We start from the raw sequence: 113,549 nt of genomic DNA, 5'->3' as shown, positions 1-113,549 counted from the left end.
CGAGGGCATGCCCGGTCTCATGCATCATCACCACCAGCACCTTCACCGGTAAGAGCACCGGCGAATACCAGAAGTACCAGGACGCCCCCATCAGGAGCAGCAGCAGCGCCAGCCTTCCGAAATCCAGTGTCGCCCCGCTCGCGGTCCGCATCGCTCGTCCCCTCCTGCCTGGACACCGGAACATCCAAGCGCGTTCCATCTTCCGCGAAAACGCGCGCTCCGGACACCGTAACGGTCGCGCCAGGGCGACGGACGGAGTAGGGATGGGGCACCATGAAGAAGACGCTCCTTCTCCTCTCGCTCGTGGCTGCCCCGGCTTTCGCTGGGGAAGGGAAGTGGACCCCCCAGCAGGTGCTGGAACTGAGCCCTGCCTGGCTCAAGGCCCAGGGCCTCCAGCTGCCGCCCAGCAAGCTCTGGGACCCCAAGCGGGGCACGGGCCTGCTGGCGGGCACGGTGAACACCGGCGGCTGCTCCGGGTCGTTCATCTCCGCCTCCGGCCTCATCATCACCAACCACCACTGTGCCTTCTCCATCATCCAGGAGCACAGCTCTCCGCAGAAGGACCTCATCACCGACGGCTTCCTCGCGAAGAGCCGGGCGGAGGAGCTCCCGGGCAAGGGCTCGCGCGTGCAGGTGCCGCGCGGCTTCAAGGACGTGACGGCGGAGGTCAACGGCGCCGTGCCGCAGGGCGCGGACGACCTCGCGCGCTACAAGGCCATCGACCGCAAGCAGAAGGAGCTGGTCGCCGAGTGTGAGAAGCGCCCCGCCACCCGCTGCCAGGTGGCCACCTTCGACGGCGGCGTGAACTACACGCTGGTGGATGCGGTGGAGCTGCAGGACGTGCGCCTGGTCTACGCGCCGCCGCGCGCCGTGGGTGAGTACGGCGGCGAAGAGGACAACTGGATGTGGCCGCGCCACACCGGCGACTTCGCCATCATCCGCGCGTACACCGCGCCGGACGGTGCCTCCGCGGCGTTCAGCGACAAGAACGTTCCCTACAAGGCGGAGTTCTTCTTCCCTCTGTCCACCGAAGGCGTGAAGCCGGGCGACTTCGTGATGGTGCTGGGCTACCCGGGCACCACCTTCCGCACGCTGCTCGCGGACGAGATGGCGGAGCGCCAGGCGCGCTACTACCCGCGCATCCGCGACGTGCTGGGCGAGGCCATCCGCATCCTGGAGGCCGAAGGAGAGAAGGACCCGGCTGGGAAGATCGCCGTGGCCTCGCAGCTCAAGAGCCTGCACAACGTCTACAAGAACGCGGGCGGCCAGCTGGCGGGCCTGAAGCGCGGCCACATCGTGGAGAAGCAGCGCGACGCGGAGGGAGCCACCGTCGCCTGGGCGCAGAAGGACGCCGCGAAGTGGGGGGATGCCCTCAAGGCCCGCGAGGCGCTGCTCGCGGAGCAGCAGGAATCCAACAAGACCTTCGACCGTGAGTTCCTCCTGGGCCTGTCCGGCCGTCTGGCGCGGGGCCCCGCGCTGGCCACGTCCGTGTCCCGGCTGGCCATGGAGCGCGCGAAGCCGGACCTGGAGCGCCGCCCGGAGTACATGGACCGCGAGCTGCCGCGCATCAAGGACCGCCTGGAGCGCGAGCAGAAGAACCTCTTCATCGCCGCGGACAAGGTGCTCTTGCACGCGTTCGTGAAGCGCGCGCAGGCGCTCCCCGCGGATGCTCGCATCGCGGCCGTGGACGCCGTGTTCGGCAAGACGTACTCGGAGAAGGACGTCTCCGCGAAGATCGACTCGCTGTACGCGGGCACGAAGGTGTTCACCCTGGCGGATCGCCTGAAGATGGCGGACGAGTCCGCGGGGCAGCTCGCCGCGCGCCGCGACCCCATGCTGGCGTTCGGCATGGAGCTGGCGAAGGAGCAGGCCGCGCTGGATGACACGCGCGACCGGCGCCAGGGCGCGGCGTCCCGGCTGCGGCCGGCGTGGCGCAAGGCCGTGATGGCGCAGGCGGGCAAGCCGATTGCGCCGGACGCCAACAGCACGCTGCGCGTGTCGTTCGCGAAGGTGCAGGGCTACACGCCGCGCGACGGCGCGCTGTACCTGCCGCAGACGACGCTGTCCGGGATGATGCAGAAGCACACCGGCGAGGAGCCCTTCAACGCGCCGGAGAAGGTGCGCGCGGCCGCGGCGGCGAAGAAGTTCGGGCAGTGGGCGGACCCCCGGCTGAAGGACGTGCCGGTGGACTTCCTGGCGGACGCGGACACCACGGGCGGCAACTCCGGCAGCCCCACGGTGAACGGCAAGGGGCAGCTGGTGGGCGTGAACTTCGACCGCGTGTGGGAGAACGTCGCGAACGACTTCGGCTACAATCCGGACGTGGCCCGGAACGTCAACGTGGACGTGCGCTACCTGCTGTGGCAGCTCGACCAGGTCGAGGACGCGGACGCGCTCCTGCGTGAGCTCAACGTCCGCAAGGGCAAGCCGGTGGCCAAGGAGGCGCACTGACATGTCGGACGCGGGGGACGGGACTCCAGCGCTGCCCACCTTCCGGCCGGATGAGCGGGTGTGTGGCAACTGCAAGCTCTGGAGCCCGCACTCCGTGGATCACCGTGGATGGGTGGGGCCGTGCCGCCTGCAGAACTCGCGCGGCATGTTCCCGCCCTCCGCGCCCATCTGTGACAAGTACGCGCCCCGGGGCTCCGCGGCCCCGGCGCCCGTGGTTTCGAGCACGCGAACCCGCGCCCCGCGGAGCGTGGCGCCCGTGGTGGTGCGCCACCGCGCGGATCCGCACGAAGTGGTGGACCTGGAAGGGCTGAACATGACGCGCGAAGAGCTGATGGACATCTTCCGGGAGGCGGCGGCCCTGAGCGATCCGCCGCTCGCGGGCAAGTGGGAGGGCGGCACGGTGCGGCTGGTGCCGGGCAACCCGGAGCTGCAGGCGAAGGACATGCCCATCGACGGCCTGTTCCACAAGGTCACGATGGTGCGCGACCGCATCCGCGTGCTGGAGCAGAAGCTCAACGCGCACCCCAAGCTCACGGACGCGGAGAAGGCGGAGATGCAGGGCTACATCACCCGCGTCTACGGCTCGCTCACCAGCTTCAACCTCCTCTTCAAGGAGAAGGGTGATCAGTTCGTGGGCAGCAAGGGCGACGAGTAGCGGCGCCCGGGCTCGGGAGACTCAAGGCCGCTGGCCGCGCTCCTCCATCACGGTGAGGGCGCGCTGGCGGCCGCGGTGCAGGGCGCTCTTCACGGTGCCCTCGGGGATGTGCAGGAGCCGGGCGATTTCGGCGGAGCCCAGGCCGCGCACCTCGCGCAGGTAGAGCACCTGCCGCTGCTGGGGGTTCACCTCCTCCAGCGCTTCGTGGAAGTGCTGCTGCATCTGCGTGCCCATGGCGTGGGCCTCTGGCGACACGGCCTCCTGGGGTGCGTGCGTCAGCCGCTCCCGGCGCCTTCGCGCGCGCAGCCAGTTGATGCTGCTGTTGACCATCACCCGGTGCAGCCAGGTGGTCCACGTCGCGCGTCCATCCAGTCCCGGTGGCTGCCGCGACAGGCGCAGGAAGACGTCCTGCACCACGTCCTCCGCGTCGTCGGTGTCCCCCACGATGCGCCGGGCGATGGCCAGCGCCCGCGGGCGGTGCAGGGCGTACAAATCATCCAGGGTGGGGAAGGGGAGGACGGCGGCGTGCGGGCCCATGGCGGACGGTCTCCTGTGTCTTCCCGTGAAACGAATGGGCGCGTGAAAGGGTCTATTGCCCTGGAGGGCATGGGACTCCGGGGCCGTGTTTTCGCCCGGACAGCCGGTGCGCACCTTCGGGCCAGGGGGAGACGCCGCCATGGCTCAGCTGGCCGAGTACGGACGCAGGAGGCCGTTCATGCCCCGGCGCCGTCAGGGCAACGGCATCGTGGACCTGCTCCTGGGGCGCCCGCTCACCAGCGCCCAGGCGATGCAGGAGAAGACGGGCGTCCTCACCGGCGTGGCGCTCCTGGGGCTGGATGCGCTGTCCTCCGCCGCGTACGGCCCGGAGGCCGCGCTCACCGTGCTGCGCCCGCTGGGGGCCACGGGGGTGTGGCTGCTCTTGCCCATCACCGCCGCCATCGTCGGGCTCTTGATGATCGTCGCGAGCTCGTACGCGCAGACCATCGCCGCGTATCCCAGCGGCGGCGGCGCGTACACCGTGGCGAGGCAGAACCTGGGGCGGGGCGCGGGGCTGCTCGCGGCGACGGCGCTGATGCTGGACTACCTGCTCAACGTGGCGGTGGGCATCTCCGCCGGCACGGGCGCGCTGGTGTCCGCGGTTCCCGCCTTGCGGCCGCACACGCTGCCCATCACCCTGGCCCTGCTGGCGCTGCTCACCCTGGTGAACCTGCGCGGCGTCAGCGAGGCGGGCGCCGTGTTCGTCGTGCCCACGTGGTTCTTCATCACCTCGTTGAGCGTGGTGCTGGCCGTGGGCCTCTTCAAGCTGGCCACCGGTGACGCGGCGCCCGTGCGGCCGCCGCCGCCGCTGGTGGTGCCCACCGCGTCCCTGGGCGCATGGCTCGTGATTCGCGCGTTCGCCAGCGGGTGCACGGCGATGACGGGCGTGGAGGCCATCAGCAACGCCGTGCCCATCTTCCGCGACCCCGACATCCGCCGCGCGCGCACCACGCTGGGCATCATCGTGGGGGTCCTGGTGACGATGCTGCTGGGCATCGCGCTGTTGTGCCGGGCGTACGGCGTGGGCGCCACGGACCCCGACGGCGCGAACTACCAGACGGTGCTGTCGCAGCTCATCGCGGCGGTGATGGGGCGCGGCGTCTTCTACTACGTGGCCATGGCCGCCATCCTCTGCGTGCTCGCGCTGTCCGCGAACACCAGCTACGCGGGCTTCCCGCTCGTCTGTCAGGTGCTGGCGCGCGAGCGCTACCTGCCGCCGGGCTTCGCCCACCGGGGCCGCAGGCTCGCCCTGTCGCGCGGCATCCTCACCCTGTCCGCCTTCGCGGCCGTGCTGCTCATCGTGTGCAAGGGCATCACGGACCGGCTGATTCCCCTCTTCGCCATTGGCGCGCTGATGGCCTTCACCCTGTCCCAGGCGGGCATGGTGGTGCACTGGAGCCGCCACCGGGAGGACGAGGGCTGGCGCTGGCGCCGGGCCCTCAATGGCGCGGGCGCGGTGATGACGGCGCTCACGCTGTGCATCGTCGGCGTCTCCAAGTTCATGCACGGCGGCTGGGCCGCGTTCGTCCTCGTGCCCGTGGGCCTGCTGGTGCTGTCACGCGTCCACGCCGCGTACACGCGCACGCGGCAGGTGACGGAGCTGAAGCGGCCCGTGCTCCTCACGCCCGCGTCGCCGATTGTCGCCGTGGTGCCCGTGGACCGCTGGTCCCACGCGTCGGAGACGGCGCTGCGCTTCGCGCTGACGCTGAGCGATGACGTGCGCGCGGTGCACATCTGCAGCGGCGACACCGACGAGGCGGCGCTGGACGCCCAGTGGCAGCGCTTCGTCCAGGGGCCGCTCCAGGAGGCCGGGCGGAGGCCTCCGCCGCTCGTGCACGTGGGGTCGCCGTACCGCGCGCTGGTGTGGCCACTGATGGACTACCTGGACGCGCTGCTCGCGGAGGTGCCGGGCGGCACCGTGGCCATGGTGTTGCCGGAGCTGCTGGAGAAGCGCTGGTACCGGGCCATGCTCTACAGCCGCCGCTCGGAGCTGCTCCGCAGCGCGCTGCTGTTGTCCGGCGAGCGGCGCCTGGTGGTGGTCAGCGTGCCCTGGTACATGCGCACGCAGGCGCACCCGGCGCCGCACTCCGCCTGGGGCGACTCCGCCCACCCGGGAAACGGGTAGGGCGGAGGGCCTTCGAAATCACTCCTGCTCGTCCTGCTTCGTCAGGCCCCAGTCCTTCAGGCGCTTGAAGAGGGTGGAGCGCGCGAGGCCCAGCTCCCGCGCCACGCGCTCGCGGTTGTTGTTGAAGCGGCGCAGCGCGGTTTCGATGATCTGCCGCTCCAGCTTCTCCAGCATCTGCTCCAGCGTCATGCCCGGCGGCAGCTCCGGCACGGTGATGCCCGTCTCGCGGTTGACCTCCTGGTCGAAGGACAGGTCGCTCGCGTCGATGGACGGGCCCTTGCGCAACAGCAGCGCGCGGTGCACCACGTTGCGCAGCTCGCGGATGTTGCCCGGCCAGGCGTGCTGCTGGAGCCGGTCCAACGCGGCCGGCGTGAAGCGCACCGTCTGTCCGCGCGGGGCGAACGCGCGCACGAAGTGCTCCGCCAGCGCCACCACGTCCCCCCGGCGGTTGCGCAGGGGCGGCAGGTGCAGGGGCACGACGCACAGGCGGTAGTAGAGGTCCTCGCGGAAGCGGCCCTCGCGCGCCGCCGCCAGCAGGTCGCGGTTGGTGGCCGCCACCACACGCACGTCCACGTGCAGCGGGCGGCTGGCGCCCACGCGCTTGATTTCGCCGCTCTCCAGCGCGCGCAACAGCTTCGCCTGGAGGTCCAGGGGCAGCTCGCCAATCTCGTCCAGGAACAGCGTGCCGCCGTCCGCCTCCTCGAAGGCGCCCTTGCGCGCGCCCACGGAGCCGGTGAACGCGCCCTTCTCGTGGCCGAACAGCTCGCTCTCAATCAGCTCCTTGGAGATGGCGGCGCAGTTGACCGGGATGAGCGGCCGGTTCGCGCGCGGCGAGCACGCGTGCAGCGCGTTCGCCACCAACTCCTTGCCCGTACCGGACTCGCCCAGGATGGTGACGGCCGCGGTGGACGGCGCCACGCGTTGAATGAGGTCCGTGAGCTGCCGCACGGACGGGTCACTCCCGAGGATGCCGTGGAAGGCCTGCGCCTCCTTCTTCGCCGCGGGCACCGTCTCCAGGATCAGCTCCGCCTCGCCCACGCGCAGCGTGGTGGGCAGCGTCACCTCCGCCTCGAAGAGGCGCACCGGCCCCAGCCAGGTGCCGTTGGTGGAGCGCAGGTCCATGACGTGGAAGACGCCGTCCCGGCGAGTCACTTTCAGGTGCCGGCCGGAGATGAACCGGTCCTGGAGCACCAGGTCGTTGCCCGCGTCCTTGCCCACCGTGAAGCTGTCGCCGGTGAGCCGGTGCACGGCCTCCGCGCCGCCCTGCTTCACGCGCAGCTGCGCGGCCTGCCAGCGCTGCGAGTCGCGGCCCTGCACGGCGGTGGCGCTGCCGGCCTCCGTGGCCGCGTCCGCGTCGTCGCTGGCGCCATGCTGGCGGAACACCGCGCGCCACTGGCCCAGTTCGAGGTCCGCGCCGTCCGGCAGGTCCGCGCGCTCCACCACCGCGCCCGCGACCTTCGTGCCCTTGCCGGACAGGTCCTCCACCCGGCACTTCTGGCCGTCCCACAGGAGGGCCACCTGCTGGCGGCTCACCTCCGGATCCGGAATGGCCACATCGCTGGAGTCGCCTCGGCCGAGCACCACCCGCGCCCGGTCCACCGCCACCCGCAGCACTTCCTCGCCTCGACGGAAGAACACCAGCTCCGGCATTACGAACTCTCTCCCATGCCCGGACACCCCAGGGCCGCGCGCAGCGCTTTACACGGCGCGTGCGCGGGCATCAACCAGGGGACGGACGCAGGTGGGGGAGGGCCGGAAGCGACCCTCTGCCCGCCAGCCCACCGCTTGGGGGCCTACCGCTTGGGACCGAAGCGGGGGCTGCTCACCATGCCGGTGAGCCGGCCGCCGCGCCAACCCGGGTTGTCCCGGTCCTGCGGCAGCATGTTCACCGCGAGCGCCAGGGGGCCCAGCCGCTGCTGGAAGGCCTGCTCGAACTTCAGCCGCACGTCGAGCCCCAGCTCGCTGTACTCCAGCCGGCGGCCCAGCTTCAGCGTGCCGGTGCCGGAGCCCTCCAGGTCCTCGCTCTTGAGGTTCAGGTCCCTCACCGTGCCCATGCCCTTGTCGAACTGGAGGTCGCCCTTCAGCTCGCCCAGCGCCACGCGCGGCAGCTCCATGGGCATGGCGGGGCCGCCGCCCATGGGGATGGCCGCCTTGCCGCCCTTGATGGTGAGCCCCTGGGTGTCCAGCGCCACCGTGCCGGACGCCTGGGACCAGTCCACCGGCTGCCCGCGAATCATGGTCCCCGGCGCCGTGAGCGCGAGCTTCGCGTTGAGGGTGCCCTCCATGTCCACGCCCGTGTACTTCGGCAGGTTGCCGCCGCCGGCCTGCACGCCGTCCACGTCCACGTTCAGCGACGTGGCGCTCAGGCCGCCCACGTGGATGTTCACCGTGCCGCCCATGCCCTTCATCTTCACCACCACGCCGGGCGGGAAGAGGGACGGGCGCAGGGCCACGCTGTCGAAGATGAGCGCATCGCCCAGCTCGTCCGGACCCAGCCCGCCGGACTCACCCCGGGCGAGCGCCGCGACGGACTCCGAGCCCAGCGGCGTGGGCGGCTTGCTCAGCCGCACGTTGGTGGCGGTGACGCCGGACAGGCCGGGACGCAGGCTGTCCATGCGCACCGCCAGCCCGTGGGCCGCGGCCTCCGTCACCAGCCGCGAGCGGACCGCGTCGTACGGGAAGGTGATGAGCAGGCAGAGGATGAACGCCACCACCGCGAAGGCGGTGTAGCCCAGGACGAGCTTCCAGCGGGCGGTCTTGGATTCAGTGGCCATGGGCTATTGCTTCATCCGGTAGGTGGCGACGGTCGTCCACGCCGTCAGGGTGTCCGTGGCGGGCCGGGGCTCCACGCGCAGGTACTTCACCTTCACGATGCCCGGGCCCGTCTCCACCGTGCGCAGGAAGTCCGTCAGCTTGCGCAGGTCCACGTCCGTGAAGGTCAGCTCCACGGAGCTTTCGATGATCTTCCCGTCCCCCACGCCCACGTCGCCCTTGGGCGTCATGTTGGGGACGGTGAGGCCCGCGGCGGTGGCCTTGTCTTCGATGTACGTGATCAGCCGCACGTTGCTCTGGGTGAGCTGCTGCTCCACGTTCTGCCGGTCCGCCTGCGCCTGACCGTAGCTGGTCGCCAGCGCCTGCACCTCCTGCAGCTTCGCCAGCTTGTCCTGCGTGCGCCGGCGGTAGCCCTGCGCGCTGTTGGCGAAGCTGAAGAGGGTGACGAAGAGCACGAACACCAGCACCGCGGAGCTGGCCAGCGCCACGAGCTTGCGCTCGCGGTCGGAGAGCCGCTCGAACCAGGTCTGGAGGGGCGCGAAGAGTTCTCGAAGCTTTCCCATGTCAGGTCTCTCCCGCCGGCTTCTCGCCGGGGCACTGCACCTGCACGTCCAGGCGGAAGGTCACCTTCTGCCCGTCGCGTGTCTTCTCCACCTTGCCCTCCTTCACGTCCTTGAAGCAGCGGTGGCCCTTCAAGGCGGCGGAGAGCGTGTCGATCTGCTTGGAGCTGTCCGTCTCTCCCTGGAGCATGATGCGGTCCAGGTCCACCTGGATGCGGTCGAACTTCACCGGCAGCTCCGGCGGGACGCGCTGGGTGACCTCCGCCAGCAGGTTCACCGCGGACATCGCGGGCAGCGCCGCGGCGGGGCTCTCCACGCCCTTGAGCATGTTGAGCGCGCGGTCGTAGTTCGTCTCGCAGGTGCCCAGGATGCGCTGGGTCGTCTTGCAGAGCACCGCGTCCACCTCCGCCTCGCGCCGCGACAGCACCGTGTTGCGCACGACGCCGAAGGCGATGAGCAGCAACAGCAGCGTCACCGCGAAGGAGGCCAGGAGGCCCAGCCGGTCCTTCACGTAGTCGTAGCCGCCCTTGAAGGAGAACTCACCGCGGCGCAGGTTGAAGCGCGGCGCCTTCACCCCGGCTGCGTTGCCGCGCATGGCCAGCGCGTACGCCTGCGCCGCGGACGCCGTCTCCTGGGGGCCAATCTTCTCCGCCGCGTCCACGGGGAGCGCCAGCACGCGCACCGGCAGGTTCAGGTCCTTGGACAGCTGCTCGGCCAGGCCCGGCATCCGCGCGGTGCCGCCGCACAGCACCACCGCGGAGACCTGCCGGCGGGCGCGCGCGGCGAAGGCCTTGAAGGACGGGCGCAATTCGCGCAGCACCGGCTGCAGGCCGCGGATGAAGGCGTTCGCGGCGCGCTCGGCGTCCGGCCCCTGCGCGGCGCTGGCCATGGCGCCGTGCGCTTCCTTCCACGCGTGGGCCTCCGGCAGCGTCGTCTGGAACTCCGTGGCCAGGGCGCGCGTCAGGTCCCGCCCGCCGCCCGCGAAGGTGCGCGCGAACTCCACGCCCTTGCCCGGCTGGCCAATGGCCACCGCCGTGCGCTCGTGGCCGATGTCCACCACAGCCACCGGGCCGCCTTCGCTCATGTCGTCGAAGAGCCCGGGCAGCTGGGTGAAGAGGTTCTGGTACGCGAGCGCCGGGTGGGTGATGACGCGCGGATCCACCTGGAGTCCGCCCAGCAGCGCCAGCAGCGACTGGAGCTCCTCCTTCTTCACCACGCCCACCAGCAGGTCCGCGGCCTTCTCCTTGCCGCCGGTGTCCTTCTGGCCGACCACCTGGTAGTCGTAGACGACCTCCGAGATGTCGAACGGCAGCTGGCTGCCCACTTCGAAGGGCAGCGTCGCCTCCACGCGCTTGCTGTCGGAGAAGGGCAGGCTCACCGCGTGCGTGGTGAGGGACGGGCCGGGCAGGGCGATGACGACCTGGTCCACGTGCCCCTGCGGCATCTTCCCGAGCAGCTCCTCCACCGCGGCGCGCAGTGTCTCCGCGCGCTCGCCTTCCTGCGCGCGGCGCACTTCCGCGTAGGCCTGGGTGGTGTTGCTTTTCGTCCCGGAGGTGAGGACCACCCCCTTCACGGAGTGGCTGCCCAGGTCCAGGCCAAGAATGCGGGCCATGCTATTCCTCTCTGTAATACACGAGCTTGCCCAGCCCGTCGTCCAGGCGGATGACGGCGGTGAGCGTCTTCTGGACGCTGCCCGCCTCTCCCACGGACTTGATGGTGAAAGTCTTGCTCTTGTCGCCCAGGTAGCGGTTCTGCTGGACGTTGCCCTTGATGAGCGGATTGACCGCGATGCCGGCCTGCTCGATGACGCCCACGAAGTCCGACACCGACATGCCGAAGAAGCTGAACATGCGCGCGGCGCGGATGCGGCTGATGAGCTCGTTGAGGAACACGGGGTCCGTCAGGCGCGGGTCCGGCCGGTTGGGGTCCGCGGCGGACATGATGGCCAGCCCCAGCATGATGGGGTCGTCGGTGTTGACGTTCGGCTTGGAGTTGATGTCCGGGTACACCGTGAGCCGGTCTCGGAAGGCCGCCATGAAGCGGTCGTTGACGCCATGCACGCGGTACAGCTCGTCCAGGCTGTCGAAGCGCGCGTTCTTGACGTCATAGCGCGGTTCGTAGCGGCTGTACGGGGAACCCTCGTCCGCGAAGCCCGAGACGAAGGGGTTGGTCGGGTCCTTTTCGTTGAGCGTGGACTGGGTGGTGTCCTCGTCCGACCAGTCCTTCAGCGCGAGGATGGTGTCCCTGGGCGTGGAGCGCACCTTGTTGGCGTCGTCCTGCTGCCAGAGGAACTCGAAGCGCTTGTCCGCGAACATGTCCAGCATGCGCGCGGCGGTGGCCTGCGACTCCGCGCCGCCGGTGTTCAGGCGCATGACGTTGAGCTTCTCCTCCTCGTCGCTGATGGTCGCGAGGAAGCAGCCCTCGAAGCCGCCGAAAGACCTGCGCTGCATCTGCGCCGCCAGCTGCGTGGCCGCGCCCGCGTTCTCCCCGTCCTCGCCGTCCATCTGGAAGTTGGGGTCCACCGCCACGGGCTCCGTCTCCACGGGGCGGCCGTCCTCGCCTTGCGCGCCGTCGCTCTTCACCAGGCCCTTGAGCATGTGGCAGTCCACCCGCGCCAGCTTCCAGAGCTGGAGGTTGAGCGACTGCGGCTGGAATGCGTTCGCGCCGTTCGCGCCAGGGGTGCCGCCGCCCGTGAGGCCGCCCAGCGCGCCCAGGATGCTCGCGGGGTTGGGGATGGGCGTCTGGTCCACCTGCTTCTGGAAGCGAAGCAAGAGCCGCCCCAGCGACAGTCCGGAGCGGGCCATGTAGTAGGCGCGCACTTCGTCGCGCTGGTTGGCGGCGAGCTGCAGGTCCACGCGGCTGTTGTAGGCGAACTCCGTGGCCACCACCGTGAGCAGCGTGATGGACACGAGCGCGATGATGAGCGCCACGCCGCGCGAGCGCCGGTGCTTGCGCTCCGCGGGCGAGCGCTGCCGCGCCGGAGCCTGGGGAACGGCCGTCCGCGCCTTGCCGCGCCGGCGGGACGCCTGCTGGAGGTAGGGGAAGGCCATCAGTTGAACCTCGGCAGGGTGGTATTGAGCACGATGCGCGCCTGCGTGGTGTAGCGCGCCTCCTTGCCCGCCTCATCCAGGGCGATGACGGTGATGCGCACGCGCGTGGGCAGGAGGTCCTTCTTCTCCGTGCGCCGCGTGTCCCATTCGTCGTCCCACTCCTTCTTGTCGGAATCCCAGTAGGCGAACTCCACGCCCTTGACGCCCTCGAAGAGCACGTCCGTGGTGCCGCCCCGGTCCATGCGGTCCCCCACGTTGGGGTTCACCCGCCGCTTCAGGTCCTGCCGCTGCCGGGCGCCGCGCTCGGAGGAGTTCTCCACGAAGTACTCCACCACCGCCTGGTCGGACTCCTTCACGTCCGTGTACAGGCGCTGGTGCGCGAACGTCGTGAAGGTCAGCTTCTCGCGCTCGCCAATGAAGTTGGTGGGCCGGTCGTTCTGGTCGCGGAAGCGGCGCAGATCATAGCGGTCGCTCACGAACGCGGAGCCCACCTCACGCGCCATGCGGTTGAGCGACACGCGCACCATGCGGTAGCGCTCCGCCTCGCCCTCCACGACCTCCTTGGCGTTGATGCCCGTCTGGAAGGCCATGGCGACGACCGTGCCCATAAGCGCGGTGATGCCCACCGCCACCATGACCTCCATGAGGGTGAAGCCTCGCATGCGCCGCTTCATCGGATGGTCCCTCCGCCGCGAGGCATGCCCGGCAGGCCGCGTCCACCGAAGATGCCGCCCGGCCCGCGCGGGTTGATGCCGGTGTTGCCATTGCCGCCGCCCTGCTGGCCGCCCATGTTCCTGTTGAGCTGATCCAACTGGGCCGCCCGGTTGACCAGCGGCTCGCGCGTGTTCGGGTCCAGCATCTGCCCGTTGGGACCGGGGATGGGGTTGTCCACCACCTGGCCCGTGCGCGGGTTCACCCACTGGTTCTCCGCGCCCGCCGTGCTGCCCGCGTTGGGCGTGAAGCCGCCGTTGCGGTCGCCGCCGGGCCCCAGGGACACCACATGCGTCACCACGTCCACGCTCTCCACCTGGGTGCCTTCCTTCCAGTACACGGTGAGGTGCACCTCGCGGACGGACTTGGTGAGCTGGTCCACCATCTGCGTGAACATGGGCTGCGCCATGCTCATGGCGGACGCGCCCAGGGGGCTGGCGCTGGTGGTGCCGCCGGGGGGCGTGCCGCCCTTGCCGTCGCCGCCGCCGCCGCCAAAGAGGCTGGCCAGGCCGCCCAGCGGGTCGCCGGAGTCGCCGCCGCCCATGGGCAGGTTGAAGATGGCGCCGATGAGCTGATCCGGCGTCACGCCGTCCGTCTTGGGCGCGATGATGCGGGCGCGCCACTTGAACTGGGGCCAGCCCTCGTCGGAGAAGTCGCCGGACTGCTCGTCGTCGTCCTGTTCGAAGCCGTCGTCGTAGAGCTTCTGCTCCAGGTCCGTCATCTTCGAGCGGGACAGCAGCGCCGCCACGGTGAGCCGCTTGGTGTAGACGTGGTTCGCCACCGCGCCGGAGTTGAGGTCGAAGATGGCCATCAGCGCGACGCTGAGGATGGCCATGGCCACCATCGTCTCCAGCAGGGTGAAGCCCCCGCGCCTGCGCGTTGGGGTCGTCATGAGCGGGGCACCTCCAGGGCCTCGGATGCGATGAACACCTTGCCCGTCAGGGGTGACACGTCCAGCGTCCAGGCGTTGTCACCCTGGCGCAGGAAGACCATGGCCTTCTCCGTGTAGCCCTGCGGGAAGAAGTAGAGATAGGCCACGCCGCTCTCCACCGGCTCGCGCTGCTGCCGCGTCCACACCGACACCGCCACGCCCGCCGGGAGCTGCTTGGGGGAGATCTCCTCCGCGGTGTACGCGGAGAAGGTGGACTGGGACTCGATGCGGTTCTTCTCCTCGTCCATCAGCTCCTGCGCGGACGGCTGCGAGCCTTCCGAGCGCGTGTAGTTCTTGCGCGTATCCCCACCGTTGTTGCCTTCCTTGCGGGCGCGCTCGCGGTCGCGCGCTTCGTCGCGGAGCGCCGAGTCCCGGTCGCGCGAGGTGGTGACGCCGCCCGCGGCGCATTCGGCGTGGTAGCGCGTGGCCTCTTCACGCTTCGGGTCGGGGATTTCGAACACCAGCCGGCACGTCCTGCCGCTGAGCGCCGCCGAGTCGTAGAGCGAGCGGATGACACCCGCGAGCTCCGTGGCGCTGCCCTTCGCCTTCGCGCCGGTGATGGCGCCAATGCCAATGGTCACCGCGGCGAACATCACCGCCGCGATGGCCAGCGCGATGGAGATTTCAATCAGCGTGAGGCCGCGCGGGGCGCGACGGCGGCGGGCGGGAGCAGGGGACATGGCCGGCTTCAAGGCTGCACCTCCTGTGCCACGATGCCGCCGCTGAAGAGGTCCGCGGCGTCGCCAGTACCACCGGGCTTGCCGTCGGAGCCCAGCGACAGCACGGCGCCCGACTTGCCCTCCATGCGGTAGACGTAGGGGTGGCCCCACGGGTCGAGCGGCGTCGAGTCCAGCACCTTCGACTCGATGAGCGGCGTGAAGCCCTGCTGCTGCGAGGGGAAGAAGCCCATCAGCCGGTGGTAGGCCTTGAAGTAGCCCTCCAGGCGGCGGATCTGCTCGCGCGCCTGGCGCTGCGTGGGGGTGAGGCTGTTGTCCTCGGTGGCCCACACCAGCGCGAACGCGAGCAGGGTGGCGCCGGCGAAGACACCCAGCAGCAGCAGGCGGCCCAGGCGCGGCGAGCGGGCGCGGGCCTGCTCGCTGGAAACAGCTCGCGCCTCGCGCGCGGACGTCGGAGAGGAAGTGTGCTCGGGGGTCATCACGGGCATTCCTACGACAACACGCGGGAGGCGCGGCTTTGCTTCAGGAAACGCCCGTTACTGCCGGGCGTTCTGGTCCTTGGAGGAGATGTCGGCGTCGGAGCCCTCGCCGCCCGGGTTGCCGTCGGCGCCGTAGCTGGTGATGACCGGCTTGCCGCCCTCGTTCATGTACACGTACTCGCGGCCCCAGGGGTCCAGCGGCATGCGCTCCAGGTTGTTGGTGTCCACCAGCGCCTTGAGGCCCGTCGCGGTGTCCGGGTAGGAGCCCTTCTTCGTGTAGTAGAGCTTCATCGCGCTCTGGATGTTGCGGATGTCCAGCTTCGCGGTGTCCTGCTTCGCCTCTTCCAGCTTCGGGATGACGGCCACGCCCACCGCCGCCGCGATGAGCCCGAGGATGGTGATGACCACCATGATCTCGATGAGGGTCATGCCGCGGTTCTTGCGGCGCTGCTGCTTCTTCGCGTTCGTCGTCGTCATGTCGTCCTCACCTTCGGGTGACTTTCTGGCAAGCCACCGCGCAATGGGTGTGTCGGGATGTCAGAGGCGTTGATTCAGGGCGTGCCCGCGCTGGGGGCGGCGGGCGGGTCGCGGTGGGCGTAGAGGGTGGCCCCCACCGTCGCCAGCGTGGCGGCCAGGGCCAGGAGCCCCGTCAGCGTGGCGCGCTGGATCCACCGGTCGAGCGTGTCGTTCATCGCGAGGCTCCCTCCACCTAATGGATGGCCGTGTTCACCTGCAGAATCGGCATCAGGATGGAGAGGGCGACGAATGCAATCATCACGCCCATCACCACGATGAGCATGGGCTCCAGGAGGCTGGTGAGCGCGCCGATGCGCACGTTCACCTGCGTCTCATAGGAGTCCGCCACCGACAGGAGCATGTCCTCCAGCTGCCCTGATTTCTCACCGATGGCGACCATGTGGTACACGAGCGGCGGGAACTGGCCGGAGCGCTTGAGGGGCGTGGCGATGCTTTCGCCCTCGCGGATGGACTCGCGGGCGTTCTCCACCGCGTCCGCCAGCACCGAGTTCGTCATCACCGCCTTGACGATGTCCAGCGCGGCCAGCATGGGCACGCCGCTCTTGAGCAGCGTGGACAGCGTGCGCGCGAAGCGGGAGATGGCCAGCAGGCGCACGAGGCTGCCGAAGATGGGCGCCTTGAGCGTGAAGCGGTCCCACTTGGGCTTGCCCTTGGGGCTCTTCGTCCAGCGCATGAAGAAGATGAAGCCCGCCACCATGGAAGGAATCACCAGGAACCACCACGCCTGCATGAAGTTGGACGCGGCGATGAGGATGCGCGTGTTCAGGGGCAGGGTGGCCTTCATCGTCTCGAAGATCTTCGTGACCTTCGGGACGACGAACACCATCAGCAGCACGAGGATGCCGCCGCCCACCAGCATCATGATGGCGGGGTAGAGCATGGTGCCGATGATCTTCTGCTGCAGCTTGGCCTGGTTCTCCGTGAAGTCCGCCAGGCGCAGCAGCACGGTGTCCAGCGCGCCGGAGGCTTCACCCGCGCGCACCATGTTGATGTAGATGCTGGGGAAGATCTTCGGGTGCTGGCTGAACGCGTCCGCCAGGGAGGACCCTTCGTTCACGCGCTGCTTGATGTCGGAGAGGGCGCGCTTGAGGCGCTCCTTCTCCGCCTGGTCCACCAGCGCGTTGAGCGAGTCCACGATGGTGACGCCCGCGCCCAGCAGGGTCGCGAGCTGGCGGGTGAGGATGGCGACGTCCTCGGTGCTGACCCGGCCGCCGGCCAGCTTGCGCAGGTCCACGTCGCGCGCCACGAGCGAAGCGTTGGCGCCCTTGGACACGCCCGCGCGGCTTCCCTCCGCCTGCCCGAGCACGTCGGTCAGGAAGATGCCGTCGGCGCGCAGCTTGGAGCGCAGCGTCTTGGGCGAGTCCGCCTCCAGCAAGCCCTTCTTCTGCTTGCCGTGGGAATCGAGGCCTCTGTATTCGAAGACGGGCATGGCGGACTAGATGTCCTCCTGCGTGATGCTCAGCACTTCGGCGATGGTCGTCTCGCCCAGGGCGATCTTCCGCACGCCGTCGTCCAGCAGCGTCGTCATGCCCTTGGCCAGGGCGGACTTCTTGATGGTGGACGCGTCCACGTTCTTGAGCACCAGCTGGCGCACGTCGTCGTCCACGAAGAGGAACTCGTAGATGCCGGAGCGGCCGCGGTAGCCGTTGCGGTTGCAGGACGGGCAACCCGTCGCGCGGTAGATGCGGTCCGTGTTGAACTTCGCCTTGAAGCTGGCGAGCGTGAAGCCCAGCTCCTTCAGCTCCGCGTCCGTGGGCGTGTAGGCCTGCCGGCAGTCCGGGCACACCCGGCGCACGAGGCGCTGGGCGAGGATGCCGGTGAGCGACGACGCCACGAGGAAGGGCTGCACGCCCATGTCCACGAGTCGCGTCACGGCGCCGGCCGCGTCGTTGGTGTGCACCGTGGAGAGCACCAGGTGGCCCGTGAGGGACGCCTGGATGGCGATCTCCGCCGTCTCCTTGTCGCGGATCTCACCGACCATGATGACGTCGGGGTCCTGGCGGAGGAAGGAGCGCAGGCCCTGCGCGAACGTGAGGCCAATCTTCGGGGCGATGGCCATCTGGCCAATGCCCTTGAGCTGGTACTCGACCGGGTCCTCGACGGTGAGGATGTTGAGGTCCGACGTGTTGATCTTGGAGAGCGCGCCGTAGAGCGTCGTCGTCTTGCCGGAGCCCGTGGGGCCCGTCACCAGGACGATGCCGTGCGAGCGCTTGATGACGGACTCCATGTTGCCCAGCACCTGCGGGCTCATGCCGATCTCCGCCAGGTCCAAGAGCGTCGCCGTCTTGTCGAGCAGACGCATGACGATGCGCTCGCCGAAGGACGTGGGCGTGGTGGACAGACGGATGTCGATGTCGCGGCCCGCGAGCTTGATGCGGATGCGGCCGTCCTGCGGCAGGCGCTTCTCCGCGATGTTGAGCTGCCCCATCACCTTCACGCGCGCGATGATGGAGTTCTGGTAGCGCTTGGGAGGCTTGATGACCTCCTGGAGCACACCGTCGATGCGGAAGCGCACCAGGAGCTCGCGCTCCATGGGCTCGATGTGGATATCGCTCGCGCGCTCCTTGGCGGCGCGGAAGAGCACGGAGTTCACCAGCCGGATGACGGGCGCTTCATCGTCCGCGTCCAGCAGGTCCTTGGGCTCCTCCAGCTCGTGGGCCAGCGAGTCCAGGTCCTCCGTGGTCTCCATCTCATCCACGAGCGCTTCGGCCTCGTTGACGGAGCGGTCGTACACGCTGTTGATGGCGTCCACGATGGTGGAGGCGAGCGCGATGCGCGGCTGGATGCCCTGACCCAGCAGCAGGCGCGCGTGATCCAGCGCCGTCGTGTCCAGCGGATCCGCCACCGCGAGCACCACCTCATCGCCCTCCTGGGAGATCGGGAGCAGCTGCGTCTGGCGGGCGAAGTTGATGGGGATGCGCTTGACGAGCTCCGCGTCCACCTCTTCCACGAAGATGCGCTGGAGGTAGGGCAGGTCCAGCTGGTGGCCCAGGGCGCGAGCGACGTCCTCTTCGCTGACCGCCTTCATGCCCACCAGGACTTCACCCAGGCGTCCGCCCTTCTCCTGCTGGGTGGCGAGCGCCTCTTGAATCTTCTCCGGGGTGAGGGCGGGCACGAGCGCACGGAGGATCTCCCCGATGGGCCGGCCACAGAGGTACGCGAGTCCGTGGCCCACGACCTGGGTGGCGTCGTTGCGGCCGCCGGACACGTCGGGCGTCGCGGTGGAGCCTTGAGAGGTGGTGGTGTCGGCGGTCAGGTCCATGGCTGTTACTCCCCGTCTCCCGGCTGGATGCGCAGCCGCTCGGCGTCCGCGTCCGGGCTGGGCGCGATCACCTCGGGCTGTGGCGCGGGGACTGATCTCTCCGAACCCTCCGGAGGCGCCTCTAAATTTCGCGGCGCCTGTCCGCCCTCGGCACCTTCCTGCGGAGCAGGCGCTTCCCCGCCCGGCCGTGCGGGGGACGGGGAGGGCGTGCCGCCGGGGGCCGGGGAGCCGGCCGGACGGATGACGCGCTCATTGGCCGTGCCGCTGCCGCCGTTCTCCACCCGCTTCTCTTCCTTGATGACGGCCTGGTTCATGCGCGACAGGGGGCCGGGCTTGCGGCTGAAGTCCACCGCGACGTCGTAGCCGGGGACCTGGCCGTAGAACTGCTCCACGAACTGCTGCCGCTCCTTCATCTTGCGCTCGAAGATGCGACGGAAGTCCTCCTGGCCACGGATGATGTAGGGCGTGAGGAAGAGCAGCAGGTTCGTCTTCGTCTTGCGGCGCGTGGTGTCGCGGAACAGGTGGCCCAAGAGGGGGATGTCACCCAGCACCGGCACCTTGGAGACGGACTCCAGCGTGCGGTCCTGCATGATGCCGCCAATCACCACCGTCTCCATGTCCTTGGCGATGACCGTCGTCTTCGCGCTGCGCTTGGACGTCGTGGGGCCCAGGACGGGGTCCGAGGAGGCGATCTCCTCCGTCTGCTCGGTGATGACGAGGCGGATGAAGTCGCTCTCGTTGATCTGCGGCTTGACGGTGAGCTTGAGCTCCACGTTCTGGCGGGTGATGGGCGCGTACAGCGAGCCCAGGCCGCCCAGCGAACCCAGCAGCGAGGCCTGCACGCCGTTGGCGCCAGTGCCGGTGCCGCCGAGCGAGCTGCCCAGCGCGGACGGGGTGAAGCCGGACTGGAAGGGCACGTTCTGGCCCACCGTGATTTCGGCCTCCTCGTTGTCGCTGGTGAGCAGGTGCGGCGTGGACAGCACGTTCACGTCGGACGACTGCTGCATGGCGTTGAGCACCACTCCGAAGGCCGGGATGTCGATGCCCAGGTTCTTGAGCTCCGGCAGGACGGGGCCCTGGATGCCGGCGAGGAAGCCGCCCATGCTGGCCAGGTTCGCCAGGGAGAAGGACGGGGGCACGCCGCCGCCGGAGTAGTTGGTGCCGAGGATGCCGGGGATGGCGCCGTCATCCGTCTTGAGGCTGAAGCCCTGGTGGAAGTTGATGCCGAACTCGCTGTTGCGGTCCAGGTTCACTTCCATGATCACCGCCTCCACGAACACCTGGCGGCGCGGCTGATCCAGCTGCTGGATGATCTGGACGATGTTCTTGTAGTCACCCTGGCTGGCGACGATGACCAGCGAGTTGGTGCCCTTGTCCGCCGAAATCTTCACCTCGCCGCTGAACAGCTCCGCGGCCTGGGCGGGCGCGCGCGGCAGGCCCTGCGGCTGCTGCGGGATGGGGCCGCGCTGGGGGCGGTTGGCGGTGCCCTGCGCGAGCGACTGGAGCGTGCTGGCCAGCTCCTCCGAGTTGGCGTTCTCCAGCGGGTAGACGTTGATCTTGTTGCCGCTGCCAGACGGGATGTCCACCTCGCGCACCAGGTCCTGGATGCGGCCGAAGGCGGCGGGGCTGGCCACGATGATGAGCTTGTTGGTGCGCTCGTCCGGGATGATCTGCGACAGCGTGACAACGCCGCCCGACTCCGTGCCGCCGGCGACGCCTTCCGTGCCCGGAGGAGGCTGGCCGGGGGCGCCCTGCGTGAAGTTGCCGGGGCGCTGACCCGCGCGGCCGCCCGCGCCGGCCTTGGCTTCAAAGAGCTTCTGGATGGTGTTGGCCACGTCCTGCGCGGTGGCGTACTGCACCTGGATGATGCGCATCTCGTCGCTGGAGGAGCGGCTGTCCAGCTGGTTGATGAGGCGCTCCAGGCGGTGGATGTTGGAGCCCACGTCGTTGACGATGATGGTGTCCGGCGGGTACGGGATGGTGTCGCCGTCCTTGGACACGAGCTGCTGGAGGACGCCGCGCAGCGGCTCCACCTCCACGTACTTGATCTTGAACAGCTTGGTGACCATCTGCTCGTTCGTCGTGTACGGGGTGTCCTCGTCCACGATGGTCGGGATGGGGTTCTGCTTCGCCGAGCGCTTGTCGACGATCTTCAGGAAGCGGCCGTACGGGTAGACGGCCAGCCCGTTCGCGTCGAGCGCGGCGAGGAACGCGGAGTAGAACGAGTCCGCGTCCACCTCCACGCGGCCGTTCTCCGGGCCGATGATGGAGATCTTCCCGCGCACGTTCTCCGGGAGGATGAACGTGCGGCAGGTGGCGTCCGACACGGTCTGGACGAGCTTCTCGATGTCCACCTTGTCGAAGTAGATGCCGTAGCGCGCGTTGCGCCGGGCCTGCTCGCACGTGGGTGTCTGGCGGGGGCCCTGGTTCTCGGCGGGCGCGGCGCTGCCTTCGCCCTGCGGGGTGATGGTTCGGCCACGGTCACGGTCCCCCGGGGTCGCGGGAGCGGGGGCCGGGGTGCCGGGCTGTGTAGGACGGCGCTGGGCCCACGCGGGAACGGAGAGCGCGAGGCACAGGCAGAGCATCCAGGACGGGAGCGTCGTCTTCATGGAGGAGCGGGCGCTTTGACGGGGGTGTTTAACGGACGTTGTAGGATTTGCGGATCGGCGCGCCGTTGCGCTCGATCTCGATCTCGATACGGGAGGAGTCCTTCAGCTTCGAGTAGATCTCCAGCGCCTTCTCGGGGCTGTTCATGTCGAAGCCGTTGATGCGGCGGATGACGTCACCGTTCTGGACGCCGATCTTCGAATAGATGCTGTCCGGGCGGATGGAGAACAGCTTGAAGCCCACCGCCTGGCCGTCCTTGAAGGCCGGCACGATGCGCGCCTGCATCGCCACGTCGTTGAGGTTGCTCAACGTCTTGTCGATTTCGGCCTTGGGGACTTCGTACTCGTTCTCACCGGTGGACTTGATGCCGTTGCCCAGGTTGTTGGTCGGGGTGGCGGTGGGCGCCACGGGGGGCGGGGTGTAGGCGGCGACGGCGCCGTCACCGGGCTGCCCGTCGATGAACTCGCGGCGGCCGTTGTTGTTGATGATCACGCGCTCGCGTTCGATCTCCATGACGGCGGCGCCCATCAGGCTGTTGCCGATCATGTACGTCTGCGAACGCTGCGTGTTCATGTCCTGGATGGACGCGAAGGACCAGTCCGGGTTGGCCGCGACGAGCGTGCCCAACAGCTTCACGCGCAGGCCGCTCTTGGCCGGCGGGGCGTTGGCGTCGAACTCCGGCGACGTGGGCGGCTCCCTCACCGCGACCTCTTCCGCGGGCAGCTTCACACCGGTGAGGCGCGACAGACGCTCCGCGTCGATGGTGGCCAGGCCGCTGTCCGCGGCGTGGGTGCGCTGCGCGACGCGGGCGGGAGCCTCGGACGCGGGCGCGGGGGAGATGGAGGATTCGACGAACAGGTTCACCGTGCGCGCCGCCAACAGGGCGACGAGCAGGATGAACAACAGGTTCACGCTCCAGAAGTACTTGCGAAAGAAGAGTTCCATCACGCTTCCGGGAGAAAGCCAGCCCCAGATGGGACCTTGAGCAAGGCAGGTGCCATCGCTGGGCGGGCGTCAAACCCACGACTTACGGCCAAGTCCTTGAAATTATTTCGGAATAGGACGGGGCCCCGGCCAGGGGGGCGGCCGGGACAGGACGTCGGGACAAATTGTCAAAAGCGGGCGGGGGCCGGTGTGACGGCCTGTCAGTCCGCGCTGGTGGGGGGGGAGGGGGGGGCTGGAGGCGAGTCCGGGCCGCCCTGCTCGCGTTCGAGCTTGCGGTAGATGGTGCGCGCGGCGATGCCCAGCAGGCGGGCGGCGAGCGTCTTGTCCCCGCGGGTGTGGCGCAGGGTCTCGTGGATGACGCGCCTTTCAATCTCCTCCATGGGCGTCCCGATGGGGATGACCAGCTGTCCGGCGGAGCCCAGGGGCCCCTTGCGCACGGACTCTGGCAGGTCGCTGGCCTCCAGCACGTCCGTGCGGGCCAGCACCACGGCGCGCTCCACGGCGTGCTCCAGCTCCCGCACGTTGCCGGGCCACGCGTAGTTCTCCAGCACGCCCAGGGCGTCCGGGGAGAAGCCGCGCAGCACCTTGCCGTTCTTCGCGGAGAAGCGGCGCAGGAACGCCTCCGCCAGCAGCGGGATGTCCTCGCGGCGCGACGCGAGCGCGGGCACGCGGATCTCCACCACGTGCAGGCGGTAGTAGAGGTCCTCGCGGAAGCGGCCCTCCGCGACCTCCTTCTGCAGGTCCTTGTTGGTGGCGGCGACCAGCCGCACGTCCACCTTCACCGTCTGCGTGCCGCCCAGGCGCTCCAGCTCTCCCTCCTGGAGCACACGCAGGAGCTTCACCTGCGCGGAGAGGGGCATCTCGCCCACCTCGTCCAGGAAGAGGGTGCCGCCGTTGGCGCGCTCGAAGCGGCCCTCGCGGCGGGTGACGGCGCCGGTGTACGCGCCGCGCTCCACGCCGAAGAGCTCCGCCTCCAGGATGCTCTCCGGGATGGCGCCGCAGTTGACGGCGATGAAGGACTGCTTCGCCCGGGCGGAGTGCTCATGCAGCGCACGCGCGGCCAGCTCCTTGCCGGTGCCGGATTCGCCCAGCAAGAGCACCGTGGCGGTGGAGGGCGCCGCCTGGCGGATGGTGTCCAGCATGGCGCGGAAGGCGGGGGACTGGCCCACCATGGCGCGCCCGCCCGCGGGGTTGATCTCCGCGAGCTTCGCCTTGAGGGAGGTGTTCTCCTGGACGAGCGCCTGCTTCTCCAGCGCCTTCTGCACGGCCTTCACCAGGGCGTGGCGCTTGAGGGGCTTGGTGATGAAGTCGTAGGCGCCGTCCTTCATGGCGGCCACGGCCGTCTCCACCGTGCCGTAGGCGGTCATCAGCACCACCTCCACGTCCGGGCGGATGGCGCGGCTGGCCTTGAGCAGCTCCTGGCCGTCCATGCCGGGCATCATCAGGTCGGTGACCATGACGCTGACTTCGGGGCGCCGGAGCAACTCCAGCGCCTCCGTGCCCTGCGCGGCGGACAACGTGGCGAAGCCTTCCCGCTGGAAGATGCGGGCGACCGAATCGAGGTTGGCGCGGTCGTCGTCGACGACCAGGACCGTGGGAGATGTCATGGGAGTGCGGGCCTCTCTCAACACGGCCCTGCAATCCCCATTCCCTTCAGACCTGCTCTTCGTCCGGCTCCAGGGGCCCGCCGCCCATGCGGCCAATGTCCTCGCGGCGCACCTTGTCCACGTTGAAGCGCAGGGCGCTGGCCAGCATGCGGCGCACGGTGGTGTCGAAGGTGGGAGGCGGGCCGTCCTTGCGGAAGCGCAGGAAGTTGAGCCGGGCGACGACGAAGTTCTTGAGGTAGGGGCTCTGGAGGCCGCGCTCCTTGAGGGCGTTGACGACGGAGACCACCGCGTCGTCCAGCTCCAGCAGCAGCTCCGCCTGGGCGTCGCGCACGGCCAGGGCCTGGGGCAGCGGCACCTCCTGGAATCCGTCCACCACCTTGACGAAGGGGTGGTAGGCGCCCGCGGAGAAGCGGGGGCGCTTCTCGTAGGCGGCACCCAGGGTGAGGAAGGAGGGCTCCTCGAAGAGGTGGGAGAAGGCGGACTCCTTGCCCGGGCGGTTCGCGCCGACCAGGCCCCGCGCCATGCGGATGACCTCCAGCGAGCGCTCCTTCAGGTTGTGGGCCTTCTCCGTGTTGAGGGCGAGGATTTGGTAGGCCACGTCCTCGTCCGGCAGGAGCAGCGCGACGATGGCCTTCGCGCCCAGCAGCTTGCTGGCGTTGAGGCGGTGGTTGCCGTTGGGCGTCCAGTAGCGGCCCTCCACGCGCACCGCGATGACGGGGTCCAGGAAGCGGTCCAGGCGCTCCATGGCGGTGGCGAGCCGCTTGACGTGGGGCTCGGACAGGTCGCGCTGGTAGGGCGTGGGCTCCACCTTGTCGATGGGGAGCACGGCGAAGACGACGGGGTGTCCGCCCAGCGGGTCGCGGTAGACGGACAGCACCTGGCCGCCGTCCTCGCGTACGGCCTGGAGGAGGGCGTCGGGGAAGGCCACGGCCTCGCTCGCCACCTCCGCCGCGCTCAGCCCCCGCGACTTCGGTTCGGCCTTCTTGCGGCGCGGCTTGCGCGGCGTGGCCGACTTCGACTTCGCGGGGGCGGACTTGCGGGCGGACTTCGCGGCCATGCGGACGTCACCTCGTGCCGGTGGAAATGAGGTCCGCGAGCGTAGGCGACCGGGCCGGGCTGGCTACGCGCCCGACACGGTGAGCTGTCGGAAGCGGACAGTGGGTGCGCCCACGCTGCCGCCCCGGAACTGGAGGTCGCTGCCCACCGCGTCCACGTCCTTCAACATCTGGATGAGGTGGCCCGCGACCGTCACCTCCTGCACCGGGTGGGTCAGCTCACCGTTCTCGATCCAAAGGCCGTTGGCCCCGCAGGACATGTCCCCGGACACCGGATCCGCGCCGTGGCCCAGCAGGGCGGTGACGTAGAGGCCCTGGGGCACTTCGCGGATCAGCTCCTCCGGCGTCTTCGTGCCCTTCTCCAGGTAGAGGTTGGTGGTGCCGATGCCCGGCAGCGCGCTGTAGCCGCGCGACGCGTTGCCCGTGGTGCGCGCCTTCGCCTTGCGCGCGGTGAAGGCGTCGTAGAGGAAGCCGGACAGCACGCCCTGATCCAGGATGGGCGTGCGGCGGGTGGGGACGCCCTCGCCATCGAATGGCGCGGTGGCCAGGCCCCGGGGGAGGAGGCCGTCATCCACCAGCGTGACGTGCTTGCCCGCGAGCCGCTTGCCCAGGTGGGGCGCGAGCACGCTGGATTGCTGGTACACGGCGTTTCCGTTGGCGGCCTGGGACAGGTTGCCCACGAAGCTCGCGGCCACCAGCGGGTCGAACACCACCGGCACCTGCTGCGTCTTCACCGGCTTCGCGCCCAGCATGCGCACGGCGCGCTTCGTGGCCTCGCGGCCGATGGACTCAGGCGACTCCAGGTCGTCCAGGAAGCGCTTGTAGTCCAGCCAGTAGCCCGTCTGGAGCTGGCCACCCTGCGACGCCACCGGCACCGCGACCAGGTACACGTACGTGCCGGAGTAGCCGCCGGAAGTGCCCTCGCTGGACGCGAGGTACACCTCCGCCACGAAGTCGCCCGCGGACACGGAGTCGAAGGTGACGACGCGCGTGTCCTGCGCCCGGCCCGCGCGCTCCGCCTCCAGCGCGGCGTTGATCTTCCAGTCCCCAGGCAGGTTCGCGACCTTGGGGTCGAAGAGGATGCCGGTGTCGCCGCGCTTGCCCAGGTCCTTCGCGCCGGGCAGGCCGTTGAGCTTGTTGGGCGCGGCGGCCTCCGCCAGTTGCACGGCCAGGTCCACCACGCGCTCCAGGCCCGCGGGCGTGAAGTCGGACGTGTACGCGAAGCCCAGCCGGTCCTTCACGATGACCCGGATGCCCAGGCCCTTGCTGGTGGCCTCCGTGAGGTCTTCAATCTGACCTTCGCGGACGCGCACGCTGCTCTGGCGGCCCACCTCCAGGTACGCCTCCGCCTGCTTCGCGCCCTTCTTCACGGCGCGCTGAACGACCTTCTTCGCGAGCTGTTCGTAGTTCACGGTTGTCCTCAGCCGACCTTCGTTCCGCCCACGGTGACGTTGTCGATGCGCACGGTGGGCAGGCCCACCCCCACGGGCATCATCTGCCCGTCCTTCACGCAGACGCCCATGCCGGGGTCCGGCATCGGGTCGCAGCCCACGCGGGTGATGTTCTTCAGCGCCTCCGGCCCCACGCCAATCAGGATGGCGTTCTTCACCGGGCGGCCCAGCTTGCCGTCTTCAATCTGGTAGGCCTCGCTGACCTCGAAGACGAAGTTGCCGTTGCTGATGTCCACCTGGCCTCCGCCGAAGGTGGCGCAGTACAGCCCGCGCTTCACCTCCTTGAGGATGTCCTCCGGCGCGTGGTCTCCGGGCGCCAGGAAGGTGTTCGTCATGCGCGGCAGGGGAAGGCTCTTGAACGACTCCCGCCGGCCGCTGCCCGTGGAGCGCTGGTTCATCAGCTTCGCGTTGAGCTGATCATAGAGGTAGCCCTTGAGGACGCCGTTCTCGATGAGGACCTTGCGCTCGCCGGGCACGCCCTCGTCGTCGATGTTGATGGAGCCGCGCGCGCTGGACACCGTGCCGTCGTCGATGACCGTCACCAGCTCCGAGGCCACCTTCTCCCCCAGCTTGCCCGCGAACAGCGACGTGCCCTTGCGGATGAAGTCCGCCTCCAGCCCGTGGCCCACCGCTTCGTGCAGGAGGATGCCGCTCCAGCCCGGCGCCAGCACCACCGTCTGCGGGCCGGCCACGCAGTCCACCGCGCCCAGCGTGGCGATGGCCTGACGCGCGGCCTCCTCCGCCACGGACTCCGGCGTCACGCCGTCCCAGTAGCTGAAGGACACCCGGCCGCCGCTGCCGTACATGCCGGTGCGCCGCTCGCCGTTCTTCCCCAGCGCCACCACGTGCACGCTCATTCGGGACTGGTCCTGCGTGTCCTCGCTGAAGCGGCCGGTGGTGTTGGCCACGGCGATGCGCCTGGTCTGATCCACGTAGGACGCGTTCACCTGCTGGATGCGCGAGTCGAAGGCGCGGGCCGCCGTATCCGCGCGGGTGAGCAGCGCCGTCTTGCGCGCCACCGCCACGTCCTCCAGCGGCTGACCCACGCGGTAGTGGCTGGGCACCGGCACGCGCTTGACGGGGTAGGCGCGCTCGGAGCCGCCGCCCTGGGCAATCATCGCCGCGGTGCGCGCGGCGCGGACGAGCGCGGCCTCGTCCCAGTCGTCGGAGTAGGCGTAGCCCACCTTGGCCCCGGTGATGACCCGCACGCCCACGCCCTGCACCAGGCCCACCTGCGCGCTGCGGATGCGCTGCTCCTCCAGCACCACGGCGGTCGTGGACGTGCGCTCCACGTACACCTCCGCGAAGTCCGCGCCCCGGCCCATGGCTTCCGCCAGCAGACGTTCCAGCAGACCGGGGGGCAGGAGCGGGGAGGCGGCCGGCTGCCGCGCCGCCGGGGGGGCGAGCTGGGCGGGACGGGCGCGCCGGGAGGACGCGAGGGCTCGGGGCATGGAAGGGCTCGTGGCTCTTGAGGAAGCGGGAATAGAGGAAACCTACATCGGAGACGGGACGCCGTGCGGGCCAACGAACCGGATCGAGCCCGTCTTCCCTGAAAGGAACGCTGGGAGCGCATTCCCACCGTGCGGTGGGCGCTCTAAGATGTTCGCCGCTTCAACCTGGACCCATCCATGCCTCCTCGCCGTCCATCACCGTCATCGCGTTCGGGTACCGGCCGTTCGGCCGGGGGCGCGACGGCGGACCGCCGACCCAAAGCCCCCGCGGGGGGCGGCTCCCGCCGCGTCTCCGCCGTGCCGGATGAAGACTGGTCCGCGCCGCTCTCCGGCGAGGACAGCCAGGACGGGGGAGACCCGGAGCTGTACGGCGACGCGGAGCCCGTTCGCTCGCGCACGGGCGAGACGCGGGTGGCCTCCATTGGCGACGTGCGTCCGGAAGTGGAGGAGCCCGCCGAGGAGGATGAGGACAACTCCGAGACGACGCGCGCCGGCCCCCCGGTGCTGATGCTGGTGCTGGACGGCCCGGACAAGGGGCGCAAGAAGCGCTTCAAGGGCGTGCGCATGGTGGTGGGGCGCAGCAAGGACTGCGACTTCGCCCTGGGCGACCAGACGGTGTCCCGGCGTCACCTGGAGCTCGTCTACGGCGAGAGCGGCGTGGTGATGCGCGACCTGGGCGGCATCTCCGGCACCCAGGTGAACGACCAGAAGGTCGACGAGTGCATCCTGAAGCACGGGGACGAAATCTCCGTGGGCAAGACGCGCCTGCGCTTCGTGGACGAGGGCGAGCTCATCAAGGAGATGCGCGCCAAGGCCGAGTCCGGCGAGTCGGACGAGAAGAAGGAGGAGAAGAGGGAGAAGAAGGACCCGCGCCTGGATGAGAAGACCAACGCGAACTACAAGCTCGCGGACCTGATGCGCGACGAGAAGGCGCGCAAGACGGGCGTGCCCCGTCCGCGTCCGGTGCGCTCGACGGCGCGCGAGGGCTTCAAGATCACCTTCAAGATGAAGGTGGGCGCGGCGGTGGGTGGCCTGGTGCTCCTGATGCTGATCGCGGGCCTGGCCATGTCCGGTGGGAACAAGCCGCCGCCCAAGCCGGTGGTGGACCCCAGCCAGGCGCGCGCCCAGGAGCTGATGCAGCGAGCGCGCGACAAGGTGCGCGACGGCGACTACCCGGACGCGGTGCGCTTCGCCCAGGAGGCGGAGAAGCTGCGCGTGGGCATCGACGTGGACGGCGTGGCCAAGGCGGCCCAGCAGCTCCAGGACATCATGGACGCCTTCCAGGCGACCCGGGACCTGATGGCGGAGAACCGCTACCCGGACGCGCGCGCGAAGCTGACCAGCACGCCGCAGGGCACGGCGCGCACGGACGAAGTGCGCAAGAAGCTGGAGGAGGAGCTGGACGTCAAGGAGCAGGCGTACACGCTGAGCCTGGTCGAGGCGGCGCTGAAGGAGCGCCGGCCGGACGACGCGCGCACCCTCATCGCGGAGCTGCCGCAGGGCACGCGCTCGCTCTACGAGGAGAAGCTGGCGGACCTGGAGAACCAGTTGGCCAAGGAGGCGCAGCAGGCCGTGCGGCAGGCCGGCATCCGGCAGGCGGTGGCCGCGGAGAACGCCAAGCAGCGCCGCGCGGAGTTCGTGGCGGAGGCCTTCCAGGACGTGGAGCGCCGCTTCAACGGCGGGGACTTCCAGCGCGCGTCGCTGGAGGTGGACCGGGTGATGGACAAGTACCGCAACGAGGCGGACATCCAGGCCCGCGCGCGCAACCTGAAGAAGCTCATCCCCCAGTTCCGCTCCGCCTTCGAGGAGGGCCAGAAGAAGTACGAGAACAACGCGCTGGAGGCCTCCGTGAAGCCGCTGCGCCGCGCGGTGGAGGTGTACCGGCAGATTGGCTTCGCGGGCTCGCTGGGCGACACGCTGGACAACGAGCTGGCCTCCGCGTCGGTGGCGGCGGGGCAGGCGGCCTTCAAGCGCAAGGAGTACCCGCTGGCGGGCCGCAGCTTCCGCGAGGCGCTGCGCCTCAACCCGGGTGACTCGCGCGCCCGCGACGGCCTGGACGAGCTGCAGAAGAAGGTGGAGGAGCTGTACCTGTCGGCGTACATCTCGCGCGACCGCGACCCCGCCCTGGCGACGGAGCAGTTCAAGATCGTCATCGAGGCGTCCGCGGACGGCGCGGACGTGAAGCGCAAGGCGGAGATGGCGCTGAGCGACCTGCAGAAGGCCGGCGGTTCGTAGCGCTTTGGCTGGAGCCAGGGGGCCGCCGCCCGTGGAATGGGGGTGGGCGGCCTCTTTCATGTATCCCTGTCACACCTGTCGTCGTGCGCGGTCTGGAGACACCGGATGAACGAGTCGTCGTTGCGTGAGCTGGGCATGGACCTGTTCGAGGAGCGCCAGTTCGAGCGCGCCCTCGCCGTCTTCGCGGAGGCCGTTCGCCGCGTGCCCGCGGACCACCGCTCGCGCATGCTGGCGTCCCGGTGCCTGGCGGAGCTGGGTGAGCGCGAGCGCGCCGTCACCGCGTACCACGCGTGCGCGGAGGGGCTCCTGCGCCGCGACTACCTCTTGAGCGCCATGGCCGCGTGCAAGCTGGCCCTGGAGCTGTCGCCGAACGAGCGCCGCCTGAAGGATACGCTCTACCGCGTGCACTCGCGCGCCGCGCGCAGCGCCCCGGGCCGCGCCGCCGTGCCGCCGCCCCTGCCGCCGGAGCACCTGTACGACGGCAAGGTGGACACGGACCTGATGGGCCTCGTTGGTGAGGAGCTGTCCAACCGCGCGATTGAAGTGCTGGCCGCTCCGGACACCGGCGGCACCGCGGATCCGCAGAGCCGTCCGCCCCTGCCGCTGTTCGCGGACCTGGACCGGGACGCGTTCTTCGACCTGGTGGGGCGCATGGTGTGGCGCACCATCAAGCCGGAGGAGGTCATCAGCCGCGAGGGTGAGCCGGATGATCACCTGCACGTGATCGTCGCCGGCAAGGCGGAGGTGACACGCAGGACGGACGGCGAGGACCGCACGCTGGGCTTCCTGGGCGGCGGCTCCATCTTCGGGGAGCTGGCGCTGCTCACGGGCGCGCCGCCCACCGCGTCGGTGACGGCGGTGTCGGACTCGGAGGTTTTCGAAATCCGCCGCGAGCACCTCAACGCGGTGGCGAAGAGCCACCCGGCGGTGCCGCAGCTGCTGGCGGACTTCGCGCAGCAGCGCATGATGCGCAACCTGATGGCGAACTCGCCCCTGTTCCAGCAGCTGCCGGAGTCGGAGCGGGGCGCGTTCTTCCAGCGCTTCACCTTCCGCGCGCTGCAGCCCGGCGAGAGGGTCCTGGTGGAGGGCGAGTACTCCCAGGGCCTCTTCCTGGTGCTGGCCGGCGAGCTGACGGTGCAGAAGGAGGACCCGGCGGGCGGCATGGTGACGCTGGGCGTGCTGCGCGAGGGCGACGTGGCGGGAGAGATTTCACTCCTCACGGGCCTGCGGGCCACGGCCACGGTGTCCGTGACACGCAAGACGGCGGCGGGGTGGCTCAAGCGCGAGGCCTTCCAGGAGCTGGTGACGACCTTCCCCAACATCCGCACGTACCTGGAGCAGCTGTCCGACCGCCGCCTGAAGCAGATTGGCGAAGCGCTGCGCCCGCTCGAAATCATCGACGCGGACGACATGATGCTGGAGCCGGAGACCGGGGCCGCCTGAGATGGTGCTGACTCGAACCCGGGTGTTGAGCGGCATGGCGGCGGTGGTCGCCGCGGCGCTCGTGCTGTTCTTCTGGCCGCGTGAGGAGCCGGGCGTGAAGGACGCCGTCACCCGGCGCATCATCGCGATGACGCGCTCGGCGGAGGACAAGGACGTGGGCGAGGTGATGGAGGGCGTGTCCGAGCGCTTCAAGACGACGGAAGGCTGGAGCAAGAAGGACGTGCGCGGCATCCTGACCGCGCAGGTGCTGCGCGGTCAGTGGGTCCGCATCTTCACCACCGACATCGACGTGCACGAGGTGTCACCCACGCAGGGTGACTTCCAGGCGCGCTTCATCTTCGGCCGCTCACAGGCGGACAAGCTGGAGGACCTGGCCCGGGACAGCGTCCTCAACGCCTACTCCATCGAGGGCACCTTCGAGAAGGAGGACGATGGCGAGTGGCGCGTGGTGAAGGCGAAGCAGCGCCGGTTGGATCCCTCGGAGCTGTTCTAGCGCGTCACCGCGGCGGGGTCGTTGAAGAGCGGCCCCGCCTCCGTGAGCCACGCCTTGGCCATGGCGGCCTGGCCGCTGGTCTCCAGGCGCTGCTTGATGTCGTTGGCGCGCGTGGCCAGCTGCTCCACGGGCGCGCCCTGGGCGCGGGCGCGCACGAGTGAGAAGTAGTGCTGCTGGCACCCGGCTGCGAACTCGCCCTGGGCGAAGAGCAGCTCACCCAGCGCCGCGTACGCCTCCGGCATGCTGCCCGCGCCCGTCTCCGGGGCCACGGCGGTGAGCAGCGCCTTCGCGCCGTCGAAGTCCTTGCGCGCGAGCAGCAGCGCGCCCTTGGCGTACTGCGCCCGCGCCAGTCCCACGCCGCGCGCCGCGAGCGCCTTGTCGTAGGCCGCGAGCGCGTCGTCCTGACGGCCGGCCGCCTCCATCACGCCGCCGCGCGCGAGCCAGTACCGGTCGTCCCGGTCCAACGCGGGCAGCTCCTTGCCGTCCGCCGTCCGCGTCTTCACCTCGCGGAAGGTCTTCTCGTAGGTGTCCAGCATGGCCAGCGCGCCCTCGCCGTCGCCCTGGGCCTGGAGCAGCCGCGCGCCCTCCAGCGTCAAGAGCGGCGCGGTGGGCCGCTTCGCCGCCGCCGCCTCGAAGGCCTGGCGGGCCTCCGGGGCGCGCTTCACCGCGAGCGCACGGCCGCGGGTGAAGAGGGCGTAGTGGTCCTCCGGCCAGGCCTTGAGCGCCGCGTCCACGTGGGTGAGCGCCTCGTCCGGGGCGCCCTTCACCAGGGAGACCTCCGCCTGGACCACCGCCACGCGGGCCTGGAGCGCGGGCGTCAGCTCCTTGCCGCGCGAGCGCACCTCCTCCAGCAACTCCGTCACGCCGTCCGGAGGCCGCCCCGCGTACAGCTGCGCCAGGGCGGACGTCACCCGCGACAGCAGGTGATCCGGGTTCGCGGTGGTGGCGCGCGAGAAGGCCTCCACCGCCTGGGGGAACATCCCCTCGTCGAGCAGCGCTTCACCGTAGGCCCCGGAGAAGCGTGGATCCTTCCAGGCCCCTTCCGCCGCGCGCGCGAAGGCCTGGCGGGCCTCCGAGAGGCGCCCCTCCTTCTGCAGCAGCCGCGCCTGGGCCAGCGTCAGCCGGGGGCTGTTGGCGCCCTGGGACTTGAGCTCCTCCAGCAGCTTGTGCGCCTCCTCCGTCTGTCCCGCGCCCACGAGCAGCAGCGCCCGGGCGCCGTAGCGCTCACCGGAGCGCGAGCCCAGCGCCTCCGCGCGCTCCAACTGCTCGCGCGCCTTCGCGTCCGCGCCGGGCTGGTGGTGGGTGAGCCACAGCTCCGCCTGGAGGTCCGCGGCCAGCGCCCGCGCGTCGCGCGAGTCCGGCGCGAGCGCGAAGAGGGCCTCCAGGTTCTGCTGCGCCATGGCCAGGTCGCTGGGGTTGCCCTTCAACACCGCGGAGCGCGCCGTGCGCAGGTGGGCGTCCACTTCCTGGCGTACCTGTCCCTGGTGCACGTACCAGGCGACCCCCGCCGCCAGCAGCACGGCGACGACGCCAATCTGGGCCAGGGCGCTGCCGAGTCCCTCGCGACGCTTCCAGTCACCGCGGCCCGACGTTTCCATGGGGGTGGCCTCACGCGCAAAGATTGAAGATTTTCAGACAGTTATGCGAAGTAGGACGGGCATGGACAGATAGGTCCGGCCCCCTGGGGTGTCAACGGGTGGGGGCAGCACGCACGCGGGGGCGGCACTCCCCGGAGGCACGTCATGGCCGTCTACACGACACTTCCCCCCGAGGCCTTCACCCAGGTGGCGGATGTCTGGGGCCTGGGGGCGGTGCGCTCCATCACGCCGATTCCCCAGGGCTCCATCAACACCAACCACCGGCTGGAGACGGACGCGGGCCGCGTCTTCGTGCGCCACACGACGGTGCGCTCGCCGGACGACCTGCGCTTCGAGGCATCTCTCTTGGATCACCTGTCCCGCGCGCACTTCCCCGCGCCGGTGCTGCTGGTGCCTCCGGGGCCCACGCCCTTCCTGGAGCTGCACGGCGGGCGGATCAGCGTCTTCAAGTGGCTGGCCGGCGAGGAGTACACCCGCGACCGCCTCACGCCGGAGGTGCTGGAGCGCCTGGGGGCCGAGCTGGGCAAGCTGCACCGGGTGACGCAGTCCTTCGGAGGCACGCGCGCGAACCCCTACGGCCCCGCCCTGGTGAAGGGCTGGCTGGAAGGCCTGTCGCAGCGGCCGGAGCCGGAGCTCGTCTCGGTGGCGGCGGAGCTGGAGCGGTACCTTGCGCGCGTGGAAGCCGAGCGCCAGGGACTGGAGCCCCGGGGCGTCATCCACGCGGACCTCTTCCTGGACAACGTGAAGTGGCTGGGCGACCGCGTGGGCGCCTTCTTCGACTTCGAGATGGCCTGCGTGGACGCGTACGCGCTGGACGTGGCCATCACCCTCAACGCGTGGTGCTTCGAGGGGGCGTACCAGCCCGAGCGGTGCCAGGCGCTCCTGCGGGGCTACCAGGACGCGCGGCCGCTGTCGGACGTGGAGAAGCGGGCGCTGTACGGCCACGCCCTCTACGGCGCGGTGCGCTTCACCACCAGCCGCATCCGCGACTACCACCTGTCCCCGCTGGGCGCGGACAAGCTCGCGCCCAAGGACTTCCGCACCTACCTGTCCCGCGCGCGGGCCCTGGATGACATGGGCCCGGACGGGCTGAGGGCGCTCGTGGGCGTGTGACGGGGAATGCTCCGGCGGCTAGATGCCGGAGACGATCTTCCAGTCGCCGTCGATCTTCTGGAACACCATCTGCTCCAGCTCCGAGTCCGACTGGGGCCGGGCGTTGAGGCCGGGCATGCGCCAGGACGCGTTCCAGTAGTAGATGGCGAGCGCGACGTCCTCGTCCTCGTGGAACTCCACGCGGCGGATGTTGAAGTCCACCTTGGGGTTCTGGAGCTTCTGGAAGAGGTCCCGGAGGTGGGACTCGAGGTTGGCGGCGGTGAGGTCGTCCGCCGGGTCGTCGGGGGTGCCGGCGTCGTCGCGGAACTTCGGGGACACCAGCGCCTGGATGGCCTTCGCGTCGCGGGCCTCCAGGGCGGCTCGGTACTTCTCCATCACGGCGAGGATGGCGCGGGTTTCACCGGTGTCTTCCAGCTCCGTGCCGGGGATGCGCTTCGGGGCGCATGCGGCCAGGAAGAAGACGGCGCAGAGGGCGAGGAAGCGGTTGTGCATGGCGGGGCCTTATGGGTTCAACCGCATTTGTGTCAACCCATTCCCAGGCCCCGCCGCCCTCCGTGCGCTTTGACTATTTGGCGCGGATGACTTCAGCGATGAAGCGGTTGAGCACGGGCAGCTCGCCGTCGAGGATTTTGAGGCCCTCCGTCTTGATGAGCGGCTCGGCAATCATCGCCACGGGCTTGAGCAGGAAGGGCACCTTGAGCGACAGCTCGCCCTCCATCTTGCGCTCCGTCTGGCCATTGCCCAGGTCGCGCAGCTTCAGCACGCCCGTGTTCACCAGCATCTTGGAGATGGTGTGGGAGGTGGGCGTGTTGGTGAACGAGAGCTGCTTGGTGCGCTTGTCGTAGGTGGACGTCTCGATGAAGGCGAACCACTCCGGCGACACCTTCTTGGGGCCCACGGAGGAGATGACGGGCTTGGGGCGGTAGCGCACCTTGCGGTGCACGCGGTCACCGTCGACACGCACCTCCTGGGGCTGCAGCTCCAGCAGCACGCCGTGGTGCTGGAGGAGGTACGGAAAGTAGCGCTCGTCCAACAGCGCGCGCTCCACCTCGTCCACCGTCCCCTGGATGTACTGCGTCTTCTCGAAGTGCATGCCCCATCCACCTTTCCGTCGATGCGTGAATCGTCTCTGCGCAGGGGCCCGCGTCTAGCGGAAAGCCTGACGCGGCACCAGGGGCCCGCGATAGGCCGTCTGCTCGAAGTCACATCGGGCCTGCCACTCGGAGGCCGCCGCCCGGAAGGCGGCCCCGTAGTCCGGCAGCGCGCCCACTTCATGCCGCACGGCGCCGCAGTCGCCCGCCAGGTAGGCGTCTTCAATCTTCAGCCGCGTGGCTTCCCGGCGGATGGCCTCCGGGAGGGTGGTGTCCGAAAGGGCGCGCTGGAGCTGCTCGCCCGCGAGCGCCGGGGCCCCCACCTGGTGCAGCCGCCGCCCCATCAGGTAGTGCAGCCACGGATCCTGCGGCGCCGCGAGGAGGGCGCGGTCCAGCAGCAGCAGCCGCAACTCCTCCTGCGGCGCGCGGAAGTACGCCTCGATGGGCGCGCGGCGCGACGGCGTCTCCAGCGCGGCCAGCTTCACCTGGGCGGTACGGGTGAGCTCCGGCCCCGGGTCCAGCGCGAGCGCGGCCTGGAGGAACGCGCGCGAACCCTCCACGTCCTCCAGGCGGAGGGCCACGTCGGCGCGGGCCACGGCCACCTCCGCGGCGAGCGCGGGCCGGTCCTTCACCTGGTCCGCGAGCGCGGCCAGCACCTTCGCCGCGTCGGGCCCGCGCTCCAGGGCGTCCAGGGCCACGGCCTGGCCCAGCTGGTAGGAGGGCTCCTCCGGCTGGAGCCGGGCGGCGCGCTGGTAGCGCTCGAACGCGTCCTGCGGGTCGCTGGCGAGTGATTCGCGGGCGGAGTCCGACAGGCGGGCCACCTCTCGGGCGCAGGCGCGGGTGAAGAGGCTGCCGGTGCGGAAGCGGGCGAAGGCCCGCGCGAGCGCGGACGCGTCCAGGGGCAGCGCGTCCAGGGTGCGCTCCCATTCGGTGACGAGCTCGTCCAGGGGCCGGCCATAGGCCTCGTTGAAATCCGCGTGCGCGTAGACGGCGCGCAGCCGGTCCGCGCCGTAGGTGTCCGCCAGGTAGCGCAGGAAGGAGCCCGCCACGGTGTACGCGCGCGCCGGAGCGGACTGGTAGAAGCCCTTGGGCCCCATGAGGTCGCGCATGTCCGGGGCCAGCCCCTGCCGCCGCATGCCCGCGGCCCACTGGTGCAGGGTGAGCTCGCCCTGGACGGGGTCGTCCGCGGCCACCGCGAGCCCCTCAATCACGCCCATCAGCGGCCACACGCCCAGCCGGGTGGTGACGCGGAAGAAGCCGGAGCCCGCCGGGCCCGCCATCACGTGCGCCAATTCATGGTGCAGCGTGGAGTGGGGGAAGGGCTTGTCCTGGATGTGCAGCTCCGTGCGCCAGGGCTTGGCGAACTGGGTGCGGCCGGCGCCCACCAGCCGCTGCTTCTCGTCCTCGGAGCGGTAGAGCCACACGCGCACGCGCTCCGTGGGGGCCACGCCCAGGAAGCCCGACGTCTGGGCGAAGCGGAACTCCAGGTCGCGGGCCATGCGGTCCACGTCCTGACGCGCCTTGCCGCGCGGGTAGTGCAGGACGAAGTGCTCCGTCTCCCGCACCCCGCCCAGCTGCTCGGAGAGGTACGCATCACTCATCCGCAGGCCCAGCTGTGGTGCGCGGGACTCCAGCCAGAGGATGCCCAGGGCGCAGGGGAGCACCAGCCCCAGCAGCCCGGCCATGCGTGCGCCCTTCAGCGCCAGGCGCCCGGTGCGCACGTCCAGCAGCGCGATGGCGAGCCCCGCGAAGACGCCCACCCACAGGAGCGTCTCCAGGCGGAACCAGCCCAGCGCGGCCGTCATCTGGAGGGCCTCGTCGTAGAGCGGGCCGGGCAGGTGGCCCAGGAAGATGTTGAAGGCGAACACCTGCGGCCCGAAGACGATGGGCCACACCGTCACCGCCAGTGAAGCGAGGAGGAGCAGGGCGTACAGGCCCGCCGCGCCCCGGGGCCGGGCCGTCGCGAAGCCCAGGAGCACGCCCGCCGCGGAGGCCACCAGGGCGGAGGGAATGGTGAGCAGGGGGTAGAAGCCCGCCAGCTCGAAGGGGTCGCACGCGGTGCGAAACCGGGCGAAGAGCAGGGCGCACACGAAGGGGGGGACGAGCACCCCCAGGTTCAGGACGATGCTGGCCCCCAGGGCGCGGCCCACGGCGGTTCCGGGCAGGGCGGACGCTTCCACCCGGGCGGGCAGGGGGGCGGCGCCCGCGAGGATGCGGCGCTCCTGGGCGGCGGCGGCGATGCCTGTCCCACCTCCGAGCAGGCCGATGGCGATGGACAGGGCCAGGCCCAGCTCGAAGCCGGGGACCCCGAAGAGGGGGAGGAGGACAAGGGCCGACCCCCCACCGCCGAGCAGCAGTACGGTGGCCAGGACGGCTGGACGGCCCAACAGTGCACGGGCACGGGGGAGGACTTGCCGCATGGCGTCCCCTATACTCCCCGGCCGCATGTCCGAACAGAAGAGCGGATCCGAACTGCGCACCCACGGTCGTGCGCCCATCGAGCTGAAGGTCGACTACAAGAAGCTCAATTCGTTCTTCGCTGACTACACGAAGAACATCAGCAAGGGCGGCACGTTCATCAAGACGAAGAAGCCGCTGCCCATTGGCACGCGCTTCCTCTTCAAGCTGACGGTGCCGCACCGAGAGGCACCCTTTGAATTGCTGGGCGAAGTCGTCTGGTCCAAGGCCGACGCGGAGGAGCCCGGCATGGGCATCCGCTTCATCTACAGCAGCGAGTCCCAGCGCGTGGACTTCGAGACGCTGGTCGAGCGGCTCATGTCGGACAGCCTTGGCTCCGAGCTGACCGAGAAGCTGCTCAACAAGCCCCTGCATCCCCAGCACCCGTCATGAAGACGCGGACGCGCCTCACGTTCGTCCTGGCGGCGCTGGCCTTCGCGGGCGGCGCGTGTCAGGAAGCGCCCGCCGCGCCTCCGAAGCCCGCCGCGCCCGCTCCGGCGCGTCCCCGGTCCAAGGACGTGTCGGCGGAGGACTACGTGATGCCGACCCTGCCGCGCGCGCACGTGCGGCTGAAGGATGCCTACGGAGGTGTGCACCGCGTGGAGGTGGAGGTGTCCGCCACGGACGAGTCGCGCACGCGCGGCCTCATGTGGCGCAAGTCGCTGCCGGCCGGGCAGGGCATGCTCTTCATCTTCCCGGATGAAGAGGTGCGCGGCTTCTGGATGCGCAACACGCTCATCCCGCTGGACATGCTGTTCATCACGTCCGAGGGCCGCGTCGTGGGCATCATCGAGAACGCGGAGCCGCGCACGCTGACGAACCGCACGGTGGGCATCCCCAGCCAGTACGTGCTGGAGGTGCCGGGCGGCTGGTGCCAGAAGAACGGCATCGTCCGCGGCGGCACGGCGGAGTTCGAGGGCGTGAGCACCCTCCCCATCACGCCGTGACGCAACGGGAGCCGGTGATGCGCGTTTGTCGCGCGACCGGCGTGCCCGTGATGAAGAAGTGACGCGCTGCTCAAGGCAGCGCCACGCCACCTCCGCAGGATTCGCGCCGCGCGTCGAAGCGCGCGCCACCTTCTGGAGGATGCACTGCATGGCTTCTCATCTGTTGAGCCGCGCCACGGGCGCGATGCTCTTGCTTGGCACCGCGACGTGGGTGGGCTGCGAGGGCGCTCAGGGCCCCGCGGGTGTGGACGGCGTGAAGGGCCAGGATGGTCAGGACGGAAAGGACGGCGCCCAGGGGCCCTCGGGTGAGCCGGGCGGTCCGGGCCCTGGTGGTGTCCAGGGACAGCCGGGGCCGGGCGCCACGGCTCGCGCGCCGGGCGTGGAGTCCGGTACGCCGCTGTCGTCCGTCATCGCCGTGACGTTCCGGGGGGACCTGGGCACGGGCGCGACCAACGTGGCGGAGTACGTGAAGGCGCGCGTGGAGCAGGTCGTCACGGGGAGGCTGCCCTCGCCGCTGGTGTTCCCGCTGTCGTCCGCGTCCACGGACACGGTGCGTTCGGTGCCAGGGCTGTATCCGACCACGGTCATCAAGTGGATGGATCCGCTGGCCTTCGCGAAGGGCGGGGCGCGCTTCGGGGCGAACGTGGATTACATCGCCTTCTTTGGTGACGGCTGGTCGCAGGACGGACGCGCGCCGCAGTACCACGGGCAGGCCTCGGCCGGCTGGATGTGGATCAACCACGAGTACATCTCCGGCACGAAGCCGCGCGTGGGCACTGCGCCCATCGGTCAGCACCTGGACTTCGCGCGCTTCCTTCGCAACACGGGCTCGTTGTCCAACACGGTGGCGGACGGCACGTCGTGGCAGGCGGACGCGCTCGTCTCCTACAACCGTGAATGGAAGAAGCAGGTGGGCGGCACCTGGATGCGCGTGGTGCAGGACCCCGCGACGGGCGGCTGGGCGGTGGACCGAAACGCGGCCAACGTGCGCTACGACGCCTCCAGCGCCACCCTTGCGAAGGTCGTGGGCGTGACACTGTCCGGCGAGGAGCACGACGACTCCGGCGCGCCGCTGGCGGCGGGCGTGGTGCCCGGCACGCACTCCAACTGCTCCGGTGGCCAGACGCCGTGGGGCACGGTCATCGTCGGCGAGGAGAACGTGCAGGGCGTCTACGGCGACCCGGAGGCAGCGCTGTGGACGGGGAAGAACGACTGGATCGCGGCGGCGCCGGGTTTCGCGCCGGGGGCTCCGCTCGCGCCTGATTTCTCCGCGCCGGCGGAGGGCGACATGATCAGCAGTGGGGACCGCGACTCCACGCACCTGAAGGACGGCTACGGCTACCTGACGGAGGTGGATCCGGGCCAGCCGGCGGACCTCTGGTACGGCAAGGACGCGGAGAAGCCGGGCGCGGGCCACCGCAAGCTGGGCGTGATGGGCCGCGCGCACTGGGAGAACGCCACCTTCGTGGTGGACGCGGACTGGAAGCTGCTCGCGAACCAGCCTGTGGTCATCTACGCCGGCGATGACCGGCGCGGCGGGCGCATCTTCAAGTTCGTGTCGCAGGGCCGGTACACGCCGGGGATGACGAAGGCGCAGGTGCGCGCGCTGCTGGACGCGGGCACGCTCTACGCGGCGCACTTCGCGGGCCTGGACAACGCGACGGGCGACACGCTGGTGGGCGGCGCGGTGCCGACGGACGCGGCGCCGGGCCACGGAAGGTGGATCCAACTGGGCCTGGACAGCACGGACCTGGCACCGAACGGTGAGGCCTTCGGCCAGCCGACGCTCCAGGTGGGCGCGGCGCTGCGTGACGCGAACCACAACGCGATGGGCGGCTTCGTCAACGACGACCAGGTGCGCAAGCTGCTGTGGACGGCGGCCAACAAGGTGGGCGTGATGGAGCTCAACCGTCCCGAGGACACGGAGTGGAACCCGAAGGACCCCAGCGGCACGCCGCTGCTCTACGTGGCCTTCACCGAGCACGGCGACCCCACGGCGTTGGATCCGCAGGGCCGGGTGGCCACCGCCGAGCTGAAGGACGGCGCGTGGGTGAAGAAGGATCGCGGCGCGCAGGACAACCGCGCGGTGGACAAGGTGGGCTCCATCTTCGCCATCCGTGAGGCGGATCCGGCGGCGCCCGCGGGGTCGCGGACGTTCGACTTCTTCCGCGTGTGGAAGGGCGAGGCGGCGGCCACCAGCGCGGCGCCGGAGTTCGCGGCGGCCAAGCCGGACAACCTGGTCATCGACCGCGAGGGCGGCGTGTGGTTCGGCACGGACGGCAACTTCGGGGTCAACAAGGTCGCGGACGGCATCTTCTACCTGGACCAGGCGCCCGCGCACCGTGACAGCCCGTACTTCCGCAAGGCGTTCCGCGTGCTCTCCATGCCGAGCGACGCGGAGGCCACGGGGCCTGCGTTCAACGCGGACATGACCACCCTGTTCGTCAGCGTCCAGCACCCGGGCGAGGACAGCTTCAGCGTCTGGCCGTAGTCGTCGTTCCACCTGAGGGTCCGCGAAGACGGAGCCTGGCGCATGCGTTCATCCGTGCTCGATGGGGTGCGAGGCCCCGTCTTCATCGTCCTGACGTTGGGGGCCTTCGCCGCGGCGGCGGGCGTGTGGCGTCTGCGCACGCCCGCCGAGGTGGAGCCGCCATTTGATCCGTTCGAGCAGGCCCTGGCGGCGGGGAGCCACGTGGCCAACCGCGAGGCCCCGGTTCCGTCCATGTGTTACACGATGACTGCCGGGGTCTCGAACCCATGCTGGACGTGTCACACGGGCGGCGTCGGAAACAACGTGATGGCGGACGACTCGCTGCAGGCGGAGTACGCCTTCAGCGACGTGGGCCTGACGAACCACTGGACGAACCTCTTCACGGACCGGACGCGCGCGATGGCGTCCATCACCGATGACGAGGTGCTCAAGTACATCCGCGAGGACAACTACACGCCGCTGCGCGCCGCGCTCCTGGGGCGCGCGGGAGGCTACAAGGGCTGGGTGCCGGATCTGGACCTGACGCGGGGCTTCGACGCGGAGGGCTTCGCGAGGGACGGCAGCGGCTGGCGGGCCGTGCGCTACAAACCGTTCCTGGGCACGTTCTGGCCCACCAACGGCAGCACGGACGACGTCTACGTCCGGCTTCCAGAAGCCTTCCGGAAGGATGCGCGCGGGCAGCCGTCGCGAGAGCTGTATCGCTTCAACCTCGCGGTGCTGGAGGCCGCGATGACGGTGGCCCCGGGCCTCCTGGATGTGAAGGGCGCGAGCCGCCGCGTGGAGCCGGTGGACGAGCGCGTGGGAGGCATGGACCTGGACGGTGACGGCGTCCTGTCCCCGAGCGTGGAGCGAGTGTACGGATTGCCGGCGCATTACGCGGGCAGCGCCGCGGACGTGCGGGTGCGGCGGTACACGTATCCGAAGGGCACGGAGTTCCTGCACACGGTGCGCTACGTGGATCCGGACGCGCCCGCGCTGCTGTCCACGCGGATGAAGGAGCTGCGCTATTCGCGCAAGGACGAGGAACCCGCGGACGACCGCGTGCGGAACTTCTACGCGGAGGAGCAGGAGAAGAAGGTGCGCGGCCGTATGCCCGCGTTTCCCGGCACACCGGAGCTGGGGCTGATCAACGAGTTCGGCTGGCGCCTGCAGGGCTTCATCGAGGACGCGAAGGGACGGCTGCGGCTCCAGACGCTGGAGGAACACGTGTACTGCATGGGCTGCCACACGAACCTGGGCGTGACGGTGGATCAGACCTTCGCGTTTCCACGCAAGGTGCCAGGGCGTGACGGCTGGCGGACCCAGGACCTGCGAGGCCTGCCGGACGTGCCGCAGGCAGGGCACACCGCGCCGGAGACCGCGACGTACTTCGAGCGAGTGCAGGGCGGCGATGAGTTCCGTGCAAACGAAGAGCTGCTCGCGCGCTTCTTCCCGAACGGAGTGCTGGACCTGCCAGCGGTCAGGCGCGCGGCACCAGGAGGGGATCGCGACCTCGCGTGGTTGGTGACGCCGTCACGGGAGCGGGCGCTCCAGCTCAACAAGGCCTACCTGGGGCTGGTGCGGGAGCAGGCGTTCGCGTTGGGACGGGACACGCTGCTGGCGCCGCCCGCGAACGTGCACCGCGCCGTGGAGAACGGCTCCACCGAACTGGAGGCTACGGGTCGCCTCTACACCGACGGACGGCTGCACCTGGCCTGGGAGTAGGGCGCGGCGCTCGCGAAACGGTCTGTCGCGCTGCATAGGGTCTCGCTGGCGAACCGCCGCACCGCGTCCAAGAACGGCGAGTACCTGCGCCCCCGGCCATTCAGGGTGTCCCCCTTCCGCCGGACGCGGCAAAACCTGTCGGACAGTCGGACAAGTTCCCGCCGGTCGAAAAGAGGGGGAGGGCCCCCGGCCATGGCTTGCCGAAACCTGTCGGACAGTCGGACAGGTTTCAGCCGCACGGGTGGCGCGAGGCCCCCAGCTCCGGTTCATCCAACCTGTCGGACAGTCGGACAGGTCTTGCTGCGCGGATGGGCCGGAAGGCCCTCTCGCCACAGGCCTCCAAACCTGTCGGACAGTCGGACCGGTTTCCGCTGCCCGGATGGACCGGATGGCCCCCTCGTGACAGGGCCTCCAAACCTGTCGGACAGTCGGACCGGTTTCCGCTGCCCGGATGGACCGGATGGCCTCCTCGCGACAGGGCCTCCAAACCTGTCGGACAGTCAGACCGGTTTCCGCTGCTCAAGCGGAGGGGAGGGCCCCCGGCGATGGCTTGCGGAAACTTGTTGGACCGTCGGACAGGTTTGCGCTGCTCGGACGAACCGGAAGACCCTCCGCCACGGGGCATCCCAAACTTGTCGGACAGTCGGACAGGTTTCCGACGCCCGGGTGGCGCGGGGCCCCCCCATCCGCGGTTCGCCCAACCAGTCGGGCAGTCGGACAGGTTTCCGCCGCCCGGGTGGCGCAGGGCCCCCCCATCCGCGGTTCGCTCAACCTGTCGGACAGGTTTTCCTCCGCCCGGATGGGGCGGCGGGCCCAGCGCCGGTGCTCCCAACCTGTCGGACAGTCGGACAGGTTCGTGCTGGGTGCCGCGGCGGGGAGTCCCGGCGGGCAGGGGGCATTCCCGTGGGCGTGCCGCGCAGTGCCGTCTCGGCGGGCTCGGATGGAGGGCCTCGCCTCACCCGCTAAGTGAGGCGTGGTCCGGCTACTTCACCGCGCCGGGCTGGAACAGGAACGTGCTGGTGTGCGTCTGCGCGGAGACGGCCTTCACGCGCTTGCGTAGGGCCGCGGCGACGGCGGACAGCTCCGCCGGGTGGGGGTTGGCGGACAACCCCTGGTGGTCCACCGCCGCGAGGCTCAGCGTCACCGGCACCGTGTTGCCCGCCGCGTCCTTGGCCGTGAAGCCCCCGCGCCGCAGGTCCTCCGGACCGTAGAGCGGGACCTTCTCCGCGTCGAAGCGCTGGCAGAGCGTGCGCAACACCTCCGGCGCCACCGCGTCCGGACACACGAGCACGAAGTCGTCGCCGCCCACGTGGCCCAGGTTCGAGCCTTCCGGCAGCAGGTGCAGACACTCCGAGAGCACGCTCGCCGTGTAGCGGATCACCCGGTCGCCCTGGAGGAACCCGTAGCGGTCGTTGTACGCCTCGAAGTGATCCAGGTCCGCGTAGATGACCGTGAACGCGCTGCCCTGGAGCGCGGCGCGGATCCACCGTTCGATCATCCGGCTGCCGGGCAGATCCGTGAGCGGATGCGCGCCCGTCGCCGCGTGCTGCTCCAGGTCCGAGGCCCGCGCGATGAGCTGCTTCATCGTCACCGTGCCCAGGAAGTGGCCCTTCGCGTCCGTCACCACCACCGGGTCGTAGACGGACTCGGGCGGACGGCGCATCGCCATGCGCGCCAGCGCCGTGATGGCCGTCGCGTCCTCCACCACCATCGGCGCCTCGCGCGGCTCGTCCGGAAGCGCGGACTCCGTGCTGGCGGCGGTTCCCCCGAAGCGCGCGTAGAAGCTTCGCCGCGTCACCACCGCGTGCGGCTGCTCGCCGTCCAGCAGCACGACGTGGTCCTCGCCCGGCGTGCGGCGGAAGAGCCGGTCCAGCTCCACCGCCTGCGCAGTCACCGGCGCGCACGGCGGGCGGATGATCATGCTGCCCACCGTCTCGTCATCCTCGTGCTCGCGGTGGTGCAGGGCTCGGATGGCCTCGCGGCAACGCTCCGCGAAGTCCGCTCCCGGCCGCTGCGGCGAGCTCACGGGCCGCGCCAGCAGATAGCCCTGCGCGTGCCGGATGCCCAGGCGCAGCAGCACGGCCAGCTCGTTCCACGTCTCTACTCCTTCGGCGATGAGCACCGCGTCCACGCGCTGCGCGAACGCCACCAGCGACTTCACCAGGTGCTGCCGGTACGTGTGCAGGTGGATGTCTCGCACCAGCGCCTGATCCAACTTGATGAAGTCCGGCGCGCTGTGCACCAGCGTCACCAGGCCCGAGTGCCCCGCGCCAAAGTCGTCCAGCGCGATGCCGAAGCCCTGCTCCGCGTACCGCCGCGCGAGCATGCGAAGCTGCTCCGTATCCTCGAACGTGCTGCGCTCGGTGATCTCCAGCACCAGCTGCTGGGGACTCAAGCCGTGCTGACGCAGCAGCTCCAGCGTGGACGCGCCGCCGAATCGCTCGTCGCTCAGCACGTCCGGACTGACGTTGAAGAAGAACGGACCACGCCGCTGCGCCTCCGGCAGCGTGGCGATGCGGCGCACCGCCGCGGTCCAGCACGCGCGCTCCAACTCGTAGGTGAAGCCCTCCACCCGCGCGCGGTTGAACAACTCGTTGGGGGACTCCACCGGGCCCAGGCCTCGCGACAACACCTCGTGGCCGAGGACCTCGCCGCTGAGCAGATCGACGATGGGCTGGAAGACGGTGGCGACCCTCGGCTCGTCACCGTTCCAGAGCCAGGGCGGTGGTGGTGCGGGCTTGCTGGGGGAGGGCAGGCTCATGGCTCCCGAAATGTACCGCGCTCTGGCGCAAGCTTCAGTCCCCCCCGACCACTCGGCAGGGCCAACATCGAAAACGGACGCTTGCCAAGGGCGTCCCCCAGGGCCCGGGGCGGGAGGGCCCCGTCAGCCTCCCCAGGTCCTATTCCCCCTGAATCCGCTGGATTTCCGGCACCTTGGCGCCCTCGGATTCTGCTGGTGACGGATCCACCGGGATCACCGGGGCCACGTTCGCCGCCGCCACCTGGGTCAGCGTGACCTGGGCAGCGACCGCGTCCATCGCCTGGCCCTCCTCTCCCTGAGCGGTCGAGAGGGCGCGGAACCGGCGGGCCAGCGAGGCCAGCTCCGCCGCCTTCAGCTGGGCCTGACCGCTGCGCAGGGACAGCAACGCCACGCGCGCACGCTCCAGTAGGGCCACCTCCGCGCGCAGCCTCGCGAGGATGCGCTCGCGCCGCTGACGCATGTCTCCCAGCCGCTCCACCTCCTCCGCCAGCGACGCCGCCGCGGCCTCCAGCTGCCGGCGCGCCACCACGTCCGTGCTCGCGCGAGCGCTGCGCTCCAGGCTTTCGCGCTCCGCCTGCAACTCCGCGGCGGCGCGCTCCTCCAGCTGCGCCTCCACGCCGGCCCACTCGGACGCCAGCTCCACCGCGCCCCGGGTGATTCGCGCCAGCGTGCGGGCCAGTTCCTCGCGCGCGGGCTCGCGGGGCAGCTTCGCCAGGGACTGGCCGCATTGACGGTAGAGGGACAGCGCGCGTTCGGACAGCGTGTGGAAGTCACCGGAGAGCTGGGGAAGCAGCTCCTCCGCGCGCGCCTCCACCGGATCCGCCGTCAGCCCCAGGTGCGCGGCGATGGCGCCCAGCCCCACGAAGAGCCCCACGATGCCGCCCACCACCGCCGCCGCCAGCAGCGTGGGCGTGGCCACGGACGCCAGCCGCACCGACAGGATGTTCGCCACCACGCCGCCCGCCAGCGTGAGCCCCGCTCCCAACACGGCGCCCAGACCGTAGTGCACGAGCGTGGGGCGGGCCTCCGCGACCTGCCCCTCCTCGCCCAGGTCGTTGAGGCGGGAGCGCACCAGCAGCGCGCCCGCGGCCGCGCCACTCGTGGCCACGGTCCACGCGGGCGACAGGCCCAGCCCATAGGGCAGCGCGACGAGCAGCAAGCCCAGGCCACTCAAGAGTCCCCGGTCCCACCGGTCGCCTCGCGCGCACGCCAGCACCACCGCCGCGGGCACCAGCCACGTCAGCGGCATCGGCATGCCCACGCGGAAGGACAGCCACTGCACCAGCCCCGCTCCGGCGCCTGCCGCCAGCGCGCGCGTGACGGTGTGCTCGAAGGCTTCGCGGTGGTGGAATTGCAACACGGCGGCATTCATCGGGACACCCCGGGAACGGCCCCCACGGGCCGGGAATGTCCCTTCGAACGCGCGGCTCGTGAAAAGGGTCTACGCCTTCGGACGCGAAATGGGTCCCGGCTTGCCCTTCGTCACGCGGAGGTAGTCCGCCGGGGCGAGGACGATCTGCGTCCCGCGCACCCCGGCCGACACGGCGACCGCGTCGAACAGCTCCAGCGTCTCATCCACGAAGACGGGGTAGTCCTTCTTGCCCCCCAACGCGGTGACGCCGCCCCGGATGTAGCCGGTGAGCGGCTGCAATTCCTTGAGGGGGACGGTGTCCACCTTGCGGTCGCCAGACAGCCGCGCCAGGGCCTTCAAATCCAGCTCCGCGTTGCCGGGCACCACCGCCATCAACACGCCGGTGCGGTCGCCCTTGGCCACCAGCGTCTTGAAGACCTGCTCCGCGGGCATGCCCACCTTGGCGGCCACCGTCTCCGCGGACAGGTCGTCCGGATCCACGTCGTAGTCGCGCAGCGTGTACGCGATGCCGAGCGAGTCCAGGAGCCGGGCGGCGTTCGTCTTCATGGGCGTTACATCCCCAGGGCCGTGGCGGCGGCCTTCACGCGCTGGAGCGCGTCCTCGGGCGTGCTTCCCACCGCGGACAGGTGGCCCATCTTGCGCCCCTTGCGCGCGTCGCGCTTGCCGTACAGGTGCAGCCGGACGCCGGGCATCGCCAGCGCCTGCGCGAACCTGGGCCCACCCTCCTGGAGCCACAGGTCGCCCAGCAGGTTCACGATGGCCGCGGGGCGCACCACCTCCACGGAGCCCAGGGGCAGGTTGCACACCGCGCGCACGGCCTGCTCGAACTGGCTCGTCAGGCACGCCACTTCCGTCGAGTGGAAGCTGTTGTGCGGCCGGGGCGCCACCTCGTTGACGAGCAGCGACCCGTCACCCAGCAGGAACATCTCCACCACCAGGAGCCCCTCCACCTTCAGCCCGGCGGTGATGTCGCGCGCCACCTGCGACGCCTGCGTCAGCACGGCCTGGGGCAGCGGACCCGGCAACAGCGACCACGCGAGGATGCGCTCCTCGTGGTGGTTGAACGCGGGCGGGTACACCGCGAGCTGCCCATCCGGCCCTCGCGCCACCAGCACGGACAGCTCCGCCTTCAGGTCCAGCGCGGCCTCCACCACCACGGAGCGCTCACCCAGTTCCTTCCATGCGGCGCCCGCCTCGGAGGCAGCCGTCACCTCGTACTGGCCGCGCCCGTCATAGCCACCCTCGCTGGACTTGATGAAGCACTTGCCACCCAGCGCGGTGATGGCCGCGGACAGCTCCGCCTCCGAGTTGGCCTCGCGCCACGGGCCCAGCGGGAAGCCGCCCTTCGCGAGCCAGCCCTTCTGCCGGCCGCGGTGCTGCACCACCTCCAGCACGGAGGCGCCGGGCCGCATGGGCGCGTGACGCGACACCGCGTTGAGCGTGGACAGCGACACCTTCTCGATCTCCAGCGTCACCACGTCGCACTGGCGCGCCAGGTCCTCGGCCGCCGTCGTGTCGGAGAAGGACGCGGTGAGGCAGCGGTCCACCACCGAGCGGGACGGGCACGCCGAGTCCGGATCCAACGCCTGCACCTGGTAGCCCAGCGTGCGCGCCGCGAGCGCCATCATGCGCCCCAGCTGGCCGCCGCCCAGGATGCCCAGCGTCCCGCCCGGCAGCACCATGGGGCCGCTCATCCCGCCACCTCGCGCTGCGCCAGCACCTCATCCGTGCGGGCCTTGCGCCAGGCGGCCAGCCGCTCGCGCAGCTCCGGGTACTTCAGCGCCAGGATGGCCGCCGCGTGCAGCGCCGCGTTGGCGGCCCCCGGCTTGCCAATGGCCTGCGTGCCCACCGGGACGCCCTTGGGCATCTGCACGATGGAGAGCAGCGCGTCGAAGCCGGACAGCACCGTGGTGGGCATGGGCACGCCCAGCACCGGCAGGAGCGTCTTGCTGGACACCATGCCGGGCAGGTGCGCCGCGCCGCCCGCCGCGGCGATGATGACGGACAGCCCGCGGCCTTCCGCGCTGGACGCGTACTCCATCATCCAGTCCGGCGTGCGGTGCGCGGACACGATGCGCACCTCGTGCGGGATGCGCAGCTCGGCGAGGATGTCGATCGCCGGTTGCAGGTGCTCAAGGTCGCTTCTGCCGCCCATGATGACCCCGACCCACGGGGTGCTCGCGCTCGCCGCCATGCTTGTCCGCGCCTCCAGTGCGCCCTGCTTCCAGGGGGTGAAGCCTGGAAGAACGCGGAGATAGGGCCACGCGATTCCGGAGGTCAACCGCGAAGATGTGACGTCGCGATGGCGGGCGGGCAGGGGGGCGGGCGATGCCCCCTTGCACGCCCCGGGCCTTCAAGGCCTGCGCCTCAGGGGGCTCAGTACGTCGAACCCATGCGCCCGAAGCTCTTGAGCGCCTTCACCTTGCTGTTCTTCACGGCGGCCTTCTGGGCCTCCTCGGACTCCGCGTCGTCGTATTCCTGCATCGCGCGGGCCTGCTCGGCCTGATCCGCCGCCACCGCCGCCGCGCCCGCCACCGTGCCCGCCTCCATGAAGAGGGCCTGGTTCTGGGAGAGGTAGCCCTTCGCTTCCGCCTTCTTGCCCTGGCTCATGGCCTCCGCGGCCTTCTGGAGGTTCTGCGCGCTGCGGGCCCGGGCCGCGTACACCGTGGCCTCCTTGTCCTGGCGCTGGACGACCTCCTCCTGAATGTTGGTGGCCACCGCGGCCAGCGTGGACTGGTCCTCCACGTTCTTCTGCACCAGCAGGTCCGTGTACGCGACCTTCAGCCCCGCCACCTGCACGGACTGGCCCGGCGCGGTGCCCGTCACGTGCAGCCTCGCCACCACGCGCTCCACCTGGCCCGCGGAGAAGTCCGGCAGCGCCACGCGCACGGTGTTGCCGGCCTGGTGCGCGCGGTAGCCCAGCACCTCGCCCAGCGTCGTGCCCGGGGGCAGTTCGAAGGACAGCTCCACGTTGCGCGCCACCGCGGTGGTGGCCTGCTGCAGGTCGCGCTGGAAGAGGGTGGACAGCTTGCTCGCGTCCTCCAGGAAGCCGTACGCGCCGGCGCCGTACTCCGCGAAGGCCTGCATCAGGTCCTCGTTGAAGTCCGTGCCCACGCCAATGGAGCTCACCGTGATGCCGGAGGCGCGGATCTCCCTCACCACGTTCTTCAGCCCCTCCTCGTCGGACACCCCTTCGGTGGGCTGGCCGTCGCTCATCAGGATGAGGCGGTTCACCGTGGCCGCCCCGCCCATGGCGGACGCCAGCTGCGTGCGGCCCACGGACAGGCCCGCGCTGATGTTGGTGCCGCCGTCATCCCAGATGCCGTCGATGAACTGGACCATCCGCTCGCGGTTGCCAGAAGTGGCCGGCAGGGACGGCAGGCTCTTCACGTCGCTGCCGTAGTGCACGATGGCCAGCCGGTCCTCGTCGCGCAGCAGCGTCACCAGGTGCCGCGCGGCCTGCTTCGCCTGCTGGAGCTTGTAGCCGCTCATGGACCCGGACCGGTCGATGACCACCGCCAGGTTCACCGGGCTGCGCTTGGCCCCGGGCACCTCCGCGCCGGTGAGGTCCACCGTCACGTATGTCTCGGAAGGGCCCACGGGCACGTACGGGTGCGACAGCCGGCTCGTGACCTGGAGGCTGCCCGTGGATGCGCGCGGCCCCGGCGGCGGGACGGGCTGGGGGGGCGTGGGCGGCGCCACGACGACGTGCGGCGTGGGCGGGAGGCCGCCCCCGCGGGGCATGCCCAGCACCAGCGCGGTGAGGGCAAGGCCACCAGCCAGGGCGAGGAACAGGACCGTACGATTCATGGCAGGGCTCCAAAGGCGTTTGAAACGCGGGCCCTGCCTTTACGAACGGGGTGCGCGAAAAGGTCTAACCCTTTCGCGCGAGGCGACTGTTCAGTGGGCTGTTCAGCCCGGACTTCAGTTGCCCTGGGCGTCCGGCACGGCGCCCGCGCAGAAGTAGGGCGAGTTGTTCTCCCCGAAGGTGCGCCGGTAGAAGCTCTCGTCGGCGACCTTGATGGCGTCCAGCGTGTCCTGGTCCAGGAGCAGGGGACGGCACGTCATGCGCTCCTTGAGGCCCTCCGGCACGTCGCCCACGGTGCGGGTGATCTCGCAGCCCGTCGTGGTGCCCTGCACGCACTCCTTGCTGCAGTAGCCCAGGGCGAACGCCTCCGGGGTGTCGCTGCGGGGGCTCAGGTCGTCGCGGACGCAGATGAGGTCCTCGCAGTCCAGCGAACCAAAGGAGATGAAGTCCTGATCCACGGCGATGTCCTTCTCCTGGATCTCCATGAACTTGCGGCCCTGTTTCTCCTGCTCCTCGGCCGTGGCCCTGCGCACCAGTTGGCACGGCTTGCCCAGCTCGGTGGTGACGTCGCAGCCTCCCAGCATCAGGGCGGCGGACAGGAAGAGCGCGGTTCGCACGAACATCTTTGGGACCTCTAGGAAGGATGGAAGCAGGGCGCGCATGGGGGGAGGACGACGCCCGGAACCCGCGAACGGTAGCACACCGCTTCTTCGCGCCAACCCCTGACCCGCGGGGCGTGAGCACAGTGGAATTGTGAAGGGATACGGGAGGAATACAGAGGAGGCAGGCGCATTCTGCTGGTTGATGGTTGGGAATACGGCCGATAGGATGGAGTGGCTGATGTCATGCTGCCTTCCGGTGGCAGTACGTTCCCTCCCCCCACGGAGCGCCCGGACTTGAACCGCCCCACGCTGCTGCTTGCGCTGAGCCTGATGTGGCCCGCGCTGGCCCCCGCCCAGAACCAGCCAGGCATGGGCCTCGATCTGACCGAGGACGCCCAGGCCAAGCCACCCGAAGAGAACCCCGCGCCGCCGCCGGACGAGGAAGCCCGTCCCGCGTCGCCGCCAGCCGCCACCCCGGCGAAGGACATCCCGATCGAAGCGCTGATGCCGCTCACGGACATCACCCAGGACGACCGGGTGAAGAGCGTTCAGCGCAAGGTCTACCTGAAGAAGAACCGCCTGGAGATCTCACCGTTCGTGAGCCTCTCCGTGAACGACCCGTTCTATTCGAAGTTCGGCGGCTCGCTGCGCGCGGCCTGGTACCTGTCGGACACGCTGGCCATCTCGGCGCGTGGCTCGCTCATCCAGGTCATCCCGTCGGATGACGTCCGCACGGCGAAGCGCACCTTCAACAGCAAGATCTACAACTCCGTGCCGAACTGGTCCGCCATGGGCGACCTGGAGTGGGCGCCGCTCTACGGCAAGGTGTCCTTCCTCAACTCCATCCTCCACTTCGACGGCTACCTGCTGGGCGGCATGGGCGTGGTGAGGACGGAGACCTCCGCGCTGCCCGACCGCGGCCTCAACCCTGCCTTCGACCTGGGCCTGGGCATGCGCTTCGTCACCAAGGACTACTTGGCCGTCAACGTGGCCCTGATCAACACCTCCTACGTGGACCAGCCCCTGGGCAGCAGCAAGGGCGCCCTCCAGAACGTCATGACCCTCAACGCGGGCATCTCCATCTTCCTGCCCCTCAAGTCGACGGGGAGGGAGTCCGAATGAAGCCCGCCTTCCGTCTGCTCCTGACCCTGTGCGCGGGCGTGCCCACGCTCGCCGCCGCCGACCAGGCCCCCGCGCCCGCTCCGGCCGCCGCCGCGCCGGCCACGCCCGCGCCGGCCCCGGCGGCTCCGGCGGCCCCGGCCCCGAAGACCGCGGCCAACTCCAACCCGCCCAACACCTCTCAAGAGGAGGAGGCCGGCGACGTGTCCGAGGTGGACAAGGACGCCCTGGGGCCCCTTCGCGAGCGCATCCGGCCGGTGTCCGGCCACATGTTCCTCAAGAAGGGCCGCTTCGAGGTGAGCCCGTCCGCGTCCATCACCATCCGCGACGCGTTCTTCAAGAAGTACCTCTTTGGCGGCACCGTCACCTACTTCCCCACGGAGACGCTGGGCGTGGGCCTGCGCGGCGGCTACGCGCTGAACTCCGTGGCGGGCTCCGCGCAGAAATGCACCTTCACGCCGGGCGAGGGCGGTGACACCCGCGGCTGCAGCCCGCCGACCCGGGAGGAGCTGGACGGGTATGCGCCCGGCCAGATGACCCTCATGGGCGGCGTGGACGTCCAGTGGGCGCCCATCTACGGCAAGCTGTCGCTGCTGGCGGAGAAGTTCGTCCACTTCGACATGTACGGCGTCGTGGGCGCGTCCGTCGTCCAGTACAAGGGCCCGGCGGAGCCGCTCGCGGACAACACGCCCGTCGCGGGCAGCAAGTCGTACCTCACGGGCGGCGGCAACGTGGGCGTCGGCCTGCGCTTCTTCTTCAACCGGTGGATGACGCTGCGCACGGAGCTGCGCGACATCATCTACGTGGAGAAGGGCCGGGAGCCCACGCCCAGCTACCTCCGCAACCAGATCCTGTTCGAGCTGGGCCTGTCCTTCTTCTTCCCCTCCGGTTCCTGAGACTCATGCGCACCCACCGGTTCCTCCGCCTCGCCGTCCTCGGGCTCACGCTCGCGTACACGGCCCCCACGCTGGCCCAGTCCTTCGAAGGACTGGACCTGGCTGGCCAGTCGAAGAAGAAGAAGAAGGGGGCCTCTTCGAAGGCTTCCTCGAAGAAGAAGACTTCCGCCAAGCGCGGCAAGGGCAAGGCGGCCACCCCGGCCGAGGCCGAGGACGCGGACGAGTCCTCCACCGCCACCAGCGCGCCCGTGGGCAACCCCGCCACGCCGCCCGCAGCGGTGACGACGACGCCCGCGCCGACGGCCACTCCGGCCGCGCCCGCCGCGAAGCCCACGCCGTCCGCGAAGCCGGCCGCGCAGGGCAGCCCCGGCCTGGGCCTGGACCTCACGGGTGACAACGACAAGCCGCCCGCGCCCACCATGACGTTCGACGCGGTGGACGTGTCCGGCAAGACGGCGGACCGCCAGCGCCTGGACGCGGCCGTCAGCCTGTTCAAGAACGACGAGTACGAGAAGGCCGCGATGGCGTCCCACGAGCTGTTGGGGGACCCCAAGCTCCAGGGCCTGCACGTGGAAGCGCGCTACGTGCTCGCCAAGTCGCTCTACCGCATGGGGCTGTACCACTCGTCGCTGGGCGAGTTCTCCAAGATCCTCGCCGCGGGCCCGTCCACGAAGTTCTTCAAGACGAGCCTGGAGTGGCTGTTCTTCATCAGCCGCAAGACGCAGAACGAGACGGTCATCCTGGATGAGATCGCCCGGTACGCGAACTACGAGTTCCCGGAGAAGTTCCGGAACGAGTTCCGCTACCTGCTGGCGCGCTACCACTTCGTGCGTGGCCGCGCGCTGGACCAGGTGGGCCAGACGGAGAACGCGGACAAGTCCTTTGAAGAAGTGAAGCGCCTGGCGCTGACCATCCCGCGCACGGACGTGTTCTACCCGCGCGCGAAGTACCTGGAGGGCCTGGCCTTCTTCCGCAACGGCACGAACCACAAGGACGCGGCGGCCAAGCGCGGCAACACGGACGTCATGGCGTCCGTGGAGGCGATGAAGGAAGTGGTGCGCCTCACCCGTCCCATGGCGGGCCGCACCGGCGAGCAGGCGAAGCTGGACAAGTCGCTGCGCGAGCTGGCCTTCATGCAGCTGGCCCGTACGCACTACGGCATGCAGCAGAACCGCTTCTCCATCTTCTACTTGAACAAGGTGGAGCGCGGGAACACGCAGTGGCTGGAGGCCCTCTTCGAGTCCTCCTGGGCCAACTACCGCATCGGCCAGTACGAGCAGGCGCTGGGCAACCTCATCACCCTGTCGTCGCCCTTCTTCCGCGAGGAGTACTTCCCGGAGGCGCTCATCCTCAAGGCGGTCATCTATTACGAGAACTGCCGCTACCGGGAGTCCAACCTCATCCTCCAGGACTTCGAGCGCACCTACCTGCCCGTGCACGACGAGCTGGACGGGCTCGTGAAGAAGAACATGGATGCCTCCGAGTACTACACGGTGCTCGCGGACGTGCAGAAGAAGAACAAGGAGGGCCTGGAGAAGAACGGCACGGACGTCATCCTGGAGCGCATCCTGCGGCTGGCCCTCACGGATCAGGACCTGAAGAAGACCAACGACTCCATCCTGGAGCTCGAGGGTGAGATGGACCTGTTCTCCAACAAGGGCGACACGTTCAAGTACTCGGAGCTGACCAAGCAGCTGCTGGAGGAGCTCAAGGTCCAGCGCACCAGCCTCATCTCCAAGGCCGGCATCATGGCCAAGGGCAAGCTGGAGACGGAGTTGGGCGCGCTCAAGCTGCTGCTGGCCAACGGCCTGCGCATCAAGTTCGAGACGACCACCAAGGAGAAGGAGTTCCTGGAGGAGCAGCTCAAGGCGGGCGGCCGCACGGCCATCGTCAAGAAGTACAAGTTCTCCGTGGCGGTGGCGGACGATCAGCTCTACTGGCCCTACGAGGGCGAGTACTGGCGTGATGAGCTGGGCACGTACCAGTACACGATGACCAAGGGCTGCATCGAGCGCGACTCGGCCAACCGTCAAATCCAGTCCGCCGAGGCGATGTAGACGCCTCGCGCTGAGAGTGGGATTCTTCCCGGCCGCCGGAGCGCCCCGTACGCGCGCTCCGGCGGTCTTGTCTTTTCCAACGGTCCCTCGCGGGACGAGGGAGTGCGAAGTTGGCTCGGGAGGCGTCGCTGCGGGTGGTGTTCGGCATCGCCGTCCTGGACCTCATCGGGTTCGGCATCCTGATTCCGCAGCTGGGCGTGTACGGCGTGCGCTTTGGCGCTTCCCCCTTCACGGTGGGGCTGCTCGTCGCGGTGTACTCGCTGATGCAGCTGGTGGCGGCGCCCATCATGGGGCGGCTGTCGGACCGGTTCGGCCGGCGGCCGGTGCTGCTCATCTCCCAGGTGGGCTCCCTGGTGGGCTACGTGCTGTTCGCCTTCGCGCACACGCTGCCCCTGCTGTTCCTGTCCCGCGTCATCGACGGGGTGTCCGGTGGCAACGTGTCCACGGCGCAGGCGGTGGTGGCGGACATCACCAAGCCGCATGAGCGCGCGCGGGGCATGGGCATCATCGGCGCGGCGTTCGGCCTGGGCTTCGTGCTGGGGCCCGCGCTGGGCGGCGTGCTGGGGGCGTGGGGCGGCAACCTGGCCATCGGCCTGTTCGCGGCGGGGCTGTCCGCGCTGAACCTCATCAACACCTGGTTCTTCCTGCCGGAGACGCGCAGGGCGGACTCGCCGTCCGCCACGACGCGCAACATGCGGGGCGCCGCCGCCGCGTTGACGCTGCCCGTCGTGGGCCGGTGCGTGGTGCTGGTGCTGCTCTACACGGTGGCCTTCGCGCAGATGGAGGGCACCTTCTCCGTGTACCTGCTGACGCGCTTCCTCTCCTCCGGGCCGGTGCCGCTGGAGGGCGGGTGGCTGGTGCACGCGGTGCACCCGGACGCGGCCGTCCTGAAGGAGGCGAGCCTGCGCTCCGGGGCGCTCTTCGCGGTGGTGGGCGTGCTGTCCGCGCTGGTGCAGGGCGGGCTGATGCGCCGGCTGGTGGCGGCCAGCCATGGCGCATCAGGTCATGGGGCGGCAGGTGCCCCGGGGGGCAGGGGAGGGCGGGAGGCCCCGGTGGCCGCGGTGGGCTTCGGGCTGACGGCGGTGGGGCTGGCCCTGCTGCCCGTGGCGCCGTCGTACGGGTGGCTTTTCCCCGTGATGGGCCTGTTGGCGGTGGGCTCCGCGCTGGTGACACCGTGCCTGTCCGCGCTGGTGTCCCTGCACGCGCCCATGGAGCGGCAGGGGGCGGTGCTGGGGGCCTATCAGGCGTCCGGGTCCATGGGCCGCATCATCGGGCCCGCGCTGGGCGGCCTGCTCTTCACCCGACTGGGCCCGACGGCCCCCTATGGGACGGGCGCGGTGCTGGTGGCGCTGGGTGGACTTTTGGCACTGTCGCTGGTGACACAGGTGCGAATGTCGGGAGCAGGCGCGGAGCAAAGCTCATAGGATGGGGACCATGGTGGGCAAGCCGCAGCACATCACCATCGCGTTCGACGTGATGGGGAGCGATCACGGCCCGGCGGAGGTGGTGCGAGGCGCCGCCCAGCTTTCGCTGGAGTCTCCGCACATCCACGCGCTGCTCGTGGGGGACCGGCCGGTCATCGACGAGGCCCTGGCGGGCATCAAGCACAACGGGGAGCGCATCTCCGTGCACCACGCGGGTGACTACGTGGGCATGGACGAGAAGCCCGGCGAGGCGCTGGCGCGCAAGCCCGAGTCCTCCGTGGCGGTGGCCGCCCGGCTGGTGGCGGAGGGGGAAGCGCATGCGCTCGTCTCCGCGGGCAACACGGGCGCGGGCGTGCTCGCGTGCAAGCGCCACTTCCAGCTGATTCCCGGCGTGCGCCGCGCGGCCCTGGCCACGGTGTACCCCACGCGGGGCGTGCGAGGCGCGAAGCAGGACCCGTTCAGCCTCATCCTCGACGTGGGCGCCACGGTGGAGGCCACCGCGGAGGACCTGGTGGCGTTCGCCGTCATGGGAAGCGCCTACGCGCGCATCATCTCCCGCAACGAGCGGCCCAAGGTGGCGCTCCTGTCCAACGGCGTCGAGCCGCAGAAGGGCCCGCCGCGCGTGGTGGAGGCGCACCAGCGGCTGTCGCAGATGGCGGGGCTCAACTTCACGGGGAACGTGGAGGGCATCGACATTCCGCGCGGCACGGTGGACGTCATCGTCACGGACGGCTTCGTGGGCAACGTGTGCCTGAAGATGCTGGAGGGCGTGCACGACACGGTGATGGAGCTGGCCCAGTACGCCTACAAGGAGAGCCTGCGCTGGCGCGCGGGCCTGGCCATGCTGTCCTCCGGCATCGAGCGGCTGAAGGACATCACGGACTGGGAGCAGTACGGCGGCGCGCCCATCCTGGGGTTCGACCGCATCTTCATCAAGGCGCACGGCCGCTCCAAGGCGCGCGCCATCGCGAACGCGGGCAAGGTGGCCGCGAAGGCGGTGGCGAACGAGCTGGGCACCGCCATCCAGGAGGGCCTGGCGAAGTGAGCCTGCCGGACCGCATCGACCCGCGCCCCCCGCGCCGCATCTACCGGTGGGACCTGGACAAGACGTACCTCCAGACGGACTTCGAGTCGCTGCGCGACCTGTTCCGCACGGCGTTCCAGAAGGCCCATGAGAAGGTCGCCATCCCGGGCGCGTCCGCGCTCATCCGCGAGCTGGCGGAGCAGGGGGACTCGCGGCTGTGCATCGTGTCCGGCAGCCCCAAGCAGATGCGCGCGGTGCTGGAGGAGAAGCTCAAGCTGGACGGCATCCAGTGGGACGAGTTCGTCCTCAAGGACAACGTGGGCAACCTGCTGCGCGGGCGCTTCCGGGCCCTGCGCGGACAGGTGGGCTACAAGCTGCCCGCCATCCTGGAGAGCCGCGTCAACGCGCCGGTGGAAGCGGAAGAGGTGCTCTTCGGCGACGACGCGGAGGCGGACGCGTTCATCTATTCGCTCTACGCGGACCTCATCGCGGGCCGGGTGGACGAGCGCGTGCTGGCCCAGGTGCTGGAGGCGGGCGGGGTGTACCCGGACGACGCCGCGCGGGTGCACGAGGCGTGGAAGAAGATTCCCATCGCGGACCCCGTGCGGCGCATCTTCATCCACCTGGACAGGCTGACGCCGCCCGCGCACTTCACGCCCTACGGCCCGCGCGTGGTGCCCATCTTCAACTACTTCCAGGCGGCGCTGGTGCTGCTGGCGGACGGCCACCTCACGGCGCCGCAGGTGCTGAAAATCGCCGTGGAGATGGTGCAGACGGCGGGGCACAACATCATCACGCTGTCGAACTCGTTCCAGGACCTGCTCAGGCGCGGACTTCCGCTGCAGCAGGCGGCCATCGCGCTGTCCCAGGCGATGGAGGGGCCCAACGCGCTGCTCAAGGCCATGCGCCCCATGCCGGACATCCTGGCCGCGTTCAGCAAGCGCCTGGCCGCGCTGGGCACGCAGCCCCCCCCACCACGCGTGCAGGCGGTGGACTACGTGTCGCTCATCTCCCACGCGCTGCCCCGGACCCATAAGGGGCGCACCCTGAAGCCACCCACCTGAAGCGCCGGGCCGTTGAGCTCGGCTGCCTGCCTGCCCTGGGGCCCCTCCTGCGGCCCGGACCCGGCGTCGCCTGGGGTCTGGGTGTTACCCAGGAGTAGCGCCTTTCCCCTGGGCAGCGGGCGCACGGAGGGCGGGCAGGGGGGCCCATGCGAACCCCCGACGTCCCTGAAGAATGTCCTTAAGCGCGACCCCCATGGGTGGGAGGATGCGTGCTAGACGGCTGCCCTTACGAGGCGAATGACGCGAGACCCGACCCATCCCCCGCCCCATGGCGGAACGCTGCCAGCCGCGCCCGGAGACGACGCGCGCGGAGAGGCCTCCTTCGAGGCGGCAGCGGACACGGCATCCGGGTCCGCGCGCGAGGTTCTTTCCATGTCTTCCCCCCTGGACCTGACGGACTCCGAGGAGCGCACCGAGCGCACCGAGGCCCAGGTGCCCGCGGACTCCGCCGAGCACCCCAGCGAACACGAAACCCCTTCCCGGGCCACCCCGGCCCCCGCCGAGCCCCCCTTCGCCGCGGACGCCGCGGAGGACGACGGGTTCGACGATGATGACGACTCCGAGGACGCCGGCCCGGAGGTCAGCGACGAAATCCTGGCCGCCACCGAGGCCCTGAAGGCCGCGGAGGCGGAGGACGCGCAGGCCGCCGCCGAGGCGGGTGACGAAGCCGAGGAGCCCGAGGCCGTCATCCTGGAGCCGGAGCTGGAGCCCGCCGCGAACGAGCCGGAGTTGCAGGCGCCCACCACCACCCGCACGGGCGAGCCCGCGGAAATCGACCCGGACGAGATGGATCCGGACGCGCTCAAGGTGGTGCTGCGGCTGCACCAGCACGGCCACCAGGCGTACCTGGTGGGTGGCTGCGTGCGCGACCTGCTGCTGGGCAAGAAGCCCAAGGACTTCGACGTGGCCACCAGCGCCCACCCGGGCGAGGTGCGCGCCATCTTCCGCAACTGCCGGCTCATCGGCAGGCGCTTCCGGCTGGCGCACGTCTACTTCAAGGGCGGGAAGATCGTGGAGGTGTCCACCTTCCGCGCCAACCCCACGGAGCTGGAGCCGGCGGCTGGCGCGGCGGGGGCGGAGGAGGGGCAGAGCGGCGAGGACCTCCTCATCACGCACGACAACGTCTTTGGCACCGCGCAGCAGGACGCGCGCCGCCGCGACTTCACCATCAACGGCCTGTTCTACGACGCGAGCGAAGGCCGGGTCATCGACTACGTGCGCGGCCGGCGCGACCTGGATGAGCGCTTCATCCGGACGATTGGCGACCCCGAAATCCGCATGCGCGAGGATCCGGTGCGCATCCTGCGCGCGGTGCGCTTCGCGGCGAAGCTGGACCTGGACATCGAGTCGCGCACGTACGCGGCGATGGAGGGCGCGGTGGAGGACCTGCCGCGCTGCGCGCCCGCGCGCCTCCTGGAGGAGACGTTCCGGCTCATCCGCGGCGGCGTGTCCGCCCCGGCGCTGAAGCTGCTGGCGGCGCTGGACGCGCTGAAGATCCTCCTGCCGCCCGTGGACGAGTACCTGCGTGAGAACGGCAAGGAAGGGGAGAAGACCTTCTACGCCTTCGCGCAGGCGCTGGATAAGCGCGTGTCGGCGGGCGAGGTGCTGGACGACGCCATCCTGCTGGCCGCGTTGCTGGTGCCCATCAGCCGTGAGCAGCCGCCGGTGGAGGAGTCCCAGGACGAGGGCCGCGCGTCGGTGTCGCGCGTCATCGAGGACCTGCTGGCGGGCTTCGTGGAGTCCGCGCGGCTGCCGCGCCGCATCGCCGAGCGCTGCCGCATGCTGCTCCTGATGCAGCGCACGCTGTCCGGAGAGCGCCGCCGCAAGACGGGCGCCTTCCGCCGTCACCCGCTCTTCAACGAGGCGCTGGCCGTCTACGCGATGACGGTGGAGGCCACGGGCGAGGGCCGCGAGGCGCTGGAGGCCTGGCAGGCCGGAGAGGTGCCGCCGCCGCGCGCCGGAGCGAGCAGTGGCGCGGACGCGGAAGGCCCCCGCCGCAAGCGCCGTCGCCGCCGTCGCCGCCGTTCCGGCAACGGGAGCGGGGAGGGTGGCGGCTCGGGCGCCTCCTCCGGTTCCGACGCGGGCGAGGGGTAGCGCTCCCGTAGCAGCCGGGTGCAGCGAAAGGGCTGGAGCGCTCAGGTGCTCTGGCCCTTTTTGCGTCGAGGGCGCTACCACTTCCCCCACCGCGACGGTGCAGCGAAACGACTGGCGCGCTCGCGGTCCCGGCTCTGGTCGTATCCGGCGGGCGCTACCGCTTCCCCCACCGCGAGGGTGCGGTGAACGGGCTGGCGCGTTCGCAGCCTCGACCCTTTCCGGGTCCCAGGGCGCTACCGCTTCGGCTTGTCCACGGGCTTCTCGGAGCGGTGCTGGTCGTCATCCGACGCCTCCGCTCCCGCGATGTCCGCCATGGTGATGGCCTTGCTGCCGAAGCGCGCCGCGATGCGGTCCATCGCCTCGTTCAGCTTCGACGACTTCGGCGCCGCCGCCGGGAACAGCCCCAACTGTGGCTCGTCCTCGTCCAACTGCACGCTCACGCCGGTGAGGCGCAGCGCCTTGCCTTCGTGCGCGCGCTCCAGCAGCTCCAGCGCCGCGCGGTAGATGACCTGCCCGTCGTCCGTCGCCTCGCGCAGCGTGACGCGCCGGGTGATGAGCGTGAAGTCCGCGAACTTCAGCTTGAGCTGCACCACGCGCCCCTTCAGCGACGCGCGCCGCAGCCGCCGGGCCACCCGCAGGGCCTGCGCGTGCACGTGCGGCTTGAGCGCCTCCGGGCCCGTCAGGTCCTCGTCGAAGGTGTCCTCCGCGCCCACGCTCTTGGCCGCCCGGTCCGGCACCACGTCCCGCGCGTCGATGCCGTGTGACAGCTCCCACAGGTGCTTGCCACTGGACGCGCCGAAGCGCTCCTCCAGCCAGTCCGCGTCCTTCGTCGCCACGTCGCCAATGGTGACGAGCCCCGCGCGCTTCATCGCCTCTTCTGTCTTGGGCCCCACGCCCCACAGGCGCGACACCGGCAGCCCGGCGAGGAAGGCCACCGTCTCCTCCGGGCGCACCTCGCGCTGACCGTTGGGCTTGGCGAGGTCCGAGGCGATCTTCGCCACGAACTTCGCCGTGGCGATGCCCGCGGACGCCGGCAGGTTCAGCTCGTGGGCGATCTCCTTGCGGATCCGCTTCGCGATGTCCGCCGCCGCGCCGAACAGCCCCACCGACGCCGTGACGTCCAGGAACGCCTCGTCCAGCGACAGGGGTTCAATCAGCGGCGTGTACCGCTCGAAGATGGCGAACACCTGCTCGCTGGCCTCCGCGTAGGCGGAGAAGCGCGGCTTCACCACGATGGCGTGCGGCGCCTGCTTCATCGCCCTCGCCATGGGCATGGCGCTGCGCACGCCGAAGGGGCGCACCTCATACGACGCGGCCACCACCACGCCGCGTTGTGCATGCCCGCCAACGATGACCGGCTTGCCCCGGAGGGACGGGTTGTCGCGCTGCTCGACGGACGCATAGAAGGCGTCCATGTCCACGTGGAGGATGGCTCGCATGGCGTGAGTCACTCTAGTGGTCCCCTCTGACAGTGCGAGCCATGAAGACCCTCACCGAATACCTCTGGTTCGAGACGAAGGCCCGGCGCGAGCTGGTGCGCCTCACGGACACCGTGGCCGCCCTGCTGAAGAAGAGCGGCATCCAGGAGGGCATGGTGCTGGTGTCCGCCATGCACATCACCGCGGGCGTCTTCGTCAACGACGACGAGCCCGGCCTCCACGAGGACATCTGGGACTGGCTCCAGCACCTGGCGCCCCACGGGCCCGACTACCGCCACCACCGCACCGGCGAGGACAACGGCGACGCGCACCTGAAGTCCATGCTCGTCCACCATCAGGTGCTGATTCCCGTCACCGCCGGCAAGCTCGACCTGGGCCCCTGGCAGCAGGTCTTCTACGCCGAGTTCGACGGCCAGCGCCGCAAGCGCGTCATCGTCAAGGTGATGGGCGACTAACCGGCCACGGGCCAGGGCAGCCCGTGACGTCCCAGCTCCGCCGCCAGGTCCGGCGGCAGCGGGCTCTCCACCTTCACGGGCTCTTTCGTCACCGGGTGCGGCACGGTGAGCGAGTAGGCGTGCAGGAAGAACCGCCCCAGCTCCGGCGCCTCGCGGCCCCCGTAGAGCGCGTCTCCCACGAGCGGCGCGCCCACTCCCGCCAGATGCGCGCGCACCTGGTGCAGCACGCCGGTGAGGATCTTGACCTCCACGAGGCTGTAGTCCCCGGACCGGGCCAGCACCCGGAAGTGGGACAGCGCTTCGCGGGCGTCCTCGGCGCCGTAGGGGGCGGGCTCCACGCGGTCCGGGTGGCGCGGGTGGTGGCGCAGCGGCACCTCCACCTCGCCCTCGTCCGCCAGCGGGCCCGTCACCAGGGCGAGGTAGCGCTTGTCCACGGCGCGGTTGCTGAAGGCCTCGCGCACGGTGGTCCAGGCCTCGCGCGTGCGGGCCGCCGCGAGCACCCCGGACGTCTCCACGTCCAGCCGGTGGCACAGGCCGCCCTCGCGCGGGTCCTGGGACGCCTGCGCGACCTCCGGGTAGCGCGCCACCAGGGCGTTGGCCACCGTGCCCGTCTCACCCGGCTGCAAGGGGTGCGACGGGCGGCCGGCGGGCTTGTCCACGAAGAGCAGGGAAGGGTCCTCGTGCAGGACGACGAGCGGGAAGTCCGTGTCGGGCACGGCCTCGCGCGAGGCCTCCTCCACCGTCACGGCGACCTTCTGGCCGGCGGTGACGAGGAGGCCCTTCTTGGCGGGGCGGCCGTCCACGCGCACCTGGCCCTCCTCGAAGAGGCGCTTCATGCGCGCGCGGGACAGGCCCAGGGCCTCGCCCACGAACAGGTCCACCCGCTGGCCCGCCTTGGCGGCGTCCACGGTGAGGGTGTGCGTCGTCGTCGTGCTCACTCGGAGAGGGCCTCGTACACTTCCTCGGCCGTCTGGAACCGGTCGTCCGGCTCCTTGCGGATGAGGCGATGGGCCACCCGCGCCAGCTGCGGGTCGCCATGCAGGTTGAGCGCGAGCAGCGGCGGAGGTTCCGTCTCCAGCACCTGACGCCACAGCTCGTGCGGCGTTTTCGCGTCGAACGGCGGACGCCCGCTCATCAGCTCGTACAGGATGACGCCCAGGCTGTACAGGTCCGAGCGCCCATCCAGCGGCTCCCCGAGAATCTGCTCCGGGGCCATGTACCGGTAGGTGCCCACCAGCTTGCCGTCCGCGGTGATGCCCGCGTCGTCCGCGAGGAACTTGGCCAGGCCGAAGTCCATCAGCCGCACCTGCCGGTCGTCGTCCACCATGATGTTGGACGGCTTCAGGTCGCGGTGCACCAGCCCGTGGCCGTGGATGTACGCCAGCGCCTCGCACACCTGGAGCATGGCGTCCTTCAGCTTGCCCATGCGCTCCGGACGGTTGAGGTCCGCCATCTTCGGCGTGGCGGGGTGGGCGGCGGACGGCGGCGCGCGCGGTGCGGCCCGGCGCGGATCCACCACGGGCATGCCGTCCGAATCCGAGTCGTCTTCCCCGGCGCCGTGGAAGCTGGCCAGGTCCTCGCTGGGCGCCTCCTCCGCGAAGGCGTTGAGGTCGAAGGTGCCGTCGTCCTCGCTGGCGTCGTCCGCGTCGTCGTCCGGGCCGTCCTCGCTGCCGAAGTCGTCATCCGCGGTGCGGCGGAGGGTGAGCGGGAAGCGGCTGGCGGGCGTGGGCGTGTGCAGGTCGTTGAAGCTCACGTCCAGGTAGTGGCGCAGCGTGAGCCCCTCGATGAGCTCCATGGCCAGGTACGGCTGGCCCGCGTGGACGCCGGCCTCGAAGACCTTCACCACGTTGGGGTGGGCCAGGTCCGCGAGCGTCTCGAATTCGCGCGCGAGTCTCCGTGCCGCGCGGTCGTCCAGCGACGGGCCACCCGTCGACAGGAGCTTCAGCGCGACCTCGTCGTTGCTGCGGCGGTCCAGGGCCCGATAGACGGTCCCGGCCCCGCCACTGCCGAGCGTCTCCAGCACGCGGTAGGGACCAATGGCCTTGGGAGGCATGGGAGCGCGGATCCTACGGACCACGTCACGTCACGGTCAAACACGCAGACAGCGCGCGTGAGGGGCAGCGGACGCCTGACCCCTGGGCTGTTTCATTTTTCCAGTGTGGCCTGTGAAACCTCACGGGCCATGCAAATCGGGAAGTATCGGCTCATCCAGAGGCTCCGGATGGGGCAGGGATTTCACTTTCCGGCGAACCATGGGAAAGCTCTGGGTCCATGCAATTGGGGAAGTACCAGCTGGTGCGGAAGCTCGCCTCGGGCGGGATGGCCGAGGTGTTCCTTGCGAAGGCCGCGGGCCCCCGGGGCTTCGAGAAGACGCTGGTGCTCAAGCGCATCCTGCCGCACCTGGCGGAGGACGAGGCGTTCGTGGAGATGTTCCTGGGCGAGGCGCAGCTGGCCGCCCGGCTGGACCACCCGAACGTGGTGCAGATCTTCGACTTCGGTGAGGTGGACGGCAGCTACTTCCTGGCGATGGAGTACATCGACGGGCCCACGCTGCGCCGGCTCATCAAGCGCTCGGCGGAGCTGAAGCAGCCGCTGCCCCCGGGCGCGTGCGCGAAGATGGTGGCCGCCGCGGCGGAGGGGCTGGCGTTCGCGCACGAGCTGTCGGACCCGGAGACGGGGGCCCCGCTGGGGCTGGTGCACCGGGACATCAGTCCGGAGAACGTGCTGGTGTCGCGGCAGGGCACGGTGAAGGTGGTGGACTTCGGCATCGCGAAGGTGGCGGGGCAGAGTCACCGCACGGCGACGGGCGTGGTGAAGGGGAAGGTGGCGTACATGCCGCCGGAGCAGTTGCAGGCCCGGCCCATGGATGGACGCGTGGACGTGTACGCGCTCGGCATCGTGCTCTACGAGCTGCTCACCGGGAAGCGCCCCTTCGACGCGACGACGGACGTGAGCATGATGCAGGCCATCCTCTTCGAGCCCTTCGTGCCCGCGGTGCAGCGCCGGCCGGACCTGCCGGAGACGATGCAGCGCATCCTGGAGCGGGCGCTCGCGAAGGACCGTGAGCAGCGCTACCCGGACTGCCGCGCGTTCCAGGCGGACCTGGAGCGCTTCGTGCTGTCGCTGGGCGAGCCGGTGGGCGCGTACCAGATTGCCCGGCTGGTGGCGCAGGTGATGGAAGGGGTGGATGCCACGCCCGTCGCGCACACGCCCGCGAAGGGGCGGGAGACGGCGCCCTTGGCACTTGCGCCGGAAGCGGCGACGACGCCCATGCCTGCCCGTGTGGGCACGGCGTGGGAGCCGTTGGCCTCGCGAGGGTCGATGGCTGCGCCCGCGGTGACGGCGTCGCAGCACGACATGCCGTCGAGCCGTTTCGACGCGGCGACGGATCCCGCGACACCTTCGGCAGGGAGTCTGCTGCGAGGCTCCTCCGGGGCTCTGCCTCAGGAGGTCTCGAAGGTGGCTGCCTCCGAGCAGCCCCTGCTTGCGGGAGCGGTGCCCTCTTCCCGGCGGAAGCTGGTGGGGGCGATGGTGGCCGTGAGCGTGCTGGGGCTCGCTGGGGGATTGGCGGTGGCGGGGCGGGGTGAGAAGGCCGCTGCGCCCGCGAGTGTGCCCACGCCGGTGGCTCGGAAGGACGACGCGCCTGTGAAGCCGCCGGAGCCGAAGGTGACGCCGGTCGTGGCGGAGGCGCGCGTGGAACCGGTGGCCGCCGAGACAGTGGACAGCGGCACTCCCGCCGTCGTGGCCGAGGTGAAGCCCGCGACGGAGAGCCCCGCCGAGGTGCGCGATGCGGGCGTGATCGCCGAAGTGGCGCCGACTCCGCGACTCCCGGTGGCCGTGAAGCCCGCGACGACCAGCACGGTCACACCGCCGGTCCGCCGCGTGGCCACGCCGGTCCGTCGCGACCTGCCCAAGGGCAAGGTGGAGTTCCGCGTCCGTCCGTTCGGCACGGTGTACCTGGACGGCAAGAGCCTGGGACAGACGCCCTTCGCCGCCGTGGAGGCGACGGAGGGCTCGCATCAGGTGCGCGTCGTGAACAAGGACCTGGGCAAGGATGTGACCCGCTCTTTCGAAGTGAAGGCGGGCCAGGACAACGTCTTCAAGCTCAACCTCGCGGCGGAGTGAGCAGCTGCCTGACAGCGTGATCAGGGAGGGCTACAGACCCGGGCTCCATTGCAGATGAGGTCGTATGCGCAGTCCTCGTTGCCCATGCACTTCGTGCCCTGGGTGCAGTCGTAGCCGCTGCCTCCGTTCAGCCCGTTCACCTTGAACGAGGTGTTGCTGATCTTTTCGGTCATCGCCTGGTTGCCGATCGAGCCCTTCAGGTTGTGGGTGATGTTCACGACGAACGTTCCGGTGACGACCGACGCCTCGATTTCGAACGGCTCCGCCACCGAGTTGATGGCATCCCGGATGATGAGCGCCATTTGCGACGCGGGGGTGCCGTTCCCGACGGGCACCCGCTGGTTGGCGGGGTTCTTGAGATTGTTGTTGCGGTCTATCTCGAAGGTGACGGGCACGTTGATGCCGTCGCTGATGGTGAACGTCTCCTCGTCTAAAAAGTTCGCGCTGGAGGTGGCCGTGATGGTGCCCGTCGCCGCCTGGAGCGTCTTCACCTTGCAGTCGGCGCTGCACGAGCCGCAGGTGAGGGTGTTGCCGTCGTCGCAGGCTTCGTTGGTTGGGTCCTGCACGCCGTCGCCACAGACATTGCCCTGGAGAGACAGAGCGGTCTTGCAGTCGCTGCTGCATCGCTGGCAGCTCTCTGCGCCGTAGGGGCAGGTTGTCTCCGTGATCACATTGCCGTCGTCACACGCTTCGTTGACGGGGTCCCGTATGCCATCGCCACAGGTGTTGCCCGTGACACTCAAGGCTTCCTTGCAGTCGGATCTGCAAACCGTGCAGCTCGCCACTCCATACGGGCAGGTCGTCTCGGTCGTGGTGTTACCGTCGTCGCACACCTCATTCGCGGTACTTGGGTCCTGGGTGCCATCGCCGCAGACATTGCCTTGGAGGGCGAGCGCGAACTGACAGTCACTGCTGCACCGCTGGCAGGACGCTTGCCCGTAGGGACAGGAAGTCTCGGTGGTCCTGTTGCTGTCGTCGCAGGCTTCATAGGCCGTGTCCCGTGCACCGTCGCCACAGACGTTGCCCTGGGCGGTGACGAACGCCTTGCAGTCCTCCCTGCAGACGGTGCAGGTCGCCTGGCCATAGGGACAGTTCATCGAGGACGTGTTGTTGTGGTCGCACTGCTCGCCGACGGCGGCATTCACGATTCCGTCGCCACAAGCCGGTAGGGTGCAGTTGGCATTGCAGGTGCTCGACTCGCCCTGGGTGTCACACTGCTCGCGGCCCTGACGAGCGCCGTCGCCGCACACCTCCGCCACACGGCAGTCCGCGCTGCACCCGTCCCCCTCCTCGGTGTTGCCGTCGTCGCAGCGCTCTTCCTTGGCGACGTCGGTATAGCCATTGCCGCAAGTCTCCAGGGACAGGCAGTCCGCGCTGCACCCGTCACCACTCACGTTGTTGCCGTCGTCGCACACCTCGCCTACGGAGGTGTCACGCACGCCGTTTCCACAGACCTCGCTGGAGCGGCAGTCCGCGCTGCAGGCATCACCGTCGAGCGTGTTGCCGTCGTCGCACTTCTCGCCCTTGGCGATGTCCACGACGCCGTTCCCGCACACCTCCATCGAAGTGCACGTGCGGTTGCAGCCGTCACCGTCGATGACGTTGCCGTCGTCACAGGCCTCGCCGTTCTGGACGATGCCGTCGCCACAATCCGAGGGAATGCAGATGTCCTGCTTCGCGGCGCACTGGCGCCCCTCGGGACAGAGCAAGCCCGAGGGGCAGGTGCGGTCCGGAGGGTTGGAACAGACAGTGAGCAGGGGAAGCAGAAAGGCCAGCACCATCCACGCGCATGATGCGAGCTGCCGGTGAGAAGACTGGGGCGTCATTCCACGACCTCGGAGGAATCGGTTCCCGTGACCGAAGGAATGGCCGTGCAGACGGTGCGCGTGGGAACCGCGGCGTCACAGTTCAGCCTGCCGGGGAGGTACTGCGCCGTGGTGCAAGCGGCGCCAACATTGAAGCCTTCATCGACGTCGCCATCGCAGTTGTCGTCCTTGCCATCGCAAAGGGACTCGGCCTGACCTGGATGGACGAGGCGATTGCGGTCGTCGCAGTCGTCGCGCACGGCATACGCACCAGCGGGGGCGACGCAGGCGCGGACCGGCGTCCCACCATGGCCGTCCAGGTCCGTGTCGGCGTACCACGTGGGGGCATCCACGGCGTCGCGTTCGCCGTCGACGCAGTTGTCATCCACCCCATTGCACCGCTCCACGGCGCCGGGATGGATGGCCGCGTTCGCGTCATCACAGTCGGTACCGCCCCGGGCCGCCGAGACAAACCCATCCTGGTCCAGGTCCTCGGCGGTCAGGTCGAGCCGCGCCTGGGCCACCTGTCCCTTGTCCGTCGGGACGGCTGGGAGCACCTGGCTCGCGACGGGCGCCGTGTCGCAGGTCTGCTCGAACGCATCCACGTGGAAGAGGACGTCGCCTCGCCAGGTGTCGGCCAGCAAGACCGCCACCCGGAGGGGCTCCCCAGGCTGTGCTTCCTGTCGCCCCAGCACGAGGGTGGACACGGTCCGGGTGCCATCCTGGGTCCTGAGGGTCACGCGGATGCAGCCGGGATTGAAACCGACGGGCTGGAGGGTCAACTCCAGGCCCCGGTCGCAGGCGCTCGGATCCGCCCTCAGGACACCGTCCAATGCCTGCGGCCCTCGCCCTTCACAGAACCGCTCCAGGAGGACCTGGTCTGTCTCAGGGACGGTGCACCCGATTCCCAAGGCGATGGCCGTCGCGAGCCAGCACTTCACTGGCCACCCGCCGACGCCGTGGACTCACCGCTGAGGAAGTACGTGGTGACGGCGCCAGCCGCCGCCGCCAGCGCCGTGCCGAACAGCACGTTCGCCACGACCGCCTGCCCCCGCGCGTCGTCCAGATGCCCGCCCACGTCCGCGGACAGGTCCGCCTCACGCGCGGAGCTCACGTTGCCGCGCGACTGGAGTCCGATGATGGACCCCACACCGCCCGCCACCACCCCCGTGCCCAAGAGCACCCACGACACCGTCGGCACCCGGCGCATCCCGCGCTCACGGGCATCCGCCTTCAAATCCACCCCCGGAGCAGGCGCCGCCGCGACATGAGGCGGGCTCAACGCCGCCGGACGCTCCACCACCGGCGCATCCGCCGGCTTCGCTACCGCCGCGCGCTCCTGCCGCACCGCGCTCCGCACCGATTCGAAGTCCCCCTCCACCTTGGGTGACACCTTCGCTGGCAGCCGGGCCTCCGGGGCCAGCAGCAGCCCCGCTCGGAACGACGCCAGCGCTTCATCTCGCCGCCCCATGTCCGCCAGGATGACGCCCTCGTAGATGGCCGCCGCGCTGCGCTCCTCTTCGGAGCGGGCCAGCCGCCGCGCCCGGGTCACCGCCGCCAGGGCCCGCTCGGACTCCAGGTCCTCATAGAGCCGGGCCGCCTCCGCCATCGCCGCGTCGAAGTACGTGCCCGCCGGCCGGGACGCCGCCGTCCCCGTCCCCGCCGCCTGCCCGAAGGCCGGACCCACCCCCAACACCCAGAACCCAAGCAGCCCGCCGAGCACCCGGAAGGAGGGACACCCATGAGGAGTTTTCATGGAAGACCACTCTAGCCGGGCTCGTGTCCCCTCATGAACCGTTCAACCCCGCCAGACGACCGCCCACCCAGGGAGGGGGACCGGGCGGCCACGCGCCCGTGGACGCGACGCGGCGCCGCCGCTAGGGTGCGCGGCTTCATGGATCGCCCTCCCACAGTGTTGCCCACCGCTCTCGAGCTCCAGGTCAAGACCCGGCCGCTCCCTCGCCACGTGGGCATCATCATGGATGGCAACGGCCGCTGGGCGGAGCTTCGCGGCCAGCCCCGGCTGGAGGGACACCGCGAGGGCAGCGTGAGCGTCCGGGAAGTCACCCGCACCGCCCGCCGCGTCGGCGTCCAGGCCCTCACCCTCTACGCCTTCTCCTCCCAGAACTGGGCCCGCCCGCCGGAAGAGGTCGCCGGCCTCATGGACCTGCTGCGCGAGTACCTGGAGTCCGAGCGCGCGGAAATCCTGGACAACGGCATCCGCCTCAACGCCATTGGCGAGGTGGACAAGCTGCCCCGCTACGTCCGCGAGCCCCTGGAGCGCCTCCGGGCGGACTCCGCCCACAACACGGGCATGGTGCTCACCCTGGCGCTCTCCTACGGCGGCCGCGAGGAGCTGCTGCGCGCCGCGCGCGACCTGGCGCAAGCGGCGGCCCGCGGCGAGCTGGACCCCGCGCGCCTGGACGCGGACGACCTGGAGTCCCGGCTGTGGACCGCGGGATTGCCGCCGGTGGACCTCATCGTCCGCACCAGCGGCGAGCAGCGCATCTCCAACTTCCTGCTCTGGCAACTGGCGTACGCCGAGCTGTGCTTCACCGACGCCCTGTGGCCCGACTTCCGCACCGACGAGTTCCTCCGCTGCCTGTCGCAGTACCAGGGCCGCGAGAGGCGCTTCGGTCTGACGTCCGCCCAGGTCAACCGGGACGACACCCCCCAGCGGGCCAAGGCGTGAACGAGAAGAACAAGAACCTCCTCATCCGCGTTGTCACAGGCGTCACCCTCCTGCCGCTGGTGCTCCTGCTCCTGTTCCTGGGCGGGTACTCCAGCGCCATCCTCCTGGGTGCCGCCGCGGCCGTGTGCGCCGGCGAGTACTACCTCATCACGCAGAAGCGCCTGGGCGCCGCCGCCTGGGTGGGCATGGCCTTCGCCTTCGTGATGCCGCTGTTGCCGCTGCGGGACGCCGCGCGCACCGGCGAGGCGGCCTTCTGGCTCACGTCCGTCTTCTTCTTCTTCGCGTGGATCTACAACCTGTTCCGGGGCGTGCTCGCGGAGGCCCCCACCCGGGCCGCGCACCTCGTCACGGGCTTCCTCTACGGCTCCATTGGCCTCACCGCGCTGTCCGCGCTGCGCCTCTTGCCGGAAGGGCACGCGTGGGTCATCTGCGCGCTCACCATCACCTGGGCCAACGACACGCTGGCGTACTTCGCCGGCCGCTTCTTGGGGAAGCACAAGCTCTACCCCGCGGTGAGCCCGAACAAGACGTGGGAGGGCTTCTTCGGCGGCATGGTCGGCTCCGTGCTGGGCATGTTCGTCGCCAAGCTCGGCTTCTTCCCCATCTTCACCGTGTGGGACTGTGTTGTGCTGGGCATCGCGGGTGGCCTGTTGGGCCCCGTGGGTGACCTCTGCGAGTCCATGCTCAAGCGCGCCTACGGCGTGAAGGACTCCGGAAAGCTCATTCCCGGACACGGCGGCGTGCTGGATCGCATCGACGCGCTCATCTTCAATGCGCCGCTGGTGTTCGTCTATGTGCAGTTCGTGAGGCACCTGCTGCCGTAAGTGCCTGATTTCGCGCCTGGCCGCCCGCCTTGCGGCTTGCGTTGTGCGTTGTCCGTCCCGGGGGCCGCGATTACTCTTCCGGCCATGCTCCTGAACCTCGGGTACTTCATCCTCCTGCTGGGCGTGCTCGTCACGGTGCATGAGCTTGGCCACTTCCTCGTGGCCAAGGCCTGCGGGGTGAAGGTCCTCAAGTTCTCCATCGGGTTCGGTCCGAAGATCATCGGCTTCACGAAGGGTGAGACGGAGTACCAGGTGGCGCTGTTGCCCCTGGGCGGCTTCGTGAAGATGGCCGGAGACCTTCCGCACGAAGAGCTCCCGCCGGAAGAGGCCGCGCGCGGCTTCCTGGCGCAGCCGCCCTGGAAGCGCGGGCTCATCGTCCTGGCGGGCCCGGCCTTCAACCTGCTGTTCCCCATCTTCGTCTACTTCTTCGTCTTCCTGGGGCCCCAGGAGACGCTGTCCACGCGCGTGGGCATGGTGTCGCCGGACATGGCCGCCGCCGCCGCGGGCGTCCGCCCCGGTGACCGCATCCTGTCCGTGGAGGGCGAGCCGGTCCGCACCTTCGACGACATGCGCGACGCGTTCGTCGGCAAGTTCAACCGCCCCGTCCCCATCACCCTGGAGCGCGACGGGAAGCAGCAGGTGGTGGAGGTGACGCCGGAGAAGAGCTCGGAGGTGTCCCCGGTGGACACCATCGAGCGCGGGATGATTGGCGTGAGCCCCTACCCGCAGCCGCCGGTGGTGGGTGTGCCGGCGACGTCCCCCGCGGCCACCGCGGGCCTCAAGAGCTTCGACCGCGTGCTGTCCGTCAACGGCGTGCACGTGCAGGACGAGGCCGCCCTCTACCGGGAGGTGGCCAAGGTGCCGGAAGGCACCCCCATGGAGTTGAGCGTGGCGCGCCTGGCCCCCGTGGACGTGGGCGCCGTCACCGGCCGGCTGCCGGAAGTGGTGAAGGTGTCCCTGCCGCGTCAGCCCGGCGAGGGCGCGGCGGCGCTGGGCGCGGAGGCCGTGGACCTCTACGTGGCGAGCGTGGCTTCGGGCAGCGTGGCGGAAGGCGCGGGCATCGTGCCGGGCGACCGCATCGTCGCCATCAACGGCACGCCGCTGAAGTCCTTCAACAAGCTGGCGACGGTGCTCAACGGCCTGCAGGCCCAGCCCTTCACGCTCACCTGGCGCGGTGCCCAGGGTGAGCGCACGCAGCAGCTGGCGCAGGCGCCGCTCAAGACGCGCGACGACTACGGCCAGACGAGCGCCCCGCTGGTGTTCGGCGTGCGCCCGTGGAGCTACAGCAGCGCGGACCTGCCGCCGGTGGAGAAGGTGACCATCGACCTGGGCCCGGCCGCCGCCTTCAAGGAGGCCGCGCTCATCGTCCCCAAGATTGTCGGGCAGATGGTGCAGGTGCTGGGCGGGCTGTTCGTGGGCAAGGTGTCGCCCAGCACGATTGGCGGCCCCATCATGATGTACCAGCTGGCCGCGAAGAGCGCCGAGCAGGGCCTGGACAGCTTCCTCAACCTGATGGCGATCATCTCCATCAACCTGGGCGTGATGAACCTCTTGCCCATCCCGGTGCTGGACGGCTTCCACCTCCTGTCCGCCGCGTGGGAGGGCATCCGCCGCCGCCCCATCCCCGTGCGCGTGCGCGAAGTGGCGAACATGGTGGGCCTGGCGCTGCTCATCCTGCTCATGCTGCTGGCCGTGACCAACGACGTGACCCGCTAACGAGGTGATGATGCGAGGACGGACCGCGCTCCTGCTGCTGGGGATGGGATTCTTCGCTGGCTGCGCGCAGCGCGCGGCGAAGCCCCAGCCGCCGGAGACCCCTTCCGGTGGTGGCGAAGGCGCGAAGGTGACGCGCCGGGAGAAGATGCCGCGCAACTACCTGGGTGAGGGCATCGCGTCCTTCTACGGTCCCGGCCTCCACGGCCGGCCCACCGCCAGCGGGGAGAGGTTCAACCAGAACGCCCTCACCGCCGCGCACCGCACGGCGCGCTTCGGGGCGTGCGTGAAGGTGATGAACATGGAGAACGGCCGCGAGGTGGAGGTGCGCGTCAACGACCGCGGCCCCTTCGTGGACGGCCGCATCATCGATGTGTCGAAGGCCGCGGCGAAGCAGCTGGGCATGCTGGACAAGGGCCTGGCTCGCGTGCGGCTGTACCGGTGCGGCAGCGACCGCGTGTCGCGGGTGCCGGTGGAGTTCTGGGCCGTTCCGGCCTGAGTGCCTTGAAACGAAAGAAGGGATGTCGCCTGTGTTGCTCGCGCTGGACACCTCCACGCTGACGCTGTCGCTTGCCCTGGTGGAACGCCAGGGGGACGCCGTGCGCGCCGTGGAGCACGTGGTGGTGCCGCCGCCGGACAAGCAGAGCGAGGCGCTTCCCGGCGTCGTCGGGGACCTGCTCCAGCGCCACGGCCTGAAGCTGAAGGACCTGGAGGGGCTGGCGGTGGGCCTGGGGCCGGGCTCGTTCACCGGCCTGCGCATCGGCCTGGCCACGGTGAAGGCGCTGGCGTACGCCACGGGCCTCAAGGTGGCCGGCGCGTCGTCGCTGGCGGCGGTGGCGCTGGAGGGGCCGGAGGGCGTGCCCCTGTTCTGCCTCGCCGTGGCGCGCAAGGACGACCTCTACCTGGGCGCCTACCGCCGCGTGGGCTTCGCCGTGGAGGCGCTGGAGCCGGAGACGGCCATGTCGCCGGAAGAGGTCGCGCGGCGCATGGCGGCCGAACCGGCGGCCGTGGCCCTGGGCCCCGCGCTCGCGGACTACCGCCAGGCGCTGGAGAAGCACGGCGTCGCGCCGCACCGGCTCTTGTCCGGCCCGGCCTTCCCGTCCGCGGTGGAGGTGGGGCGGCTGGCGAGGCTGCCGGAGGCCTATTCGCAACAGGCGCTCTTCGCCCTGGAGCCGCACTACGTCCGCGCGTCCGAACCGGAGCGCAATCCGAAGTTCCCGCCGCTGCCGGGCCCCGCGCCCACGGCGCGGTTGAAGGAAGACTGAGGCCTCCGCCTCAAGGGCGCTTCGTCGTGCTCGCGTGGGCGGAGGCGCTGACGTAAAGGAGCCCGTCATGAGAGAGAACCTTCGGATTGCCGTGGTGGGCGCCACGGGCGTGGTGGGCCGCGAGGTGCTGGCGAACCTGTACGCGCGCGACGTGCCCATGGAGCAGGTGCGGGCCTTCGGCTCGGAGCGCTCCAAGGGCCTGGAGGTGGAGTACGGCGAGGACACGCTGGAGGTGGAGCGGGCCTCGGCGGAGGCCTTCCGGGGCATCCACGTCGTGCTGCTGGCCACACCGGCGGAAGCGTCCCGCACGCTGGCTCCGGCCGCGCAGGCCGCGGGCGCGTGGGTGGTGGACGCAAGCAGCGCCTTCCGCGGCGACGGCAACGTGCCGCTCATCCTCCCGGGCTTCAACACGGAGGCCCTGGGGCCGGGCTTCAGCTTCAAGGGCCGGGTGGTGAGCCTGCCGGGCATCGTCACCAGCGCCACCGTGCACCTGGTGGAGCCGCTGCGCCGCGCGTTCGGCGTGGTGCGCGCGCAGGTGACGGCGCTGATGGGCGCCTCCAGCGCGGGCGTGCGCGGCATCTCCGAACTGGAGAAGCAGACCGCGGACCTCCTCTCCGGCCGCGAGCCGGAGCCGCAGGCCTTCCCGCACCGCGTGGGCTTCAACCTGGTGCCCCAGGTGGGCGGCTTCATGGTGAACAGCCCGTGGACGGAAGAGGAGGGCGGCTGGACGCTGGAGGCCGCGCGCCTGTTCTCCGCCCTGGGTGAGACGCCCGTCCTGGCCGGCACCGCCGTGCAGGTGCCCACCTTCCACGGCCACGGCCTCACCGTGAACGTGCAGCTGAAGAAGCCGGGCCCGGTGGAGCAGGTGCGCGCCGCGCTGAAGACGTCCCCGTCCCTCAAGGTGCTGGATGTCCCCGGCGAGCGCGTCTACCCCATGCCCATGCTGGTGATGAGCGACCCGGCCGTCCACGTGGGCCGGGTGCGCGCCTTCCCCCAGGCTCCGGAGTGGGTGACGCTCTTCGCGTCCGTGGACAACGCCGGCCGGGCCGCTGCCCACCTGGTGGACGCGGGCCTCAAGCTGGCGGAACGCCCCGCCTGACATTTTGGCAAAGCCCCCGGGGACGCCTTGCCTGTTTGGCGCGCGAACCCGGGGTTTTCCTTGGGAAACAGGCCGTCCGGTCGGGGCTTGAGGGTGGCCCCGCCCTTGCTAGCTTCCAGCCCATCCATGCGCCTTCCCTTCATTGGCCTCCTGCTCTTCGCGTCCACGGCCGTGGCCCAGACGGGGCCCACGGTGCAGTTCACGAGCTCATCCACCGCCACGAACAACACCGTCACGGTGCCCAAGAGTGAATGTGGCCAGGAGCGCCGCTTCAGTTGGCAGCGCAACGGGAACGCCTGTGATGACTCGATCTATATCTACGTGACCACGGGGTCCTGCGGCACGCGGCCCGCGGCCACGGACCTGCTCCTGGATTCGGTCGACACGTCCGACCCGACGAGCGGCGTGGTGCGCTTCACCGTGGCGGATGCGCTCGCCGCGCGCGGCGGCAGCGCGGACGCGGGCACCGTGACGACGTGCGACACCCAGGACACGGAGATCTCCTTCAAGCTGTGCGCGTCCGCGCGGCGGCTGGGCGGCAGCCTGGGGTTCGACTGCCAGGAGACCTTCTCCAATGTGGGCAGCCCCCCCTTCGTGGTGAAGTACGACCCGCAGCCGCCCAACACGCCCAGCATCGGCAAGGTCATCGTCCGGGACTCGGCGCTGTCGGTGCAGGTGGACGGCGCCGAGGCGAACTCCACCGTCGTGGTGGAGGCGGCGAGGGTGGCCACGGTGGGCTCGGATGACGCCGGGACGGATGAGGATGCCGGCACGGACGTCGATGCCGGGACGGACGTGGACGCGGGCACGGAGGACGGCGGGCAGGGGCTGGTGGGCGCGCTGGCGCTGGAGGGCACCACGGGGCCGGTGACGCGCGTCACCAAGGCGTCCGGCGAGGGCAACGTCGTCGTCAACGGCCTCACGAATGGCGTGACGTACCGGCTCCAGGCGACCATCATCGACGCCGCGGGCAACGTGAGCGGTGGGTCCGCCCAGGTGGATGCGACGCCCGTGAAGAGCAATGGTTTGTTCGATCAGTATGTGGAAGATGGCGGTCAGGAGCGCGGCGGGTGTGCCGCTGCTGGCGGCGGCATCGCGGGTGGTGCGGTGCTGGCCGCCCTGGGCATCTGGCTGTCGTCTCGGAGGAAGGTGTCATGAGCAGCACGGCTGTGGGCCTGGGAGTCGCGGCGCTTCTCTTGGCGGTACCGGCGGTGGCGCAGGAGGTGACCATCCCCACGCGCTCTCCGCGCACCGGTGCGGTCATCTTCCGCGCGGGCGGCTACAAGCCGCGCATCGACACCGAGAAGGCCCTCAACGGCGCGACGCCGTACGAGGACACCTTCGGTGACACGTCGCTGCTGCTCGTCGAGGGGGAGCTCCAGCGCTTCTTCTACCAGGGCATCGGCACGGCGGGCCTGGGCCTGGGCCTGGGCTACGGGGAGAAGTACGCGGACGCCAAGCTGGATGACGGCTCGGCGGCGGCGGACAAGGCGGCGCTGAAGGTGCTGCCCATCCAGCTCAACGCCTTCTACAAGTTCGACTACGCGGCCTTCCGCTGGGGCATCCCGCTGGTGCCGTACGCCAAGCTGGGCCTCATCTACTCCCCGTGGTGGATGACCAAGGGCAGCGCCACGGAGGTGGTGGAGGGCAGCAAGGCCAGCGGCGGCAAGTGGGGCTGGGGCGGCACCGCCGGCGTGTCGTTCCTCCTGGACGTGCTGGAGCCGCGCTTCGCGCGCGACTTCGACTCGGACCTGGGCGTGAACCACTCGTACCTCTTCGCCGAGTACACGCATGCGGATGTGAACAACTTCGGCGGCAAGGGCCTGAACCTGGGCAGCCGGCGCTGGATGTTCGGTCTGGCGTTGGACTACTAACCGAAAGGCCCATGGCCTCCCGACCGCGCGCGCACCCGTCCCCGCTTCCGTTCCTCCTCCTCGTGGCCGCCGTGGGCCTGGGGGCCTCCGGCTGCCGGGGGCTGAGGGCGGACCTGGGGCCGGAGCGCACGCTGGAGGCGGGAGTGCCGGAGGCCTTCGGCTCCACCTCCCCGAAGGCGCCCTCCATCACCTGGGACTTCGGGGACGGCACGCCTCCCCAGACGGTGCCGGGCGTGAAGCACGCCTGGGCCACCGCCGGCCGCTACACCGTGCGGGCGCTGGACGGGGACAAGGAGCTGGCCCGGGTGGTGCTCACCGTGGTGCCGCGTCCGGTGCTCCGCGCGGTGCCCGAGGATGCGCAGACGGTCCTCTGGGTGCCCCGCCTGCGCGGCAACGTGGAGGGGTTGGTGAACTTCTACGGGCGGCTGGTGGGCGAGGGCAACGTGCGCCAGACGCTGGCGGACACGCCGCTCGTGCCGCTGCTCCTGCGCAGCCTGAGGCCCGGTCCCTCGGAGGTGGATCCCGAGGAGGGCTTCGGCTTCTTCCTGCTGCCGGACTTCGACGGCGTGGTGGCGCTCTTGGGCGTGACGGATTCGCGGGCGGCGCTCTCGGCCGTGGCGCGCGAGCTGCGCGACGCCGGCCACCGGGTGCTGCCCCGCGAGGACGGCAGCGCTCGCGTGGAGCCAGTGGACGGCGGCAACGCCATGCTGCTGTTCGCGGACCGGGGCTACGTGTACCTCGCGGTGCCGGATTCGCCGGATTCGCCGGACGCGCCGGAGCCCGGGGAGCCGGTGAAGGCGCTGGCGGTGCAGGAGTCCCCGGACGTGGAGCAGGTGCGCCGCAAGGTGGAGGCGCTGTCCGGGCCGGGCATCTCAGAGAACGCGCTCCTGGCGGAGCTGCGCGGCAAGGTGCGCGACGGCAGCGTGTTCCTCTTCTCCGCGCCGCCGGTGCCGGAGGCGGAGAAGGAGGACATGCCGGTGCGCGGCTTCTTCGGCGCGCTCGCGGTGCAGGCGGACCAGGCGGAGCTGGACGGCTTCTTGTCCTCGTCCCGGCCGCTCCTGGGCGGCGCGCGGGGGCCGGCGTCGCAGCTGCTGGGACGCGCGGCGGTGGGGCCGGTGGCGGCGGCGCAGCTGTCGGTGCCTCCGGAGGAGCTGGCGCGGCTGGTGTTCGGCTCTCCGGAGTCGCCCCGGCGGCAGCGGACGCTGGAGCGCTGGCGCGCGCAGGGGCTGGACGCGGAGCCGCTCCTGAAGGCGCTGCGCGGGGACGTGGCGATGCTCGTCTACTTCGACGCGGCGGCCTTCTTCCGGAGCTTCATCCGGGACCGGCGCCCCGCGCCCAAGGGCACGGTGGTGATGGAGGCGGGGCTCGCGTCCGTGCAGCCGGTGCTGAAGCTCCTCCAGAAGCAGCTGGAGGACAACGGGCTCGTCTTCCAGAAGGAGGCGCAGGGTAACACCACGCGCTTCCGCACGCGGCTCATGGAGCAGCCGGTGTCGCTCTCGCTCACCCCGGAGCGCGCCACGCTGGAGGCCGGCGAGGTGCTCACCGGCCGCGAGCTGGGGGACGTGGGCGCGACGCTGCGCACGCGCTTCGGCGCGGAGGCGTTCGGGCCGGGCCACCTGTCGCTGATGGTGGACATGGGGCGACTGAGGGCGGACCTCGCCGGGGTGCGCTCGGTGTCGGGTGTCGGCACGGGAGAACTCCTGGCGAGCCAGCTCCTGGTGTCGGCGCTCCTGGAGAAGTTCACTCCCTTCGAGTACGGGTTCCTCGACTTCTCCCCGGTGGACGGCGGCGGGCGGCTCCAGGGCCGCGTCGTGCTGCGCGAGCGCTAGGGACACGCCAGCAGGAGGCAGGCCATGTCCGTCACGGTGCTGTACTTCGCCGCGGCCCGCGAGCGCGCGGGCCTGTCCCGCGAGTCGCTGGACGTGCCACCCGGCTCTCGCGTCTCGGACGTGCTCGCGCTGCTCGCCGCGAAGCACCCGCCGCTGGCGCCGCTCTTGCCGCACCTGCGCGTGGCGGTGCAGCAGCAGTTCGTGGGGCTGGACTCACCGGTGGCGCCGGACGCGGAGCTGGCGTTGATTCCGCCCGTGGCCGGTGGGGCGCCGCGCCTCTTCCGCGTGGTGGGCCGGCCGCTCCAGCTCTCGGAGGTCGTGGACGCGGTGGCCTCGGAAGGGGCGGGCGGGCTGGTGACGTTCTCCGGCGCCGTGCGCGACCAGACGAAGGGCCGGCGCGTGCTCCGGCTGGAGTACGAGGCCTACGCGCCCATGGCGGAGGCGAAGCTCACGGAGATTGGCGACGAGGTGGCGCGGACGTGGCCGGGGACGCGGCTGGCCATCATGCACCGCGTGGGCACCCTGGTGCCGGGCGAGCTGGCCGTCGTCATCGCCGCGGCCTCCGCGCACCGCAAGGAGGCCTTCCTGGGCTGTGAGTACGCCATCGAGCGGCTCAAGCAGGACGTGCCCATCTGGAAGAAGGAGTTCTTCGAGGACGGCGAGGTCTGGGTGGGCCTGGGGCCCTGAGCCCGCGTCCCTAGCGCACGCCGAAGCTCGCCGGGACGGTGACGCGCGCGCCGCCGTCCTGCTTCTGCGCGGCGCGCTCGGTTTCCGTCAGCGGCTTGAGGGGCTTGTCCAACCCCATGGCCTTGCGCCGCGCCTCTTCCTTGTCGTGCGCCACCTGCAGCGCTCGCGCGTTGTTCGCTGCCATGCGCGCCGGATCCGGCCCCATGACGAGGAAGGCGACGGGCGCGCTCAGGAAGAGGATGGCCACCGTGATGATCCAGGCCACGTCCTTCACGAGGAAGCGCCCCGCGCGCTCCTTCACCACCGACGGCTGCACCAGCAGGTTCAGCTCGCCCTCCACGAGGCGCAGCGTCATGCCCTCGTGCAGCTCCACCGCCGTGCGGCCCGGCGCGCCCGTCAGCTCGTCGGGGCCCACCGGTTGGAAGTCGTTGCCCTTGAGGCGCTTCTCCACGCGGGCGGACGGCGGCACGTGGATGCGCCAGCCCTTCGGGGTGCGCTCGGCGAGGAGGAAGGGCTCCTCCGGCAGCGTGAAGCCGTAGAGGGGCAGGGGGGCCGCCTCGTCGGGCGCGGCGTGGACCTGGCCCAGCTCGGGGCCATAGCTCCAGGCCTCCGCCAGGGAGGTGCCCCAGTACAGCTCGCAGAAGAGTCCACCGTCCGCCACGGAGGCGGAGGTCGCGGAAGGCGTGGGCATGTGGGGCCGGAGCATAAGGCCTTGGCGGCCGCCCGGCCCGGCTTCGTGGGGCCGGACGTCCCCTGGCCGACGGGCGGCCTGCCCCTCAGGCGCCCGTCAGCTCCTTGAGCAGGGCCTCCAGCGTCTCGAAGTGCAGCGGCTTCACCAGGTGCGCGTCGAAGCCCGCGGCCTTGGAGCGCTGGCGGTCGGACTCCTGGCCGTACCCCGTCACCGCCACCAGCTTGAGGGGGCGGGGCTCCTCCTGCTGGCGGAGCAGGCGGGCCAGCTCGTAGCCGTCCATCACCGGCAGGCCGATGTCCAGGAGCGCGATTTCGGGGCGGAACTCCTTCGCCGCCTCCAGGCCGCTGGGGCCGTCGTAGGACACGCGCGTCGTGCAGCCCAGGAACTCCAGGGACTCGGACAGCACGTCCGCCGCGTCCCGGTTGTCGTCCACGATGAGCACGCGCGCGCTCACGGCGGTGGGCTCCTGGGGGATGAGCGCGCCGGGCTGCGGCGTGGGCAGCGCGGCGGGGGCTTCCGCCTCCAGCGCGGGCAGGCGCACGGTGAAGGTGCTGCCGCGGCCCCGGCCCGCGCTGTGCGCGCTGATGGCGCCTTCGTGCAGCGTCACCAGGCTGCGCGCGATGGCGAGCCCCAGCCCCAGTCCACCCTGGGAGCGGTCCAGGGCCTGATGCTCCTGGACGAACAGGTCGAACACGCGCGGCAGCATCTCCGGATCGATGCCCACGCCGGTGTCGCGCACGCTCAGGACGAGCTCCCGGCCTTCGCGCGTGCCCGTCACGGCCAGGAAGCCGCCCGGCTCCGTGTACTTGGCGGCGTTGGTGAGCAGGTTGGCGAACACCTGCGCCAGACGCGTGGGGTCGCCGTGCAGGTCCATGCCCCGGTCCGGCAGGTCCACCTCCAGCGTGTGCTGGCGCTGGTCGATGAGCGGGCTGATCTGCTCGATGGCCTTGGCCACCACGTCGGTGAGCGTGACGCGCTCGCGCTTGAGGGTGACCTTGCCCCGGGTGACGCGGCTGACGTCCAGCAGGTCGTCCACCATGCGCACCAGGTGCGTCACCTGCCGCTCGATGAGCGTCCGCTCGCGCTCCGCCGCCGTTTCTCCCCTCAGGCGCATCAGCTGGAGCGCGGTGAGGATGGGGGCCAGGGGGTTGCGCAGCTCGTGGCCGAGCATCGCGAGGAACTCGTCCTTGGCGCGGTTGGCGGACTCCGCCTCGCGGCGCGCGGTGGCCAGCTCCGTCACGTCGAAGGCGACCACGATGATGGACTCCACCTGGCCCTTCGCGTCGCTCATGGGCTGGTAGACGAAGTCGGAGAACACCTCGCGCGCGGACTGGTTGGGGCCGTCGTTGAAGACGACGCGCAGCGAGCGGCCGATGTGCGGCTCACCCGTGGCGTAGACGCCGTCCAGCAATTCGTAGATGCCCTGGTGCGCCAGGTCCGGCAGGGCTTCGCGGATGCTCTTGCCCGTCACGTTCCGGTGCGCGATGAGCTTGAGGTAGTTCTCGTTGGCGAACTCGAAGACGTGCTCCGGGCCGCGCAGGATGGCGATGCCCACGGGCGCGTGCTGGAAGATGCGCGCCAGCCGCTCACCGTGCGCGGCCTCCAGCTTGCGCAGGCGGGAACGGGTGAGCTGCGCGGTGACGCGCGCGAGCAGGTCGCGCGTGGAGAAGGGCTTCACCAGGTAGTCATCCGCGCCCGCGGTGAGGCCCTCCTCCTGGGCCTCCTCGCCCGCGCGGGCGGACAGCAGGATGACGGGCACCGTGCGGGTGCGCTCGTCCGCGCGCAGGGCCTGGAGCAGCTCGAAGCCGTCCATCCGGGGCATCATCACGTCGGACAGGATGAGGTCCGGGGACCGGGCGAGCGCGGCCTGGAGCGCGGCCTCGCCATCCGCCACCGCCTCCACCGTCCAGTGCGCACCCAGCAGCCGGCCCACGTACTCGCGCATGTCCGCGTTGTCGTCCGCGAGCAGCACTCGCCCGCGCTCCTCCATGCCCATCGACGCCGGGTCGAGGGCCGGGGGCGTCCCGCCGTCCTCGCCCGGAGGGGGCGGCACTTCCGTGAGCCAGCCCAGCGCGTCGCGTACGTAGGGGTCCGCGCCCGCGGGCAGCGAGCGCTGGCTCTTCGCGGACGTCACGTGCTCCGGCGGCAGGTGCGCGAAGCCCGTGGGGATGCGCACGGTGAAGGTGGTGCCGCGGTCCAGCTCGCTCTGGACGGTGAGGGTGCCGCCGTGCAGCCGCACCAGCTCGTGCACCAGCGCCAGGCCGATGCCGGAGCCTTCGTGGGAGCGCGCGCGGGCGCCGTGGACGCGGTGGAAGCGCTCGAACAGGCGGGGCAGCTCGTGCGCGGGGATGCCCGTGCCGGTGTCGGTGACACGCAGCTCGATGTGCCCGTCCTTCAGCGCCTGCGCCACGGTGATGGTGCCGGTGAAGGTGAACTTCAGCGCGTTGGAGACGAGGTTGAGGACGATCTTCTCCCACATCTCGTGGTCCACCCAGGCCGGCTCCGGCAGGGTGGGGCAGTCCACGTCGAGCACCAGGCCCGCGCGCTCGATGGCGGAGCGGAAGGCGCTGGCGAGCCCGGCGGAGAGGGCGGCCAGGTCGGTGGGCTCGTAGGCGGCGCGCACGCGCCCGGCCTCGATGCGCGCGAAGTCCAGCAGCGTGTTGACCAGCTTGCGCAGCCGCACGGCGTTGCGGTGCACCGTCTCCAGCGAGTCGCCCTGGAGTGTTCGCTCGGGGCTGGCGAGCGCGTCCTCGGTGGGACCCAAGAGCAGCGTGAGCGGCGTGCGCAGCTCGTGGCTGATGTTGCTGAAGAAGGCCGTCTTCGCGCGGTCCAGCGCGGCGAGCTCCTCCGCGCGCTGACGCTCCTCCTGATAGGCGCGCGCGTTGGCGACCGAGGCGGCGACCTGCTCGGCGGTGGCCTGGAAGAAGGCGTGGTAGCTCGCGTCGAGCAGCCGCCGGGGACTGACGCCGCCCACGAGGAAGCCGGACGGCCGCGACTGTCCAGGCCGCGTCAGGGCGCGCACCACGGCGAGCGACGGCGGCGTGTTCCAGCGGCCTCCGGGCAGGCCGTGGAGGCGCTGCCCCAGGTCCTTCACGACGACGGCGTCGCCGGTGCGGGCGGCCTCGGCGAAGGGCCAGTCGGTGCCGGACTCGGTGGAGAGGGACTGCTGCGCGGGCAGCGCGGCCAGGACGGTGTCGGGCAATCGGCTGCTGCCCGCGAGGCGCGCGGTGTCGCCGTTCGCGTCCAGCAGGTAGAGCAGGGAGAACGGCAGGTCCAGGTCGTTGCCCGCGAGCACGTCCAGGCTGGTGTGGCACGCCTGCTCCGGGGACTTCGTGTCGGCGGAGCGGGCCGCCAGGTCGCGCAGCATGCGCAGCTGCCGGTCGAGCTGCACTTCCTGTGTCGTCTCCCTCACGGTGACGAGCACGCCGCCCACGCCACCCTGCTCGTCGGGGATGGGGCTGTACGAGAACGTGTGGAACGTCTCCTCGACGAACCCCCGGCTGTTGAGGAACAGCGCCAGGTTCTCGCTCCAGGTGGCGGGGCCGCCGTTGAGCACGCCCCGCGCCATGGGGCCGACGACGTCCCAGATCTCCGACCAGATCTTCTCACCCGGCGCGCCCAGGGAGCCCGGGTGCTTGCGGCCCAGCACCGGACGGTACGCGTCGTTGTAGACCTGGATCATCTCCGGGCCCCACCACATGAGCATGGGGAACCGGTTGTGGAGGACGACGCCAACCATCGTCTTCAGGCTGACGGGCCAGTCGCGTGACGGACCCAGCGGCGTGCGGGACCAGTCCAGCGAGCGCACCAGCTCACCCATCTCACCGCCGCCCGCGAAGTGGCGCTCCTCGGAAGGGGGGACGGCGGGGAACGGGGACTGGAGCATGCGGATCTCTGAAGGACGGCGCGAGGTGGAAGAAGCCTTGGGCTTCTATTGGCCCACATGCGGCCGTGCAATCACTGAGGCCGACCGCGACCGTGCGGCACCCGCCATCCAACAAAGGCTCCGCTCCCAGGCGGGAGGCCAGTGGAGCAGGCGGGCGGACGCCTCAGGGAGACGAAGGCGTCACGACGCGCGCCGGCTGCACGGAAGTCCCCGCGTCCAGAGGCGCGACGGCGGACCCGGACGTCCCCGCATCCGGCCGCGCGGCGACGGACACGGCTGAGCCCGCATCCGGCCGCGCGGTGACGGACACGGCCGAGCCCGCATCCGGCCGCGCGGTGACGGACACGGCCGAGCCCGCATCCGGCTGCGCGGTGACGGACACGACCGTGCCCGCGTCCTGCACCCGAGGAGCGGCAGCGGCCGCGGCCGCGGGCGTCCCTGCATCCGGAATCGCGGGGGCCACGGCCACCGGTTTCGTCGCCACCGGCGCGGGGCTCGCCACCGCGACGACGCCCGCATCCAGCGCGGCCGGAGCCGGCGTGGCGACGGGCGCGACGGCGGGGGGCTTCACTCCAGGGGGCGGAGCCTCTGGCGACGGCAGCGCGCGGCGGATCTCCGCGCCCGCCGTGGCCACGATGCCAATCGACAGGAAGAGGAACCCGGCCGTCTGCGCCACCGTCTCCACGCGCGGAGGAATGCGCCGGCCGCTCACCGCCTCGATGGCGAGCAGCAGCACCCGGCCACCATCCAGTCCCGGCACCGGCACCAGCGTCAGCATCGCCAGCGCCACGGAGGCAGCCACCAACGCGCGCACCAGCGCATCCGCCCCGGACGCCGTGGACGACGCGACGTCGGACGACTCCTGGCGCATCAGCGCGCCCGGCCCGGCCTTGCCCGCGACCTCCGGCCCGCGCACCATCGCCACCAGCGTGGACAGCGCCTCGGACGCCACGCGCCCGGTGTGCACCAGCGACTGGGTGAACGCCTCGCCAGGGGCGTGCGTGCGGAACACGTACTGCTGGCTCACGCCAATGCGCCCCGCGCCGCGCTCGTCCGCCCGGGGCCGCACCGTCACCTTGCGCGGCTCGCCGTGCCGGTCCACCGAAAGCTCCAGCTGCCCGCCCACGCCGTCCGCCACCCGCGCGACGAAGTCCGACCAGCTCGCCAGCGGCTTGCCGTCCACGCCCACCAGCCGGTCCCCCGGCAACAGCTGCGCCCGCGCGGCCTCCGAACCCGGCAGCACCGTGCCCACCGTCAGCGGCACCACCACGTGCGTCCCGGACGAATACAGCGCGAACAGGAGCCCCAACGCGACCGCGTAGTTCGCCAGCGGCCCCGCGAGGATGATGGCCATCCGCTTGAGCGGCCCCAGCGTGCCGAACCCGGACGTGTCCTCCTCCGCGGAGCGGTGCGGGTTCATCCCCTGCAGGTTCGCGGACGCGCCCAGCGGCACCGCGCCCAGCACGAACTGCGTCCCGCCCAGCCGGAATGACAGGAGCGGCGGCCCGAAGCCCACGGTGAAGCGCGGCACCCGCACGCCCAACAGGCGCGCGGCCACCAGGTGCCCCAGCTCATGGACGATGAGCAGCGCTCCAAGAGCCAGGAGGACGAAGAGGTAGTGCATCCGTGGAGGCCCGTCTCCCGCCTACAGCTTGCGGCGCTTCCCGGTGCGCTTGTACGTCAGGTAGTCGGACAGGATGGTGCCATGGTCGAAGCACAGGTCCTTGGGCAGCGCGTCCACGGTGAACGTCTTCGCCTCCGCCGCGTCGTCCGCGCCCACCGGCTCGCCCGTCGCCTTCGCGATGAACACCGTCGAAATCGTGTGCAGGCGCGGGTCCCGCGCTGGATCCGAATAGCTGAAGAACTGCTCCGTAAGCTCCACGTCCAGCCCCGTCTCCTCCTTGGCCTCGCGGATGGCCGCCTTGTCCAGCGGCTCGCCCTCGTCCACGAAGCCGCCCGGCAGCGCCCAGCCCACCGGCGGGTTCGCGCGGCGGATGAGCACGATGCGCTCGCCGGACAATTCGATGATGCAGTCCACGGTGGGTTTGGGGTTGCGGTATTCAGGCATGGCGTCGCACTCTACCCAAAGCCCCCTGGCGAGCGCCCGTTCCGGATGCCTCCCGTGGGCGATGGTGCGTGCCGTGTCTACCCTGAGACGCCTCTGCCTCACCGCCCTGCTGGCCTCCACCCTGGCGGGCTGCCTGCCCTACAGCCAGAACGAGGGCGTGTACGAGCTCATCCCCACGGAGACGCTGCGCGACGACTGCGACCTCCTGGAGAAGTTCCAGGGCAACCTCCAGTTGAATCTTCAAATCGCCGGACGCGTGGTGCGCGCGGACTTTGGCGTGCAGAACATGCAGCTGCTGGGCTACGTCCTGGAGGACGGCGAGGCCTTCACCGTCGATGGCAGCGTGGCCAACGTCAGCACCACCGTCGACGGGACGAATGAGTGCCTGCTCGACCAGGTCCGTGTGCACCTGGACGCGACCACCCTGTGCGACACGGAGTTCAGCGGGCAGATGCGGCTGGCCTACGACGCCAACAACAACACCGGCTGCACCTGCGAGCTGTGGATCCGCTTCGACGGCGTTCAAGGGAACACCCGCTGTGAAGGGAACCCTTGAGATAGTGAAGAGGGCTTCCTACAACAGGAGGGCTGTTCCCACGCCAAAGCTGGAGGAACGCCCATGGCAGACCCGCATGAAATCGTCTCGGTCCTGACCGAGTCCCGCGTCTTCCCCCCGCCCGAGGACTTCTCCCGGCGGGCCCACATCCGCGGCATGCAGGACTATCAGCGGCTGTGGGACGAAGCCGCGAAGGATCCGGACAAGTACTGGGGCGACCGCGCCCGCGAGGAGCTCTTCTGGAAGGAACCCTTCCAGACGGTGCTGGACTGGAAGCCGCCCCACGCGCGCTGGTTCGTCGAGGGGAAGACCAACCTTGCCTACAACTGCCTGGACCGGCACCTGCCGAAGCTCCAGGACAAGCCTGCCATCCTCTTCGAGGGTGAACCGGGCGACCGCCGGAGCATCACCTACGGGGAGCTGTCCCAGCAGGTGAACCGGCTGGCCAACGGCCTCAAGTCGCTGGGCGTGAAGAAGGGCGACCGCGTGGGCATCTACCTGCCCATGGTGCCGGAGGCCGCCGTCGCGATGCTGGCGTGCGCACGGCTGGGCGCGGTGCACTCGGTGGTGTTTGGCGGCTTCTCCGCCGAAGCGCTCCAGGACCGCATGAAGGACGCGGGCGCGAAGGTGCTGCTCACCGCGGACGGCGGCTGGCGCAAGGGCGCGGTGGTGCCGCTGATGAAGAACGTGGAGGCCGCGCTCCCGAACGCCCCCAGCATCGAGAAGGTCGTCGTCCTCACCCGCACCGGTGACGGCAAGCTGCCCGAAGGTCCGAAGTTCCTGGCGTGGGACGCGCTGGTGAAGGGCCAGTCCGACGTCTGCGAACCAGAGTGGGTGGAGAGTGAACACCCGCTGTTCATCCTCTACACGTCCGGCTCCACCGGGAAGCCCAAGGGCGTGCTGCACACGACGGCTGGCTACTCGGTGATGGCGTCGCTCACCACGCGCTGGGTGTTCGACCTGCGCGACGAGGACGTCTACTGGTGCACCGCGGACGTGGGCTGGGTGACGGGCCACTCGTACGTCGTCTACGGCCCGCTGATGAACGGCGTCACCACCATCATCTACGAGGGCGCACCCACGCAGCCGGGGCCGGACCGCTTCTGGGACATCATCGAGCGCTACAAGGCCACCATCCTCTACACCGCGCCCACCGCCATCCGCGCCTTCATGCGCCTGGGCGACGGGCCGGTGAAGAAACACAACCTGTCCTCGCTGCGCCTGCTGGGCAGCGTGGGCGAGCCAATCAACCCCGAGGCGTGGATGTGGTACCGCGACGTCATCGGCGGGGGGCGCTGCCCTGTCGTGGACACGTGGTGGCAGACGGAGACGGGCAGCATCATGGTCTCACCGCTGCCCGGCGCCACGCCCACCAAGCCCGGCTCCGCCACCTTCCCGCTGCCTGGCATCCACACCGAAATCCTGGACCGCGACGGCAAGCGCGTGCCGAAGGGGCAGGGCGGGCTGCTCTTCGTCACGAAGCCCTGGCCGTCCATGCTGCGCACCGTGTACGGGGACCCGGACCGGTACGTGAACACGTACTTCAGCGAACTGCCCGGCATGTACTTCACCGGCGACGGCGCGCGCACGGACGCGGACGGCTACGTGTGGCTGATGGGGCGCGTGGACGACGTGGTGAACGTGGCGGGCCACCGCCTGGGCACCGCGGAGGTGGAGAGCGCGCTCGTGGCGCACCCGAAGGTGTCCGAGGCCGCCGTGGTGGGCCGCCCGGATGACCTGAAGGGCACGGCGCTCGTCGCCTTCGTGACGCTCAAGCAGGGCAACGCGCCCTCGGACGCGCTCAAGAAGGAGCTGGCCGTGCACGTGGGCAAGGAGATTGGCGCCATCGCGCGGCCGGATGTCATCCGCTTCGCGGAAGGGCTGCCCAAGACGCGCTCCGGGAAGATCATGCGCCGGCTGCTGCGCGACGTGGCCGCGGGCAAGCAGTCCTCGCAGGACACCACCACGCTGGAGGACCTCAACGTGCTGGCGGCGCTGCGCCAGAACGACGAGTAGCCGCCAGCCAGGCACTTCAGGCGGCCGCCCCTAAGCGTCCTTCGGGTCCTTCTGGGGGCGGCCGTACTTGTCCTTCACCTGCTCCCGGTCCGCCTTGCTCCACCAGATGCGGGAGCTCCACAAGGCGGGCCCCAGCACGACAGTGAAGACGAAGAACACCACCAGGCCCACCACGATCTCCGTCACGCCTTCCTCCAAAGGGAGCCCGGGGTTTCTGGAAAGACCCAGGGCAGGAAAAGGCAACCCTATCCTCCCCACACGGCGGGTGCCATCCAACGTCAGGGCCGGGAAGTAGCGCGGCGCTCGGCGGCCATCGGCTTCTCGCATGGCGTCCCGCGGCAGGGCGGCCGGGGCCCGGGTGCTTGGGTGCCGGGCAACCTGTCCGGGAGGGCAGCGGGCGACGGTCCTGCTAGATTGCGCCGCCATGAACCGATTCCCTTCGACCCTCTTCACCGCGCTGCCGCTGACGGCGGTGCTCGTCGCCCCCGTCGTCGCGGACGCCTGCACCAGCATGCTGGTGACGAAGGGCGCCACGACGGACGGCTCCACGTTCATCACCTACGCGGCGGACGCCCACGAGCTGTACGGCGAGCTGTACTACACGCCCGCGCGCCGCCACGCGGCCGGCTCCATGCGCGACGTCGTGGAGTGGGACACCGGGAAGTTCCTGGGCCGCATCAAGCAGCCGGCCGCCACCTATTCGGTGGTGGGCAACATGAACGAGCACCAGCTGTCCATCAGCGAGTCCACCTTCACGGGCCGCAAGGAGCTGGAGGGGCCCGCGGGCATCATCGACTACGGCTCGCTCATCTACATCGCGCTGGAGCGCGCGAAGACGGCGCGTGAAGCCATCCAGGTGATGACGGACCTGGTCGCCGAGTACGGCTACGCGTCCACGGGTGAGACGTTCTCCATCGCCGACTCCAAGGAGGCGTGGATCCTGGAGATGATTGGCAAGGGCGAGGGGCAGAAGGGCGCGGTGTGGGTGGCCCGCAAGCTGCCGGACGGCTACCTCTCCGCGCACGCCAACCAGTCGCGCATCCGCCAGTTCCCGCTCAACGACAGCGCCACCACGCTGTACTCGCCGGACGTCATCTCCTTCGCGCGCGCGAAGGGCTGGTACACGGGCGCGGACAAGGACTTCAGCTTCGCGGACACGTACCACCCGCTGGACTTCGGCGGGCAGCGCTTCAGCGAGTCGCGCGTGTGGAGCATCTTCCGCCGCGCGGCCCCGTCCCTGAAGCTGGGCGTGGAGTACGCGGACGGCGCGGACACCACGAAGCGGCTGCCCCTGTGGGTGAAGCCGGACAAGAAGGTGTCCGTGCAGGACGCCATGGCGCTCATGCGCGACCACTTCGAGGGCACGCCGCTGGACATGTCCAAGGACGTGGGCGCGGGGCCCTACGCGGTGCCCTACCGCTGGCGCCCCATGACGTGGGACGTGGACGGCAAGAACTACGTGCACGAGCGCGCCATCTCCACGCAGCAGACGGGCTTCTCCTTCGTCGCGCAGATGCGCTCGGCGCTGCCGGACGCCATCGGCGGGGTGCTCTGGTTCGGCGTGGATGACACCTTCACCACCGTCTACACGCCCATGTACGCGGGCATCCGGCAGGTGCCGAAGAACTTCGCCCAGGGCGTGGCCGGCCGCGGTGAGTTCTCCTGGGACTCGTCCTTCTGGGTCTTCAACTGGGTGTCGAACCAGGCCTACGGGCGCTGGAGCGACATGATTGTGGACGTGCAGAAGGCGCAGGGCGACCTGGAGGGCCAGTTCCTGGCGGACCAGGCCAACATCGAGAGCATCGCGCAGGTGCTCTACAAGCGGACGCCGGAGCAGGCCCGCCAGTACCTCACCGAGTACTCCCTGCAGCAGGGTGACAAGGTGCACGCGCGCTGGCGCAAGCTGGGCGAGCAACTGCTCGTGAAGTACATCGACGGCAACGTGCGCGACAACACGGGCAAGGTGGGCCACCCCCGCTACCCGGACGCGTGGTACCGCCGCATCGCCGCCGACAACGGCAAGATGCTGCAGTCGCACGAGAAGCCGGAGCCGAAGCCCGCCGCCGCGCCGGCCCAGCCCGTGGCCCCCGCGCAGCCCGTGGCCCCGAAGCCGACGGTCGCCCCGGCGCCCTGAAGCACCGGGAAAACCCGGGCGCGCGGTGTCCGTCCTGGGCCCCGCGCGCCGGGTCCGCACGTTCTCGCGTGTGTCGGTGAATGGCTTGTGGCAGTGAGGGCGCGGGCGGCAGGCGCGCCCGTGCCCGGAGGACGGTTCCTTTGAGTGACGCCCCCACCGCGACGGCCCTTCCGTTCCGGGATGACGAGCTGGCGGACTTCCTCGTGCGGACCAGCCGCACGTTCGCGCTCGCCATCCCGCTGCTCGACGAGCCGCTGCGCCGCGAGGTGGGCCTGGGCTACCTGCTCTTGCGCGTCGCCGACACGCTGGAGGACGCCGCCCCCTGGTCGCGCGACGAGCGGCGGGAGGCACTGGCCGCCTTCGAAGCGCTGCTCCAGGAGAAGCCGGGCGTGGACGCCGGGGCGCTGTCGCGCGAGTGGCTGGCGCGCCGTCCCAGCGAGAACGCGGGCTACCTGGACCTGCTCGCGCGCACGCCCACGCTGCTGGCGAGCCTGGACGCGCTGCGCCCGGAGGCCGGCGCCATCCTGCGCCACTTCGTCGTGAAGACGGTGCAGGGCATGGGGCAGGTGCTGGCCGGTGCTTCCGAAGACGGGCTGTTGAAGCTCGGGTCGCTCCAGTCCCTGCGTGACTATTGCTACATCGTGGCGGGACTGGTGGGCGAGCTGCTCACGGAGCTGTTCGTCCTGGAGCCGCGCCTCGCGCCGTACGCGCCGAACCTGCGCTCGGTGGCGCCGCTGTTCGGTGAGGGGCTCCAGCTGGTCAACATCCTCAAGGACGCGCGCCAGGACCGGAAGGAGGGCCGCGTGTGGCTGCCGGACGGCGTGCAGCTCCAGGACGTGGAGCGGCTCGCGGGCCAGGACCTGATCGCCGCGGCGCGCTACGTGCGCTCCCTGCACCTGGCGGGGGCGCCCCGGGACGTGCTCGCCTTCACCACGCTGCCGCTGCTGCTGGCCCAGGCCACCCTGGAGCTGCTGGTGCGCGACGGCGCGGGCGCCAAGGTGTCTCGCGCGGAGGTGACCGCCCAGATGAACGCCGTCCAGGCCGCGCTCGAACGGGGCATGCTCCCCGAGGCCGTGGAGGCGCTGGCCGGGCCCATGCCGGGCGGCCCCTGAAAAGCGTTGAGCGGGAAGCAACTCCTGGGCACTGGCGCGGGATAATTCCGGTGCAGGTGTTCCCCCTCTGGAGTCGTGTCTCCCATGAACTGCGCGCGCTCCGCACCGGCGGTCATCGTCTACTTCCCCGCGCGTTCGGAGACCTCGCCTCTGAGGGTGCACCGCCGGGCGGTCCAGGTGGAGCGGAGGGGTGGGGGGCTGCCGTTCGCCGCCACGCGTCAACGCGGCCTGTGGACGTTCCAGACGCCGGCGGGGCCTGAGCGGTGGCTGCCCGGGCGGGTGCGGGGGAAGGACCGGATGCAGGCGTTCCTGGTGGACGTGCTGGGCTTCGGCGCGGTCATCCAGACGTATGACGTGACGGCGGACACGCGCAGCGACTCGCTGCCCGGGCACCCGGACTTCGCGAAGAACTTCGACCTGTTCCTGCACCACTACGCGGGCGCGCTGCTCAAGCACGCGGCGCCGGAGGTGGCCTTCGCCCGCGCGCTGGGCCAGGTGGTGATGCTCAACGGCCAGCAGTGGGCCGGGCTGGGCTTCACGCTGACGGACGCCGGCCAGCGGCTGGTGGACGCGTGGCTCGCGGAGCAGGGCGTGGTGCTCAGCCCTCCCGCCTGAGCCACACCCTGAGCGGTCCCCCGGACTCGAAGCCCAGGGCCCGCCAGGCGTCGAGCGCCTCGCCGTGCTCGTAGCCGACGACGGGCTGGCCCGGGAAATGGGCTCGGACGTGCGTGAGCAGCTCCGCGTCCAGCGCGGCGGGCGCGCCTTCGACGCGGAACGTGTTCGACAGTCCGACCGCTTTCGCGGCGAAGGAGGCAATGCCTCCGGCCAGGGGGCGCGTCCCCTCACCCGCGGCAAGGAAGACGACGCCCTCCTCCTGGAGCAGCGAGGGAGGAAACACGCGCGCCCCGGGCGCGGGCCTCGCTCCCGGGGGCAGGCCGCTCCATGCGGCCTCCCACGCCTCCAACTCCTCCGGTGTCCGCACCTTGCGCCACGCCGTGCCTGAAGCAGGGGACGGCACGGGCGCGGTGGCCGCCAGGTGGATCCACCAGGCCTCGAACAGCAGGTCGAAGCCGTGCGCGGCGAGGTCGAGCGTCGCGAAGCTGTCCTTCACGCCCCAGCGGCCCGGCAGCTCCAGTCGGGACAGGGCGTGGAGCGAGGCTTCCGTGCGGTCCGCCGTCAGCGTGACGGCATTGGGATAGAAGGCCGGCACTGGCGCTGGGTTGAGCCACAGGCCGTCCTCGAACCGGCCCGGGCGGCCGTGGGCGCGGCAGACGGCGTCGCACCACTCCGCGTTGTTCCGGACGGCGGGAAGCCAGGGCGGGGAAGGGGACATGGCCCGCGAGCATAGGGCCGGTGGTGCCCGCCTGGGCTCGGTCGTCCGCCTGCCGCCAGAGGGGGCCTCGGGAGACCCTGGGCGGACGGCGGGAGTCCGGATATGGGTAGGGCGATGACTGCCCTGGCCTACCCCATGCCGCTGTGTGTCGCGCCGATGATGGACTGGACGGACCGGCACTGCCGGTACTTCTTCCGGCTCATCTCCCGCCACACGCTGCTCTACACGGAGATGGTGACCACGGGCGCGGTGCTGCACGGCAAGCGCGACCGCCTGCTGGGCTTCACGCCCGCCGAGCACCCCGTGGCCCTCCAGCTGGGCGGCTCGGAGCCCGCGGACCTGGCCGCCTCCGCGCGCATCGGTGAGGAGTGGGGCTACGACGAGATCAACCTCAACGTGGGCTGCCCCAGCGACCGCGTGCAGTCCGGCCGCTTCGGCGCGTGCCTGATGGCGGAGCCGGACCTCGTGGCGCGCGGTGTCGCCGCCATGCGCGAAGCGGTGCGCATCCCCGTGACGGTGAAGTCGCGCATCGCCATCGACGACCTGGAGGAGTGGCCCACGCTGGAGGACTTCGTGCGGCGCGTCTCCGCGGCGGGCTGCACGCGCTTCATCGTGCACGCGCGCAAGGCGTGGCTGCAGGGCCTGTCCCCCAAGGAGAACCGGGACGTGCCGCCCCTGCGCTACGACCTGGTGCACCGGCTCAAGGCCGAGTACCCGCACCTGGACATCAGCCTCAACGGCGGCATCAAGACGCTGGACGCGGCGGCGGAGCACCTGGGCCGCGTGGACGGCGTGATGATGGGCCGCGCGCCCTACGAATCCCCGTACCTCCTGGCGGACGCGGACCGGCGCTTCTTCGGCGGCACGCAGGCGCCCCTCACGCGGCACGAGGTGGTGGACGCGATGCTGCCGTACATCGAAACGCAGATGAGCCAGGGGGCGCCGCTGGGCGCCATCACCCGGCACATGCTGGGCCTCTTCCAGGGCCTGCCCGGCGCGCGCGCCTGGCGCCGGCACCTGAGCGAGAACGCCCACAAGGACGGCGCGAGCCCGGAGTTGGTGCGCGCCGCCGCCGCGAAGGTGCCGCGCGCCGCCGACCTCCAGGCCGTGGCCTGACGACACCGAGCCTGGCCCGGGCCTTCAGCGCTTGGGCACGGTGGTGCAGCACCCGGAGCGCGCGCAGCGGACCCAGCCCTGGTTCTGGCAGAGCTGATCATTCGTGCACGCCGGGCCCTGGCCCGGCTGTCCGCAGGAGGGGGACGGCCCGACACCGGACTTCGCGGCCTGGATCTTCACCATGGGGCAGCGGGGTTGAGAACCATTGCCCATGCAGTTGTTGGTGGCGCCGCCGGTGACGTTCGTCGGGCATGTCATGCGCGCCGCCGGGCGCCGCTGATCATCCACGGAGAAGCAGACGCCGACCTCCATGAGGTTGCAGTTCGGGTCGCAAGAGAAGGCGACGCTGTCGCCCTGTCCGAACGCGGCGCGCAGGTTCTCCAGCGCCACGCTCCCGCCGACGTTGTCCGTGATCGCGGCCGGCGTCCCCTGGTCGCCCGGCAATGACAGCAGCGCGTCGATGGTGCTCTGGAAATAGGTCCGGGTATCCATCCCCGTGCAGCTGCCGTGCTTGGGCCACTCGTGGTTCGCGAGGAAGAAGTTGTCCGTGACGAAGCCCGGCCCGTAGGTGCCCATGGCGGGCGGAATCGTGGCGGGGTCGGGGAAGCACTTCGAAGGGGCATTGCTGCCCTGGCATTCGCAGAGCCCACCGCAGTACGCCGGATAGGTGCAGTTGAGCTCCCGCGCCTCCTCGTCGTTGAACTGGGGCCACAGCCCGTGGATGGTGAGGTGCGTCGCGCCGAAGGATTCTTCCAGGTCCCCGCACTCCTCCTTGTCCGGATGGGTCCGGCAGAAGGTGGGGGCCCACGTCAGCGCGAGCAGGTACGTGCCAAAGCGCGGCGTCGCGCATGCGCCCGCCTCCTTCGCGCTGGCGTCCGCCTTGAAGCAATTGCAGGCGGTGGCCTGGGGCTGGCCGAACTCGAACTCGATGGCTTCCGGCTTCGCCAGGTTGAGCGGCCGGGCGGTGGCCGTGGGCGGCGTGGGTGGAGGCGCGGGAGGCGGCTCGTGATGCGTGCGGCATCCCTGCGCGATGAACAGACATGCCCACAGGGCAAGGCGCGACGTGAGGCGCATGGCTTGATTCCCTCGGGACCGGTTTGCGGCACGAAGGTACGGAGGTGGGGACGGGCGCTACACCCCGTGCTCCGGTGCACCGCTCGCGTCCGGGCTCGAACCCTTTCCTCCGGCGCGCGGAGCCCCCAGCTTTCCCAGGACCCATTCACCGCGAGGGATTGCACCATGGCACGCGCCATCATCAAGAAGGCCAACGAGGCGGACGAGCGCCGGCCCTTCGTGTCGCACGGAGAGGCCATCGTCCTGAACATGGGAGCGCTCAGCATCGGCAGGGGCTACTTCGAGCCCGGCTGGCGGTGGTCGGAGCACGTGAAACCCATCGCGGGCACGGAGCGCTGCGAGGTGGTCCACACCCTCAGCGTCCTGTCCGGGCGGATGCACGTCCTGATGAATGACGGTCAGGAGCTGGACCTGGAGCCGGGCGACGTCGCCTTCATCCCGTCAGGCCATGACGCCTGGGTCGTGGGCGATGAACCCTGCCGCGTCGTCGACTTCACCGGCGCGGAGGACTACGCCAAGGCCAGCAAGGAGGAACAGGAGCAGCCGTCGCTCCAGTAGTCCTCCGTCGCTCAGTCGATGCCCAGCCGCTCCAGCAGCGCGTCCACCACGTTGGAGACGCGGAACTGGTCCAGCCAATCATCCACGTCGGTGAGGCCCGTGAGCGCCGCGAAGCGGCGCAGCACGTCCGAGGCCTGGACCGCGGTGCGCAGGCCCAGCAGCTCGAACAGGTGCGGGCGTCCGCGTTGATACAGCGCCGCGTCCAGGCGCTTCCACGGCTCCACCCACGCCGGCTCCTCCAGGGGCCAGATGAGCGCGCGGCGGGACTGGGACTGCGTCCGGTCGAGGATGGCATTGACCGCGCGACGGCCCGCCTCGCACGCCCCTTCCATGGAGGCCAGGTCCGTGTGCGTACGGACGTAGTCCGCCGCGAGGCAGAGATTGGGGATGGCGCTCGCGGCCTCCGGACGCACGTCCCAGGAGCCGGGCGGATGGACCAGCAGGCCGGACGAGTTGCGCGGCGGCAGCCCTCCGCCGTAGTCCAGGTCCGCGTCCAGGTGGAAGGAGTGCAGGAGCTCGTCGGTCAGCACCTGCTCGTCCGGGTCGAGCCCGTTGAGCGCCGCCTTGAGCTGTCCCCAGACCTCCGTGCTTATCTCCTCCGGCGTGCAGTCCTTCGCGCGCTTCGGAACGAACGTGCCGGGCGTGTTCCAATCCGAGACATCGATGGACAGCAGCCCGCCCACCTGCCCATCCCCGAACACGCGCCGGAACAGCCCCAGCTCGCGCCAGAACTGCGGCTGCGAGATGGACGTCAGCGCCCAGGGCGAGTCCGGATAGAAGGTGTGGCCGCGGACCAGCGGCACGTCCTCGTAGAGGAAGAACTGGATGCCCACCATCCAGGACACCAGCTGCTCCACGTCCGCCGCGCGCAGCCTGGCCAGCGCAGGGTCCAACGCGGCCAGCTCCGGGGTTATCAGCGCATGCGCCGCCTCCAGCGGCACCGCGAGCACGTAGTGGTCGGCCGTGCGGGGCTCGCCGTTGGTGAGGCGGACCCCGGCGATGCGCCCGCCCGCGACGTCCAGCCCGGTGCAGCCGATGCCCGCGTGGAACTGCACGCCCAGTCCGCGCAGGTGGGCAATCCAGGGGTCGAGCCACAGCTGGCTGGTGGGGCCGCCCATCGTCCGGTCGTTGTTCACCCCGCTCTGGGCGAAGTCGAGGATGAGTTGCATGGAGATGGCGCCAATCGTCCGCGCGGACCCGCGCCGCGGATCCATGGCCACCATCGTGCGCGGCACGGCCCGCAGCTGCCGCTGGAACTTCGGCGAGTACAGGTCCCCCTGCGCGAAGTCCCACCAGGACATCCGCTCATACTGGCCGAACCGGCGGGCTTCACTGGATGAGAGGAATTGGAGGATCTTGAGGCTGTAGAGGCTGCTGTCGGCCTTGTCGAAGTCCAGCTTCTGGAAGAACAGCTCCAGCGCCTCCAGGACGTCATAGGGCTTGTCCAGCTTGCGGCGGGAGAAGCGGTACCACGTGTCCTCGTCGATGAGCGCGATGGCGCTCTCCGTGGTCGCCTTGAGCTGCTGCTCCACCGTGGGCGTGGCCGCGCCAGGACCGGCGGGCGTGCGCTGCATCATGTCGATGACGTGGCGGTAGAAGCGCGGGTAGAAGCGGAAGCCGTGCTCGCCTGGCAGGTCGCGCCGGCCCTGGGTCCCGGTGCCCACCACCGGCTGTGAGCGGGCCTTGCCGCCCCAGCTCGTCCGCGTGTCGAAGACGTGGACCTCGAAGCCGCGCTCCACCAGCTCGTGCGCGACCGTCAGTCCCGCGACGCCCCCTCCCACCACGATGACGCTGGGCATATGGCTCCCTTGCCTGGGCTTCGTGTGCGCAGGGGAGCGTCGCGTAGGCCCCAGGGAGTCCGCATCACCCCGGAGTGTGAGTGAGATGTCTTGGACGAACGTACGAGACGCAGCGTGTTGGATATGGAAGGGATTGAAACATGTAACTCAAGACAGGCGAGACACACTCTCGTCGCGGTGCCTCTTTCAGCCAACCCGTGACGTCCTGCCCTGCTTCCGGCCTCGTTTTCCCGTGGATTCCAACGCTCCGTGAAATCACCGGTGAGGTTGTTTCTTTGTGTTCATTTCGCTACTGTTCAGTTCTCGATTCATTCCTCGCCTGGGGGACGGCCCACCTTCATGGCAATGCCTTGCATGTCGAGGAAGGGGGGCGCCAGTCCGTGTTCTTGAGAATCCCTCCACCCATCCCCCTACGTGTGCCGGTCTCCCTTCGCCCCTGGGGCGCGAGGTGACGACAGGCCCGGGGGACATACCGTCGGAGACCGCAGCGGAGTGGCAGAAGGTGCTGGCCGTCTTCGCGGACGAAGCGGAGGGGTTGGTCTCCTCCATGGAAGAGAACCTCATCGCGCTGGAGGTCTCTCCGGCGGATGGGTTGCTGCCAGGCATCCTGCGTGGAGCCCACACGCTCAAGGGCGCGGCGGCGTCGCTCGGCTTCCAGGCCGTGACGGACTACACGCACGGCGTCGAGGACCTCCTCCAGGCCCTGCTCGACGGAAGCATCGCCCTGGATGAGACGCGGGTGTCGCTGCTGCTCGGCGCGGTGGATCACCTCCGCGAGCTGTGCCAGGCGTCGCTCGCGGGCGTGGACTCGCTGGGCGCGGTGCACCAGATCCACCTCTCCCTGCTGCGCGAGGGCATCGTCGCGGGGGCTCCCACGGAGGCGCTGCCGATTCCCGCCGCGCTGCCGCGCATGCCGGAGGTGCGGAGCACGGCGCGGACCCGCGTGCGCATGGACATGGAGCGCCTGGACCGCATCGTCACGCTCACCGCGGAGCTGTCCGTGGCGCGCGGGCGGATGGCGCAGTTCCTGGCGCGCGCGGAGGACTCCGGCGCCAGCTGGGAGGACGCGCTCACCCAGCAGCGGGAGATGGATCCGCTCTTCGAGGCGCTCCAGGAAGAGGTGATGAAGGTGCGGATGGTCCCGGTGGGGCCGCTGTTCCGTCAGCACCTGCGCACCGTGCGCGACTTGGCCCGCTCCCAGCAGAAGCTGGCCCAGCTGGAGCTGGAGGGCGAGGACGCCACGCTGGACACCGCGGTGCTGGACGCGATGCGCGACCCGCTGCTCCACCTGCTGCGCAACGCGCTGGACCACGGCATCGAGTCGCCGGAGGAACGGCGCGCCGCGGGCAAGGACCCCCGGGGCCGCCTGCGGCTCAAGGCCTACCATGACGCCGGCAGCGTCGTGGTGGAGCTGGCCGACGACGGCCGCGGCATCCAGCGCGAACGGGTGCGCGAGCGCGCCCGGCAGAAGGGGCTGGTGGCGGCGCCCGAGCGGCTGCGCGACGACGAGCTGCTGCGCCTCATCTTCGAGCCCGGCTTCTCCACGGCCACCGAGGTGACGGAGCTGTCCGGCCGAGGCGTGGGCATGGACGTGGTGCGCCGGGACATCGAAGCCCTGCGCGGCTCCGTGTCCATCCAGAGTCAGGAGGGGCAGGGCACCACGTTGACGCTGCGGCTGCCGCTCACGCTCGCCGTCATCCAGGGCTTCGCCATGGGCGTGGGGGACCAGGTGTACGTGGTCCCCATCGAGGGCGTGCAGGAGTGCATGGAGGTCCCCGCCCAGGAGCGCACGGCGGATGCGTCCGGCGTGTTGTCGCTGCGTGGCCAGCCGCTGCCGTTCCTGCGGCTGCGCCAGGTGTTCTCCCTGGGCGGCAGCACGCCGGCCCGGGAGAACGTGGTCGTCCTGAGGCACCCGGACGGCGTCATCGGGTTGGCGGTGGATGAGCTCCAGGGCGAGGGCCAGCGGGTCATCCGGCCCCTGGGGCGCCTCTTCCAGGGCATCCCTGGCATCTCCGGCTCCACCATCCTGGGCGACGGCCGGGTGGGGCTGCTGCTGGACACGCCCGCGCTGGTGCGCAGGGCCATCCTCCACGCCTCCGAGGCCGCGCTCAGTCCTCCCTCCCCCCTGGCAACCCCTTCTCCCGCGAACGCCCCCCGGGCGCCGTAGCGGTCCGTCTCTGTTTCCGGAGTCATCATGTTCAACAACCTGAGCATCACGGCGAAGCTGACGCTCGCCTTCAGCGCGATGGTCGCCATCATCATCGCGCTGGTCGTGGTGGTGTACACGACCATCGTCAAGGTCTCCGTCACCGCCGAGGGCGACACCGAAAGCCACAAGGTGTTGATCGCCGTGCGCACCCTGGAGGGTGACATGGCCGACCTGGAGACGGGGCAGCGCGGCTTCCTCATCACCGGCGACGACAAGTTCCTGGAGCCCTACAACCTGGCCCGGTTGAGCCTGTCGCAGAGCCTGGACAGCATCCGCCAGCACACCCAGAGCGACCGCCGCCAGCAGGAGCGCCAGCAGGAGATCCGCGACCTGTTGCAGCAGTGGATCTCCCAGCACCTGGAGCCGCTCATCGCCCAGCGCCGCGAGGTCACCGCGGGCCGCGGTGAACTGGCGCAGCTCATCGCGGTGGAGCAGTCCGCGCGCGGCAAGCAGACCGCGGACCGCATCCGGATGCAGCTCACCAAGCTGGCGGACGACGAGACGGCCCTGCTGGCCGAGCGCACCGCCCGCACCGCGAGCATGGTGGTGGACCTGTACGACATGATCATCATGGGGGGCGCCCTGGGCGTGGTGCTCGCGGCCCTGCTGTCCTACTTCCTCACCCGCAGCATCGTGCAGCCGCTCACGGAGGCCGTGCAGGTGACGGCGCAGGTGACGGCCGGCGACCTCACCGCGAACATCACCGCCCGTGGCACGGACGAGACGGGCCGGATGATGGGCAGCATGCGGGACATGATCCACCGGCTGTCGGGCGTCATCAGCGAGGTGCGCGGCGCCGCGGGCTCTCTGTCGTCCGCGTCCCTCCAGGTGGCGTCCGCCGCGCAGGGACTGTCGCAGGGCACCAGCTCCCAGGCGGCCTCCGTGGAGGAGACCACCGCCAGCCTGGAGCAGCTCAACGTCAGCATCCGCCAGAACTCGGAGAACAGCCGGGAGATGGAGCAGACGGCGGTCAAGGGCGCCCGCGACGCGGAGGAGAGCGGCCGCGCGGTGAAGGAGACCGTGGAGGCGATGAACGCCATCGCGGAGCGCATCGACATCGTGGAGGAGATCGCCTACCAGACGAACCTGCTCGCGCTGAACGCCGCCGTGGAGGCCGCGCGCGCCGGGGAGCACGGCCGGGGCTTCTCCGTCGTCGCCACGGAGGTGCGCAAGCTGGCGGAGCGCAGCCAGAAGGCCGCGAAGGAGATCGGGAGCCTGGCCACCTCCAGCGTGAAGGTCGCCGAGCGAAGCGGCCAGCTGCTGTCGGAGCTGGTGCCCGCCATCCGCCGCACGTCGGAGCTGGTGCAGCAGGTGGCCAACGCCTCGCGCGAGCAGTCCATCGGCGTGTCGCAGATGAACCGCGCCATGACGCAGGTGGATCAAGTCACGCAGCGCAACGCGTCCGCCGCGGAGGAGCTGTCCTCCACCGCGGAGGAGATGGCCACCCAGGCGGAGTCGCTGCTGCAGATGATGAACTTCTTCCGGCTGGTGGAGGGCTTGAGCTTCAACGCCTCCTCCGCGCCGCGCGCCCCGGCCCACCGGCCGCAGATGTCGCCCGTCCGGGGGCTCCAGGCGGCGGCGCAGGGGCCGCTGGCCACGTCCACGAACGGGGCGCTGTCCCGGCTCCAGAACGGCGCGGAAGCGCCGGCCCCTCATGACTTCCAGCGGTTCTAGGAAGGGGCGCGCACCATGAGCCAGTCCACCGAACCAGGCAGCGGCAGGTCCAGCTACCTGAGCTTCATGCTCGCGGGCGAGGAGTACGCCGTGGGCCTCCTGCGGGTGCGGGAGATCATCGAACACCGCCCCGTCACGCGCGTGCCGGGGATGCCCGCGGCCGTGCAGGGCGTCATCAACCTGCGCGGCAGCGTGGTGCCCGTCGTGGACCTGGCGGTGAAGTTCGGGCTGCCGCCCCGGCCCATCACGCGCTGGTCCTGCTTCGTCATCGTGGAGGTGGCGCTCGACGGCCAGCAGACGGTGTTGGGCCTGCTCACGGACACCGTGCGCGAGGTGCTGGAGCTGGGCCCCGCGGACATCGAACCGCCCCCCGCCTTCGGCACGCGCGTGCGGCTGGAATTCCTGCGCGGGATGGGCCGCCACAACGACACGTTCATCCTGCTGCTGGACCTGGACCGGCTCCTGTCGCTGGAGGAGTTGCTCCGGCTGACGGCCGCCACCGACGAGGCCGCGGCCCCCGCGCCGGCACCGGTGGCTCCGGCCGCTGCGCCGGAAGCATCGGGCAACGGGTGAGGGGATGAGCGAGGACGCGCCCTGGCCGTCCGCGCTGCCTCCGGCGCTGTCGCGCTCGGAGCTGGCGCTGTTCCAGCATCTGGTGGAGGCGGAGGCGGGCATCCACCTGTCCTCGGCCAAGAACGCGCTGGTGGCGAACCGGCTGTCGCGGCGGCTGCGGGAGCTGGGGCTGACGTCCTACGCCGCCTACCACGCGTACGTCACCTCGCGGGGGAACGAGGCGGAGAAGGTGCGGATGCTCGACAGCCTCTGCACCCACGAGACGTCCTTCTTCCGTGAGCCCCGGCACTTCGACCTCCTGCGCGAGCACGTCTTCCCGGAGTGGGCGGCCCAGGCGGCGCAAGGCCGGCGGCCCCGGAGCATCCGCGTCTGGAGCGCCGGGTGCTCCACGGGCGAGGAGCCGTACTCGCTGGCGATGGAGCTGTTGGAGGCGTTCCCCAAGGGCTCCGGGTGGAGCCTGGAGATCGTCGCCACGGACCTGTCCACCTGGGCGGTGCAGCGCGCGGAGGAGGGCCTCTGGAGCATGGAGCGGGCCCGGAGCATTCCGCAGTTGCTGCTGCGCAAGTACATGCTGAAGGGCGTGCGCACCCAGGAGGGCCTGATGACGGCGGGCCCGGAGCTGCGAAACATCATGCGCTTCGCTCGCGCGAACCTGCACGCGCCGGCCACCTGGCCGGTGGGGCCGTTCGACATCATCTTCTGCCGCAACGTGCTCATCTACTTTGGCAGGGAGGCCCGGACGCGAGTCATCCAGGGGCTGCTGTCGCGGCTGCCGGAGACGGGCTACTTCTTCCTGGGGCACGCGGAGAGCCTGATTGGCATCACCGCGGCGGCGCGCTCCGTGAGCGCCAACGTGTACACGCCGCGCCCCGGACCGCCGTTTCCGTCACGCGAGTAGCGCCGTTTTCCATTGATGGAAAGCAGGTGCCCGCCGCTGCCCGTTGTTGACGGGGCGGCCGGCGCCCATCCTTGTCCCATGAAACGATTTGATTTCGCGGGCAAGACGGTGCTGGTGACGGGAGCCTCCATGGGCATCGGCGCGGAGTTCGCCCGGCACCTGTCACGGCGCGGGGCCACGGTGGTGCTGGTGGCCCGGAGCGAGGCGAAGCTGGAGGCGCTCGCGGCGGCGCTGGGCAACGCGCATGTCCTTCCCGCGGACCTGACCGCTCCCGGCGCGCCCCAGCGGCTCTTCGAGGCGGTGCGTGCGAAGGGGCTGGAGGTGGACGTCCTGGTGAGCAACGCGGGGTTCGGGCTCCACGGTGGCTTCGACGTGCTGCCCTTGAAGGACCAGTTGGAGCAGATCGACCTCAATGTCCATGCGCTCGTGGAGTTGACGCACGTCTTCCTGCCCATGCTGGAGCGGCGCCAGGGAGGCGTCATCCACGTGGCCTCCATGGCGGCGTACCAGCCGACGCCGTACATGGCGGTCTACGGCGCGACGAAGGCCTTCGTCCTGTCCTTCAGTGAGGCGCTCTGGGCGGAGTACCGCGAGCGCGGCGTGCGCGTGCTCGCCCTGTCGCCGGGGGCCACGGACACGCCGTTCTTCGAGCGTTCGGGGGAGGGTGCTTCGCCTGGGAAGAAGGCGCGCCCGGAGGACGTGGTGGAGGTCGGCCTCGATGCGTTCATCGCGGGGCGCTCGTCGGTGGTGCATGGCTTTGGCAACCAGCTCGCGGCGTTCGCCAACCGGTTCTTCTCGCGGGAGCTCAGCGCGAAGGTCATCGCGTGGATGACCCGGCCGAAGACGCCCGCGCTCCCGGCGACCTAGAGTGCTTTCCATTCATGGAAAACAAGCTGCCCGCCTGGGATGACCTCCGCGTCCTGCTCGAAGTGCATCGAGGCGGCAGCTTCCTCGCGGCGGGGCTCACGCTGGGCCTGTCGACGTCCACGGTCGCGCGCCGCATCGGGGCGCTGGAGCAGGACCTGGGGCTCACGCTGGTCCACCGCACCTCGCAGGGCGCGTGGCTGGAGAAGGAAGCCCTGGAGCTCATCACGCTGGCGGAGCGCTTCGAGCAGTCCCTGCGCGCGCACCGGCGCGATGGCGGTGGAGGCTCACCCTACGCGGGCAGGATTCGCATCTCCCTCCCGGACGGTTTCCTGACGGGAGCGGCGGAGGCGGCGACTCGCTTCCGGCGGCTGCATCCGGAGACGCTGATTGAAGTGATTTCGGAGCTGCGCTTCGTGGACCTGTCCTCGCGCGAGGCGGACATGGGCGTACGGGGTGGCCGGTCCTCCTCTCCGGTGCTCGTCGACAAGCCATTGGGTGAGGTCTTGAGCGGCCTCTACGCGAGCGAGGACTACCTCTCGCGCTCCCTTCCCAAGCGCTTCCTGGGCGCTGACGACTACCGCGGGCAGGACTTCGTCGTGGAGGACGAGACGCCACGTGGACAGGGCCCCGCGCAGTGGTTGAGCCAGCGGGGCGCCTCCCGTTTTCCCTTCCGCTCCAATTCGATGGAGGCGCGGCTGCACGCGGCGAAGGGAGGCATGGGGCTGGTCATTCTCGGGGTGGGAGCCGAGAAGCAGCATCCGGAGTTGAGGCGGGTGCGACTGGAGACGCCGCTGCCGTCGCTGCGCTTCTACCTCACGATGCACAAGGACCTGCGCAAGGTGCCCCGCATCCGGGAGTTCGCGAAGACCTTCGAGGCCGTGTTCGCGGAGTACCTGGCCGCGCAGGCCGAAGCGGAAGCCTTCGCTCGTCGTCGGCCCGGTGGAGGTCGTCGATAAAGCCTGTTCACTGTCGACCTCGTCAACCCGGACTCGGGTGAAGGCCTCTCACGCATCGCCGCGACCACGCGCGGTGACGTGGTGCGACCCGAGTTCTTGGCGAAGGAAGGGCTCACCGCGAAGGTGGAGGAGCTGACGCGGCGCCTGAAGGCCCTGGACGTTCGCGGTGAGCCCTACGCCCTGGAGCCATGGGACACGCAGGTCTCTGCCATCGCCCAAAGCGTGATGGCGGGGTCGGGCGAGGACGCCGTGATCCGCAAGCCCGGGATGCGCTGCCGGATCTGGTGGAGCGGGTGAAGGGGCGCTTCCCCAACTCCAGACCATCACCGTCAGGGGAGAGGGTGGCTTCGAGGAGACCGTCAGCGTGGGGGCGTGAGCGCCTGTCCGTGCAGCGCCGGAGCCTCGTCGGAGCGGGGCGTCTCTCGCGGTTCTGGCGCGGCGGAACCCTTCCAGCGCGTCAGGGCAATGATTGCCACGCCCAGGACGACGACGCTGAAGATGGACGCCTCCAGGCCATAGGCGCCGCCCGTGAGCCACTCCGGGCGGCCGTGGAAGACGGGCGTCCACCAGCCGTGGGCCTCCTTGCCGCTCACGCCGAAACCCAGCGTGCCCAGGAACCAGTTCCAGCCCATATGCACGCCGACTGGCAGCGCCAGGTGCCGCGTGCGCAGGTAGCACAGGCCCAGCATCCAGCCCGCGAGGAAGGTGGCGACCATCGCCACGACGCGCGTGGGGACCTCCATCTCCGGGGTGAAGGGGTGTGCCAGGCAGAAGAGGAGGGAGATGACCACCTGCGCCCAGCGCGTGCCCAGGCCCCGGATTGCGCGCTGGAAGAGGTAGCCGTGGAACAGCGCCTCCTCGAGGAGGCCCACGCCCAGCATCACCCAGGCCAGCTTCACGACCGCGGTCACCTGGGCGTTCGCGGCGCGCTCCAGGTGGTAGCCACCGGCCACCCAGGCGAGCAGGGCCACGAACCCCACCAGCACCACGCCACCCAGGGCCCCCACGCCGAGGTCACGGCCCGCGCGCCGGTCCAGCGACATTCCGAGCGACGTCAGGGGCTCCTTTTCGAGATACAGGAAGTCGAGGCTCACGAGCAGCACGCCCAGGAAGCCGAAGAAGGGGTTCGGCACGAACGGCCTCACGGCCGCGGGCAGCAAGGTCTGGAGCCACATCAGGATGCCGGCCAGGACGGCGGACACCACGAGGAAGCCGGCGCCCTTCCAGCCGTTGCGCAGGCGCCCTTCGCCATCCCGGAACACGACCTTCATGATGATGAACCTCGCAGCGTGGTTGCGCGCCCTGCCTACAGCCTACTCGCGACCCCGGGAAGGATTGCCCCGGTTCGACACGGCGTGGCACAACCCGGCGCATGAGCACGGGCCCGAAGACGATTTGCCGGGGCGACCTGTACTGGTGCGAGCCGGACGAGGCCCGGGGCTCCGTGCCGCCCATCGCCCACCCGTACCTCGTCATCCAGGACGACGTCTTCAACCGCTCCCGCATCCACACCGTCATCGTCTGCGCGCTCACCTCCAACCTGAGGAAGGCGAGCGAGCCCGGCAACGTGCTGCTCGAAGTGGGGGAGGGCAGCCTGGCGAAGCAGAGCGTCGTGGTCGTGTCGCAGGTGTCCTCGGTGGAGAAGTCTCGGCTCGGTGAGCGCATAGGGGCGCTCTCCGACGCACGGGTCGAACAGGTCCTCGCGGGCCTGCGCTTCCAGCAGGCGTCCTTCTTCCGCGATTGAGCCCCCGGGGCCCTGCGGTCCACCTCCCGCCCCGACCCGGCCTGAACCTGTCCGACAGTCGGACCGGATTCAGCGGCTCGGATGAAGGGAGCGGCCCCCGGCGCAGGCCCTCAAGAACCTGTCCGACAGTCGGACCGGATTCAGCGGCTCGGATGAAGGGAGCGGCCCCCGGCGGAGGCCCTCAAGAACCTGTCCGACAGTCGGACAGGTTTCCGCGGAGCAGGTGAAGGGTGCCTCCCCCCGGGCGAGGTCCCTCCAAACTTGTCGGACAGTCGGACAGGTTTGTCGGCTGCGCCGCCGACGGGGAACCCCAGCAAGGTTCTCCTGTCCCCATCCGTCGGGGGCGGAATCCATGTCCGAACGCTTGCCGGGCGGTCCCCGCACCTCAGGCCCGGAGCTTGGGGCTACGCTCGTCGCGTGGCACGCGAGCCAGACCAGGATGACCGGGCGGTGGAGGCGCTGGTGGCCACGGCGCTCCAGGGCGTCCCAGAAAGCTCCGAGGCCTGGGAGGCCATCCGCGCCCTGCACCGCAGGGGAGGGGAAGCCGTCTTCGATGCCGCCAGCACGCTGCTTCGCTCGCGCCTCCCCCGGGAGCGCGCACGGGGCGCCGACATCCTGGCGCAGCTTGAACAGCCTTCCGACGTGCGGTCGCGCGCCGCGGACCGGATGCTGCCGCTGCTCAACGAGGAACAGGACGCGCAGGTCCTGCCAGCGCTCATCACGGGCCTGGGACACCTGGAGGACGCGCGGGTCCCGTCGGCGATTACATCCTTCCGGGATCATCCCTCCGCCCAGGTTCGTGGCGCCGTGTTGCTGAGCCTCCTGAAGTCGCCCGGTGAGGATCCGCTGTCCGTGCTCCTCGCGTTCGCGGATGACGTGGACGATGGCGTCCGGGGGCTGGCGATGGCCCACCTGCGGACCTTGCCTCCGGAGGTCGATACGCCTGCGCTCCGGGATTCGCTCGTGCGCCGCATGGACGACGAGAGTCCGATCCTCCGGGCCGAAGCCGTGCTCCTGCTCGCGCAGCGCAAGGACCCGCGAACGCTGGAGCCGCTGCGCAAGGTCCTCCGCCGCTCCCGGGTCCGACAGGAGTTCGTGGAAGCCGCAGGAGCGTTGGGCGACCCATCGCTGCTCCCTGCGTTGCGCGCACTGGAGGGGCAACGTCAGGACGAACGCCCCCTCACCCGCGCATTGGCTCAAGCCCTCGCCGCGTTGGAGTCGGTGTCCTGAGTCGCCTCACGGAGGCGGAACGGGATTGCCCCAGGCCGCAACGGAGATGCGCCACTGCCCGCCGGTTCGCACCAGGAGGAGAGGGGCGATGAAGCGCACACCTCCCACGCGGACCTCCCCCCTTCCAGCTGGGGCAAGCCCGCGCTGACCAACACGGTGCGTGCCGTGCAACGCACCCAGGTCCCCCGTGCGGCCAGCCGTCGCGGAGCTGCTGGCGCGGCTGCGCGACGGCCGTGGAGGCGCTTCCTGAAGCTCAGGCGGGCTGGGCGCTCGCCACGGAGTTCAGCTCCTTGAGCGCGTCATCCGGCAGCTTGAGCTCGGCCGCGGCCAGGTTCTCCTTCAGGTGCCCGACGGATGACGTGCCGGGGATGAGGAGGATGTTGGGCGAGCGGTGCAGCAGCCACGCCAGCGCGGTCTGCATGGGCGTCGCGTTCAGGCGAGCCGCCACGGCGGACAGCGTGGACGACTGAAGCGGGCTGAAGCCTCCCAGCGGGAAGAACGGCACGTAGGCGATTTGGTCGCGGGCGAGCGAATCGATGAGCGCGTCGTCGTGACGGTGCGCCAGGTTGTAGTGGTTCTGCACGCAGACGATGTCCGCGATGCGCCGTCCTTCCGCGACCTGCGTAGCGGTGACGTTGCTCAACCCGATGTGGCGCACCAGTCCCTTGCGCTGGAGCTCGGCGAGGGCGGTGAGGGGCGCTTCGATGGGCCCTTCGGCGGGCCCGTGCGTGTCGAACATGAAGCGCAGGTTGACCACGTCCAGCACGTCCCGCCCCAGGTTGCGCAGGTTGTCGTGCACGGCCTGGGTCAGCTCCTCCTTCGAGAAGGCCGGGAGCCAGGAACCGTCATTGCCGCGCCGGGCGCCAATCTTGGTGACGATGACGAGCCCGTCGGAGTAGGGCGCGAGCGCCTCGCGGATGAGCTGGTTGGTGACGTGCGGGCCATAGTAGTCGCTGGTGTCGATGTGGTTCACCCCGCGGGCCACGGCCTCGCGCAACACGGCCCGGGCGGCGTCCGGGTCCTTGGGCGGGCCGAAGACGCCGGGTCCCGCGAGCTGCATGGCCCCATAGCCGAGACGCTTCACGGGGCGGCCCCCGAGGGGGAAGGTGCTGGATGAATCGATACCGGGCATGCTCCATCTCCTTTTTGAGATGAATCATGCATAGCCACCGTGGACTTTCTGCATAACGGGGCACGACCCGTACAGGTTGTGCGGAGCGGCGAACAGTGAAGGTCGACCTGGGTGATTTGAACGCCTTCGTGGTGGTGGCGCGGGCCCGCAGCTTCCGCGAGGGTGCGCGCCTGAGCGGGAGCAGCGCGTCCTCGCTGAGCGACGCGGTCCGCCGGCTGGAGGAACGCCTGGGCGTCCGCCTGCTCAACCGCACGACGCGCAGTGTTGTCCCCACCGAAGCCGGAGAGGGCCTGCTGGAGCGCCTGGCGCCCGTGCTGACGGAGATGGAGGCCGCGCTCGACGTGGTGAACGGCTTTCGCAGCCGGCCCGCGGGCGTGTTGCGCCTCAACGTGCCCATCAGCGCGTCACGGCTGGTGCTGCCGCGCATCGTCCCGCCGTTCCTCGCCGCGTACCCCGACATCCACCTGGAGGTCATCTCCGAGGACAGCTTCGTGGATGTGATTGCCGCCGGCTGTGACGCGGGCATCCGCTACGACGAGCGGCTGGAGCAGGACATGATCGCTGTGCCCATCGGGCCGCGGGTCCAGCGCCACGCCACGGCCGCGGCCCCGGCGTACCTGGAGCGGCATGGGCGGCCGGAACACCCCCGGGACCTGCTGCGGCATGCGTGCCTGCGCGGCCGTTTCGCGAGCGGCGCGATGACGCTCTGGGAGTTCGAACGCGACGGCGAGGTGGTGACGGTCGAGCCCTCGGGACCGCTCATCGTGCGGGCGGGCGGGGGGACGGACCTCGCCGTCGACGCCGCGATCGCGGGCACCGGCATCGTGCACCTCTTCGAGGACTGGCTGCGTCCGCACCTGGACAGCGGCGCGCTGGTCCCCGTGCTCGAACCCTGGTGGCAGCCCTTCCCGGGGCCGTTCCTCTACTACCCGGGGCGGCGCTTCGTGCCCGCGCCGCTCCGGGCGTTCATCGACTTCATCAAGGCCCCGGAGACCGGGCCGTGATGCCAGGGGGCATCAGGGCTCGGACAGGCTCACGGTGAAGCCCTTGGGGACATTGGACTCGTCCAGCACGCGCATGAAGGCCTGGGCCGTCCACTCGACGTCGATCGTGCCGGGGGCCGCGACCGTGCCGGAGTCCGCGTCGGATTGGACGCCGACGTCAAAAACGGCCTGCACGGTCCACTCGCAGCCTTGACCCTCCGAGCATCTCTCGTCGAGGTACTTCACGCTCTCCACCGTCACGGCGACGTCGGGCTCCAGGACGCTTCTGCGGTCTTCATAGAAGGCGTCTCCGTGAAGGTAGCTGATGACCAACGACGGCTGCGTTGTTGGGGTGGGGTTACCCGGCGTCCACTTCGCCTTGGCCTGGATGCGCACCTCGCCTTCCACCGGATCCGACAACTTCTTCGTCGCGGAGGCCCGGACGACCACCGTGCGCGTGACCCTGCCGGTCTCTGTCGTCAGGCGGAAGGGCGTGCCGGTGTGGACCGGGGACGCCACATCCTCGGTCCGGGCTCGCGACGTGGCCACGACGCTGGCGCAGGCCATCAGCAGCACCAGGCGTGACGCCCAGGTGCGGGCCGCGGTGGGGATTCGCTCGAAGACGGAGGGACGGGCTCGACGCATGGCTTCCTCGGGCAGGCGTGAAGGTTCCGGGCGTACGGGGAACGCCGGGTGGCGAGACGCACAGCAAGCTCAATGCCACATGCTCCCAGAGGGAAGCGGGCTCCGTGCGTCGTGCGCCGTCGTCCTCATCAGGACATCCGTGTCATACGCGGACACTGGGAGCGGAGGGGACAAGCCCCCCTCCGTGGTACGGAACATCGATGGGGCCTACCGGGAAGGAGCCCAGGGAATGCCAGGCGCAATCGAAGCCATCAACGCCCTGAAGGAACGACTGTCGCGCGAGCAGGGGCTTCCCCTCCGAGCCGTGAGCGTGACCCCGGTCCGCGAGGAGGACCTGCGCCTGCTGGAAGATGCGCTGGGCCCCCTCCTCCCCAATGCCTACCTCCAGTTCATCACGCGGCACGGCCTGTTCGTCGCGACGGATGCATCCGGCTACGAGCGGGCACGGATGCTGAGTCCCTCCGAGGTGCTGGAGCGGCACGAGTGGTACAAGGAGTTCGTGGAGGAGGACTCCTTTGGTGAAGAGGAGGACGAGCGGGAAGCCGCCCTGCGCGAGCTGGAGGTGCGCAGGCGGCTCATTCCCTTTCAGTATATCGCCGACTCGTCCGTGCATGACTTCTACAGCTTTGACACAGGATTGCGCCGCGACGAAGGGTAAGCGTTCACGGGGGCCGAAGGCCGCGGAGCGTGAGCTGAGATTATGTGCCGGGCAGGAGCGAGGGCGCGGGAGTGCCGTGGAGATGGGCTTCGAGGGACGCCGTGAGAGCGTCGAGCACGTTGCGCTCCTGCTTGCGGAGGGTCATCACGGCCGTGAGGATACGCTCGACGAAGC

Annotated in this window: 97 protein-coding genes (1 of these 97 running past the window's edge); 48 read left to right on the top strand and 49 right to left on the bottom strand. The window is 70.3% G+C overall.

Annotated elements, in window-relative coordinates:
- On the bottom strand, positions 1 to 151 hold the start of the coding sequence (locus tag D7X30_RS13780) for a M50 family metallopeptidase (RefSeq protein WP_120563383.1). The gene continues 587 nt to the left of window position 1, outside the view; the window shows 151 of its 738 coding nt (coding positions 1-151); its start codon is at positions 149 to 151; its stop codon lies off the left edge, out of view.
- 122 nt (positions 152 to 273) lie between these two features.
- Here D7X30_RS13780 and D7X30_RS13775 point away from each other — a divergent pair, with 122 nt between their 5' ends.
- Entirely contained in the window at positions 274 to 2,451 is a 2,178-nt protein-coding gene (locus D7X30_RS13775; RefSeq protein WP_120563382.1) for a S46 family peptidase, read from the top strand.
- A 1-nt stretch (position 2,452) separates the two neighbouring features.
- On the top strand, positions 2,453 to 3,106 hold the full coding sequence (locus D7X30_RS13770) for a hypothetical protein (protein ID WP_120563381.1): 654 nt from the start codon (positions 2,453 to 2,455) through the stop codon (positions 3,104 to 3,106).
- A 21-nt stretch (positions 3,107 to 3,127) separates the two neighbouring features.
- Here the strand turns inward: D7X30_RS13770 and D7X30_RS13765 are convergent, their stop codons facing one another.
- Positions 3,128 to 3,643, bottom strand: coding sequence for an RNA polymerase sigma factor (locus D7X30_RS13765; RefSeq protein ID WP_120563380.1), 516 nt, complete (start codon positions 3,641 to 3,643; stop codon positions 3,128 to 3,130).
- A 178-nt stretch (positions 3,644 to 3,821) separates the two neighbouring features.
- Between D7X30_RS13765 and D7X30_RS13760 the strand changes: the two genes are divergently transcribed.
- Positions 3,822 to 5,768 (top strand): APC family permease, encoded by a 1,947-nt coding sequence (locus D7X30_RS13760; RefSeq protein WP_120563379.1) that lies wholly within the window; start codon positions 3,822 to 3,824, stop codon positions 5,766 to 5,768.
- A gap of 18 nt (positions 5,769 to 5,786) precedes the next feature.
- On the opposite strand, the gene D7X30_RS13755 is transcribed toward D7X30_RS13760, so the two are convergent.
- The 19 genes from D7X30_RS13755 to D7X30_RS13670 form a co-directional block, all read right to left on the bottom strand.
- Positions 5,787 to 7,418 carry a sigma 54-interacting transcriptional regulator gene (locus D7X30_RS13755; RefSeq protein WP_120563378.1) on the bottom strand — a complete coding sequence of 544 codons (1,632 nt, stop codon included), beginning with the start codon at positions 7,416 to 7,418 and terminating at the stop codon, positions 5,787 to 5,789.
- Between the two features lie 143 nt (positions 7,419 to 7,561).
- Positions 7,562 to 8,542: a type II secretion system protein GspN gene (gene gspN, locus D7X30_RS13750; RefSeq protein WP_120563377.1), complete on the bottom strand. Its 981-nt coding sequence runs from the start codon at positions 8,540 to 8,542 to the stop codon at positions 7,562 to 7,564.
- Positions 8,543 to 8,545: 3 nt separating this feature from the next.
- On the bottom strand, positions 8,546 to 9,103 hold the full coding sequence (gene gspM / locus D7X30_RS13745; RefSeq protein WP_120563376.1) for a type II secretion system protein GspM: 558 nt from the start codon (positions 9,101 to 9,103) through the stop codon (positions 8,546 to 8,548).
- 1 nt (position 9,104) lies between these two features.
- Positions 9,105 to 10,712: a pilus assembly protein PilM gene (pilM, locus tag D7X30_RS13740; protein ID WP_120563375.1), complete on the bottom strand. Its 1,608-nt coding sequence runs from the start codon at positions 10,710 to 10,712 to the stop codon at positions 9,105 to 9,107.
- 1 nt (position 10,713) lies between these two features.
- Complete coding sequence (locus D7X30_RS13735) at positions 10,714 to 12,150, bottom strand: type II secretion system protein GspK (protein ID WP_120563374.1); 1,437 nt, start codon at positions 12,148 to 12,150, stop codon at positions 10,714 to 10,716.
- Complete coding sequence (locus D7X30_RS13730; RefSeq protein ID WP_120563373.1) at positions 12,150 to 12,824, bottom strand: type II secretion system protein GspJ; 675 nt, start codon at positions 12,822 to 12,824, stop codon at positions 12,150 to 12,152. Before D7X30_RS13730 ends, D7X30_RS13735 begins: the two co-directional genes overlap by 1 nt.
- Positions 12,821 to 13,753, bottom strand: coding sequence for a prepilin-type N-terminal cleavage/methylation domain-containing protein (locus D7X30_RS13725; protein WP_120563372.1), 933 nt, complete (start codon positions 13,751 to 13,753; stop codon positions 12,821 to 12,823). Before D7X30_RS13725 ends, D7X30_RS13730 begins: the two co-directional genes overlap by 4 nt.
- Positions 13,750 to 14,472, bottom strand: coding sequence for a Tfp pilus assembly protein FimT/FimU (locus D7X30_RS13720; protein WP_120563371.1), 723 nt, complete (start codon positions 14,470 to 14,472; stop codon positions 13,750 to 13,752). Before D7X30_RS13720 ends, D7X30_RS13725 begins: the two co-directional genes overlap by 4 nt.
- A gap of 8 nt (positions 14,473 to 14,480) precedes the next feature.
- Positions 14,481 to 14,948 (bottom strand): type II secretion system protein GspG, encoded by a 468-nt coding sequence (locus tag D7X30_RS13715; protein WP_120563370.1) that lies wholly within the window; start codon positions 14,946 to 14,948, stop codon positions 14,481 to 14,483.
- 57 nt (positions 14,949 to 15,005) lie between these two features.
- Positions 15,006 to 15,425 carry a type II secretion system major pseudopilin GspG gene (gene gspG / locus D7X30_RS13710; protein WP_014398369.1) on the bottom strand — a complete coding sequence of 140 codons (420 nt, stop codon included), beginning with the start codon at positions 15,423 to 15,425 and terminating at the stop codon, positions 15,006 to 15,008.
- 74 nt (positions 15,426 to 15,499) lie between these two features.
- Entirely contained in the window at positions 15,500 to 15,640 is a 141-nt protein-coding gene (locus D7X30_RS42300) for a hypothetical protein (RefSeq protein WP_164933318.1), read from the bottom strand.
- 17 nt (positions 15,641 to 15,657) lie between these two features.
- Positions 15,658 to 16,914, bottom strand: a complete 1,257-nt coding sequence (gene gspF, locus D7X30_RS13705; protein WP_120525673.1) for a type II secretion system inner membrane protein GspF — start codon at positions 16,912 to 16,914, stop codon at positions 15,658 to 15,660.
- A 6-nt stretch (positions 16,915 to 16,920) separates the two neighbouring features.
- Positions 16,921 to 18,747: a type II secretion system ATPase GspE gene (gspE, locus tag D7X30_RS13700; protein ID WP_120563369.1), complete on the bottom strand. Its 1,827-nt coding sequence runs from the start codon at positions 18,745 to 18,747 to the stop codon at positions 16,921 to 16,923.
- 5 nt (positions 18,748 to 18,752) lie between these two features.
- On the bottom strand, positions 18,753 to 21,356 hold the full coding sequence (gene gspD, locus D7X30_RS13695; RefSeq protein WP_120563368.1) for a type II secretion system secretin GspD: 2,604 nt from the start codon (positions 21,354 to 21,356) through the stop codon (positions 18,753 to 18,755).
- A gap of 28 nt (positions 21,357 to 21,384) precedes the next feature.
- Positions 21,385 to 22,299: a type II secretion system protein GspC gene (gene gspC, locus D7X30_RS13690; protein ID WP_199724279.1), complete on the bottom strand. Its 915-nt coding sequence runs from the start codon at positions 22,297 to 22,299 to the stop codon at positions 21,385 to 21,387.
- 200 nt (positions 22,300 to 22,499) lie between these two features.
- Positions 22,500 to 23,906: a sigma-54 dependent transcriptional regulator gene (locus tag D7X30_RS13685; protein WP_120563366.1), complete on the bottom strand. Its 1,407-nt coding sequence runs from the start codon at positions 23,904 to 23,906 to the stop codon at positions 22,500 to 22,502.
- A 46-nt stretch (positions 23,907 to 23,952) separates the two neighbouring features.
- A complete protein-coding gene (locus tag D7X30_RS13680) occupies positions 23,953 to 24,963 on the bottom strand; it encodes a ParB N-terminal domain-containing protein (protein WP_120563365.1) in 1,011 nt (336 codons plus the stop codon).
- Positions 24,964 to 25,026: 63 nt separating this feature from the next.
- Positions 25,027 to 26,373: a TldD/PmbA family protein gene (locus tag D7X30_RS13675; RefSeq protein WP_120563364.1), complete on the bottom strand. Its 1,347-nt coding sequence runs from the start codon at positions 26,371 to 26,373 to the stop codon at positions 25,027 to 25,029.
- 8 nt (positions 26,374 to 26,381) lie between these two features.
- Positions 26,382 to 27,863, bottom strand: coding sequence for a TldD/PmbA family protein (locus D7X30_RS13670; protein ID WP_120563363.1), 1,482 nt, complete (start codon positions 27,861 to 27,863; stop codon positions 26,382 to 26,384).
- Positions 27,864 to 28,160: 297 nt separating this feature from the next.
- Here D7X30_RS13670 and D7X30_RS13665 point away from each other — a divergent pair, with 297 nt between their 5' ends.
- The 3 genes from D7X30_RS13665 to D7X30_RS13655 all read left to right on the top strand — a co-directional run bounded on the left by D7X30_RS13665 (position 28,161) and on the right by D7X30_RS13655 (position 32,034).
- Complete coding sequence (locus tag D7X30_RS13665; RefSeq protein WP_233591551.1) at positions 28,161 to 30,098, top strand: FHA domain-containing protein; 1,938 nt, start codon at positions 28,161 to 28,163, stop codon at positions 30,096 to 30,098.
- Between the two features lie 105 nt (positions 30,099 to 30,203).
- Complete coding sequence (locus tag D7X30_RS13660; protein WP_120563361.1) at positions 30,204 to 31,541, top strand: cyclic nucleotide-binding domain-containing protein; 1,338 nt, start codon at positions 30,204 to 30,206, stop codon at positions 31,539 to 31,541.
- Position 31,542: 1 nt separating this feature from the next.
- Positions 31,543 to 32,034, top strand: a complete 492-nt coding sequence (locus tag D7X30_RS13655) for a hypothetical protein (RefSeq protein ID WP_120563360.1) — start codon at positions 31,543 to 31,545, stop codon at positions 32,032 to 32,034.
- Here the strand turns inward: D7X30_RS13655 and D7X30_RS13650 are convergent.
- Positions 32,031 to 33,632: a tetratricopeptide repeat protein gene (locus D7X30_RS13650; protein WP_120563359.1), complete on the bottom strand. Its 1,602-nt coding sequence runs from the start codon at positions 33,630 to 33,632 to the stop codon at positions 32,031 to 32,033. The two genes, D7X30_RS13655 and D7X30_RS13650, sit on opposite strands and share 4 nt — an antisense overlap.
- A 144-nt stretch (positions 33,633 to 33,776) precedes the next feature.
- Here D7X30_RS13650 and D7X30_RS13645 point away from each other — a divergent pair, with 144 nt between their 5' ends.
- On the top strand, positions 33,777 to 34,745 hold the full coding sequence (locus D7X30_RS13645; protein WP_120563358.1) for a homoserine kinase: 969 nt from the start codon (positions 33,777 to 33,779) through the stop codon (positions 34,743 to 34,745).
- A gap of 18 nt (positions 34,746 to 34,763) precedes the next feature.
- On the opposite strand, the gene D7X30_RS13640 is transcribed toward D7X30_RS13645, so the two are convergent.
- The 3 genes from D7X30_RS13640 to D7X30_RS13630 form a co-directional block, all read right to left on the bottom strand.
- On the bottom strand, positions 34,764 to 35,237 hold the full coding sequence (locus D7X30_RS13640; protein ID WP_120563357.1) for a nuclear transport factor 2 family protein: 474 nt from the start codon (positions 35,235 to 35,237) through the stop codon (positions 34,764 to 34,766).
- A 73-nt stretch (positions 35,238 to 35,310) separates the two neighbouring features.
- Positions 35,311 to 35,838 carry a hypothetical protein gene (locus D7X30_RS13635; RefSeq protein ID WP_120563356.1) on the bottom strand — a complete coding sequence of 176 codons (528 nt, stop codon included), beginning with the start codon at positions 35,836 to 35,838 and terminating at the stop codon, positions 35,311 to 35,313.
- A 54-nt stretch (positions 35,839 to 35,892) separates the two neighbouring features.
- The gene (locus D7X30_RS13630) at positions 35,893 to 38,256 is read right to left on the bottom strand and encodes a hypothetical protein (RefSeq protein ID WP_199724276.1); all 2,364 of its coding nucleotides are present in this window, start codon (positions 38,254 to 38,256) and stop codon (positions 35,893 to 35,895) included.
- A gap of 25 nt (positions 38,257 to 38,281) precedes the next feature.
- Between D7X30_RS13630 and D7X30_RS13625 the strand changes: the two genes are divergently transcribed.
- The 4 genes from D7X30_RS13625 to D7X30_RS13610 all read left to right on the top strand — a co-directional run bounded on the left by D7X30_RS13625 (position 38,282) and on the right by D7X30_RS13610 (position 43,435).
- Complete coding sequence (locus tag D7X30_RS13625) at positions 38,282 to 38,686, top strand: TIGR02266 family protein (protein ID WP_120528360.1); 405 nt, start codon at positions 38,282 to 38,284, stop codon at positions 38,684 to 38,686.
- Positions 38,683 to 39,240, top strand: a complete 558-nt coding sequence (locus D7X30_RS13620; protein ID WP_199724275.1) for a DUF192 domain-containing protein — start codon at positions 38,683 to 38,685, stop codon at positions 39,238 to 39,240. The genes D7X30_RS13625 and D7X30_RS13620 overlap by 4 nt, the downstream gene beginning before the upstream one ends.
- 148 nt (positions 39,241 to 39,388) lie before the next feature.
- The gene (locus D7X30_RS13615; protein WP_158619261.1) at positions 39,389 to 41,731 is read left to right on the top strand and encodes a PhoX family phosphatase; all 2,343 of its coding nucleotides are present in this window, start codon (positions 39,389 to 39,391) and stop codon (positions 41,729 to 41,731) included.
- A gap of 42 nt (positions 41,732 to 41,773) precedes the next feature.
- On the top strand, positions 41,774 to 43,435 hold the full coding sequence (locus D7X30_RS13610) for a hypothetical protein (RefSeq protein WP_120563353.1): 1,662 nt from the start codon (positions 41,774 to 41,776) through the stop codon (positions 43,433 to 43,435).
- A gap of 982 nt (positions 43,436 to 44,417) precedes the next feature.
- Here D7X30_RS13610 and D7X30_RS13605 read toward each other — a convergent pair.
- From D7X30_RS13605 to cglC, 7 genes are all read right to left on the bottom strand, one after another.
- Positions 44,418 to 46,196 (bottom strand): GGDEF domain-containing protein, encoded by a 1,779-nt coding sequence (locus D7X30_RS13605; protein ID WP_121716772.1) that lies wholly within the window; start codon positions 46,194 to 46,196, stop codon positions 44,418 to 44,420.
- A gap of 139 nt (positions 46,197 to 46,335) precedes the next feature.
- Positions 46,336 to 47,568, bottom strand: a complete 1,233-nt coding sequence (locus D7X30_RS13600; RefSeq protein WP_120563352.1) for a hypothetical protein — start codon at positions 47,566 to 47,568, stop codon at positions 46,336 to 46,338.
- 69 nt (positions 47,569 to 47,637) lie between these two features.
- Positions 47,638 to 48,114: a Cys-tRNA(Pro) deacylase gene (gene ybaK, locus D7X30_RS13595; RefSeq protein WP_120548074.1), complete on the bottom strand. Its 477-nt coding sequence runs from the start codon at positions 48,112 to 48,114 to the stop codon at positions 47,638 to 47,640.
- A 5-nt stretch (positions 48,115 to 48,119) separates the two neighbouring features.
- A complete protein-coding gene (gene purK, locus D7X30_RS13590; protein WP_120563351.1) occupies positions 48,120 to 49,262 on the bottom strand; it encodes a 5-(carboxyamino)imidazole ribonucleotide synthase in 1,143 nt (380 codons plus the stop codon).
- Positions 49,259 to 49,762, bottom strand: a complete 504-nt coding sequence (gene purE, locus D7X30_RS13585) for a 5-(carboxyamino)imidazole ribonucleotide mutase (protein ID WP_199724273.1) — start codon at positions 49,760 to 49,762, stop codon at positions 49,259 to 49,261. Before purE ends, purK begins: the two co-directional genes overlap by 4 nt.
- Before the next feature lie 182 nt (positions 49,763 to 49,944).
- Entirely contained in the window at positions 49,945 to 51,378 is a 1,434-nt protein-coding gene (locus D7X30_RS13580) for a VWA domain-containing protein (protein WP_120563350.1), read from the bottom strand.
- Positions 51,379 to 51,492: 114 nt separating this feature from the next.
- Positions 51,493 to 51,999: an adventurous gliding motility lipoprotein CglC gene (cglC, locus tag D7X30_RS13575; protein WP_120563349.1), complete on the bottom strand. Its 507-nt coding sequence runs from the start codon at positions 51,997 to 51,999 to the stop codon at positions 51,493 to 51,495.
- Between the two features lie 273 nt (positions 52,000 to 52,272).
- On the opposite strand from cglC, the gene D7X30_RS13570 reads away from it, so the two are divergent.
- From D7X30_RS13570 to pcnB, 7 genes are all read left to right on the top strand, one after another.
- Positions 52,273 to 53,100, top strand: a complete 828-nt coding sequence (locus tag D7X30_RS13570) for an outer membrane beta-barrel domain-containing protein (RefSeq protein ID WP_120563734.1) — start codon at positions 52,273 to 52,275, stop codon at positions 53,098 to 53,100.
- Complete coding sequence (locus D7X30_RS13565) at positions 53,097 to 53,993, top strand: outer membrane beta-barrel domain-containing protein (RefSeq protein WP_120563348.1); 897 nt, start codon at positions 53,097 to 53,099, stop codon at positions 53,991 to 53,993. The genes D7X30_RS13570 and D7X30_RS13565 overlap by 4 nt, the downstream gene beginning before the upstream one ends.
- A 5-nt stretch (positions 53,994 to 53,998) precedes the next feature.
- Entirely contained in the window at positions 53,999 to 56,050 is a 2,052-nt protein-coding gene (gene gltC / locus D7X30_RS13560; RefSeq protein WP_120563347.1) for an adventurous gliding motility protein GltC, read from the top strand.
- A 110-nt stretch (positions 56,051 to 56,160) separates the two neighbouring features.
- Positions 56,161 to 57,474, top strand: coding sequence for an MFS transporter (locus D7X30_RS13555; protein ID WP_120563346.1), 1,314 nt, complete (start codon positions 56,161 to 56,163; stop codon positions 57,472 to 57,474).
- Between the two features lie 10 nt (positions 57,475 to 57,484).
- On the top strand, positions 57,485 to 58,519 hold the full coding sequence (gene plsX / locus D7X30_RS13550; protein WP_014398336.1) for a phosphate acyltransferase PlsX: 1,035 nt from the start codon (positions 57,485 to 57,487) through the stop codon (positions 58,517 to 58,519).
- Positions 58,516 to 59,562 carry a phosphatase domain-containing protein gene (locus D7X30_RS13545; protein ID WP_120563345.1) on the top strand — a complete coding sequence of 349 codons (1,047 nt, stop codon included), beginning with the start codon at positions 58,516 to 58,518 and terminating at the stop codon, positions 59,560 to 59,562. The genes plsX and D7X30_RS13545 overlap by 4 nt, the downstream gene beginning before the upstream one ends.
- Positions 59,563 to 59,934: 372 nt before the next feature.
- Positions 59,935 to 61,656, top strand: a complete 1,722-nt coding sequence (pcnB, locus tag D7X30_RS13540; protein ID WP_120563344.1) for a polynucleotide adenylyltransferase PcnB — start codon at positions 59,935 to 59,937, stop codon at positions 61,654 to 61,656.
- Positions 61,657 to 61,889: 233 nt separating this feature from the next.
- On the opposite strand, the gene D7X30_RS13535 is transcribed toward pcnB, so the two are convergent.
- Positions 61,890 to 63,095, bottom strand: coding sequence for a DNA polymerase IV (locus tag D7X30_RS13535; protein ID WP_120563343.1), 1,206 nt, complete (start codon positions 63,093 to 63,095; stop codon positions 61,890 to 61,892).
- Between the two features lie 41 nt (positions 63,096 to 63,136).
- Here D7X30_RS13535 and D7X30_RS13530 point away from each other — a divergent pair, with 41 nt between their 5' ends.
- Entirely contained in the window at positions 63,137 to 63,550 is a 414-nt protein-coding gene (locus D7X30_RS13530; protein WP_014398332.1) for a secondary thiamine-phosphate synthase enzyme YjbQ, read from the top strand.
- Here the strand turns inward: D7X30_RS13530 and D7X30_RS13525 are convergent.
- Together D7X30_RS13525 and D7X30_RS13520 are read right to left on the bottom strand one after the other, a co-directional pair.
- A complete protein-coding gene (locus D7X30_RS13525; protein WP_120563342.1) occupies positions 63,547 to 64,488 on the bottom strand; it encodes an RluA family pseudouridine synthase in 942 nt (313 codons plus the stop codon). The genes D7X30_RS13530 and D7X30_RS13525 overlap by 4 nt on opposite strands.
- Entirely contained in the window at positions 64,485 to 65,603 is a 1,119-nt protein-coding gene (locus D7X30_RS13520; protein ID WP_120563341.1) for a serine/threonine-protein kinase, read from the bottom strand. The genes D7X30_RS13525 and D7X30_RS13520 overlap by 4 nt, the downstream gene beginning before the upstream one ends.
- Before the next feature lie 218 nt (positions 65,604 to 65,821).
- Between D7X30_RS13520 and D7X30_RS13515 the strand changes: the two genes are divergently transcribed.
- On the top strand, positions 65,822 to 67,675 hold the full coding sequence (locus tag D7X30_RS13515) for a serine/threonine-protein kinase (RefSeq protein ID WP_120563340.1): 1,854 nt from the start codon (positions 65,822 to 65,824) through the stop codon (positions 67,673 to 67,675).
- Between the two features lie 20 nt (positions 67,676 to 67,695).
- On the opposite strand, the gene D7X30_RS13510 is transcribed toward D7X30_RS13515, so the two are convergent.
- From D7X30_RS13510 to D7X30_RS13500, 3 genes are all read right to left on the bottom strand, one after another.
- Positions 67,696 to 69,456 (bottom strand): DUF4215 domain-containing protein, encoded by a 1,761-nt coding sequence (locus tag D7X30_RS13510; protein WP_158619260.1) that lies wholly within the window; start codon positions 69,454 to 69,456, stop codon positions 67,696 to 67,698.
- Between the two features lie 41 nt (positions 69,457 to 69,497).
- Positions 69,498 to 70,133 (bottom strand): putative metal-binding motif-containing protein, encoded by a 636-nt coding sequence (locus tag D7X30_RS13505; RefSeq protein ID WP_158619259.1) that lies wholly within the window; start codon positions 70,131 to 70,133, stop codon positions 69,498 to 69,500.
- A 284-nt stretch (positions 70,134 to 70,417) separates the two neighbouring features.
- A complete protein-coding gene (locus tag D7X30_RS13500) occupies positions 70,418 to 71,236 on the bottom strand; it encodes a tetratricopeptide repeat protein (RefSeq protein WP_158619258.1) in 819 nt (272 codons plus the stop codon).
- 138 nt (positions 71,237 to 71,374) lie between these two features.
- Between D7X30_RS13500 and uppS the strand changes: the two genes are divergently transcribed.
- The 10 genes from uppS to D7X30_RS13450 all read left to right on the top strand — a co-directional run bounded on the left by uppS (position 71,375) and on the right by D7X30_RS13450 (position 81,463).
- Positions 71,375 to 72,172 carry a polyprenyl diphosphate synthase gene (gene uppS / locus D7X30_RS13495; RefSeq protein WP_120563733.1) on the top strand — a complete coding sequence of 266 codons (798 nt, stop codon included), beginning with the start codon at positions 71,375 to 71,377 and terminating at the stop codon, positions 72,170 to 72,172.
- Positions 72,169 to 72,996 carry a phosphatidate cytidylyltransferase gene (locus D7X30_RS13490; protein WP_120563336.1) on the top strand — a complete coding sequence of 276 codons (828 nt, stop codon included), beginning with the start codon at positions 72,169 to 72,171 and terminating at the stop codon, positions 72,994 to 72,996. The genes uppS and D7X30_RS13490 overlap by 4 nt, the downstream gene beginning before the upstream one ends.
- A gap of 84 nt (positions 72,997 to 73,080) precedes the next feature.
- Entirely contained in the window at positions 73,081 to 74,712 is a 1,632-nt protein-coding gene (gene rseP, locus D7X30_RS13485; RefSeq protein WP_120563335.1) for an RIP metalloprotease RseP, read from the top strand.
- Positions 74,713 to 74,722: 10 nt separating this feature from the next.
- Positions 74,723 to 75,208: a septal ring lytic transglycosylase RlpA family protein gene (locus D7X30_RS13480; RefSeq protein ID WP_120563732.1), complete on the top strand. Its 486-nt coding sequence runs from the start codon at positions 74,723 to 74,725 to the stop codon at positions 75,206 to 75,208.
- 22 nt (positions 75,209 to 75,230) lie between these two features.
- Positions 75,231 to 75,974: a tRNA (adenosine(37)-N6)-threonylcarbamoyltransferase complex dimerization subunit type 1 TsaB gene (tsaB, locus tag D7X30_RS13475; protein WP_120563334.1), complete on the top strand. Its 744-nt coding sequence runs from the start codon at positions 75,231 to 75,233 to the stop codon at positions 75,972 to 75,974.
- A 67-nt stretch (positions 75,975 to 76,041) separates the two neighbouring features.
- Positions 76,042 to 77,073, top strand: coding sequence for an aspartate-semialdehyde dehydrogenase (locus D7X30_RS13470; RefSeq protein WP_120563333.1), 1,032 nt, complete (start codon positions 76,042 to 76,044; stop codon positions 77,071 to 77,073).
- Positions 77,074 to 77,199: 126 nt separating this feature from the next.
- Positions 77,200 to 78,231, top strand: a complete 1,032-nt coding sequence (locus D7X30_RS13465; protein ID WP_120563332.1) for an MXAN_2561 family MXYO-CTERM-anchored protein — start codon at positions 77,200 to 77,202, stop codon at positions 78,229 to 78,231.
- The gene (locus tag D7X30_RS13460) at positions 78,228 to 78,947 is read left to right on the top strand and encodes an MXAN_2562 family outer membrane beta-barrel protein (protein ID WP_120563331.1); all 720 of its coding nucleotides are present in this window, start codon (positions 78,228 to 78,230) and stop codon (positions 78,945 to 78,947) included. The genes D7X30_RS13465 and D7X30_RS13460 overlap by 4 nt, the downstream gene beginning before the upstream one ends.
- Positions 78,948 to 78,958: 11 nt before the next feature.
- Positions 78,959 to 80,776: a PKD domain-containing protein gene (locus D7X30_RS13455; RefSeq protein WP_120563330.1), complete on the top strand. Its 1,818-nt coding sequence runs from the start codon at positions 78,959 to 78,961 to the stop codon at positions 80,774 to 80,776.
- A 24-nt stretch (positions 80,777 to 80,800) separates the two neighbouring features.
- Positions 80,801 to 81,463 (top strand): molybdenum cofactor biosynthesis protein MoaE, encoded by a 663-nt coding sequence (locus D7X30_RS13450; RefSeq protein WP_120563329.1) that lies wholly within the window; start codon positions 80,801 to 80,803, stop codon positions 81,461 to 81,463.
- A gap of 10 nt (positions 81,464 to 81,473) precedes the next feature.
- Here D7X30_RS13450 and D7X30_RS13445 read toward each other — a convergent pair whose 3' ends face one another.
- The 4 genes from D7X30_RS13445 to D7X30_RS13430 all read right to left on the bottom strand — a co-directional run bounded on the left by D7X30_RS13445 (position 81,474) and on the right by D7X30_RS13430 (position 88,108).
- Entirely contained in the window at positions 81,474 to 82,154 is a 681-nt protein-coding gene (locus D7X30_RS13445) for a hypothetical protein (RefSeq protein ID WP_120563731.1), read from the bottom strand.
- A gap of 85 nt (positions 82,155 to 82,239) precedes the next feature.
- A complete protein-coding gene (locus tag D7X30_RS13440; protein WP_120563328.1) occupies positions 82,240 to 86,040 on the bottom strand; it encodes an ATP-binding protein in 3,801 nt (1,266 codons plus the stop codon).
- Positions 86,041 to 86,203: 163 nt separating this feature from the next.
- The gene (locus D7X30_RS13435) at positions 86,204 to 87,664 is read right to left on the bottom strand and encodes an RIP metalloprotease (RefSeq protein WP_120563327.1); all 1,461 of its coding nucleotides are present in this window, start codon (positions 87,662 to 87,664) and stop codon (positions 86,204 to 86,206) included.
- A 21-nt stretch (positions 87,665 to 87,685) separates the two neighbouring features.
- Entirely contained in the window at positions 87,686 to 88,108 is a 423-nt protein-coding gene (locus D7X30_RS13430; protein WP_120563326.1) for an NUDIX hydrolase, read from the bottom strand.
- Between the two features lie 73 nt (positions 88,109 to 88,181).
- Here D7X30_RS13430 and D7X30_RS13425 point away from each other — a divergent pair, with 73 nt between their 5' ends.
- Together D7X30_RS13425 and acs are read left to right on the top strand one after the other, a co-directional pair.
- On the top strand, positions 88,182 to 88,664 hold the full coding sequence (locus D7X30_RS13425; RefSeq protein ID WP_233591549.1) for a hypothetical protein: 483 nt from the start codon (positions 88,182 to 88,184) through the stop codon (positions 88,662 to 88,664).
- A gap of 63 nt (positions 88,665 to 88,727) precedes the next feature.
- Complete coding sequence (gene acs, locus D7X30_RS13420; RefSeq protein WP_120563324.1) at positions 88,728 to 90,680, top strand: acetate--CoA ligase; 1,953 nt, start codon at positions 88,728 to 88,730, stop codon at positions 90,678 to 90,680.
- 30 nt (positions 90,681 to 90,710) lie between these two features.
- On the opposite strand, the gene D7X30_RS41945 is transcribed toward acs, so the two are convergent.
- The gene (locus tag D7X30_RS41945; protein ID WP_158619257.1) at positions 90,711 to 90,866 is read right to left on the bottom strand and encodes a hypothetical protein; all 156 of its coding nucleotides are present in this window, start codon (positions 90,864 to 90,866) and stop codon (positions 90,711 to 90,713) included.
- 238 nt (positions 90,867 to 91,104) lie between these two features.
- Here D7X30_RS41945 and D7X30_RS13415 point away from each other — a divergent pair, with 238 nt between their 5' ends.
- The 3 genes from D7X30_RS13415 to D7X30_RS13405 all read left to right on the top strand — a co-directional run bounded on the left by D7X30_RS13415 (position 91,105) and on the right by D7X30_RS13405 (position 94,541).
- Entirely contained in the window at positions 91,105 to 92,814 is a 1,710-nt protein-coding gene (locus D7X30_RS13415) for a dipeptidase (RefSeq protein WP_120563323.1), read from the top strand.
- A gap of 140 nt (positions 92,815 to 92,954) precedes the next feature.
- Complete coding sequence (locus tag D7X30_RS13410; RefSeq protein WP_158619256.1) at positions 92,955 to 93,926, top strand: squalene/phytoene synthase family protein; 972 nt, start codon at positions 92,955 to 92,957, stop codon at positions 93,924 to 93,926.
- An 84-nt stretch (positions 93,927 to 94,010) separates the two neighbouring features.
- Positions 94,011 to 94,541, top strand: a complete 531-nt coding sequence (locus tag D7X30_RS13405; RefSeq protein WP_120563321.1) for a hypothetical protein — start codon at positions 94,011 to 94,013, stop codon at positions 94,539 to 94,541.
- On the opposite strand, the gene D7X30_RS13400 is transcribed toward D7X30_RS13405, so the two are convergent.
- Complete coding sequence (locus tag D7X30_RS13400) at positions 94,525 to 95,259, bottom strand: hypothetical protein (protein WP_120563320.1); 735 nt, start codon at positions 95,257 to 95,259, stop codon at positions 94,525 to 94,527. The genes D7X30_RS13405 and D7X30_RS13400 overlap by 17 nt on opposite strands.
- Before the next feature lie 114 nt (positions 95,260 to 95,373).
- Between D7X30_RS13400 and dusA the strand changes: the two genes are divergently transcribed.
- Positions 95,374 to 96,375, top strand: coding sequence for a tRNA dihydrouridine(20/20a) synthase DusA (gene dusA, locus D7X30_RS13395; protein ID WP_120563319.1), 1,002 nt, complete (start codon positions 95,374 to 95,376; stop codon positions 96,373 to 96,375).
- Between the two features lie 24 nt (positions 96,376 to 96,399).
- Here the strand turns inward: dusA and D7X30_RS13390 are convergent, their stop codons facing one another.
- Positions 96,400 to 97,449 (bottom strand): hypothetical protein, encoded by a 1,050-nt coding sequence (locus D7X30_RS13390; RefSeq protein WP_120563318.1) that lies wholly within the window; start codon positions 97,447 to 97,449, stop codon positions 96,400 to 96,402.
- A gap of 165 nt (positions 97,450 to 97,614) precedes the next feature.
- Here D7X30_RS13390 and D7X30_RS13385 point away from each other — a divergent pair, with 165 nt between their 5' ends.
- Positions 97,615 to 98,007: a cupin domain-containing protein gene (locus D7X30_RS13385; protein WP_120563317.1), complete on the top strand. Its 393-nt coding sequence runs from the start codon at positions 97,615 to 97,617 to the stop codon at positions 98,005 to 98,007.
- An 11-nt stretch (positions 98,008 to 98,018) separates the two neighbouring features.
- Here the strand turns inward: D7X30_RS13385 and D7X30_RS13380 are convergent, their stop codons facing one another.
- Positions 98,019 to 99,806 (bottom strand): FAD-dependent oxidoreductase, encoded by a 1,788-nt coding sequence (locus D7X30_RS13380; RefSeq protein ID WP_120563316.1) that lies wholly within the window; start codon positions 99,804 to 99,806, stop codon positions 98,019 to 98,021.
- A gap of 502 nt (positions 99,807 to 100,308) precedes the next feature.
- On the opposite strand from D7X30_RS13380, the gene D7X30_RS13375 reads away from it, so the two are divergent.
- The 7 genes from D7X30_RS13375 (at position 100,309) to D7X30_RS13345 (ending at position 107,280) form a co-directional block, all read left to right on the top strand.
- On the top strand, positions 100,309 to 101,973 hold the full coding sequence (locus tag D7X30_RS13375; RefSeq protein WP_233591548.1) for a chemotaxis protein CheA: 1,665 nt from the start codon (positions 100,309 to 100,311) through the stop codon (positions 101,971 to 101,973).
- Positions 101,974 to 102,000: 27 nt separating this feature from the next.
- Entirely contained in the window at positions 102,001 to 103,689 is a 1,689-nt protein-coding gene (locus tag D7X30_RS13370) for a methyl-accepting chemotaxis protein (protein ID WP_120563314.1), read from the top strand.
- 15 nt (positions 103,690 to 103,704) lie between these two features.
- The gene (locus tag D7X30_RS13365) at positions 103,705 to 104,262 is read left to right on the top strand and encodes a chemotaxis protein CheW (RefSeq protein ID WP_120563313.1); all 558 of its coding nucleotides are present in this window, start codon (positions 103,705 to 103,707) and stop codon (positions 104,260 to 104,262) included.
- A gap of 4 nt (positions 104,263 to 104,266) precedes the next feature.
- Positions 104,267 to 105,160: a protein-glutamate O-methyltransferase CheR gene (locus D7X30_RS13360; RefSeq protein ID WP_120563312.1), complete on the top strand. Its 894-nt coding sequence runs from the start codon at positions 104,267 to 104,269 to the stop codon at positions 105,158 to 105,160.
- Positions 105,161 to 105,238: 78 nt separating this feature from the next.
- Positions 105,239 to 106,027, top strand: coding sequence for an SDR family oxidoreductase (locus D7X30_RS13355; protein WP_120563311.1), 789 nt, complete (start codon positions 105,239 to 105,241; stop codon positions 106,025 to 106,027).
- A 14-nt stretch (positions 106,028 to 106,041) separates the two neighbouring features.
- Positions 106,042 to 106,983: a LysR family transcriptional regulator gene (locus D7X30_RS13350; protein WP_120563730.1), complete on the top strand. Its 942-nt coding sequence runs from the start codon at positions 106,042 to 106,044 to the stop codon at positions 106,981 to 106,983.
- Positions 106,984 to 107,064: 81 nt separating this feature from the next.
- Positions 107,065 to 107,280, top strand: coding sequence for a hypothetical protein (locus D7X30_RS13345; protein WP_147443184.1), 216 nt, complete (start codon positions 107,065 to 107,067; stop codon positions 107,278 to 107,280).
- 62 nt (positions 107,281 to 107,342) lie between these two features.
- Here D7X30_RS13345 and D7X30_RS13340 read toward each other — a convergent pair whose 3' ends face one another.
- Entirely contained in the window at positions 107,343 to 108,254 is a 912-nt protein-coding gene (locus D7X30_RS13340) for a CPBP family intramembrane glutamic endopeptidase (RefSeq protein ID WP_120563309.1), read from the bottom strand.
- A gap of 101 nt (positions 108,255 to 108,355) precedes the next feature.
- Here D7X30_RS13340 and D7X30_RS13335 point away from each other — a divergent pair, with 101 nt between their 5' ends.
- Both D7X30_RS13335 and D7X30_RS13330 read left to right on the top strand, forming a co-directional pair.
- Positions 108,356 to 108,727, top strand: coding sequence for a type II toxin-antitoxin system PemK/MazF family toxin (locus tag D7X30_RS13335; protein WP_120563308.1), 372 nt, complete (start codon positions 108,356 to 108,358; stop codon positions 108,725 to 108,727).
- A 417-nt stretch (positions 108,728 to 109,144) separates the two neighbouring features.
- Positions 109,145 to 109,957, top strand: coding sequence for a HEAT repeat domain-containing protein (locus D7X30_RS13330; protein ID WP_147443183.1), 813 nt, complete (start codon positions 109,145 to 109,147; stop codon positions 109,955 to 109,957).
- A gap of 253 nt (positions 109,958 to 110,210) precedes the next feature.
- On the opposite strand, the gene D7X30_RS13325 is transcribed toward D7X30_RS13330, so the two are convergent.
- Positions 110,211 to 111,089: an aldo/keto reductase family oxidoreductase gene (locus D7X30_RS13325; RefSeq protein WP_120563306.1), complete on the bottom strand. Its 879-nt coding sequence runs from the start codon at positions 111,087 to 111,089 to the stop codon at positions 110,211 to 110,213.
- A 95-nt stretch (positions 111,090 to 111,184) separates the two neighbouring features.
- On the opposite strand from D7X30_RS13325, the gene D7X30_RS13320 reads away from it, so the two are divergent.
- Positions 111,185 to 112,093, top strand: coding sequence for a LysR family transcriptional regulator (locus D7X30_RS13320; RefSeq protein ID WP_120563305.1), 909 nt, complete (start codon positions 111,185 to 111,187; stop codon positions 112,091 to 112,093).
- 12 nt (positions 112,094 to 112,105) lie between these two features.
- Here the strand turns inward: D7X30_RS13320 and D7X30_RS13315 are convergent, their stop codons facing one another.
- Positions 112,106 to 112,717, bottom strand: a complete 612-nt coding sequence (locus D7X30_RS13315) for a hypothetical protein (protein ID WP_120563304.1) — start codon at positions 112,715 to 112,717, stop codon at positions 112,106 to 112,108.
- A gap of 229 nt (positions 112,718 to 112,946) precedes the next feature.
- Between D7X30_RS13315 and D7X30_RS13310 the strand changes: the two genes are divergently transcribed.
- Entirely contained in the window at positions 112,947 to 113,375 is a 429-nt protein-coding gene (locus tag D7X30_RS13310) for an SMI1/KNR4 family protein (RefSeq protein WP_120563303.1), read from the top strand.
- Positions 113,376 to 113,549: the final 174 nt, after the last annotated feature.

It is taken from the genome of Corallococcus sp. AB011P (assembly GCF_003611605.1).
Lineage (GTDB): Bacteria > Myxococcota > Myxococcia > Myxococcales > Myxococcaceae > Corallococcus > Corallococcus coralloides.
Note: the sequence above shows the minus strand (reverse complement) of the source record. Positions and strands in the feature narration are given on the sequence as shown.

Bases quoted from the DNA above. Each gene is read 5' to 3' on its own strand.
- D7X30_RS13350 (WP_120563730.1), top strand. From the start codon at position 106,042: ATGGAAAACAAGCTGCCCGCCTGGGATGACCTCCGCGTCCTGCTCGAA.
- ybaK (WP_120548074.1), bottom strand. From the start codon at position 48,114: ATGAAGACGAACGCCGCCCGGCTCCTGGACTCGCTCGGCATCGCGTAC.
- purE (WP_199724273.1), bottom strand. From the start codon at position 49,762: ATGGCGGCGAGCGCGAGCACCCCGTGGGTCGGGGTCATCATGGGCGGC.
- D7X30_RS13470 (WP_120563333.1), top strand. From the start codon at position 76,042: ATGAGAGAGAACCTTCGGATTGCCGTGGTGGGCGCCACGGGCGTGGTG.
- gltC (WP_120563347.1), top strand. From the start codon at position 53,999: ATGCGCACCCACCGGTTCCTCCGCCTCGCCGTCCTCGGGCTCACGCTC.
- D7X30_RS13535 (WP_120563343.1), bottom strand. From the start codon at position 63,095: ATGCGAGCCATCCTCCACGTGGACATGGACGCCTTCTATGCGTCCGTC.
- uppS (WP_120563733.1), top strand. From the start codon at position 71,375: ATGGATCGCCCTCCCACAGTGTTGCCCACCGCTCTCGAGCTCCAGGTC.
- D7X30_RS42300 (WP_164933318.1), bottom strand. From the start codon at position 15,640: ATGAACGACACGCTCGACCGGTGGATCCAGCGCGCCACGCTGACGGGG.
- D7X30_RS13605 (WP_121716772.1), bottom strand. From the start codon at position 46,196: ATGAGCCTGCCCTCCCCCAGCAAGCCCGCACCACCACCGCCCTGGCTC.
- purK (WP_120563351.1), bottom strand. From the start codon at position 49,262: ATGAGCGGCCCCATGGTGCTGCCGGGCGGGACGCTGGGCATCCTGGGC.
- D7X30_RS13565 (WP_120563348.1), top strand. From the start codon at position 53,097: ATGAAGCCCGCCTTCCGTCTGCTCCTGACCCTGTGCGCGGGCGTGCCC.
- D7X30_RS13510 (WP_158619260.1), bottom strand. From the start codon at position 69,456: ATGGTGCTGGCCTTTCTGCTTCCCCTGCTCACTGTCTGTTCCAACCCT.
- D7X30_RS13720 (WP_120563371.1), bottom strand. From the start codon at position 14,472: ATGTCCCCTGCTCCCGCCCGCCGCCGTCGCGCCCCGCGCGGCCTCACG.
- D7X30_RS13715 (WP_120563370.1), bottom strand. From the start codon at position 14,948: ATGACCCCCGAGCACACTTCCTCTCCGACGTCCGCGCGCGAGGCGCGA.
- D7X30_RS13370 (WP_120563314.1), top strand. From the start codon at position 102,001: ATGTTCAACAACCTGAGCATCACGGCGAAGCTGACGCTCGCCTTCAGC.
- D7X30_RS13445 (WP_120563731.1), bottom strand. From the start codon at position 82,154: ATGCCCACGCCTTCCGCGACCTCCGCCTCCGTGGCGGACGGTGGACTC.
- D7X30_RS13325 (WP_120563306.1), bottom strand. From the start codon at position 111,089: ATGCCCGGTATCGATTCATCCAGCACCTTCCCCCTCGGGGGCCGCCCC.
- rseP (WP_120563335.1), top strand. From the start codon at position 73,081: ATGCTCCTGAACCTCGGGTACTTCATCCTCCTGCTGGGCGTGCTCGTC.
- D7X30_RS13400 (WP_120563320.1), bottom strand. From the start codon at position 95,259: ATGTCCCCTTCCCCGCCCTGGCTTCCCGCCGTCCGGAACAACGCGGAG.
- gspG (WP_014398369.1), bottom strand. From the start codon at position 15,425: ATGACGACGACGAACGCGAAGAAGCAGCAGCGCCGCAAGAACCGCGGC.
- D7X30_RS13635 (WP_120563356.1), bottom strand. From the start codon at position 35,838: ATGCACTTCGAGAAGACGCAGTACATCCAGGGGACGGTGGACGAGGTG.
- D7X30_RS13600 (WP_120563352.1), bottom strand. From the start codon at position 47,568: ATGAATGCCGCCGTGTTGCAATTCCACCACCGCGAAGCCTTCGAGCAC.
- D7X30_RS13465 (WP_120563332.1), top strand. From the start codon at position 77,200: ATGCGCCTTCCCTTCATTGGCCTCCTGCTCTTCGCGTCCACGGCCGTG.
- D7X30_RS13340 (WP_120563309.1), bottom strand. From the start codon at position 108,254: ATGAAGGTCGTGTTCCGGGATGGCGAAGGGCGCCTGCGCAACGGCTGG.
- D7X30_RS13450 (WP_120563329.1), top strand. From the start codon at position 80,801: ATGTCCGTCACGGTGCTGTACTTCGCCGCGGCCCGCGAGCGCGCGGGC.
- D7X30_RS13640 (WP_120563357.1), bottom strand. From the start codon at position 35,237: ATGCACAACCGCTTCCTCGCCCTCTGCGCCGTCTTCTTCCTGGCCGCA.
- gspE (WP_120563369.1), bottom strand. From the start codon at position 18,747: ATGGACCTGACCGCCGACACCACCACCTCTCAAGGCTCCACCGCGACG.
- D7X30_RS13630 (WP_199724276.1), bottom strand. From the start codon at position 38,256: ATGCGGCAAGTCCTCCCCCGTGCCCGTGCACTGTTGGGCCGTCCAGCC.
- D7X30_RS13685 (WP_120563366.1), bottom strand. From the start codon at position 23,906: ATGACATCTCCCACGGTCCTGGTCGTCGACGACGACCGCGCCAACCTC.
- D7X30_RS13515 (WP_120563340.1), top strand. From the start codon at position 65,822: ATGCAATTGGGGAAGTACCAGCTGGTGCGGAAGCTCGCCTCGGGCGGG.
- D7X30_RS13435 (WP_120563327.1), bottom strand. From the start codon at position 87,664: ATGCACTACCTCTTCGTCCTCCTGGCTCTTGGAGCGCTGCTCATCGTC.
- D7X30_RS13770 (WP_120563381.1), top strand. From the start codon at position 2,453: ATGTCGGACGCGGGGGACGGGACTCCAGCGCTGCCCACCTTCCGGCCG.
- D7X30_RS13670 (WP_120563363.1), bottom strand. From the start codon at position 27,863: ATGCCCCGAGCCCTCGCGTCCTCCCGGCGCGCCCGTCCCGCCCAGCTC.
- gspF (WP_120525673.1), bottom strand. From the start codon at position 16,914: ATGCCCGTCTTCGAATACAGAGGCCTCGATTCCCACGGCAAGCAGAAG.
- D7X30_RS13360 (WP_120563312.1), top strand. From the start codon at position 104,267: ATGAGCGAGGACGCGCCCTGGCCGTCCGCGCTGCCTCCGGCGCTGTCG.
- acs (WP_120563324.1), top strand. From the start codon at position 88,728: ATGGCAGACCCGCATGAAATCGTCTCGGTCCTGACCGAGTCCCGCGTC.
- D7X30_RS13480 (WP_120563732.1), top strand. From the start codon at position 74,723: ATGCGAGGACGGACCGCGCTCCTGCTGCTGGGGATGGGATTCTTCGCT.
- D7X30_RS13405 (WP_120563321.1), top strand. From the start codon at position 94,011: ATGAACTGCGCGCGCTCCGCACCGGCGGTCATCGTCTACTTCCCCGCG.
- D7X30_RS13315 (WP_120563304.1), bottom strand. From the start codon at position 112,717: ATGCGTCGAGCCCGTCCCTCCGTCTTCGAGCGAATCCCCACCGCGGCC.
- D7X30_RS13355 (WP_120563311.1), top strand. From the start codon at position 105,239: ATGAAACGATTTGATTTCGCGGGCAAGACGGTGCTGGTGACGGGAGCC.
- D7X30_RS13760 (WP_120563379.1), top strand. From the start codon at position 3,822: ATGCCCCGGCGCCGTCAGGGCAACGGCATCGTGGACCTGCTCCTGGGG.
- D7X30_RS13735 (WP_120563374.1), bottom strand. From the start codon at position 12,150: ATGGCCTTCCCCTACCTCCAGCAGGCGTCCCGCCGGCGCGGCAAGGCG.
- D7X30_RS13390 (WP_120563318.1), bottom strand. From the start codon at position 97,449: ATGCGCCTCACGTCGCGCCTTGCCCTGTGGGCATGTCTGTTCATCGCG.
- D7X30_RS13365 (WP_120563313.1), top strand. From the start codon at position 103,705: ATGAGCCAGTCCACCGAACCAGGCAGCGGCAGGTCCAGCTACCTGAGC.
- cglC (WP_120563349.1), bottom strand. From the start codon at position 51,999: ATGTTCGTGCGAACCGCGCTCTTCCTGTCCGCCGCCCTGATGCTGGGA.
- gspM (WP_120563376.1), bottom strand. From the start codon at position 9,103: ATGGGAAAGCTTCGAGAACTCTTCGCGCCCCTCCAGACCTGGTTCGAG.
- pcnB (WP_120563344.1), top strand. From the start codon at position 59,935: ATGTCTTCCCCCCTGGACCTGACGGACTCCGAGGAGCGCACCGAGCGC.
- D7X30_RS13310 (WP_120563303.1), top strand. From the start codon at position 112,947: ATGCCAGGCGCAATCGAAGCCATCAACGCCCTGAAGGAACGACTGTCG.
- D7X30_RS13615 (WP_158619261.1), top strand. From the start codon at position 39,389: ATGGCTTCTCATCTGTTGAGCCGCGCCACGGGCGCGATGCTCTTGCTT.
- D7X30_RS13620 (WP_199724275.1), top strand. From the start codon at position 38,683: ATGAAGACGCGGACGCGCCTCACGTTCGTCCTGGCGGCGCTGGCCTTC.
- D7X30_RS13775 (WP_120563382.1), top strand. From the start codon at position 274: ATGAAGAAGACGCTCCTTCTCCTCTCGCTCGTGGCTGCCCCGGCTTTC.
- tsaB (WP_120563334.1), top strand. From the start codon at position 75,231: ATGTCGCCTGTGTTGCTCGCGCTGGACACCTCCACGCTGACGCTGTCG.
- D7X30_RS13650 (WP_120563359.1), bottom strand. From the start codon at position 33,632: ATGGAAACGTCGGGCCGCGGTGACTGGAAGCGTCGCGAGGGACTCGGC.
- D7X30_RS13380 (WP_120563316.1), bottom strand. From the start codon at position 99,806: ATGCCCAGCGTCATCGTGGTGGGAGGGGGCGTCGCGGGACTGACGGTC.
- D7X30_RS13530 (WP_014398332.1), top strand. From the start codon at position 63,137: ATGAAGACCCTCACCGAATACCTCTGGTTCGAGACGAAGGCCCGGCGC.
- D7X30_RS13645 (WP_120563358.1), top strand. From the start codon at position 33,777: ATGGCCGTCTACACGACACTTCCCCCCGAGGCCTTCACCCAGGTGGCG.
- pilM (WP_120563375.1), bottom strand. From the start codon at position 10,712: ATGGCCCGCATTCTTGGCCTGGACCTGGGCAGCCACTCCGTGAAGGGG.
- D7X30_RS13385 (WP_120563317.1), top strand. From the start codon at position 97,615: ATGGCACGCGCCATCATCAAGAAGGCCAACGAGGCGGACGAGCGCCGG.
- dusA (WP_120563319.1), top strand. From the start codon at position 95,374: ATGACTGCCCTGGCCTACCCCATGCCGCTGTGTGTCGCGCCGATGATG.
- gspC (WP_199724279.1), bottom strand. From the start codon at position 22,299: ATGGAACTCTTCTTTCGCAAGTACTTCTGGAGCGTGAACCTGTTGTTC.
- D7X30_RS13460 (WP_120563331.1), top strand. From the start codon at position 78,228: ATGAGCAGCACGGCTGTGGGCCTGGGAGTCGCGGCGCTTCTCTTGGCG.
- D7X30_RS13415 (WP_120563323.1), top strand. From the start codon at position 91,105: ATGAACCGATTCCCTTCGACCCTCTTCACCGCGCTGCCGCTGACGGCG.
- D7X30_RS13580 (WP_120563350.1), bottom strand. From the start codon at position 51,378: ATGAATCGTACGGTCCTGTTCCTCGCCCTGGCTGGTGGCCTTGCCCTC.
- D7X30_RS13430 (WP_120563326.1), bottom strand. From the start codon at position 88,108: ATGCCTGAATACCGCAACCCCAAACCCACCGTGGACTGCATCATCGAA.
- gspD (WP_120563368.1), bottom strand. From the start codon at position 21,356: ATGAAGACGACGCTCCCGTCCTGGATGCTCTGCCTGTGCCTCGCGCTC.
- D7X30_RS13335 (WP_120563308.1), top strand. From the start codon at position 108,356: ATGAGCACGGGCCCGAAGACGATTTGCCGGGGCGACCTGTACTGGTGC.
- D7X30_RS13755 (WP_120563378.1), bottom strand. From the start codon at position 7,418: ATGCCGGAGCTGGTGTTCTTCCGTCGAGGCGAGGAAGTGCTGCGGGTG.
- D7X30_RS13610 (WP_120563353.1), top strand. From the start codon at position 41,774: ATGCGTTCATCCGTGCTCGATGGGGTGCGAGGCCCCGTCTTCATCGTC.
- D7X30_RS13500 (WP_158619258.1), bottom strand. From the start codon at position 71,236: ATGAAAACTCCTCATGGGTGTCCCTCCTTCCGGGTGCTCGGCGGGCTG.
- D7X30_RS13625 (WP_120528360.1), top strand. From the start codon at position 38,282: ATGTCCGAACAGAAGAGCGGATCCGAACTGCGCACCCACGGTCGTGCG.
- gspN (WP_120563377.1), bottom strand. From the start codon at position 8,542: ATGGCCACTGAATCCAAGACCGCCCGCTGGAAGCTCGTCCTGGGCTAC.
- D7X30_RS13680 (WP_120563365.1), bottom strand. From the start codon at position 24,963: ATGGCCGCGAAGTCCGCCCGCAAGTCCGCCCCCGCGAAGTCGAAGTCG.
- D7X30_RS13765 (WP_120563380.1), bottom strand. From the start codon at position 3,643: ATGGGCCCGCACGCCGCCGTCCTCCCCTTCCCCACCCTGGATGATTTG.
- D7X30_RS13730 (WP_120563373.1), bottom strand. From the start codon at position 12,824: ATGAAGCGGCGCATGCGAGGCTTCACCCTCATGGAGGTCATGGTGGCG.
- D7X30_RS13660 (WP_120563361.1), top strand. From the start codon at position 30,204: ATGAACGAGTCGTCGTTGCGTGAGCTGGGCATGGACCTGTTCGAGGAG.
- D7X30_RS13725 (WP_120563372.1), bottom strand. From the start codon at position 13,753: ATGACGACCCCAACGCGCAGGCGCGGGGGCTTCACCCTGCTGGAGACG.
- D7X30_RS13655 (WP_120563360.1), top strand. From the start codon at position 31,543: ATGGTGCTGACTCGAACCCGGGTGTTGAGCGGCATGGCGGCGGTGGTC.
- D7X30_RS13440 (WP_120563328.1), bottom strand. From the start codon at position 86,040: ATGCTCCAGTCCCCGTTCCCCGCCGTCCCCCCTTCCGAGGAGCGCCAC.
- D7X30_RS13520 (WP_120563341.1), bottom strand. From the start codon at position 65,603: ATGCCTCCCAAGGCCATTGGTCCCTACCGCGTGCTGGAGACGCTCGGC.
- plsX (WP_014398336.1), top strand. From the start codon at position 57,485: ATGGTGGGCAAGCCGCAGCACATCACCATCGCGTTCGACGTGATGGGG.
- D7X30_RS13455 (WP_120563330.1), top strand. From the start codon at position 78,959: ATGGCCTCCCGACCGCGCGCGCACCCGTCCCCGCTTCCGTTCCTCCTC.